This window comes from Kosakonia sp. BYX6 (assembly GCF_038449125.1).
GTDB lineage: Bacteria > Pseudomonadota > Gammaproteobacteria > Enterobacterales > Enterobacteriaceae > Kosakonia > Kosakonia calanthes.
Map to the genome: position 1 here is coordinate 2688248 of NZ_CP151800.1, position 113439 is coordinate 2801686.

Annotated in this window: 115 protein-coding genes, 1 other RNA gene and 1 other annotated feature (2 of these 117 only partly in view); of the genes, 59 read left to right on the plus strand and 57 right to left on the minus strand. The window is 53.4% G+C overall.

The genetic code is table 11. The features are described from left to right. A protein-coding gene (gene ydiJ, locus AAEY27_RS12595) for a D-2-hydroxyglutarate dehydrogenase YdiJ (RefSeq protein ID WP_342320902.1) crosses the window boundary here: on the minus strand, positions 1-2276 show its 5' portion. The gene continues 781 nt to the left of window position 1, outside the view; 2276 of the gene's 3057 nt are visible here — the first part of the coding sequence; it begins with the start codon at positions 2274-2276; its stop codon lies off the left edge, out of view. A 207-nt stretch (positions 2277-2483) separates the two neighbouring features. Here ydiJ and ydiK point away from each other — a divergent pair, with 207 nt between their 5' ends. Then, positions 2484-3593: an AI-2E family transporter YdiK gene (gene ydiK, locus AAEY27_RS12600; protein ID WP_342320903.1), complete on the plus strand. Its 1110-nt coding sequence runs from the start codon at positions 2484-2486 to the stop codon at positions 3591-3593. 189 nt (positions 3594-3782) lie between these two features. Continuing rightward, positions 3783-3890, plus strand: an RNA gene (gene rprA, locus AAEY27_RS12605) — antisense sRNA RprA. Between the two features lie 72 nt (positions 3891-3962). Here rprA and AAEY27_RS12610 read toward each other — a convergent pair. The 3 genes from AAEY27_RS12610 to ppsA form a co-directional block, all read right to left on the minus strand. Further along, a complete protein-coding gene (locus AAEY27_RS12610) occupies positions 3963-6335 on the minus strand; it encodes a glycoside hydrolase family 3 N-terminal domain-containing protein (protein ID WP_342320905.1) in 2373 nt (790 codons plus the stop codon). After that, positions 6332-7741, minus strand: coding sequence for an MFS transporter (locus AAEY27_RS12615; protein ID WP_342320907.1), 1410 nt, complete (start codon positions 7739-7741; stop codon positions 6332-6334). Before AAEY27_RS12615 ends, AAEY27_RS12610 begins: the two co-directional genes overlap by 4 nt. A 215-nt stretch (positions 7742-7956) precedes the next feature. Next, on the minus strand, positions 7957-10335 hold the full coding sequence (gene ppsA / locus AAEY27_RS12620; protein ID WP_342320908.1) for a phosphoenolpyruvate synthase: 2379 nt from the start codon (positions 10333-10335) through the stop codon (positions 7957-7959). 331 nt (positions 10336-10666) lie between these two features. Here ppsA and ppsR point away from each other — a divergent pair, with 331 nt between their 5' ends. The 4 genes from ppsR to hemP all read left to right on the plus strand — a co-directional run bounded on the left by ppsR (position 10667) and on the right by hemP (position 13033). Further along, the gene (gene ppsR / locus AAEY27_RS12625) at positions 10667-11500 is read left to right on the plus strand and encodes a posphoenolpyruvate synthetase regulatory kinase/phosphorylase PpsR (protein WP_342320909.1); all 834 of its coding nucleotides are present in this window, start codon (positions 10667-10669) and stop codon (positions 11498-11500) included. Positions 11501-11511: 11 nt separating this feature from the next. Next, positions 11512-11646, plus strand: coding sequence for a hypothetical protein (locus tag AAEY27_RS12630; protein WP_342320910.1), 135 nt, complete (start codon positions 11512-11514; stop codon positions 11644-11646). Positions 11647-11654: 8 nt separating this feature from the next. Then, the gene (gene aroH / locus AAEY27_RS12635) at positions 11655-12701 is read left to right on the plus strand and encodes a 3-deoxy-7-phosphoheptulonate synthase AroH (protein WP_342320911.1); all 1047 of its coding nucleotides are present in this window, start codon (positions 11655-11657) and stop codon (positions 12699-12701) included. Positions 12702-12841: 140 nt separating this feature from the next. After that, positions 12842-13033 (plus strand): hemin uptake protein HemP, encoded by a 192-nt coding sequence (gene hemP / locus AAEY27_RS12640; protein WP_342320912.1) that lies wholly within the window; start codon positions 12842-12844, stop codon positions 13031-13033. A gap of 3 nt (positions 13034-13036) precedes the next feature. Here the strand turns inward: hemP and selO are convergent, their stop codons facing one another. The 15 genes from selO to fumD all read right to left on the minus strand — a co-directional run bounded on the left by selO (position 13037) and on the right by fumD (position 26443). After that, positions 13037-14479 carry a protein adenylyltransferase SelO gene (gene selO / locus AAEY27_RS12645; protein ID WP_342320913.1) on the minus strand — a complete coding sequence of 481 codons (1443 nt, stop codon included), beginning with the start codon at positions 14477-14479 and terminating at the stop codon, positions 13037-13039. A 62-nt stretch (positions 14480-14541) separates the two neighbouring features. Beyond that, on the minus strand, positions 14542-15255 hold the full coding sequence (locus AAEY27_RS12650) for an EAL domain-containing protein (protein WP_342320914.1): 714 nt from the start codon (positions 15253-15255) through the stop codon (positions 14542-14544). 316 nt (positions 15256-15571) lie between these two features. Continuing rightward, the gene (locus AAEY27_RS12655; RefSeq protein WP_342320915.1) at positions 15572-16036 is read right to left on the minus strand and encodes a C40 family peptidase; all 465 of its coding nucleotides are present in this window, start codon (positions 16034-16036) and stop codon (positions 15572-15574) included. A gap of 78 nt (positions 16037-16114) precedes the next feature. Next, entirely contained in the window at positions 16115-16864 is a 750-nt protein-coding gene (gene btuD, locus AAEY27_RS12660) for a vitamin B12 ABC transporter ATP-binding protein BtuD (RefSeq protein ID WP_342320916.1), read from the minus strand. Then, positions 16864-17415 (minus strand): glutathione peroxidase, encoded by a 552-nt coding sequence (locus tag AAEY27_RS12665; protein WP_342320917.1) that lies wholly within the window; start codon positions 17413-17415, stop codon positions 16864-16866. The genes btuD and AAEY27_RS12665 overlap by 1 nt, the downstream gene beginning before the upstream one ends. 34 nt (positions 17416-17449) lie before the next feature. Next, entirely contained in the window at positions 17450-18430 is a 981-nt protein-coding gene (gene btuC, locus AAEY27_RS12670) for a vitamin B12 ABC transporter permease BtuC (protein ID WP_342320918.1), read from the minus strand. Positions 18431-18530: 100 nt separating this feature from the next. Beyond that, a complete protein-coding gene (ihfA, locus tag AAEY27_RS12675) occupies positions 18531-18830 on the minus strand; it encodes an integration host factor subunit alpha (RefSeq protein WP_006820203.1) in 300 nt (99 codons plus the stop codon). 4 nt (positions 18831-18834) lie between these two features. Next, the gene (gene pheT / locus AAEY27_RS12680; protein ID WP_342320920.1) at positions 18835-21222 is read right to left on the minus strand and encodes a phenylalanine--tRNA ligase subunit beta; all 2388 of its coding nucleotides are present in this window, start codon (positions 21220-21222) and stop codon (positions 18835-18837) included. A 14-nt stretch (positions 21223-21236) separates the two neighbouring features. Further along, positions 21237-22220, minus strand: a complete 984-nt coding sequence (gene pheS, locus AAEY27_RS12685) for a phenylalanine--tRNA ligase subunit alpha (protein WP_342320921.1) — start codon at positions 22218-22220, stop codon at positions 21237-21239. Between the two features lie 40 nt (positions 22221-22260). Next, positions 22261-22385 (minus strand) — a sequence feature (Phe leader region). Beyond that, positions 22336-22380 (minus strand): pheST operon leader peptide PheM, encoded by a 45-nt coding sequence (gene pheM, locus AAEY27_RS12690; protein WP_001386830.1) that lies wholly within the window; start codon positions 22378-22380, stop codon positions 22336-22338. It overlaps the preceding feature by 45 nt. A gap of 119 nt (positions 22386-22504) precedes the next feature. Beyond that, positions 22505-22861 (minus strand): 50S ribosomal protein L20, encoded by a 357-nt coding sequence (rplT, locus tag AAEY27_RS12695; protein WP_007374646.1) that lies wholly within the window; start codon positions 22859-22861, stop codon positions 22505-22507. 49 nt (positions 22862-22910) lie between these two features. Beyond that, complete coding sequence (gene rpmI / locus AAEY27_RS12700; RefSeq protein ID WP_001124225.1) at positions 22911-23108, minus strand: 50S ribosomal protein L35; 198 nt, start codon at positions 23106-23108, stop codon at positions 22911-22913. 92 nt (positions 23109-23200) lie between these two features. After that, positions 23201-23743, minus strand: a complete 543-nt coding sequence (infC, locus tag AAEY27_RS12705) for a translation initiation factor IF-3 (protein ID WP_342325567.1) — start codon at positions 23741-23743, stop codon at positions 23201-23203. A gap of 3 nt (positions 23744-23746) precedes the next feature. Beyond that, a complete protein-coding gene (gene thrS / locus AAEY27_RS12710; protein WP_342320922.1) occupies positions 23747-25675 on the minus strand; it encodes a threonine--tRNA ligase in 1929 nt (642 codons plus the stop codon). 555 nt (positions 25676-26230) lie between these two features. Further along, the gene (fumD, locus tag AAEY27_RS12715; protein WP_425294632.1) at positions 26231-26443 is read right to left on the minus strand and encodes a fumarate hydratase FumD; all 213 of its coding nucleotides are present in this window, start codon (positions 26441-26443) and stop codon (positions 26231-26233) included. A gap of 181 nt (positions 26444-26624) precedes the next feature. Here fumD and AAEY27_RS12720 point away from each other — a divergent pair, with 181 nt between their 5' ends. Then, positions 26625-28070 carry a flagellin gene (locus AAEY27_RS12720; RefSeq protein WP_342320926.1) on the plus strand — a complete coding sequence of 482 codons (1446 nt, stop codon included), beginning with the start codon at positions 26625-26627 and terminating at the stop codon, positions 28068-28070. A 163-nt stretch (positions 28071-28233) separates the two neighbouring features. Here the strand turns inward: AAEY27_RS12720 and AAEY27_RS12725 are convergent, their stop codons facing one another. Next, positions 28234-28449 carry a hypothetical protein gene (locus AAEY27_RS12725; RefSeq protein WP_342320928.1) on the minus strand — a complete coding sequence of 72 codons (216 nt, stop codon included), beginning with the start codon at positions 28447-28449 and terminating at the stop codon, positions 28234-28236. 261 nt (positions 28450-28710) lie between these two features. Then, positions 28711-29466 carry a DUF481 domain-containing protein gene (locus tag AAEY27_RS12730; RefSeq protein ID WP_342320929.1) on the minus strand — a complete coding sequence of 252 codons (756 nt, stop codon included), beginning with the start codon at positions 29464-29466 and terminating at the stop codon, positions 28711-28713. 292 nt (positions 29467-29758) lie between these two features. Between AAEY27_RS12730 and pfkB the strand changes: the two genes are divergently transcribed. From pfkB to AAEY27_RS12745, 3 genes are all read left to right on the plus strand, one after another. Next, positions 29759-30691 (plus strand): 6-phosphofructokinase II, encoded by a 933-nt coding sequence (gene pfkB / locus AAEY27_RS12735; RefSeq protein ID WP_342320930.1) that lies wholly within the window; start codon positions 29759-29761, stop codon positions 30689-30691. A 113-nt stretch (positions 30692-30804) separates the two neighbouring features. Beyond that, a complete protein-coding gene (gene ghoS / locus AAEY27_RS12740; protein ID WP_342320931.1) occupies positions 30805-31095 on the plus strand; it encodes a type V toxin-antitoxin system endoribonuclease antitoxin GhoS in 291 nt (96 codons plus the stop codon). Positions 31096-31200: 105 nt separating this feature from the next. After that, positions 31201-32061 (plus strand): fructosamine kinase family protein, encoded by an 861-nt coding sequence (locus AAEY27_RS12745; RefSeq protein WP_342320932.1) that lies wholly within the window; start codon positions 31201-31203, stop codon positions 32059-32061. Between the two features lie 49 nt (positions 32062-32110). Here the strand turns inward: AAEY27_RS12745 and AAEY27_RS12750 are convergent, their stop codons facing one another. Continuing rightward, positions 32111-32647 carry a YniB family protein gene (locus AAEY27_RS12750; protein WP_342320933.1) on the minus strand — a complete coding sequence of 179 codons (537 nt, stop codon included), beginning with the start codon at positions 32645-32647 and terminating at the stop codon, positions 32111-32113. 146 nt (positions 32648-32793) lie between these two features. On the opposite strand from AAEY27_RS12750, the gene hxpB reads away from it, so the two are divergent. The 4 genes from hxpB to AAEY27_RS12770 all read left to right on the plus strand — a co-directional run bounded on the left by hxpB (position 32794) and on the right by AAEY27_RS12770 (position 36581). Continuing rightward, entirely contained in the window at positions 32794-33462 is a 669-nt protein-coding gene (hxpB, locus tag AAEY27_RS12755; RefSeq protein WP_342320934.1) for a hexitol phosphatase HxpB, read from the plus strand. Positions 33463-33610: 148 nt separating this feature from the next. Beyond that, entirely contained in the window at positions 33611-34372 is a 762-nt protein-coding gene (gene kduD, locus AAEY27_RS12760; RefSeq protein ID WP_342320936.1) for a 2-dehydro-3-deoxy-D-gluconate 5-dehydrogenase KduD, read from the plus strand. 97 nt (positions 34373-34469) lie between these two features. After that, positions 34470-35060 carry a metal-dependent hydrolase gene (locus AAEY27_RS12765; RefSeq protein WP_342320937.1) on the plus strand — a complete coding sequence of 197 codons (591 nt, stop codon included), beginning with the start codon at positions 34470-34472 and terminating at the stop codon, positions 35058-35060. 129 nt (positions 35061-35189) lie between these two features. Then, a complete protein-coding gene (locus tag AAEY27_RS12770) occupies positions 35190-36581 on the plus strand; it encodes an L-cystine transporter (protein WP_342320938.1) in 1392 nt (463 codons plus the stop codon). A gap of 45 nt (positions 36582-36626) precedes the next feature. Here AAEY27_RS12770 and AAEY27_RS12775 read toward each other — a convergent pair whose 3' ends face one another. Continuing rightward, entirely contained in the window at positions 36627-37484 is an 858-nt protein-coding gene (locus tag AAEY27_RS12775; protein ID WP_342320940.1) for a type 1 glutamine amidotransferase domain-containing protein, read from the minus strand. A 99-nt stretch (positions 37485-37583) separates the two neighbouring features. Here AAEY27_RS12775 and AAEY27_RS12780 point away from each other — a divergent pair, with 99 nt between their 5' ends. After that, the gene (locus AAEY27_RS12780) at positions 37584-38495 is read left to right on the plus strand and encodes a LysR family transcriptional regulator (protein ID WP_342320941.1); all 912 of its coding nucleotides are present in this window, start codon (positions 37584-37586) and stop codon (positions 38493-38495) included. A 4-nt stretch (positions 38496-38499) separates the two neighbouring features. Here AAEY27_RS12780 and cedA read toward each other — a convergent pair whose 3' ends face one another. Beyond that, positions 38500-38745 (minus strand): cell division activator CedA, encoded by a 246-nt coding sequence (gene cedA / locus AAEY27_RS12785; RefSeq protein ID WP_342320942.1) that lies wholly within the window; start codon positions 38743-38745, stop codon positions 38500-38502. 218 nt (positions 38746-38963) lie between these two features. Here cedA and katE point away from each other — a divergent pair, with 218 nt between their 5' ends. Continuing rightward, positions 38964-41222 carry a catalase HPII gene (gene katE, locus AAEY27_RS12790; RefSeq protein ID WP_342320943.1) on the plus strand — a complete coding sequence of 753 codons (2259 nt, stop codon included), beginning with the start codon at positions 38964-38966 and terminating at the stop codon, positions 41220-41222. A 68-nt stretch (positions 41223-41290) separates the two neighbouring features. Here katE and osmE read toward each other — a convergent pair whose 3' ends face one another. Continuing rightward, on the minus strand, positions 41291-41629 hold the full coding sequence (osmE, locus tag AAEY27_RS12795) for an osmotically-inducible lipoprotein OsmE (RefSeq protein WP_342320944.1): 339 nt from the start codon (positions 41627-41629) through the stop codon (positions 41291-41293). A gap of 251 nt (positions 41630-41880) precedes the next feature. Here osmE and nadE point away from each other — a divergent pair, with 251 nt between their 5' ends. Both nadE and cho read left to right on the plus strand, forming a co-directional pair. Further along, on the plus strand, positions 41881-42711 hold the full coding sequence (nadE, locus tag AAEY27_RS12800) for an ammonia-dependent NAD(+) synthetase (RefSeq protein ID WP_342320945.1): 831 nt from the start codon (positions 41881-41883) through the stop codon (positions 42709-42711). 198 nt (positions 42712-42909) lie between these two features. Beyond that, positions 42910-43773, plus strand: coding sequence for an excinuclease Cho (gene cho / locus AAEY27_RS12805; RefSeq protein ID WP_342320946.1), 864 nt, complete (start codon positions 42910-42912; stop codon positions 43771-43773). On the opposite strand, the gene ves is transcribed toward cho, so the two are convergent. The 7 genes from ves to astC form a co-directional block, all read right to left on the minus strand. Then, positions 43770-44327: an environmental stress-induced protein Ves gene (gene ves, locus AAEY27_RS12810; protein WP_342320947.1), complete on the minus strand. Its 558-nt coding sequence runs from the start codon at positions 44325-44327 to the stop codon at positions 43770-43772. The two genes, cho and ves, sit on opposite strands and share 4 nt — an antisense overlap. Before the next feature lie 311 nt (positions 44328-44638). Then, on the minus strand, positions 44639-45118 hold the full coding sequence (spy, locus tag AAEY27_RS12815; RefSeq protein WP_342320948.1) for an ATP-independent periplasmic protein-refolding chaperone Spy: 480 nt from the start codon (positions 45116-45118) through the stop codon (positions 44639-44641). Positions 45119-45432: 314 nt separating this feature from the next. Further along, complete coding sequence (gene astE / locus AAEY27_RS12820; protein ID WP_342320950.1) at positions 45433-46398, minus strand: succinylglutamate desuccinylase; 966 nt, start codon at positions 46396-46398, stop codon at positions 45433-45435. Between the two features lie 12 nt (positions 46399-46410). Then, positions 46411-47736 (minus strand): N-succinylarginine dihydrolase, encoded by a 1326-nt coding sequence (astB, locus tag AAEY27_RS12825; RefSeq protein ID WP_342320952.1) that lies wholly within the window; start codon positions 47734-47736, stop codon positions 46411-46413. Beyond that, complete coding sequence (gene astD, locus AAEY27_RS12830; RefSeq protein ID WP_342320953.1) at positions 47733-49211, minus strand: succinylglutamate-semialdehyde dehydrogenase; 1479 nt, start codon at positions 49209-49211, stop codon at positions 47733-47735. Before astD ends, astB begins: the two co-directional genes overlap by 4 nt. Continuing rightward, positions 49208-50257: an arginine N-succinyltransferase gene (gene astA, locus AAEY27_RS12835; RefSeq protein ID WP_342320954.1), complete on the minus strand. Its 1050-nt coding sequence runs from the start codon at positions 50255-50257 to the stop codon at positions 49208-49210. Before astA ends, astD begins: the two co-directional genes overlap by 4 nt. Beyond that, positions 50254-51474 carry a succinylornithine/acetylornithine transaminase gene (gene astC / locus AAEY27_RS12840; RefSeq protein WP_342320955.1) on the minus strand — a complete coding sequence of 407 codons (1221 nt, stop codon included), beginning with the start codon at positions 51472-51474 and terminating at the stop codon, positions 50254-50256. Before astC ends, astA begins: the two co-directional genes overlap by 4 nt. 434 nt (positions 51475-51908) lie before the next feature. Here astC and xthA point away from each other — a divergent pair, with 434 nt between their 5' ends. Further along, the gene (xthA, locus tag AAEY27_RS12845; RefSeq protein WP_342320957.1) at positions 51909-52715 is read left to right on the plus strand and encodes an exodeoxyribonuclease III; all 807 of its coding nucleotides are present in this window, start codon (positions 51909-51911) and stop codon (positions 52713-52715) included. Between the two features lie 6 nt (positions 52716-52721). Beyond that, positions 52722-53135, plus strand: a complete 414-nt coding sequence (locus AAEY27_RS12850; RefSeq protein WP_342320958.1) for a pyrimidine (deoxy)nucleoside triphosphate diphosphatase — start codon at positions 52722-52724, stop codon at positions 53133-53135. Here AAEY27_RS12850 and AAEY27_RS12855 read toward each other — a convergent pair. Next, positions 53101-53388 (minus strand): YnjH family protein, encoded by a 288-nt coding sequence (locus AAEY27_RS12855; protein ID WP_342320960.1) that lies wholly within the window; start codon positions 53386-53388, stop codon positions 53101-53103. The genes AAEY27_RS12850 and AAEY27_RS12855 overlap by 35 nt on opposite strands. A 236-nt stretch (positions 53389-53624) precedes the next feature. Between AAEY27_RS12855 and gdhA the strand changes: the two genes are divergently transcribed. Continuing rightward, the gene (gene gdhA / locus AAEY27_RS12860; RefSeq protein ID WP_342320961.1) at positions 53625-54968 is read left to right on the plus strand and encodes an NADP-specific glutamate dehydrogenase; all 1344 of its coding nucleotides are present in this window, start codon (positions 53625-53627) and stop codon (positions 54966-54968) included. 89 nt (positions 54969-55057) lie between these two features. On the opposite strand, the gene AAEY27_RS12865 is transcribed toward gdhA, so the two are convergent. Both AAEY27_RS12865 and selD read right to left on the minus strand, forming a co-directional pair. Beyond that, on the minus strand, positions 55058-56995 hold the full coding sequence (locus AAEY27_RS12865) for a DNA topoisomerase III (protein WP_342320962.1): 1938 nt from the start codon (positions 56993-56995) through the stop codon (positions 55058-55060). A 4-nt stretch (positions 56996-56999) separates the two neighbouring features. Then, positions 57000-58043, minus strand: a complete 1044-nt coding sequence (gene selD / locus AAEY27_RS12870; protein WP_342320964.1) for a selenide, water dikinase SelD — start codon at positions 58041-58043, stop codon at positions 57000-57002. A 262-nt stretch (positions 58044-58305) separates the two neighbouring features. On the opposite strand from selD, the gene phoC reads away from it, so the two are divergent. Then, positions 58306-59052, plus strand: a complete 747-nt coding sequence (gene phoC, locus AAEY27_RS12875) for an acid phosphatase PhoC (protein ID WP_342320965.1) — start codon at positions 58306-58308, stop codon at positions 59050-59052. Between the two features lie 63 nt (positions 59053-59115). On the opposite strand, the gene AAEY27_RS12880 is transcribed toward phoC, so the two are convergent. Beyond that, complete coding sequence (locus AAEY27_RS12880; protein ID WP_342320967.1) at positions 59116-59667, minus strand: NAD(P)H nitroreductase; 552 nt, start codon at positions 59665-59667, stop codon at positions 59116-59118. Between the two features lie 162 nt (positions 59668-59829). Here AAEY27_RS12880 and sppA point away from each other — a divergent pair, with 162 nt between their 5' ends. From sppA to pncA, 3 genes are all read left to right on the plus strand, one after another. Continuing rightward, entirely contained in the window at positions 59830-61683 is a 1854-nt protein-coding gene (sppA, locus tag AAEY27_RS12885; protein WP_342320969.1) for a signal peptide peptidase SppA, read from the plus strand. A gap of 63 nt (positions 61684-61746) precedes the next feature. Beyond that, on the plus strand, positions 61747-62763 hold the full coding sequence (ansA, locus tag AAEY27_RS12890) for an asparaginase (protein ID WP_342325569.1): 1017 nt from the start codon (positions 61747-61749) through the stop codon (positions 62761-62763). A gap of 10 nt (positions 62764-62773) precedes the next feature. Further along, positions 62774-63415 (plus strand): bifunctional nicotinamidase/pyrazinamidase, encoded by a 642-nt coding sequence (pncA, locus tag AAEY27_RS12895; RefSeq protein WP_342320970.1) that lies wholly within the window; start codon positions 62774-62776, stop codon positions 63413-63415. A 98-nt stretch (positions 63416-63513) separates the two neighbouring features. Here pncA and AAEY27_RS12900 read toward each other — a convergent pair whose 3' ends face one another. Continuing rightward, positions 63514-63789, minus strand: coding sequence for a YeaC family protein (locus tag AAEY27_RS12900; protein WP_342320971.1), 276 nt, complete (start codon positions 63787-63789; stop codon positions 63514-63516). Between the two features lie 38 nt (positions 63790-63827). Then, the gene (msrB, locus tag AAEY27_RS12905; RefSeq protein WP_342320972.1) at positions 63828-64241 is read right to left on the minus strand and encodes a peptide-methionine (R)-S-oxide reductase MsrB; all 414 of its coding nucleotides are present in this window, start codon (positions 64239-64241) and stop codon (positions 63828-63830) included. A gap of 343 nt (positions 64242-64584) precedes the next feature. On the opposite strand from msrB, the gene gapA reads away from it, so the two are divergent. Both gapA and AAEY27_RS12915 read left to right on the plus strand, forming a co-directional pair. Next, positions 64585-65580: a glyceraldehyde-3-phosphate dehydrogenase gene (gapA, locus tag AAEY27_RS12910; protein ID WP_342320973.1), complete on the plus strand. Its 996-nt coding sequence runs from the start codon at positions 64585-64587 to the stop codon at positions 65578-65580. 76 nt (positions 65581-65656) lie between these two features. Then, a complete protein-coding gene (locus tag AAEY27_RS12915; RefSeq protein ID WP_342320974.1) occupies positions 65657-66541 on the plus strand; it encodes a D-hexose-6-phosphate mutarotase in 885 nt (294 codons plus the stop codon). A gap of 45 nt (positions 66542-66586) precedes the next feature. Here AAEY27_RS12915 and AAEY27_RS12920 read toward each other — a convergent pair whose 3' ends face one another. Both AAEY27_RS12920 and AAEY27_RS12925 read right to left on the minus strand, forming a co-directional pair. Then, the gene (locus AAEY27_RS12920; protein ID WP_342320975.1) at positions 66587-67444 is read right to left on the minus strand and encodes an aldo/keto reductase; all 858 of its coding nucleotides are present in this window, start codon (positions 67442-67444) and stop codon (positions 66587-66589) included. A 91-nt stretch (positions 67445-67535) separates the two neighbouring features. Next, the gene (locus AAEY27_RS12925; RefSeq protein ID WP_342320976.1) at positions 67536-68285 is read right to left on the minus strand and encodes a MipA/OmpV family protein; all 750 of its coding nucleotides are present in this window, start codon (positions 68283-68285) and stop codon (positions 67536-67538) included. 432 nt (positions 68286-68717) lie between these two features. Between AAEY27_RS12925 and yeaG the strand changes: the two genes are divergently transcribed. The 4 genes from yeaG (at position 68718) to AAEY27_RS12945 (ending at position 73481) form a co-directional block, all read left to right on the plus strand. Continuing rightward, entirely contained in the window at positions 68718-70652 is a 1935-nt protein-coding gene (gene yeaG / locus AAEY27_RS12930) for a protein kinase YeaG (RefSeq protein ID WP_342320978.1), read from the plus strand. A gap of 65 nt (positions 70653-70717) precedes the next feature. After that, entirely contained in the window at positions 70718-72001 is a 1284-nt protein-coding gene (locus AAEY27_RS12935) for a YeaH/YhbH family protein (RefSeq protein WP_342320980.1), read from the plus strand. 227 nt (positions 72002-72228) lie between these two features. After that, positions 72229-72858 carry a class I SAM-dependent methyltransferase gene (locus AAEY27_RS12940; protein ID WP_342320981.1) on the plus strand — a complete coding sequence of 210 codons (630 nt, stop codon included), beginning with the start codon at positions 72229-72231 and terminating at the stop codon, positions 72856-72858. A gap of 125 nt (positions 72859-72983) precedes the next feature. Continuing rightward, entirely contained in the window at positions 72984-73481 is a 498-nt protein-coding gene (locus AAEY27_RS12945) for a YbaK/prolyl-tRNA synthetase associated domain-containing protein (protein ID WP_342320982.1), read from the plus strand. A gap of 10 nt (positions 73482-73491) precedes the next feature. Here AAEY27_RS12945 and AAEY27_RS12950 read toward each other — a convergent pair whose 3' ends face one another. Further along, a complete protein-coding gene (locus AAEY27_RS12950) occupies positions 73492-74367 on the minus strand; it encodes a LysR family transcriptional regulator (RefSeq protein ID WP_342325571.1) in 876 nt (291 codons plus the stop codon). 383 nt (positions 74368-74750) lie between these two features. On the opposite strand from AAEY27_RS12950, the gene AAEY27_RS12955 reads away from it, so the two are divergent. The 4 genes from AAEY27_RS12955 to AAEY27_RS12970 all read left to right on the plus strand — a co-directional run bounded on the left by AAEY27_RS12955 (position 74751) and on the right by AAEY27_RS12970 (position 78895). Beyond that, positions 74751-75926, plus strand: coding sequence for an enolase C-terminal domain-like protein (locus AAEY27_RS12955; protein WP_342320984.1), 1176 nt, complete (start codon positions 74751-74753; stop codon positions 75924-75926). Positions 75927-75997: 71 nt separating this feature from the next. Further along, positions 75998-76900, plus strand: a complete 903-nt coding sequence (locus tag AAEY27_RS12960) for a dihydrodipicolinate synthase family protein (protein ID WP_342320985.1) — start codon at positions 75998-76000, stop codon at positions 76898-76900. Between the two features lie 25 nt (positions 76901-76925). After that, positions 76926-78272: an MFS transporter gene (locus AAEY27_RS12965; RefSeq protein WP_342320987.1), complete on the plus strand. Its 1347-nt coding sequence runs from the start codon at positions 76926-76928 to the stop codon at positions 78270-78272. A gap of 176 nt (positions 78273-78448) precedes the next feature. After that, complete coding sequence (locus AAEY27_RS12970) at positions 78449-78895, plus strand: DUF441 domain-containing protein (protein WP_342320988.1); 447 nt, start codon at positions 78449-78451, stop codon at positions 78893-78895. On the opposite strand, the gene AAEY27_RS12975 is transcribed toward AAEY27_RS12970, so the two are convergent. The 5 genes from AAEY27_RS12975 to AAEY27_RS12995 all read right to left on the minus strand — a co-directional run bounded on the left by AAEY27_RS12975 (position 78878) and on the right by AAEY27_RS12995 (position 82956). Continuing rightward, complete coding sequence (locus tag AAEY27_RS12975) at positions 78878-79570, minus strand: amino acid ABC transporter permease (protein ID WP_342320990.1); 693 nt, start codon at positions 79568-79570, stop codon at positions 78878-78880. The genes AAEY27_RS12970 and AAEY27_RS12975 overlap by 18 nt on opposite strands. Next, positions 79560-80318 carry an amino acid ABC transporter permease gene (locus AAEY27_RS12980; protein ID WP_342320992.1) on the minus strand — a complete coding sequence of 253 codons (759 nt, stop codon included), beginning with the start codon at positions 80316-80318 and terminating at the stop codon, positions 79560-79562. Before AAEY27_RS12980 ends, AAEY27_RS12975 begins: the two co-directional genes overlap by 11 nt. Beyond that, positions 80318-81139, minus strand: a complete 822-nt coding sequence (locus AAEY27_RS12985; protein ID WP_342320993.1) for an amino acid ABC transporter ATP-binding protein — start codon at positions 81137-81139, stop codon at positions 80318-80320. Before AAEY27_RS12985 ends, AAEY27_RS12980 begins: the two co-directional genes overlap by 1 nt. 2 nt (positions 81140-81141) lie before the next feature. Then, positions 81142-81966, minus strand: a complete 825-nt coding sequence (locus tag AAEY27_RS12990) for an ABC transporter substrate-binding protein (RefSeq protein ID WP_342320994.1) — start codon at positions 81964-81966, stop codon at positions 81142-81144. Positions 81967-82170: 204 nt separating this feature from the next. Then, entirely contained in the window at positions 82171-82956 is a 786-nt protein-coding gene (locus tag AAEY27_RS12995; RefSeq protein ID WP_342320996.1) for an AraC family transcriptional regulator, read from the minus strand. A gap of 99 nt (positions 82957-83055) precedes the next feature. Between AAEY27_RS12995 and AAEY27_RS13000 the strand changes: the two genes are divergently transcribed. Then, a complete protein-coding gene (locus tag AAEY27_RS13000) occupies positions 83056-84243 on the plus strand; it encodes a CynX/NimT family MFS transporter (protein ID WP_342320997.1) in 1188 nt (395 codons plus the stop codon). Between the two features lie 434 nt (positions 84244-84677). On the opposite strand, the gene AAEY27_RS13005 is transcribed toward AAEY27_RS13000, so the two are convergent. Further along, complete coding sequence (locus AAEY27_RS13005; protein ID WP_342320998.1) at positions 84678-85385, minus strand: CTP synthase C-terminal region-related (seleno)protein; 708 nt, start codon at positions 85383-85385, stop codon at positions 84678-84680. A 159-nt stretch (positions 85386-85544) separates the two neighbouring features. Here AAEY27_RS13005 and AAEY27_RS13010 point away from each other — a divergent pair, with 159 nt between their 5' ends. Then, on the plus strand, positions 85545-86048 hold the full coding sequence (locus AAEY27_RS13010; RefSeq protein ID WP_425294680.1) for a DUF523 domain-containing protein: 504 nt from the start codon (positions 85545-85547) through the stop codon (positions 86046-86048). Next, complete coding sequence (locus AAEY27_RS13015) at positions 86045-86392, plus strand: DUF488 domain-containing protein (protein ID WP_342321000.1); 348 nt, start codon at positions 86045-86047, stop codon at positions 86390-86392. Before AAEY27_RS13010 ends, AAEY27_RS13015 begins: the two co-directional genes overlap by 4 nt. Here the strand turns inward: AAEY27_RS13015 and AAEY27_RS13020 are convergent. Both AAEY27_RS13020 and AAEY27_RS13025 read right to left on the minus strand, forming a co-directional pair. Next, positions 86389-86694 (minus strand): hypothetical protein, encoded by a 306-nt coding sequence (locus tag AAEY27_RS13020; protein WP_342321002.1) that lies wholly within the window; start codon positions 86692-86694, stop codon positions 86389-86391. The genes AAEY27_RS13015 and AAEY27_RS13020 overlap by 4 nt on opposite strands. Positions 86695-86772: 78 nt before the next feature. After that, on the minus strand, positions 86773-87018 hold the full coding sequence (locus AAEY27_RS13025) for a putative hemolysin (RefSeq protein WP_342321003.1): 246 nt from the start codon (positions 87016-87018) through the stop codon (positions 86773-86775). 327 nt (positions 87019-87345) lie between these two features. On the opposite strand from AAEY27_RS13025, the gene AAEY27_RS13030 reads away from it, so the two are divergent. The 6 genes from AAEY27_RS13030 (at position 87346) to AAEY27_RS13050 (ending at position 93522) form a co-directional block, all read left to right on the plus strand. Continuing rightward, positions 87346-88374, plus strand: coding sequence for a sensor domain-containing diguanylate cyclase (locus tag AAEY27_RS13030; RefSeq protein ID WP_342321005.1), 1029 nt, complete (start codon positions 87346-87348; stop codon positions 88372-88374). 117 nt (positions 88375-88491) lie between these two features. Beyond that, entirely contained in the window at positions 88492-88545 is a 54-nt protein-coding gene (locus tag AAEY27_RS22435; RefSeq protein WP_071890698.1) for a hypothetical protein, read from the plus strand. Positions 88546-88651: 106 nt separating this feature from the next. Then, on the plus strand, positions 88652-90484 hold the full coding sequence (locus tag AAEY27_RS13035) for a sensor domain-containing diguanylate cyclase (RefSeq protein WP_342321006.1): 1833 nt from the start codon (positions 88652-88654) through the stop codon (positions 90482-90484). A gap of 216 nt (positions 90485-90700) precedes the next feature. Further along, entirely contained in the window at positions 90701-92287 is a 1587-nt protein-coding gene (locus tag AAEY27_RS13040) for a methyl-accepting chemotaxis protein (RefSeq protein WP_342321008.1), read from the plus strand. 340 nt (positions 92288-92627) lie between these two features. After that, positions 92628-93098, plus strand: coding sequence for a GNAT family N-acetyltransferase (locus tag AAEY27_RS13045; RefSeq protein ID WP_342321009.1), 471 nt, complete (start codon positions 92628-92630; stop codon positions 93096-93098). 109 nt (positions 93099-93207) lie between these two features. After that, positions 93208-93522 carry a PTS sugar transporter subunit IIB gene (locus AAEY27_RS13050; protein WP_342321010.1) on the plus strand — a complete coding sequence of 105 codons (315 nt, stop codon included), beginning with the start codon at positions 93208-93210 and terminating at the stop codon, positions 93520-93522. A 43-nt stretch (positions 93523-93565) separates the two neighbouring features. Here the strand turns inward: AAEY27_RS13050 and leuE are convergent, their stop codons facing one another. Next, positions 93566-94204 carry a leucine efflux protein LeuE gene (gene leuE / locus AAEY27_RS13055; protein WP_342321011.1) on the minus strand — a complete coding sequence of 213 codons (639 nt, stop codon included), beginning with the start codon at positions 94202-94204 and terminating at the stop codon, positions 93566-93568. Positions 94205-94521: 317 nt separating this feature from the next. Then, positions 94522-94875: a DUF1428 domain-containing protein gene (locus tag AAEY27_RS13060; protein ID WP_342321013.1), complete on the minus strand. Its 354-nt coding sequence runs from the start codon at positions 94873-94875 to the stop codon at positions 94522-94524. A gap of 234 nt (positions 94876-95109) precedes the next feature. On the opposite strand from AAEY27_RS13060, the gene AAEY27_RS13065 reads away from it, so the two are divergent. Next, on the plus strand, positions 95110-95349 hold the full coding sequence (locus AAEY27_RS13065; protein WP_342321015.1) for a DinI family protein: 240 nt from the start codon (positions 95110-95112) through the stop codon (positions 95347-95349). Here AAEY27_RS13065 and AAEY27_RS13070 read toward each other — a convergent pair. Next, a complete protein-coding gene (locus AAEY27_RS13070; RefSeq protein WP_342321016.1) occupies positions 95346-96068 on the minus strand; it encodes a hypothetical protein in 723 nt (240 codons plus the stop codon). The genes AAEY27_RS13065 and AAEY27_RS13070 overlap by 4 nt on opposite strands. A gap of 227 nt (positions 96069-96295) precedes the next feature. Between AAEY27_RS13070 and AAEY27_RS13075 the strand changes: the two genes are divergently transcribed. Further along, a complete protein-coding gene (locus tag AAEY27_RS13075) occupies positions 96296-96880 on the plus strand; it encodes a YrbL family protein (RefSeq protein ID WP_342321018.1) in 585 nt (194 codons plus the stop codon). A gap of 166 nt (positions 96881-97046) precedes the next feature. Beyond that, complete coding sequence (locus AAEY27_RS13080; protein ID WP_342321019.1) at positions 97047-97706, plus strand: hypothetical protein; 660 nt, start codon at positions 97047-97049, stop codon at positions 97704-97706. Here the strand turns inward: AAEY27_RS13080 and AAEY27_RS13085 are convergent. Together AAEY27_RS13085 and AAEY27_RS13090 are read right to left on the minus strand one after the other, a co-directional pair. Beyond that, positions 97654-98064 carry an ASCH domain-containing protein gene (locus AAEY27_RS13085; RefSeq protein ID WP_342321020.1) on the minus strand — a complete coding sequence of 137 codons (411 nt, stop codon included), beginning with the start codon at positions 98062-98064 and terminating at the stop codon, positions 97654-97656. The two genes, AAEY27_RS13080 and AAEY27_RS13085, sit on opposite strands and share 53 nt — an antisense overlap. A 130-nt stretch (positions 98065-98194) precedes the next feature. Continuing rightward, positions 98195-98389: a hypothetical protein gene (locus AAEY27_RS13090; protein WP_342321022.1), complete on the minus strand. Its 195-nt coding sequence runs from the start codon at positions 98387-98389 to the stop codon at positions 98195-98197. Between the two features lie 242 nt (positions 98390-98631). On the opposite strand from AAEY27_RS13090, the gene AAEY27_RS13095 reads away from it, so the two are divergent. Continuing rightward, positions 98632-99276 (plus strand): class I SAM-dependent methyltransferase, encoded by a 645-nt coding sequence (locus AAEY27_RS13095; protein WP_342321023.1) that lies wholly within the window; start codon positions 98632-98634, stop codon positions 99274-99276. Between the two features lie 74 nt (positions 99277-99350). Here the strand turns inward: AAEY27_RS13095 and icd are convergent, their stop codons facing one another. Further along, the gene (gene icd / locus AAEY27_RS13100) at positions 99351-100601 is read right to left on the minus strand and encodes an NADP-dependent isocitrate dehydrogenase (RefSeq protein WP_342321024.1); all 1251 of its coding nucleotides are present in this window, start codon (positions 100599-100601) and stop codon (positions 99351-99353) included. 187 nt (positions 100602-100788) lie between these two features. Between icd and rluE the strand changes: the two genes are divergently transcribed. From rluE to AAEY27_RS13140, 8 genes are all read left to right on the plus strand, one after another. Further along, complete coding sequence (gene rluE, locus AAEY27_RS13105; protein ID WP_342321025.1) at positions 100789-101436, plus strand: 23S rRNA pseudouridine(2457) synthase RluE; 648 nt, start codon at positions 100789-100791, stop codon at positions 101434-101436. 16 nt (positions 101437-101452) lie between these two features. Then, complete coding sequence (locus AAEY27_RS13110; RefSeq protein WP_342321026.1) at positions 101453-101911, plus strand: NUDIX hydrolase; 459 nt, start codon at positions 101453-101455, stop codon at positions 101909-101911. A 56-nt stretch (positions 101912-101967) separates the two neighbouring features. After that, positions 101968-103074, plus strand: a complete 1107-nt coding sequence (mnmA, locus tag AAEY27_RS13115; RefSeq protein ID WP_342321027.1) for a tRNA 2-thiouridine(34) synthase MnmA — start codon at positions 101968-101970, stop codon at positions 103072-103074. A gap of 75 nt (positions 103075-103149) precedes the next feature. After that, a complete protein-coding gene (gene hflD, locus AAEY27_RS13120; RefSeq protein ID WP_342321028.1) occupies positions 103150-103779 on the plus strand; it encodes a high frequency lysogenization protein HflD in 630 nt (209 codons plus the stop codon). Positions 103780-103796: 17 nt separating this feature from the next. Further along, positions 103797-105167, plus strand: coding sequence for an adenylosuccinate lyase (purB, locus tag AAEY27_RS13125; protein WP_342321029.1), 1371 nt, complete (start codon positions 103797-103799; stop codon positions 105165-105167). Positions 105168-105305: 138 nt separating this feature from the next. Next, the gene (phoP, locus tag AAEY27_RS13130) at positions 105306-105980 is read left to right on the plus strand and encodes a two-component system response regulator PhoP (protein WP_342321030.1); all 675 of its coding nucleotides are present in this window, start codon (positions 105306-105308) and stop codon (positions 105978-105980) included. After that, positions 105977-107437 (plus strand): two-component system sensor histidine kinase PhoQ, encoded by a 1461-nt coding sequence (gene phoQ, locus AAEY27_RS13135; protein ID WP_342321031.1) that lies wholly within the window; start codon positions 105977-105979, stop codon positions 107435-107437. Before phoP ends, phoQ begins: the two co-directional genes overlap by 4 nt. A gap of 59 nt (positions 107438-107496) precedes the next feature. After that, complete coding sequence (locus AAEY27_RS13140; RefSeq protein ID WP_342321033.1) at positions 107497-108618, plus strand: cupin domain-containing protein; 1122 nt, start codon at positions 107497-107499, stop codon at positions 108616-108618. Positions 108619-108784: 166 nt separating this feature from the next. On the opposite strand, the gene AAEY27_RS13145 is transcribed toward AAEY27_RS13140, so the two are convergent. Both AAEY27_RS13145 and pepT read right to left on the minus strand, forming a co-directional pair. Next, entirely contained in the window at positions 108785-109285 is a 501-nt protein-coding gene (locus tag AAEY27_RS13145) for an REP-associated tyrosine transposase (RefSeq protein ID WP_342321034.1), read from the minus strand. A gap of 127 nt (positions 109286-109412) precedes the next feature. After that, the gene (gene pepT, locus AAEY27_RS13150) at positions 109413-110639 is read right to left on the minus strand and encodes a peptidase T (protein ID WP_342321035.1); all 1227 of its coding nucleotides are present in this window, start codon (positions 110637-110639) and stop codon (positions 109413-109415) included. Between the two features lie 231 nt (positions 110640-110870). Here pepT and potA point away from each other — a divergent pair, with 231 nt between their 5' ends. The 3 genes in view from potA to potC are tightly spaced (each overlapping or abutting the next) and all read left to right on the plus strand, a layout consistent with a single transcriptional unit that may run on beyond the window. Continuing rightward, positions 110871-112049 (plus strand): spermidine/putrescine ABC transporter ATP-binding protein PotA, encoded by a 1179-nt coding sequence (gene potA, locus AAEY27_RS13155; RefSeq protein WP_342325572.1) that lies wholly within the window; start codon positions 110871-110873, stop codon positions 112047-112049. Next, positions 112033-112890, plus strand: coding sequence for a spermidine/putrescine ABC transporter permease PotB (potB, locus tag AAEY27_RS13160; RefSeq protein WP_342321036.1), 858 nt, complete (start codon positions 112033-112035; stop codon positions 112888-112890). Before potA ends, potB begins: the two co-directional genes overlap by 17 nt. After that, positions 112887-113439 carry the 5' portion of a spermidine/putrescine ABC transporter permease PotC gene (potC, locus tag AAEY27_RS13165; protein WP_342321037.1) on the plus strand. Its footprint extends 239 nt past the window's final position, so the window shows 553 of its 792 coding nt (coding positions 1-553); it begins with the start codon at positions 112887-112889; its stop codon lies off the right edge, out of view. The genes potB and potC overlap by 4 nt, the downstream gene beginning before the upstream one ends.

The following is a 113439-nucleotide window of genomic DNA, read 5'->3' on the forward strand; positions in this document are numbered from 1 at the left end:
GACGGCACTGACAACAGCGGTAAATCCACCATGCCGATATGTTTCGCCGAAAGCGAACGCACCCACGGCTGGCTCATAAAGAAGTTAAAGGTTTTCGGCGCACGCGCCATCAGCGGGGCGTAACTTTCAACGGTCGCGACGAAATGATCGCGTACCGGGCGCAGATAACGACCGTGATAAATCTGCAAGAAGCGCGAGCGAAATTCCGGTACATCAATTTTGATTGGGCACTGAGTCGAACATGCTTTACAGGCCAGGCAACCGGACATCGCCTCTTTCACTTCGTGGGAAAAATCATACTCCCCACGACGCGCATGCCAGCTGTTGCGGGTACGTTCGATCAGGGTACGCAGGCTGGCGCGTTTTTCTGGCAACTCTTTTTCCAGTTTGACCGGGTCGATACCGCGATCGGCCAGCAGACGCAGCCACTCGCGCACCAGCGTTGCACGCCCTTTTGGCGAATGGATGCGATTCGCGGAAATTTTCATCGACGGACACATCGGGCTTTTCACATCGAAGTTAAAGCACAGACCGTTACCGTTGCACTCCATTGCGCCACGCCAGGACGAGCGCACGGCGATAGGGATTTGCCGATCGAATGTGCCGCGTTTTATATCATCGACCTGCTTCATTGGTGCATCAATGCCTTCCGGCGGGCAAATTTTACCGGGGTTCAGGCGGTTTTCCGGGTCGAAAGCGGCTTTGATTTTGCGCAGCTCCGCATAGAGTTGCTCGCCGAAAAACGCCGGGCTGTATTCTGCGCGGAACCCCTTTCCATGCTCGCCCCACAGCAAACCGCCATATTTCGCCGTGAGTGCAACCACCTCATTGGAGATGGATTTCATCAGCACTTCTTGCTGCGGGTCGCACATATCCAGCGCCGGACGCACATGCAACACACCGGCATCGACATGACCAAACATCCCGTAGCTCAGGCCATGCCCATCGAGCAGCGCGCGAAATTCCACGATGTAATCCGCCAGGTGCTCTGGCGGCACGCAAGTATCTTCCGCAAAGGGAATCGGTTTGGCGGAGCCTTTCGCATTACCCAGCAGCCCGACGGCTTTTTTACGCATCGCGTAAATACGCTCAATACCCGCCAGATCCTCGCAAAGCTGCCAGCCGATAATGCCACCCTCGCCGTTTGCCATCAGCGCATCCAGCCGTTGGCACAGCGACTCAACCTGCGTATCGATCAACGGCTGGTCGTCACCAGCGAATTCGACAATATTCAGGCCAAGCAGCGTCTTATCAGGAACATCGGTAATCAGCTCTTTCACCGAATGCCAGACAATATCTTCACGCGCAAGATTCAGCACTTTTGAATCGACAGTTTCCACCGACAACGCGCGCGCATCGACCATAAATGGCGCGTTGCGCAATGCCGAATCGAAAGAGTCATATTTCACGTTCACTAAACGGCGAACTTTGGGTAACCGGGTGATATCAAGTCGCGCTTCGGTAATAAACGCCAGCGTCCCTTCGGAGCCGGTCAGCACGCGGGTTAGGTCAAATTCCGTCATCTCATCGTTTAAGACATGACGTAAATCGTAACCTGTTAGAAAGCGGTTAAGTTTGGGAAATTTATCGAGGATCAATTGCCGATTATCGCGACATCTTTCCAGTACGGTTTTGTAAATACGGCCAATGGCGGTATTGGCATTGCCCAGCGTTTCCGCCAACGCCACCGGCATCGCCTGGGTATCGAGAATATCGCCACCCAACAACACCGCCCGCACGCCGAGCACGTGATCGGAAGTTTTGCCATACACCAACGATCCTTGCCCGGAGGCATCGGTATTGATCATGCCCCCCAGCGTCGCGCGGTTACTCGTGGAAAGCTCCGGCGCGAAAAAGAAACCGTAAGGTTTGAGAAATTGGTTAAGCTGATCTTTGATGACGCCCGCCTCAACACGCACCCAACCCTCTTCCGGGTTAATTTCCATAATGCGGTTCATATAGCGGGACATATCGACGATGATGCCCTGGTTCAACGCCTGCCCGTTGGTGCCGGTACCGCCGCCGCGCGGGGTGAAAATCAGCGTGCGAAAGCGATCTTCTGCGGCGAGGCGAGTAATAAGGGCAACGTCTGACGTTGAACGGGGAAAAACGACTGCATCGGGTAATAGCTGGTAAATACTGTTGTCCGTCGCCATGGTCAGCCGGTCGGCGTAACTTGTGGCGGTATCACCTGTAAAACCTTGTTGCTCCAATGCCTGCAAAAAATTCAGCACCAGTTGAACGACGCCTGGTGCCTGGGAAATCTGTGGGATCATTATGCTTGACCCTGCCTGACTGTTAGTGTTGTGAATAGTTAATCGTTTGCTTTAAGCATTCATCGTTGTATCACATTTTTTTCTTATGCGCCCATGAGAATTACAGGCAGAATCAGACTGTGCAAAATGGCTGAAATCATTAATCATTGGCGCGGTGTTTTCCTGCAACACCGAATTTTCAGCCCTCTAAAAAGGTGAGTCATTCATATGGTTGAACTACGTCAGTCCAGGGATGTGCCGCAATTAATGCTGTCGGTACTGTTTTTAGCAATCATGATTATCGCCTGTCTATGGGTCGTACAGCCTTTCATCCTCGGATTTGCCTGGGCGGGCACCGTCGTCATCGCCACCTGGCCGCTATTATTACGCCTCCAGCGGCTGCTGTTTGGCCGCCGTTCTCTGGCGGTGCTGGCGATGATGTTGCTGTTGATCCTGCTGTTTATTATTCCTGTCGCTCTGCTGGTTAATAGCCTTGTCGACTCCAGCGGCCCGGTGATTCATGCGGTCACCACCGGCGTTTCTTCCCCACCTGATCTGGCGTGGCTGCATAGCATTCCTTTTGTCGGTGACAAGCTTTACGCCGGTTGGCATAGCCTGCTGGATATGGGCGGCAGCGCAATTATGGCGAAACTGCGCCCTTACATAGGCGCCACTACCACATGGTTTGTGGGCCAGGCCGCGCATATCGGGCGTTTTATGCTGCATTGCGGCCTGATGCTATTGTTCAGCGCGTTGCTCTACTGGCGCGGCGAACAAGTGGCGCAAGGCATCCGCCATTTTGCTGTGCGTCTGGCGGCAAAGCGAGGCGACGCGGCTGTGCTGCTGGCCGGCCAGGCCATTCGCGCTGTAGCGCTCGGTGTCGTGGTTACCGCCCTGGTGCAAGCGGTACTCGGCGGCATCGGTCTGGCGATTTCCGGGGTGCCTTATGCCACGCTGTTTACAGTCCTGATGCTGATGACGTGTCTGGTGCAAATCGGCCCGCTGTTAGTCCTGGTGCCGGCCATCATTTGGCTTTACTGGAGCGGAGACTCAACATGGGGCACGGTGTTGCTGGTGTGGAGCTGCGTGGTCGCCACGCTTGATAACTTTATCCGCCCGGTACTGATTCGCCTTGGTGCTGATTTACCGCTGATCCTCATTCTCTCCGGCGTTATTGGCGGCCTGGTCGCCTTTGGCATGATCGGCTTGTTTATCGGCCCGGTATTACTGGCGGTTTCCTGGCGTCTTTTCTCCGCCTGGGTGAACGAAGTGCCGGAACCGCCTGCAACAAATGATAATGCATTGAGCGACGTACAAGATTTAGACGACCCATCTTGACGAACATAAGGCGGGGAAGCCCGCCTTAATTGATTATTAAGTATTACTTATCATTCCTGCTGCAAAATCCATATCTACTCGCGTTAAGTCCCGTTTAACGGGCAATCTGGCGCATATATTCTTTACGTCCATTTAACTAATGAGACGAATCTGATCGACGCAAAAATTCCGAATGCCTACTATTAGCGCACGGTTATAAATCAACACCTTGATTTATAAGCATGGAAATCCCCTGAGTGAAACAACGAATTGCTGTGTGTAGTCTTTGCCCATCTCCCACGATGGGCTTTTTTTTATCCTGCGAAAGACTAAAAAGCACAGCAGCCCATCTTGCACTGATGGGCTGCTCGTTTTTTTAAAGCTGCTTTTCTAACGACCCACTTCGCAGCCACTTATCATTCGCCACGCCGTTGGCAGTTCGCGCGTTTCCCCTGTCACATTGACCGTCGCACGGCCACGAATGTCTGCCGACGACGCGCCAATTTGCAGTTCAAATTCACCCGGCTCAACAATGCGTTGCCCGTCGCGGCGCGTGAAGTTCAGCATGTCGACCGGCAATGTGAAGGTCAGTTTCGCCGTTTCCCCGGGGTTCAGCATCACGCGCTGGAAGGCTTTCAGTTCATGTACTGGCCGCACCATTGACGCCACTTTATCGCGCACATACAGTTGCACCACATCGCTGCCGCTGCGCTCGCCGCTGTTTGTTACCTGAACTTGCACCACGATCTCGCCATCGATTGCCACCTCCGGCGTCAGCAAAACAGGCGAAGCGTAGTCGAACTGCGTCCAGCTTTTTCCATAACCGAAGGGGTAACGCGAGCCGAAATGGAACGCAAAAGGCGTACCACCGCTTTTCAGTTTGTGGTTGTAGTAATAGGGCATCGCGCCCGCGCTTTTCGGCACACTTACCACCAGCCGCCCTTGCGGTTCCGCCCGCCCGGTTAACACATCGGCAATTGCCCAGCCGCCCTCCTGGCCCGGCGCCCATGCCACTAACCAGGCGGCGATGCGGCTTTCCAGCCCTTGCAGGTTATACGGGCGACCACCTGTCATCACCACAACTACCGGCTTACCGGTTTTCACTAACGCTTCCAGTAATTGCTGCTGCACACCCGGTAGCGTCAGGCTATCGGTGTCGGAACCTTCCCCTACCGTTCCGCTCTGGAATAGCCCGGCGAGATCGCCAACGCAGGCGATGATGACGTCGCTCTCCTGCGCCACTCGCACCGCTTCCGGGATCAAACTCAAGTCAGTGGAAACGGGCGATTGCTGCATCGGTTTACCCGAGGCATCTCCCGGAAAGACCGGCGCACCGGCCATGCGTTTTTCGATGATGTGGCAACCTTTCGCATAGTGGATATTCCCTTCGCCCAGGGTCTGGCGCAGCGCAGCCAGCGGCGTGGTGACTTGCGATGTCTCTTCCAGCATATCGCTGATGATCAGGTGCACCGGAAAACTGTAACCGCTTAGCAATGCCAGCGGATCGTCCGCAGTCGGGCCAATCACCGCCACTTTCGGCGTACCGTTTAACGGCAAAATACCGTTGTTTTCCAGTAATGTCAGGGAGCGAGTTGCCACTTCGCGCGCCACCTGCCGCGTTTCATCCGATTGCAATGTGATGCGCTGCCCGTCGCTGTAGGGCTGTTCAAACAGACCGAGCTGGAATTTCACCGCCAATAGGCGGGCGACAATCTCATCCACTTTGTGCATTGAAATCAGCCCGCGCTCCACCGCTTGCGCCAGATGGCGTGCGCAGTCATCTTTTGGCAGTTCCACATCCAGCCCGGCGTTAAAGGCCAACGCTGCGGATTCTGCGGCATCGTGCGTCACGCCGTGATGTTGATGCAGCAAACTGACGCCGCCGTAATCGGCAACGATGATGCCATCAAAACCCCACTGCTCACGCAGCAGCGTGGTAAGCAGAAAATGATCGCTATGACCCGGCTGATTATCAATGTCGTGATAGGCCGGCATCACCGAACCGGCTTTCGCCAGTTTCACCGCCATCTCAAATGGCAATAAGAAGGTGTCGTTCAGTTCGCAAAAACCGAGGTGCACTGGCGCGTGGTTACGCGCGCCTTCGCTAAACGAGTGACCGACGTAATGTTTGAGGGTAGCCAGCATATCGCGCCGTTCACCCTGTAAACCTTCGACATAGGCACAAGCCATCACCCCGACCAGCCACGGATCTTCGCCAAACGTCTCTTCCGTGCGCCCCCAGCGGACATCGCGGGAAACATCCAGCACCGGCGCCAGCCCCTGCTTGCAGCCGGTAGAACGCGCCTCTTCACCGATCTGCTGCGCCGCGCGTTTGATCAATTGCGGATCCCAGGTTGAACCGTAGTTCAGCGATGACGGAAACAGCGTGGCGTCTTTGCACAGCAAACCCACCAGGCACTCTTCATGAAACAGCGCAGGGATACCGAGCCGCGTCTCTTCCACCAGCGTTTTTTGCAACCGATTCGCGGCGCACACGCCACTTTTCGCATCAACAATATGCGTACCCAGCGGGCGCGTTATCTGCCCGATACCCAGTTTTAGCCGCTGCGTAAGCGCTTGTTGTGCGCTCACGCCAGCAAACTCATCACTGAGATCGGTACGTTCACGGTGCTCGCCATCCTCAGAAAGTACCAGCCATAAAGCATGCATCTGCGCGAATTTTTCTTCGGGCGTCATGCGGGCAAGCAGATCCGCCACGCGTTCGGCTACGGGGCGGTTGGCGTCTTTATAAATTGCGGTCATCGGGTTACTCCTGTGTTACTGGGATCCGGGGAAGCCTGTGACTCTGGGGTTGCGCCGTTGTCGCCGCGTTTACGCATTAACGCCTGAGCGATGTCATCAGCCACGCGGCTGTTGAGTTTGTAACGGGTCAGCAACAGCACCATGCAGATAAACAGCAGGCAAGGGATCAGGGTGAACAGCGCATTGATGGTGGTCAAAACAACCGGGGCTTGCTGTGCCTGGTTGGGGATGTAATCGACAGCGCCGAGGATCCACCCCACCACGGCACCACCGAGCGCGAGGCCAAATTTGATGGCGAATAAGGCCGTGGAAAAGACCAGTCCGTCAAGGCGTCGGCCGCTGCGGTGTTCTTCATAATCCACCACGTCAGAGAACATGGTCCATTGCAATGGCGTCGTCAGGTTTTGAATAAAACTGAACACAATGTTAAGGCCAAAAATAAGCCATATCTGGGTGGGAGGAATGATAAAAATGAGCGCTGCAAAAATGACGAACGTAATAATTGTCCATTGATAAGCGCGCACGCGATCGAATTTCCCCAATAAGCGTGCTGATAATAATGCGCCGGTAAGCGCGGCAACCATTCCGGAGACAATAAAGGTAAACACCATTTCCGGGCGCTGTAATACATATTTGACGTAGTACATGGTTGCTGAGCCACGAGTAACCACGGCGGTTAATAGCAAAATATTAAACAGGAAAACAATGCGCCACTGGCTATTTGCCGCCAGCAATTTCAGATCGCTGAATATCGATCCCGAACTGTCATTGCGCGGCGTAAACCGCTCACGAGTCATAAAAAAGCAGCCGAAGAAAAGGAGAATACCCAGCACGCCCATCATGCTCATGGCATAGAAATAGCCTTTCTGGACGTTGCCTTCGCCCAAGTGCGCCACTAGCGGCAGCGCGATAACAGTGACAATGAGCCCGCCGATGAACGACAAACCGAAGCGCCAGGATTGCAGCGAGTGCCGCTCATGGGGATCCATGGTCAATGCACCAGGCATCGCACAGTAAGGCACGTTAATGGCGGAATAAATAAAACTGAGAATGGCGTAAGTCACGCAGGCATAAATCATTTTGGCTGTCGCGCCAGCATCCGGGACGTAAAACGTAATCACGCAGCTGACGCCGAAAGGAATGGCGAACCACAGCAACCACGGACGAAAGCGCCCATGCCGGGTTTGCGTGCGATCCACCAGCGCGCCGATGCAGGGATCGACAAACGCATCAATCACGCGCACCACTAAAAACATGGTGCCCATAATAGCGGCGGGTAAACCAAACACATCGGTATAGAAATAGGCGAGAAATAACGTCGCAGTTTGCCAGACCAGGGCGCTTGCCATATCACCCAGGCCGTAGCCTATTTTGTCTTGAGTACGCAGGACAGAGGAAATTGTCATTTTTATTAGCCTTGTGAGGTGAAAACGTATTTCAACCTGACGCGAAGATTCTTAACGCGTCGCTCACTACAGGCTCAAGTATTAGAAGAAGGTGTGGGGGTAACAATTGCAATAATTGCCAGGCTTTTTACGTTTTTTAGTTATTGTGATCGAGCACGAAGAAGCGGCTGAAATAAAAAATCCCCGACATTATGCCGGGGATTTCACGTTAACGATTATTTCTTCAGTTCGGCGAGGCTCAACCAGGTTTGCACGACGCTGTCAGGGTTCAGGGAAAGGCTATCGATTCCCTCTTCCATCAGCCACGCGGCAAAATCCTCATGATCCGACGGCCCCTGCCCGCAAATGCCGACATATTTGCCCTGTTTTTTCGCCGCGCGGATCGCCATTGCCAGCAGCGCTTTCACCGCGTCGTTGCGCTCATCAAACAGTTCGGAGACCACACCGGAGTCACGATCAAGGCCGAGCGCCAGCTGCGTCATATCGTTGGAGCCAATGGAGAAGCCATCGAAATGTTCGAGGAACTGCTCTGCTAACAGCGCGTTCGACGGAATTTCACACATCATGATGATCTTCAGCCCGTTTTCGCCGCGTTTCAGCCCCTGACGCGCCAGCTCATCCACCACCGCTTTCGCCTGCTCTACGGTGCGTACAAAGGGGATCATTATCTCAACGTTGGTCAGCCCCATGTCGTTACGTACGCGTTTCACTGCTTCACATTCGAGGGCAAAGCAGTCACGGAAGCTGTCTGCAACGTAACGGCCAGCACCGCGGAAACCGAGCATCGGGTTCTCTTCTTCTGGTTCGTAGCGTTCACCACCGACCAGATTGGCGTATTCGTTCGATTTAAAATCGGACAGACGCACAATCACGCGTTTCGGCCAGAATGCCGCGCCAAGGGTCGAGATCCCTTCCGTCAGACGGCCAACGTAAAACTCAACCGGCGAGTCAAAGCCTTTCATCATCTCGCGGATTTCACTTTGCAGTTTCGGTTCCTGGTCATCAAACTCCAGTAGCGCGCGCGGATGCACGCCAATCATGCGGTTGATGATAAATTCCAGGCGCGCCAGCCCAACCCCTTCGTTCGGCAGGCAAGCAAAATCAAAGGCGCGATCCGGGTTACCGACGTTCATCATGATTTTCAGCGGCAGATCCGGCATGGTATCCACGCTGGAGCTTTTCACGCTGAAATCGAGCAAGTCAGCGTAAACATACCCGGTATCGCCTTCCGCGCAGGAAACGGTGACTTTCTCGCCGGTTTTAATACGCTCGGTGGCATCGCCACAGCCAACCACCGCTGGGATCCCCAGTTCACGGGCGATAATCGCCGCGTGGCAGGTACGCCCGCCGCGATTAGTGACGATCGCCGCCGCTTTTTTCATGATCGGTTCCCAATCCGGGTCAGTCATGTCGGTAACCAACACATCACCCGGCTGGATAAGGTTCATTTCACTGATATCGTGGATGACTTTTACAGTACCCGCGCCGATGCGGTGACCGATTGCACGGCCTTCGGAGATAATCCGGCCCTGCGCATGCAGTGTGTAGCGCTCCATCACCTGGCCGCGGGAACGCACGGTTTCCGGGCGCGCCTGCACAATAAACAGTTTGCCGGTATGGCCGTCTTTCGCCCATTCAATATCCATCGGACGACCATAATGTTTTTCAATCTGTACGGCCTGTTTCGCCAGCGCCTGGACTTCTTCATCGCTCAGGGAGAATCGGTCGCGGTCAGCCTGCGGCACATCTTCAATCTGCACCTGCTTACCGTGCTCTTGCGTCGGCGCGTAGATCATGCGGATTTTTTTCGAGCCCATCGTACGGCGTACGATTGATGGACGATCGGCTGCCAGCGTCGGTTTATGGACATAGAATTCATCCGGGTTAACCGCGCCCTGCACCACCATTTCGCCCAGCCCCCAGGCGGAAGTGATAAACACCACCTGGTCAAAACCGGATTCGGTATCGATAGAGAACATCACGCCAGAGGAGGCGATATCAGAACGCACCATGCGCTGCACGCCCGCAGAAAGCGCGACACCGCGATGATCGTAGCCCTGGTGTACGCGATAAGAGATAGCGCGGTCGTTGAACAGCGACGCGAAAACGTGTTTCACCGCCACCAGCACGGCATCATACCCTTGTACGTTAAGGAATGTCTCTTGCTGCCCGGCAAAGGAGGCATCCGGCATATCTTCTGCCGTGGCCGATGAACGCACGGCAAAAGAAGCCTGCTTATCATCTTCCGACAGTTTGGCATAAGCCTCATGCACCGCTTTTTCCAGTTCCGGCTGGAAAGGCGTGTCCACAATCCACTGGCGGATCTGCGTCCCGGCTTTCGCCAGTTCGGAAACGTCGTCGATGTCGGTTTTATCCAGCAATTCATAGATTCGCTGATTCAATCCGCTTTGTTCGAGGAACTGATTAAACGCATCCGCCGTGGTCGCAAACCCATTCGGCACGGAGACACCCATACCGGACAGATTGGTAATCATTTCACCCAGGGAGGCATTTTTGCCCCCAACTCTGTCTACATCATTCATGCCGAGTTGGTCATACCAAAGCACCAGCGGAGACGAGCCATTGTTGGACATCGAAACAATCCTTTTGTGATATATGAATGGGTATAAAACGTCTGACTGCGTTTTAATCCTGGCATAATTAATTCCGTTGAAAAAACGGTGAATCGTGTAAGCAATTACGTTTTCTGGTTTTTCGGACAGTTTCCCATCAATAAATCGCACCCTGGATAATTCTTGTTTCCCTATGTCCTTCTTTTTTATATGGCATTGAAAAAATTGAACTCTACATTTCATTAAAAATAAAAACACCATTTCAATTTAAAATGAGAAAAAGGATATACGCACGCTGGAGGATTTAATTTATGCTTTCAGATAATTGCGCATGACATTCAGGATGGGTTTAATGGACAGTTCTGTAGATCGCCACGTTTTTTATATTTCCGATGGAACCGCTATCACCGCTGAAGTATTAGGCCATGCGGTAATGTCACAATTCCCGGTCGCCGTCAGCAGTATCACGCTGCCATTCGTGGAAAACGAAAGCCGCGCCCGCGCAGTCAAGGAACAAATAGACGCTATCTATCAACAAACCGGCAATCGGCCGCTGGTGTTTTACTCCATTGTGATCCCGGAGATTCGCACCATTATTTTGCAAAGCGAAGGGTTTTGTCAGGATATCGTGCAGGCGCTGGTTGCCCCACTCCAGGAAGAATTAAAACTCGATCCCACACCGATTGCCCACCGTACTCATGGCCTTAATCCTGGAAATTTAACCAAATATGATGCACGCATAGCGGCAATTGATTACACGCTGGCCCACGATGACGGTATTTCTTTGCGTAATCTTGATCAGGCGCAGGTGATTTTACTGGGCGTGTCGCGCTGCGGTAAAACCCCCACCAGCCTCTATCTGGCAATGCAATTTGGTATTCGCGCGGCGAATTATCCCTTTATTGCCGATGATATGGATAACCTCATTCTTCCCGCTGCGTTGAAACCGTTGCAGCATAAACTTTTTGGTCTGACCATTAACCCGGAACGTCTTGCCGCCATCCGTGAAGAGCGCCGGGAGAACAGCCGCTATGCGTCGTTACGCCAGTGCCGCATGGAAGTGGCGGAAGTGGAAGCGCTTTACCGCAAAAATCAGATCCCCTGCCTGAACAGTACTAATTACTCTGTCGAAGAAATCGCCACCAAAATGCTCGATATTATGGGGCTCAATCGCCGCATGTACTAACAAGCTAGTACATGAATGCCATCTGCGCTATTATGCCGCCCACTGATGTGATGCGCGTCACAGCCATGCTTGTAATCAGCGATGATTGGTTTATGGTGTTGCGCATCACTTCCGGCATTCCTGCCGCCGAAGCACCTAATTTTTGAGACGATCAATGAACAAAACTGATGAACTTCGCACTGCGCGCATTGATAGCCTGGTGACGCCTGCCGAGCTGGCGCAGCGCTACCCGGTTAGCCCGGAGGTTGCGGAGCGCGTAACTGCCTCCCGTCGACGGATCGAAAAAATCCTTAATGGCGAAGACCGCCGCCTGCTCGTTGTTATTGGCCCCTGCTCGATTCACGATCTGGATGCGGCAATCGATTATGCCCGCCGCTTGCAGACGCTGCGCGATAAGCATCACGCGCAGTTGGAAATCGTGATGCGTACCTACTTCGAAAAACCGCGAACCGTGGTCGGCTGGAAAGGGTTAATTTCCGATCCCGATCTCAATGGCAGCTATCGGGTCAACCACGGCATTGAACTGGCGCGTAAATTGCTGCTGCAAGTCAACGAACTGGGCGTGCCGACCGCGACCGAATTCCTCGACATGGTGACCGGCCAGTTTATTGCCGATCTGATCAGTTGGGGAGCGATTGGCGCACGGACGACCGAAAGCCAAATCCACCGTGAAATGGCCTCGGCGCTCTCCTGCCCGGTCGGTTTCAAAAACGGAACCGATGGCAATACGCATATTGCGGTTGATGCGATCCGCGCCTCGCGCGCCAGCCATATGTTTCTTTCGCCGGACAAAACCGGGCAAATGACGATTTATCAAACCAGCGGTAACCCGTACGGTCATGTCATTATGCGCGGTGGTAAAAAGCCCAATTACCACGCGGAAGATATCGCCAGTGCCTGCGACACGCTGCGGGAGTTCAACCTGCCGGAATACCTGGTAGTGGACTTCAGCCATGGCAATTGCCAAAAGCAACATCGCCGTCAGTTGGACGTTTGTGACGATATCTGCACACAGATTCGCAGCGGCTCGACCGCCATAGCCGGTGTGATGGTGGAAAGTTTCTTGCAAGAAGGGACACAAAAAATAGTGAATGGTCAGCCGCTGGTTTACGGGCAATCCATTACCGACCCTTGCCTGAGCTGGGATGACAGCGAACTGCTGTTGGAAAAGCTGGCCACGGCCGTCGCCACCCGCTTCTGAATCACTCCCGCCGCGAGCGGCGGGAGCCTTCCCCCCTACTGATTCTGGGGGGAAATCGACCAAATGTTATGAAACACCCTTGCCTCGCGCCAGTAGACTATTGATAATGATTATCATTGTTGATTTGCGTTTAGGCCACGATGCTGCTTATGGATAGCACAACTGCATTACCCGTTACTTCTAAGGAAAAACCTACCCACATTTCCCTTTCTGACCGTCGTATCAACAGCCAGACGCTGTTGGGCGATGAAGGACGCGTCGTTATTGAGCATAAAGGGCAGCAATATTTATTGCGCCAGACGCAAGCCGGTAAGCTGATCCTGACAAAATAGCCCTTAACTTGAGCAGCTGACTTCCAGCCGTTTTCCCCAGTCCGGCGGGCGACGGGCGTAGTCATCGCTACGATCGGCAAACGGCTGACGTAAAATCTCGTGCAGCCGTTCCAGTTCTTCGGTTTCGCCTTTTTCCGCTGCATCAATGGCGCGCTGTGCCAGCCAGTTTCGTAGCACAACCGCCGGGTTAACGCCCTGCATATGTTGCTGGCGCTGCGTATCGTCAATATTTTCCTGCTGCAAACGCGCGCGATACTGCACAAACCAGCTATCAAACGCGCCGCGATCGATAAACTCATCACGCAGCGGCGAGTCAGCACGATGTTGCTCAGTGACACTTAACAGACGGAATGTGCGCGTGTAATCGCTCCCTTCCCGCACCATCAATGCAAACAGGTTATCCAGCAGAACATTATCACCCTGCTGACGAGTGAAGAAGCCCAGCTTGCCGCGCATCAGTACGCCGTATTCGGTCAGCAATAATTGCTGATACTCGTCCAACGCGGCGTTTAAGGCGTCGACAGCAATAAAGGGTGACAGCGATTGCGCCAGACGCTGTAGATTCCAGAGCGCGACCACCGGTTGGTTTTCGAAGCTGTAGCGCCCCTGGTAGTCGGAGTGATTGCAGATAAAGCCAGGCTGGTAATCATCCAGGAAACCAAACGGCCCATAATCGATGGTCAGGCCGAGAATCGACATGTTGTCAGTGTTCATCACACCGTGCGCAAAACCCACGGATTGCCAGCGGGCAATCAGTAACGCAGTACGCCGCACCACATCGCGGAACCAGGCGATGTATTTATCGCTCTCTTCCTGCAATTCCGGCCAGTGATGGCGAATCACAAAATCGGCCAACTGACGAACCTTTTGCGGTTCGCGGCGGTAGTAGAAATGCTCAAAATGGCCGAAACGGACATGGCTTTCGGCAATGCGCATCAGCATCGCGCCCTGCTCGCGGGTTTCCCGCATGACGGGTGTATCGCTGGTCACAATGCTTAACGCGCGGGTGGTTGGGATTCCCAGATAATGCATCGCTTCCGACGCCAGGCTTTCGCGGATGGTCGAGCGTAAAACCGCACGACCATCGCCCATACGCGAATAGGGCGTGAGGCCCGCGCCTTTTAAATGCCAGTCGCGCGTGGAGCCATCCGGCATTTTTTGCTCCCCGAGTAAAATCCCGCGCCCGTCGCCCAGTTGCCCGGCCCAGACACCAAATTGATGCCCGCTGTAGACTTGCGCCAGCGGCGACATGCCAGGCAGCAAGGTTTCGCCGCCCCAAACGCCCGCCCCTGAATCGGGGTGGAAAAGCGTTTCCGGCACACCCAATGTCTCTGCCAGCGGCGTATTGCGCCACAGCAGTCGGGCATTGAGCAACGGTGTTGGGGATAAAGCAGTGTAAAATTCTGGCAATTCATCACGCCAGCGAGTGGTAAAAGACAGGGTCATAGATCCTCCAGCCTTTTAGTGTAGTGCCTTCTTCGGTGTTTAAACACCGGGCAAAACAAGGGCTATGGATGAACCAGTGTGGTGAGTTGCTCAGCAGCCACGGCTGGCCAGAGCGCCCCTTGCATCGCGCTGAACTGAAAAGCCGACGCCCGTTTCAGGGCTTGCTCATCATCAATACCGGCAATCATGACTGAGCGGCAATAAGGTTCAACTTGCGAAATAATCGCGCGCATAAAGGGTTCGAAAGAGGGAGATGCTAATCGCTGCTGAACGAAATTTTTATCTAACATGACGCGTTTGAACAAACCATCGAAAATAGCTTTTGTCGATGCTGTTCCCGTACCGAAATTTGCCAGCACCAGCGCATGTTGTTTCGCCAATAGAAACAGTGACTGATTATCACTGCCTTTATTTAGATCTGGATAATTCTCATTGATAGTAAATTCCAGAAAAGGAAATTTTCTGACATCTGCAGCCAGTGTTTCATCAGCCAGTAAAGCGTCAACAATATAAGGGGAAATATTAATCCAGGCGGTCAATTGATGCTGGATTAAAAAGAGTTGGCAGGTTTCTATAAGCGCCAGTTGCTCTGCAAACAAAGCCAGCGTCTCGTCTGACGTCAGGCGCGGGACAACCAGCTCTGTGGGGGCGCGGACATTACTGTCGATTCCCACAAAGTTAACAATAACTTCCACCCCCTGAAGCATTCGGTTACCATTTCTTGCAGGTAGCAAAAAAAGCTCAGAGCGATAGGTATCATCAAGTGAAATAATCATTACGCCAGCCCCGCATTAAGGGTGAAATCCGGCATTAGCAAACGCAAATGAAGAGATGCCAAAACGGCTGATTTCAATGAGATTAATTTCATTTTTTCCCAGTTTATTTTTGCTTTCCCCTTCACTTTTATTAGCTTGATCACTAATTACCCTAATCCCCTCACTGCTAGTGTAGGCCAATCATAATTAATCTTATAAATATGAATTAGTAGAAACATCCTGGTTTAATAAAAAACGCATTCGCCAGACAAACAAAAAAGAGGGTCATTTCCTACTGCCTGAGAACCCTCTTTTTTTCTTACACTATTTATGTCTGTCAGATGCGTCGCGCCTGCCAGAAGTTTTTACGCCAATAAACATTATCGAGAGAAGAACGTATCACTCCCCGGCTGGTTGAGGCGTGGATAAACGCATTATCGGTGTCGTAAATCCCGACGTGCAGACCGTTTTCACCGGAGCCAGTTTTAAAGAACACCAGATCGCCCGGCAGTAAATCGTCTTTGTCGATTTTGGTGCCCATTTCAGCCTGCTGGCGCGTTTCCCGCGGCAACTGGAGAGCAAACTTATCGCGGAAGGTCATCATCACGAAGCCTGAGCAATCCACCCCTGAACGCGTCATCCCGCCGTAGCGATACGGTGTACCGCGCCATTGGTTTAACTGATCGTTCAGATTCGCGATCACGGTGATGGAGTCTGACAATCTTGGGTTAGGCGGCGGTGCGCGGTGAGAGCTACATCCTGCAAGGAAAAGCGCCGCTGCCAGCAGAAACCAGATACGCATTCTGGATCGAGCCTCTTATCTCTTTTTTCTCGGAATAATCTACAGTGGGAATCCAATGCGTGGCAAGTCACGTTTTCGTCACGTCGCCGGGATCAACATGCTATGGCCTTCAATATCCAACTGGCGAAATGGCAAGCCGTAAGCGGTGGCAAGATGAGACGGTGTCAGCACCGTCTCTTTTGGGCCGCTCATCAGCAATTTTCCGCCGCTTAATAACCACGCCTGATGCGCATGACGCAGTGTGTGGTTGAGATCATGGCTACTCATCACCACTGTAATACCCGCGCTTACCAGTTCGCTGATTAATTTATCCAGCGCCGCTTGTTGGGCCACATCCAGGCTGTTCATCGGTTCATCCAACAGTAAAAGCTGCCCATCGGGATTGCCCTGCGGATGAACCTGAAGAATGACCGCCGCCAGGCGCACACGCTGCCACTCACCGCCGGAAAGATGATTGACCGCGCGCTCAAGCTTATCACCTAACCCGAGCTTACCGGCAATCTCTGCCAGTAAAGCGTTTTGCGTATTGTGGTGCTGATGCAACGACAGGTAGTGCCAAACTGGCATGGCAAACGGCGGCGTTTGCTGCTGCGCAAGAAAAGCGCGATGCTGTGCCAACCGCATAGCTTGCCATTGTTCCATCGGTTGGCCATTGAACGACACCGCGCCCTGCCCACTGGATAACCCGGCAATGCGGGTCAGCAACGTACTTTTCCCTGCGCCGTTCGGCCCCACCAGATGCAAAATCTGCGCGCGTTCTACCGATGCGGTGATCGGCCCAAGCCTGCCAGGTTCGCCCACATTCTGAAGTTGCAACAGCATCGACATTACTTCGCCAGCGCCTGTTTAACGGCGGCGACAAGAATCGGATCCTCCGGCGTCATATCCGGCGAGAAACGCTGAATGACATGACCATCACGGCCAATCAGGAATTTTTCGAAATTCCACAGAATATCGCCCGGCTCTTTCGGCGCGCGGCCTTTGCTGGCCATACGCTCGTAAAAGCCGCTGTCCGCCGGCGCGACTGCCGTTGGGGCCGCCGCGATCAGTTTTTTATATAACGGGTGGCGCGCGTCACCGTTGACCTCGATTTTGCTGAACATCGGGAATGTCACACCATAGGTGGTGCTGCAAAATGTTTTGATTTCTTCTTCCGAGCCAGGTTCCTGGCCAAGAAACTGGTTACACGGAAAACCGAGCACCTTGAAGCCCTCTTTTTCCCATGCCTTGTGCAGGCTTTCCAACTGTTCGTATTGCGGTGTCAGGCCGCATTTGGACGCCACATTGACCACCAGCAACACATCGCCGCGATAATCCGCGAGTGTCGTGCGTTCACCATCAATTGTCGTCACTTCTGTATCAAGAATATCCTGTTGCATAGCGTACCCTTCATTGATGTTACGGTTTCCGGGCTTAGCGCCCGACCCTCAATAATAGCCAGATAAATACTGGCGCACCTAGCGTTGCCGTTACGACACCGATCGGCAGTTCAGCGGCGCTCAACGCCAGGCGAGCGATCACATCGGCAAACAGCAGTGCCACCGCGCCCGCCAATGCGCAGCCCGGCAGAAGCACCCGGTGATCCGTCAAACCACATAAACGTAAAATATGCGGGATAACTAAACCAATAAAGCCAATTGCTCCGGCTAGCGCCACGCTGACGCCCACCATCCAGCCGGTTGCTGCAACTAATAAATTACGCCAAAACCACAACGGTAGTCCCAACTGGCGAGCCGATATTTCCCCCAGCGCCAGTACATTGAGTGGCTGAGACTGAAAACAGATCCAGACCATAACCGGCAATAGCGCGACCATCAGCCAGCTTTGTTGCCAGTCGACACCACCAAAACCTCCCATCATCCAGTACATTAGCTGGCGTAAATCGAAAGAGGTCGAGAAATAGACCGCCCAGGTCATAAGCGCAGTACAGATGATGCCCAGCGCCACGCCTGCAAGCAAAAGGCGGCTGGTTGAGAGATGGCGGCGGGCGAAGCGCAGCAGAATCAACGTGACAACCAGCGCCCCGGCGATGGCGCAAATACCCAGCGCCCAGCCGGGAAGCATGCCTCCACCGAGCAAGACCGCCGCAATTAACCCGACACCTGCGCCACTCGAAACCCCCAACAGGCCGGGTTCCGCCAGCGGATTTTCAAACAGTGCTTGCATGATGGCCCCGCATAACGCCAGCGCCGCCCCGACCAGTAACACCGCCAGCGTGCGCGGCAGGCGAATCTGCCAGACAAAAAGTTGGCCTTTAGGGGTGAACCAGGCGTTGGGAGCAATCCATTGATCGCCCGCGCAAAGGCTAATAAATAGCGCGAGCAGTAAAAGTAGCAGCAACCCGCCAAGCCAGCGGCGGTTACGTTGCTGTTTAAGATGAGCGTATGCCAGCATGTTATCCGTTTTACCCGTCAGTCAGGTGACTGATTCTAAGATTGATGCCGGACGCTGAAAAGAAAAAAGGCCGCGATGCGGCCTTTTTAATTAGTTCAGATCATTCAGCTTTGGGCGAAGCGTTTTCGACGCGGCTTTTCAACTTCTGGCCGGGTCTGAAGGTCACCACGCGCCGAGCTGTAATGGGAATATCTTCGCCCGTTTTCGGGTTACGGCCCGGGCGTTGATTTTTGTCGCGCAAATCGAAATTGCCAAAGCCGGAGAGTTTAACCTGTTCACCGTTCTCCAGAGCACGACGGATCTCTTCGAAAAACAGCTCTACCAGCTCTTTTGCGTCCCGCTTGCTAAGCCCTAGCTTATCAAACAGATATTCTGACATTTCAGCTTTTGTAAGCGCCATAGGTTCAATCCCTCAATGATGCCTGGAATCGCTCTTTTAATGCCTCTACACATTTGGCAACGGTAGCGGCAATCTCCTCTTCTTCGAGTGTACGGCTGGTATCCTGAAGGATCAGACTGATGGCAAGGCTCTTAGACCCTTCCACGACGCCCTTACCGCGGTACACGTCAAATAAGTTTACGCCAACTACCTGATTTACGCCAACTTTCTTACACTCAGCCAAAACATCTGCTGCGGGCACACTTTCATCGACCACAACAGCGATGTCGCGGCGGTTCGCTGGGAAGCGAGAAATTTCCTGAGCTTGAGGAACCACGCGGTCTGCAAGCGCATCCCATACCAGCTCAAATACCAGTGTACGGCCGTTCAGATCGAGCTTACGTTCAAGCTCCGGATGGACAACACCGATGAAACCAATACGCTTATCTTTCAGATAAATCGCTGCGGATTGCCCTGGATGCAACGCCGGATTCGTCTCGGCGCGGAATTCAATGGCTGATAATTTACCCGTCAGCTCCAGTACAGACTCCAGATCGCCTTTCAGATCGAAGAAATCGACGCTGCTTTTAGCCAGATCCCAATGCTCTTCATAGCGGTTGCCACAGATTGCGCCCGCCAGCATCACATCCTGGCGAATACCAAGGTTTGCCTGGGTATCCGGCACAAAACGCAGACCGGTTTCGAAAATGCGTACGCGGCTCTGCTGACGGTTCTGGTTGTAAACGATAGTACCCAGCAGGCCAGTCCACAGAGAAAGACGCATTGCTGACATTTCGCTTGAGATTGGGCTTGGCAGAATTAATGCCTCCTCGCCCGGATGGATCAGCTGCTGCAGTTTCGGATCAACGAAGCTGTAGGTGATCACTTCCTGATAGCCTTTATCGTTAAGCATAGTTTTCACACGCTTAAGCGACAAGTTGGCTTCGCGATGCTCGCCCATCACCAGACCTGCCTGCACCGGCTCATCTGGAATATTGTTGTAGCCGTAAATACGCGCCACTTCTTCCACCAGGTCTTCTTCGATTTCCATATCGAAACGCCAGCTCGGCGCAACAGCCAGCCACTCATCCTGGCCTTCGGTCACTTCGCAACCCAGACGTTTCAGGATATCGCTCACCTGTTCATCGCCAATGTGATGACCAATCAGGCGATCCAACTTGCTGCGGCGTAGGCGAATAGTCGCACGCTTCGGCAACGTCGATTCGTTGGTCACATCGATAACCGGACCGGCTTCACCACCACAAATATCCAGCAGCAGGCGGGTTGCGCGCTCTATTGCTTTATATTGCAGTTGCGGATCAACACCGCGCTCGTAACGGTGGGAAGCGTCAGTATGCAGGCCGTGACGGCGCGCGCGACCGGTAATGGAAAGCGGGCTGAAGAACGCGCACTCCAACAGCACATTTTGCGTATCGCCGTTCACACCTGAGTGTTCGCCACCGAAAATACCACCCATCGCCAGCGCTTTGTTATGGTCTGCAATGACCAGCGTGTCAGCGTTGAGTTTGGCTTCGCTACCGTCCAGCAGAACCAGCGTTTCGCCCTCTTTTGCCATACGCACTATGATGCCGCCATCAAGACGATCGCTGTCGAAAGCGTGCATCGGCTGACCCAGTTCCAGCAGAACGTAGTTGGTTACGTCAACTACTGCATCAATAGAACGGATGCCGCAGCGGCGCAGTTTTTCTTTCATCCATAGCGGAGTCGGTGCTTTAACATTGATGCCTTTAACCATACGACCAAGGTAACGTGGGCAAGCATCGGCAGCTTCAACGATGATCGGCAGAGTGTCATTGATGGTTGCAGTAACCGGCATAATTTCTGGTGCGGTCAGCGGCGACTTGTTCAGCACCGCAACATCACGGGCCACACCGATGATGCCCAAGCAATCGGCGCGGTTCGGCGTCACGCTGATTTCGATGGTGTTGTCATCAAGTTTCAGGTATTCGCGGATATCGGTGCCAATCGGCGCATCTGCTGGCAGCTCGATAATACCGTTATGATCGTCGGAAATACCCAGCTCGGAGAAGGAACACAGCATGCCTTCGGACGGCTCACCGCGCAGTTTTGCCGCTTTGATTTTGAAATCACCCGGCAGCACAGCACCGACAGTCGCCACAGCGACTTTCAGGCCCAGGCGGCAGTTCGGTGCGCCGCAGACGATGTCCAGCAGACGATCGCCACCAACATTAACTTTTGTCACGCGCAGCTTGTCAGCGTTCGGGTGCTGTGCGCACTCCATCACTTCACCGACGACGACGCCATGAAACACGCCAGCGACTGGCTCAACGCCATCCACTTCCAGGCCCGCCATGGTGATTTGTCCGGACAGTGCTTCGCTATCAATGGCCGGATTGACCCATTCGCGTAACCACAGTTCACTGAATTTCATTGTCTTGCCTGCCTTTATTTAAACTGTTTGAGGAAACGCAAATCGTTTTCGAAGAATGCGCGCAAATCTGTGACACCGTAACGCAGCATGGTCAGGCGCTCCATCCCCATACCGAATGCGAAACCGGAGTAAATTTCCGGGTCGATACCGACATTACGCAATACGTTCGGATGCACCATCCCACAGCCGAGGACTTCCAGCCATTTGCCATTCTTCCCCATCACATCCACTTCAGCAGACGGTTCTGTAAACGGGAAGTAGGACGGGCGGAAGCGGATTTGCAGATCTTCTTCAAAGAAGTTACGCAGGAAGTCGTGCAGCGTACCTTTCAGGTTGGTGAAGCTGATATTTTTATCAACGATCAGCCCTTCCATTTGATGAAACATTGGCGTGTGCGTCTGATCGTAATCGTTACGATAAACACGGCCTGGGGCGATGATACGAATTGGCGGCTGCTGGTTTTCCATGGTACGGATCTGCACGCCAGAAGTCTGGGTGCGCAGCAGGCGGGTTGCATCGAACCAGAAGGTGTCGTGATCGGCGCGTGCCGGGTGATGACCCGGAATATTCAGCGCGTCGAAATTATGATAATCATCTTCAATTTCCGGCCCGGTTGCGACGGTGAAACCCAGCTCGCCAAAGAAGCTTTCGATACGATCGATAGTGCGGGTAACCGGATGCAAACCACCGTTTTCAACACGACGCCCCGGCAGGGAAACATCAATGGTTTCAGCGGCCAGACGTGCGTTCAGCGCTGCGTTTTCCAAATCGGCTTTGCGGGCGTTCAGCGCTTGCTGAACCTGTTCTTTTGCTTCGTTGATTACCGCCCCGGCAGCCGGGCGCTCTTCTGGCGGCAGCTCACGCAGGGTGGTCATTTGAAGGGTCAGGTGCCCTTTCTTACCCAGGTATTCGACGCGTACGTTGTCCAGCGCGGCGACATCTGAGGCATCGTTAATGGCTGCCTTCGCACTGGCAACCAGCTCTGCGAGATGTGACATGGTTTTCCTCGTTATATGGCGATATTTACAAGCGGCAAATACAAAAAAAGCCTCCACAAGGGAGGCTTTCTGGCGCTGTTTTCCGTTTCTTCTTTCACGCGCTAGCCTCCCGGGTTCAGGTGCTAAAGTAAAAAAAGAAGCGGAAAATAGCAGCATTCATGCTTGCGTTACCTTAATCGGGTAAGTGGCGGCGATGGGTTATTGAAAACGCATCACTGCAAAAAGTCAATGTATTGATGATGTTAAAGCAAAAGAGGGAGCCAAGCTCCCTCTTTTAAACTGGCTTATGCCAGAGCTGCTTTCGCTTTTTCAACCAGGGCAGAGAATGCCACTTTGTCGAATACGGCGATGTCAGCCAGGATCTTACGGTCGATTTCAACAGAGGCTTTTTTCAGGCCATTGATGAATTTGCTGTAAGAAATACCGTTCTGACGTGCTGCTGCGTTGATACGTGCAATCCACAGTTGACGGAACTGACGCTTTTTCTGACGACGGTCACGATAAGCGTACTGACCAGCTTTGATAACAGCCTGGAAGGCAACACGGTAAACGCGTGAACGCGCGCCGTAGTAACCTTTAGCTTGTTTCAAAATTTTCTTATGACGTGCACGTGCAATCACACCACGTTTTACGCGAGCCATATGCTCTCTCCTGTATCTATATTCTTAAAAAAGTTAAAAGGTTAACGACTTATGCGTACGGCAGGCACGCAATTACCAGACCCAGATCGCCTTTGGAAACCATGGCTTTCGGGCGCAGGTGACGTTTACGCTTGGTAGCTTTTTTGGTCAGAATATGACGCAGGTTAGCGTGCTTGTGCTTAAAACCACCTTTACCGGTTTTTTTGAAGCGCTTAGCAGCACCGCGTACGGTCTTAATTTTTGGCATTTTTTAACTTCCACTTCGCATTGTTAATAAACGAAACAAAGGCGAATTAAACCCGTGAGCTTGTGGCCCACAGGTTTAATTACTTGATGGCCTTACTGTTTCTTCTTAGGAGCAAGCACCATGATCATCTGGCGGCCTTCGATCTTCGTTGGGAAGGATTCGACCACTGCCAGTTCACCCAGATCTTCTTTCACGCGATTAAGCACTTCCATACCGATCTGTTGGTGGGCCATCTCACGACCGCGGAAACGCAGTGTGATCTTGGCCTTATCGCCCTCTTCGAGAAAGCGAATCAGGCTGCGGAGTTTTACCTGATAGTCGCCTTCATCTGTACCAGGTCGGAATTTAATTTCCTTAACCTGAATAACTTTTTGCTTCTTCTTCTGTTCCTTAGAAGATTTGCTCTTTTCATAGAGGAACTTGCCGTAGTCCATTATACGGCATACGGGCGGCTCGGCGTTAGGGCTAATTTCGACTAAATCAACCCCGGCTTCTTCAGCTTTTTCCAGAGCTTCTCTCAGACTCACAATACCAAGCTGCTCGCCTTCCAGACCTGTTAAGCGAACTTCCGTGGCGCGAATCTCGCCATTAATACGATTGGGACGCGCCGTTTGAACTCGTTTTCCGCCTTTAATACCTTATTCCTCCAGTTGTTGAAGACTGCGGCTGCGAATCTCTTGTTGCAGCTTCTCGATAACTTCATTTACGTCCAGGCTACCCAAGTCTTTACCACGACGGGTACGCACAGCAACTTTGCCGGCTTCAACCTCTTTGTCACCACAAACCAGCATATAAGGGACACGACGTAAAGTGTGCTCGCGGATTTTAAAGCCTATCTTCTCGTTTCTCAAGTCTGCTTTTACTCGAATGCCCGCATTTTGCAGTTTACGGGTCAATTCGTTGACGTATTCAGACTGAGAATCAGTGATGTTCATCACAACTACCTGCACTGGCGCAAGCCAGGTTGGGAAGAAGCCTGCGAACTCTTCAGTCAGGATGCCGATAAAGCGCTCCAGAGACCCAAGAATCGCGCGGTGAATCATTACTGGAACCTGTCGCTCGTTGCTTTCGCCTACGTAAGAAGCGTTCAGGCGAGCTGGCAGGGAGAAGTCCAGCTGTACAGTACCGCACTGCCATGCACGATCGAGGCAGTCATAAAGGGTAAATTCAATTTTCGGACCGTAGAAAGCGCCTTCACCCAGTTGATATTCAAATGGGATATTGTTTTCTTCCAGCGCAACTGCCAAATCCGCCTCAGCACGATCCCACATCTCGTCGCTACCGATACGTTTGTCCGGACGAGTTGAGAGCTTGACGACGATCTTCTCGAAGCCAAAGGTGCTGTACATATCGTAGACTAAACGAATACAAGCGTTCACTTCATCGCGAACCTGCTCTTCTGTACAGAAGATATGAGCATCGTCCTGAGTGAAGCCGCGAACACGCATCAGCCCGTGCAACGCGCCTGATGGCTCGTTACGGTGGCAGCTTCCGAACTCGGCCATACGCAGCGGCAGATCGCGGTAAGATTTCAACCCTTGGTTGAAAATCTGTACGTGACCCGGGCAGTTCATCGGCTTAATGCAGTATTCACGGTTCTCGGAAGACGTCGTAAACATCGCATCTTTATAGTTATCCCAGTGGCCGGTTTTTTCCCACAGCACACGGTCCATCATGAACGGGCCTTTCACTTCCTGGTACTGATACTCTTTCAGTTTAGAGCGTACGAAAGTTTCCAGTTCACGGAAGATAGTCCAGCCATCGTTATGCCAGAACACCATGCCCGGCGCTTCTTCCTGCATGTGATACAAATCGAGCTGCTTACCGATTTTACGGTGATCGCGTTTCGCTGCTTCTTCCAGGCGTTGCAGATAGGCATTCAGCGCCTTTTTATCTGCCCATGCTGTACCGTAAATACGCTGCAACATCTTGTTGTTGCTATCGCCGCGCCAGTAAGCACCCGCTGTTTTCATCAGTTTGAAATGATGGCAAAAACGCATATTCGGCACGTGCGGTCCACGGCACATGTCGATGTATTCTTCGTGATGATACAAGCCAGGCTTATCATTATGCGCAATGTTTTCATCAAGAATAGAAACTTTGTAATTCTCACCACGTGAGACAAATGTTTCGCGAGCTTCCTGCCAGCTCACTTTTTTCTTGATGACATCGTAGTTAGTTTCGGCGAGCTCATGCATACGTTTTTCGAGCGCGTCGATATCTTCCTGGGTCAGCGTGTGGTCAAGGTCAACGTCATAATAAAAGCCATTATCGATAACCGGGCCGATCGCCATTTTAGTATTAGGCCACAATTGCTTAATTGCATGACCTAACAAGTGCGCGCAGGAGTGGCGGATAATTTCCAGACCATCTTCATCTTTTGCGGTGATGATAGCCAAGTTGGCATCGCTGTCGATAACATCAGAAGCATCGACCAGTTCACCGTTGACACGTCCAGCGATACAGGCTTTCGCCAGTCCCGGACCAATATCCAGCGCAACATCCATTGGGCTAACAGCATGGTCATATTGGCGTTGACTGCCATCAGGAAGAGTAATTACAGGCATTTCATTTCCTTATTTGCAGTGGTGCCCCACACGAAAGAGCACATACAAAATGAGATTTCAAAGATATAACAGCAACTAAGATAAGTTTTCTCGCTTCACTCTGCGGAATATGCATCGCACGGTATTTAGCCGCCATGTGCCCTTACCCATCACTGTTAAGTACCCGGCAATAGTACACATATGAAAGAGTTGTTGAAAGTATTTGTGTGACGGAGGTCAAACCCGACGGGCGATTGCGAGGTAAATCGCGTAGTGAACGTGCGCTACTGAATGTGCTTGTTAACCTGAGTTTAATCTGATTTTTCATCTCGACCTTGACAGGAATACACTCCAGGCAGTCTATTTGGCTACCCATTAACATCTAACACATTGATAAAGCATGGTAATAGTTTATTCAGTTGCTATTGTCGCACTTATGATAGTTGCTATTTTTTCGTTTTATAAGCACTACAGCATGAAGTCAGCAAGAACCCTTCCCATCCCAAACAAGAAGCGACGTTAACAGCATTACTCCTTTCAAATGGCACGCTTCTGCGTGCCTTTATTTATTGTTTATCAGGCCTCATAACCCAAAGCGCGAATAACCTCTTCCATCGCGGCTTGCGTCAGTTCCGAACGTTTAATTCGCTGATTTGCAAGCATGGTTCTGACCACACCGGCAATAACGATATGCTTCGGTTCTTGCCCAAGATCGCGCATTTCCAGCACGACTTTCCCCACAACCCGGCACATTTCCTCGTACAGTTCGACATCTTTTGACTTGCTCATCACTCCTCCGGTTATTGTGGTTAATTTTCCATATGTTAGCGTGATAGCGGCCTTAATATGCAAGACTCTCCCTTCCAGGACATTTGCACAAAGTTAAATTTCTCCGTCGATTTACCTTAAAGTTGCCCGCAAAGTCTGCCGATTAATGAATCATTAGGGCTTGAATGAATTAAACACAACGATGCAAGCAATCAACTACAACGAAATGACTGGTCTGAACCTGACGGTCAGAAAAACAACCGAATCAACATTGCAAGAATCCATTGAACGTCTGTCATCAGGCTTGCGAATCAATGGTGCCAAAGATGATGCCGCGGGCCAGGCTATTGCTAACCGCATGCGTTCAAATATCAATGCGGATACCGTGGTTTCCCGTGGACTGGATGACGCCATCAGTATGGCGCAAACCGCCGATGGTAGCCTCAACACCATTGGTGAGCTACTGATCCGCGCCAAAGGTCTCGCTATTCAATCGGGCAACAGCACGCTTTCAGATAGCGATCGACAAAGCATTCAGGACGAATATCAAAGTATTCTCAATAATATTCAGTCAATTTCGGAAACGACGGAAATTTTTGGCAGCTACCCATTGGCTACCGACTCTCCGGAACTGCCGCCTGAATTGATTGGCAATGTTCCGCCACTGAATGTGAAATTCCCGGTACAAGGTACCAATTATTCATTCAGCTCAGGAATTGTTTCTCTGGCGTACATCCCGGCCGGTTCGAAAAATATTACGATTACTATCGACTCGTTAGGCCTGGACGACGACATTCAGCTCTTTACTCGCGATGGTAAACATCTGGCGGGCACACCGATTAACGGCACCGATCCTGATTACACATGGAGTAGCCGCGGAATCACTGATTCAGCAAAAGCAACCAGCCGCGTGTTGAGCGAAGCGAACGGCTTTGAGAATGGCGCAACTTATGATGATTCACAGCTTATCGAAGGGGGCGCATCTTGGGCGCTGGATGGCAGTGAAACCCTCGATTATAACGGCATGAACATCAGCTACAGTGGCGATGGCGATCGTTACGAACCGGGAGCGGCTTTTAATGACGGTAGCAACGGCTCCAACCGAATAGAACGGTTGAAGATCGATAATGTGACCGAAGACCTGGTGGTGATGGTGGTGGGCAGCGGTTCATTTACCAGTAATCTGACCTGGGGCGATCTTCCTGAGCCAACTATCACGCCAACGGTACTACCAAAACAGAGCCGACCATGGGAAGTAGTGACAAGCGCCAGTTTCGGGGATGATGTCGAATCACTCACCATGCAGACAACGCCTGCGGATTTGAAATCGCTGGGCCTGACAAATACCGACCTACTTTCAATGCCGACGGCCAGCAATGCGATGGGCGTACTCGACAGAGCGCTGGATAAAGTCAGCAGCTACCGCGCGCAATACGGCGCGTTTATCAACCGCTTCGAATCGACTAAATCGGTGTTGGCACAGCAAAACGTTGCCACTCAGGCGGCAAAGAGTCGTATTGAAGATGCGGATTACGCCATGGAAACGAGCAAAATGGCCAAAGCGCAAATATTACAACAAGGCCAAGATGCCGTACTGAAAGTCGCTAACCAGTCGGCAGAAAATATTCTTTCACTACTGCGGAGTTAACAAATTAACAGTTCGTTGTTATGACTCTCGTGTAATATTAAGGTCAACTTTCGTCAATAAATAATAAGGCTTGCATTAAGTTATTTACATTAAAGAATAAACACGAAAACCGGTACCACATAATCCGGTTTTATCGAAGTTAATGAATTAACTAAGAATGTACTTAATCCCACTCACCGGCAACCAGGGTATGCGCATCAAACGCAGCGGCATTAGAACCCCGAGTAGCGTTTGCGACCGGAACCATATTGGAACCCGCTTCAATGTTGGTGATGTTAGTATTGGACTGGCTGGCAGAAGTTGCAGGTTGAGCAGCGAATGCGCCAAATGAAAGTGCAGAAAGCACTACGGCAGCGGCTGCAGTTTTGATTTTTTTCATAATTAACTCTCTTTCTTGAATTAATACATTACTTGCTGGGCGATACATTTAGCCCATAAATCTAGTGTAGATCTGGATCACACTTTTGCACAGTCAATTTATTTATCCATTCGTGTCAAATAAACTGAATATGTTACACGATAATTAATTATGAAGAGATTATGGAGAGGAAAATTACTTAAATAAAACTGGATAATTGGTCGCGGAAAATAGCACGAATTAACAAATGAAAAACTGGGCCGATATTTTCGGCCCAGCGAATTACATTTTATAGCCTAACGTAATCGACGTTCTGCGATCGGTATGATCCGGCGCAGTTGACGGCGGTTGGGAGTTCCAGGTCAGGTTATAAGCGACCTTCAGCGCGAAATGTGTGTTGATAGCCACGTTCAGTGCTGTTTCGGAGTTGACGGTTGTATCGTCCGCGCCAAATACAGAAACGCCCTGCGTGAATTTCGTGGTGTCGGTCATTTGCCACGCGTACGTACCGGAAGCGTAACCCAGCGCGGTGGTTTTCGTGTCGCCGTTGGTGTACTTGTCGTAACGGACACCCGGACCGAATTCAAAGCGCAGGCTGTGAACCGGACCATTCAGGAACTGGCGACCATAACCCGCGGTAAGTACATCACGATCGCGGTAGCCGTTGTAGCGGTCACTCAACCAGCTCGCCTGGCCAAACAGGTAATCATAATCCGTCATATTGTAACGGCTACGACCACCTACAGCGTATTTCTCAGACGAACGTTCATCGTTTGATGAGGTGTTGCTGGCATTTCCCCACAAAGACCAGGCGGTAGTGTTGCCATACCAGGTCAGGGTGGAATCGGCAGTCAAAGATGAACTCTTTGTGTTGCCGGACTGGCCAAGATAACCACCGTTCACGCTACCTTCGAACGGTTGTTTGGCTGTGGAAGGGTCATCCATGACAGTAAAAACGGTATCATCTGCGGCAGCATTCATCGACGCAAGCACGCCCGCAGCCATTACCAGCGCGGGTACTGTCTTCAAAAGCTTCATTTTTTAAGAGTCCGTACAGCAAAAAAAGAGACCAACAAGGTCCCGGAAACTTTCAGTAGGATCAACGACCAACGGTCCACAGAAAGGTAACAAATTATAAAAAGCCCGCTTAAACAGATCAATGAAATCTTATTTGATTTTTTGAATAAGAGGGATCTCAAAAATGAGTAAACGGTTATTAATCACCCCAACCGATTAACTCAATATCATTCTTAAAATCATATGGTTATTTACTTTCACTCCCGCACAATCGGTGCCAGGCTTAATGCAACCTGAGTAAACGGAGGTCATCATGGTATCTGTCTATACATTGACGCTCGCGCCATCGCTCGATAGCGCAACATTGACACCGCAAATTTATCCGGAAGGTAAGCTTCGCTGCACCTCCCCGGTTTTTGAACCCGGTGGCGGCGGTATCAACGTCGCCCGCGCGATTGCACACCTGGGAGGAAAAGCCACCGCCATCTTCCCGGCGGGTGGCGCAACCGGTGAACATCTCACCACATTATTGACCGATGAAAATGTGCCCACCATCAGCGTGCAGACCGCAGATTGGACACGGCAAAACCTGCATGTCCATGTTGAGTCGAGCGGTGAGCAATACCGTTTCGTTATGCCGGGCGCCGCGTTGAGCGAAGATGAGTTTCGCCAACTGGAAGAGAAAGTCCTGACCATCGAACGCGGCGCAATACTGGTGGTTAGCGGCAGCCTTCCGCCTGGCGTCCAGGTTGGCAAGCTAACGCAGTTGATTACCGCAGCGCAAAAGCAGGGTATCCGCTGCATTGTCGACAGTTCCGGTGATGCGCTTACCGCCGCGCTCGCCATCGGTAACATCGAACTGGTAAAACCCAACCAGAAAGAGTTGAGCGCACTGGTTGGCCGGGAACTCAATCAACCTGACGATGTGCGCATGGCGGCGCAGGAAATTGTTAATAGCGGAAAGGCATTACGCGTCGTCGTTTCCCTCGGGCCGCAAGGCGCGCTGGCTGTTGATGCGCAAAACTGCGTGCAGGTTGTACCGCCGCCGATGAAAAGTCAGAGCACCGTCGGTGCGGGCGACAGCATGGTCGGCGCAATGACGCTTAAGCTGGCGCAAAACGCGCCGCTCGACGATATGGTGCGTTTCGGCGTCGCCGCCGGGAGCGCGGCCACCATCAACCAGGGTACGCGTCTATGTGCACTGGAAGACACGCAAAAAATTTACGACTACCTATGCAACACCTGAATAGGTCCCGCTGCCTAGTCGGGCGGCGGGAAAGCGCAAATACGCCGCAATAGTCGACAAATATCACCCGCCGACTATGCTAAAAAAACTTTGGGATAACAATGAGGTGAAATATGAGCAGCGATGGCATCACACGCTATGTAGTCACGGTCAAATTTCACGATCAGACCCTGACAGATATAAATGAGCTGAATAACCACTTTACACGAGCGGGTTTTCTCATCACCATGACGGACGATGATGGCAAAGTGCACGATCTCGGCACCAATACTTTCGGGTTTATCAGTGCGCTCAGCGAGCAAGAAGTGCACGCGCTGGCGGAGGGTTTAGCCGAAAGCGCCGTCCATCAAAAAACCGACATTACGGTGAGTACCTGGGAGGCATGGCAACACGAAGAGCCATGAATGCCATCCTGCGCCGTCCGTACGTCTGGTGTGCGTTGAGTCGTATATTTCCACAGCTTTAGTGCGCTAACCTTCTGATCTGGCTGATTACATGGGAGAAACATCATGTGGCAAGCGATAAGTGGTCTGTTAAGCGAACAACTGGGTGAAGGCGAGATTGAGCAGCGCGACGAGCTACCGGGCGGCGAAATCCATGCAGCATGGCACCTGCAATATGCCGGTCACGATCTCTTTGTGAAGTGCGATGATCGCGAACTGTTACCCATCTTTACCGCAGAAGCCGATCAACTCGAACTTCTGGCCCGCAGCCATACGGTGCGCGTGCCGAAAGTCTGGGCGGTTGGCAGCGATCGGGACTACAGCTTTTTAGTGATGGAATACCTCCCCGCTCGCCCGTTAGATGCGCATAGCGCGTTTCTTCTCGGTCAGCAATTGGCGCACCTGCATCAATGGAGCGACCAACCGCAGTTCGGCCTCGATTTCGATAACGATCTTTCCACGACTCCGCAACCCAATGCATGGCAACGCCGCTGGGCAACGTTTTTTGCCGAGCAGCGCATCGGCTGGCAGTTGGAATTGGCGGCGGAAAAAGGGCTGGAGTTTGGCAATATCGACGCGATTGTCGAACATGTTCAGCAGCGGTTAAGCTCGCATCAACCGCAGCCTTCTCTGCTGCATGGTGATTTATGGTCGGCCAACTGCGCGCTAGGGCCGGACGGACCTTACATCTATGATCCGGCCTGTTACTGGGGCGATCGGGAGTGCGATCTGGCGATGTTGCCGCTGCACCCAGATCAACCGCCGCAGATTTACGATGGTTACCAGAGTGTCTCCCCCTTACCTGCCGATTTCCTCGATCGTCAGCCACTTTATCAACTCTATACCCTGTTCAACCGGGCCATCTTGTTCGGTGGCGAGCATTTGATGAATGCGCAGAAGGCACTGGATCGTGTTTTAGCCGCGTGAGTGCAAAACATGAGCCCGGCAAGCGAAGTGCTACCGGGCAATGTCATTGTTACAAAAAGCCAAGCAGCTTAAAGAAGAAGTAGCCTGCGACAATAACAATCACTGGTAAAACATAGAGCGGAAAGATTTGCAGGAAGATGGTGTGATGCGGGACGACAATGCGCGCTTCGATTTGCTCGCGCGTTAACCCTTCTTCACCTTTTGCCTTTTCAAGGATCATCTGGTTTTCCACCCCTTCACGCAGAAAGCGCGCCTGGCGGCTCATGCGTGCGCCGGATGCCTGTAAAGCAAGGCCAACAAAGATCAGGACAAAAATAATCCAGAACATAATATTCAGGCTTTGCTGGAAATTCGGCGTCGGCGAGTTGTACCAGAAAAGGTTAAGAAACGGCGTATTGAAACGCATCATCTCAATCATCACGTGGGCAAAATCAAGCATCACGGCATTGATGCCGGGCTGTTTTTCACTGTGATCGTACATAAATTTCAGTACAGAAATGATGGTCGAAATGACGGCTGGAATAAAAACCACCCAACCCAGAACGCGTTTCAGCACGGCGATGCGTCCAGCTTGTTGATACGTCATGGATTCCCCTTGTTTGTGACGCACTGTTTCCGCCTTAGTCTACCTGCTGATAATCATTTTCGCCTGATTTTTAAAGGCGGTATGATGAGCCCTTTACCATACTTTGTACTTTCTCCCTGCAAAATTCCGTCAATAAAAGAGGTGTTATGTCTGCTTCGCGCCAAATTTTTGCTGCCATTTTTGACATGGATGGCTTACTCATCGACTCAGAACCACTCTGGGATCGCGCCGAACTTGAAGTCGTGGCAGGCCTCGGGGTCGATATCACGCGGCGCAACGAGCTGCCCGATACATTGGGTCTGCGCATCGATATGGTCGTCGAGCTGTGGTATGCGCAGCAACCGTGGAATGGTCCGAGTCGTCAGGAAGTGACCGAGCGGATCATTCAGCGCGCTATCTCGCTGGTTGAAGAGGAACGCCCGTTACTGCCTGGTGTGCGTGAAGCGCTGACGCTCTGTAAAGCCAATGGTTTGGTGGTTGGCCTGGCTTCTGCTTCTCCACTCCATATGCTGGAAAAAGTGCTGACAATGTTCGAATTGCGTGACAGCTTCGATGCATTGGCTTCAGCGGAGAAATTGCCCTACAGCAAACCGCATCCGCAGGTTTACCTGGATTGCGCCGCGAAACTCGGTGTCGACCCGCTCACTTGCGTCGCGCTGGAAGATTCCGTCAACGGCATGATCGCCAGTAAAGCCGCGCGAATGCGCTCCATTGTGGTACCGGATGAAGAACATCGCGCCGACCCACGCTATGTGCTGGCAAACGTTAAACTCGACAGCTTGCAGCAGCTTACCCTCGCCCATCTGCTGGGCTAACAATCGCAGGAGCAGCGCTTTGCTGCTCCTGCAAAATCGCAATATTGAAACATCATTTCATTAATTTGTGTTTTCATCGCTCACCTTCTATTCTGATCCTCAGGCGCTGACGCCCAGCATAACAACCCCTCATAACACCGGAGTAAATATGATACTGGATGCTTTCAAGCTTACGGGTAAGGTGGCCCTTGTTACCGGGTGCGATACTGGCCTGGGCCAGGGTATGACGATTGGGCTTGCCGAAGCGGGCTGCGATATTGTCGGCGTTAACCGCAAAATTCCCCATGAAACCGCACAGCGTGTCGAAGCGCTCGGCCGTCGTTTTCATGCCATTCAGGCCGATCTGCGCCACCAGCAAGGGTTGAGCGATATCGTCAACGAGGCGGTAGAAAAGATGGGACGCATCGATATTCTGGTGAACAACGCAGGTACCATTCGTCGCTATGACGCGATTGATTTCAACGAACAGGATTGGGATGACGTGATGAACCTGAACCTGAAAACGTTGTTCTTTCTTTCGCAAGCGGTCGCCCGGCAATTTATCGCCCAGGGCAGCGGCGGCAAAATTATCAATATCGCATCAATGCTTTCCTATCAGGGCGGGATCCGCGTGCCTTCATATACTGCGTCGAAAAGTGGCGTTATGGGGCTAACGCGCTTGATGGCCAATGAATGGGCTACGCATAACATTAATGTTAACGGCATCGCGCCGGGTTATATGACGACGAACAACACGCAACAATTGCGGGAAGATGCGGAGCGCAGCCAAGAGATCCTTGAGCGCATTCCTGTCGGACGCTGGGGCGAACCTGCTGATTTACAAGGTGCAGTGGTGTTTTTGGCGTCGAAAGCGTCCGAGTATATTCACGGTTACACGATTGCCGTCGATGGCGGTTGGCTGGCGCGCTAATCTGACACAATTATGACAAAGAGTTACACCGTCACCTCTTTCACCTACTGTACAAACATCCTATACTGTATGCATCGACAGTTTAGCGAGTTTGATCATGACGGCGGAAGGACACCTGCTTTTCTCCATTGCGTGCGCGGTGTTTACCAAAAATGCCGAATTGACCCCCGTCCTGGCTCAGGGCGATTGGTGGCATATCGTGCCTTCTGCCATTCTTACCTGCTTGCTGCCGGATATTGACCATCCTAAATCCTTCCTCGGTCAACGTCTTAAGTGGATCTCAAAACCGGTGGCGCGTGCATTCGGCCACCGGGGTTTTACCCACAGTCTGTTGGCCGTTTTTCTCGCACTCGCTCTGTTCTATTTAAAAGTCCCAGAAAGCTGGATTGTGCCCGCCGATGCCCTGCAAGGCATGGTAGTGGGCTATTTAAGCCACATCGTGGCCGATATGATTACCCCCGCTGGCGTACCGCTGTTGTGGCCCTGCCGCTGGCGTTTTCGTTTGCCGCTATTAATGCCGCAAAAAGGCAATCAACTGGAGCGCGCGCTGTGCATGGCGTTTTTCGCGTGGGCGGTGTGGATGCCACAAACTTTGCCCGAAAATGGTGCAGTTCGCTGGTCGGCACAAATGATAAATACGCTACAAAATCAGTTTAATCGCTTTATTCATCCTCAATCTGAGCGTTAATTCGTCGATTTTTCAGCATTTGGCATAATCCATTCCATTTGGATATAAGGTCACTCCCGCACTTCTGCTAACCTTGCGCCAGAGGTTTGGCCGGGCAGGCTGACCGAATAATGATCTCAGGAGAACGGAATGAATTTTCCACTAATCGCGAACGTTGTGGTGTTCGTGGCACTGCTGTTTTTGCTGGCGCAGGCTCGCCACAAGCAGTGGAGTCTGGCAAAAAAAGTACTGGTCGGTTTGGGCCTTGGTGTCGTTTTCGGCCTGGCATTGCAGGCGATTTACGGTTCCGATAACCCGGTTCTGAAAGAGTCTATTCAGTGGTTCAACGTGGTCGGGAATGGCTATGTGCAACTGCTGCAAATGATTGTCATGCCGCTGGTTTTTGCCTCTATTCTCAGTGCCGTTGCGCGTCTGCATAATGCGTCGCAGCTCGGCAAAATCAGTTTCTTAACCATCGGGACGTTGCTTTTCACCACGCTTATCGCCGCACTGGTGGGGGTACTGGTCACCAATTTGTTCGGTCTGAGCGCCGAAGGGCTGGTGCAAGGTTCGGCAGAAACCGCGCGTCTGAATGCGATTCAGAGCAACTACGTCGGTAAACTCGCTGATTTAACCGTACCGCAGCTGATCCTGTCGTTTGTACCGAAAAATCCGTTTGCCGATCTGACCGGCGCGAACCCGACGTCAATTATCAGCATCGTTATCTTTGCTGCTTTCCTCGGTGTCGCTGCACTTAAGCTTTTGAAAGATGATGCGCCGAAGGGCCAGCGCGTGTTGACCGCCATCGACACCCTGCAAAGCTGGGTGATGAAGCTGGTGCGCCTGGTCATGCAATTGACGCCGTACGGTGTACTGGCGCTGATGACCAAAGTGGTGGCCGGTTCCAACATTCAGGACATCATCAAGCTGGGCAGCTTTGTCATCGCCTCTTACCTCGGCCTTGGCATCATGTTCGTGGTACACGCGCTGCTGCTGGGTGTTAATGGCGTTAGCCCGCTGAAATTCTTCCGCAAAGTTTGGCCAGTGCTGACCTTCGCCTTTACCAGCCGCTCCAGCGCCGCATCTATTCCGCTGAACGTGGAAGCGCAAACCCGCCGCCTGGGTGTGCCGGAATCCATCGCCAGCTTCTCTGCCTCGTTTGGTGCGACCATCGGGCAAAACGGTTGCGCAGGGCTTTACCCGGCGATGCTGGCGGTAATGGTTGCGCCAACCGTCGGCATTAACCCGTTGGATCCCGTCTGGATTGCCACTCTGGTCGGTATTGTTACAGTGAGTTCCGCAGGTGTGGCCGGTGTCGGTGGTGGTGCGACTTTCGCCGCGCTGATCGTGCTGCCAGCCCTGGGCTTGCCGGTCACGCTGGTTGCCTTGCTGATCTCCGTTGAACCGCTGATCGACATGGGCCGTACCGCGCTCAACGTCAGTGGCTCCATGACCGCCGGTACGCTGACCAGCCAGTGGCTGAAGCAGACCGATAAAACCATTATGGACAGTGAAGAGAGCGCTGAACTGGCGCATCGCTAAGCTCGCCATCGCTTAAGGCGGGGATCGCTCCCCGCCTTTGTCACATCAGTTTTTCGAATTCCCCACGCTTTTATCCAGCGCCGCAATGAGCGCTTTCGCCAAGGCATGATCCGAGAAAGGATTCTGACCGGTGATCAGTTCCCGATCGCTCACAACATTCGGCTGCCAGGCCGGAACAAACGCCATTTTCCCGCCCGCTTGCGCCATGGCTTTCGCCGGGTAGTAACGCAGCTTGTCGCCTTTTAACGATTCTTCAAATGCTTGTTCTTCGGCATCGGAAAAAATCGTCATCTTATAACCGGCGTAGATCCAGTTTTTCGCACTGGCGGATTTCCCCGCAATCACATTTGATTCGAACGCCTGCGGTTGGTCCTGTGCGGCAAGCAACGCAATCGGACCATGACAAATCGCTGCGGTCGGTTTTCCATCTTGATGGAAATGGCGCAGCAGTTTGCCAACCTCAGCGTTGCCGGGTAAATCAATCAGCGGCGCATGACCGCCGGGAATAAAGATACCAGCATAGCGTTGGGTTCCTTCCTGCAATACTTGCTTGATGGATTTCACCTTGTCGGCGGCGGTCAGCGTTTCTGACACCGTTTTGATTCGCTGCATCTCAGCAGAATTGTTATTGAAGTACATCGGATCAACTGAGTGTTCATCCGGCAGCGGCTGGTTACCTTTCGGCGTGACAATCGTGACTGCATAACCCGCTTTCAACAACGCGTCAGTCGGCACGCCAAACTCGTTAAGGTAAAAACCGGAAGCGTAACTTTTCCCGTCTTTAAGCGGCAATGTCGTTGCGCTGGAGAGTAACACCAGCACGTTTCCTTTCGGGGCGGGCTGCGCGTTGACGGTGGAGACCAGCACAATGGACGCCAGCAAACCCTGGAGCAACTTTTTCATGTTTCAGTACCTGTTCAATTAATGTGCGACAAATGTACTGGTTCACTTGTTGTAAATAAATTAATCTGACCGAACTTCATTAATTACACGAGAGAACAAATGTCGCGCGCCTTCGAATCTGTGCAACTGGGCAGTATTGAGCTTTTTTGCAAGGCTGCTGAGGCCGGCAGTTTCACCGCCGCCGCAGAGGCGCTGGGCATTACGCCTGCTTCTGTCAGCCGTACCATCCACAGGCTGGAATCCCGGCTCGGTGTGCGGCTGTTTAATCGCACCACGCGTAACGTAAAACTGACCAGCGATGGCGAGTTGTATCGTGCTCAGTGCCAGCAGGCGCTGGATCAAATCGCCAATGCCGAACGTGTGCTGACCGGGCAGCAAAGCCACGCGAAAGGGTTACTGCGCGTCAGTGTTGGCACAGTGTATGGTCATCATCGTTTGGTGCCACTGCTGCCCGCTTTTATGGCGAAATACCCGGATATCGATATCGAGCTGAATATCTCGAACCGCAACATTGATTTTATTGATGATGGCTACGATCTGGCGATCCGCATGGGCGAGCCCCGGGATTCGCGCGTAGTGGCACGTAAACTCGAAGATGCCAGCGTCGGCGTGTTTGGCGCGCCTGATTATTTGCGCCAGCACGGGCGCCCAACCTGTCTCGAAACCCTGCACCAACATGATCTGATCCAGTTTATTCTGCCCAGCACCGGGCGCCCGGTATCGTGGATTTTTCGCGATGAAGAAGGTGAAGAGATGGATTTTAGTTTCAGCAGCCGTCGCCGGGTGCATGAAGATGTGCTGGCGGGCGTGGGTTGGGCCATTGCGGGCGGGGGATTATTTCAGATTTATCACTTTGTGGCGGCTGATGCTGTCGCACAAGGACGGCTCGAAGAGGTGATGCAAGAGATGGGCGGTCGTGTGCGCCCTTTTTACATCCTTTACCCGCAAAACCGGCACTTATCGGCAAGAGTCAGAGCGTTTGTCGATTACCTGGTCACAACGCTCAGATAAGCCATTACTCTTCTTCGTCGATTTCGCCCTCCTGGCGCATTTGCATTGCCCAGCGCTGCGCCGCTTCCGGCACACTAAAAACGGGTGAGCGGCGAAAACGTGCGCCCATCAACACAAACGCCACATATTTGCCACGTAACAACCAGACATCGCGATAGCCTTCAACTTTCGATGCGTGATCGGGCGGTGCCGGTTCGACACGCGGGACATAGCTAATAACGACTCGGTTTTGTTGACGAAAAGGTTTCATAAGCGATGCATTCACTAAAGACAAATTCTACACACATGAAACAGCTATCATAGCCGATTGTTGCCCTGCGCGTCGCGTCTGGCGTGACTTTCTCTTATTTTCCGTACAGTTCCCTTCTCCCGCTTCGTACAGTTGAAGCCAGAACATTGTTCTATAGTTATGAGGGTTTAATTCTAATAACGCCCATTTTTCAGCAATGAAAACAGGAGACGAGTTCAATGTCGCATAATGAGAAAGACACTCACAAGCCGCAATCCCCGGTGCACGATGCCAGTGAATCCCGCCCCGGACTGGACTCACTTGCGCCCGAAGACAATTCTCACCGCCCTTCTCCTCAACCTACCGCGCCTGGCGAGCAACCTACGGCGCCGGGGAGCCTGAAAGCGCCGGATACGTCCAACGACAAACTGAGTGCCCTTGAGACTTTCCGCAAAGGCAGTGAAAACTTTCCCCTGACCACCAATCAGGGCGTACGAATCAGTGATGATCAAAATTCTCTGCGAGCAGGCACGCGCGGCCCTACGCTACTGGAAGATTTTATCCTGCGCGAGAAAATCACCCACTTCGACCATGAACGCATCCCGGAACGCATCGTGCATGCGCGCGGTTCCGCGGCACACGGCTACTTTCAGCCGTACCGCAGCTTGAAAGACATAACCAAAGCCGATTTTCTCTCTGACCCGGACAAGATAACGCCGGTGTTTGTGCGTTTCTCTACCGTACAGGGTGGCGCGGGTTCGGCGGATACCGTGCGTGATATCCGCGGTTTCGCCACCAAGTTTTACACAGAAGAGGGTATTTTCGACCTGGTCGGTAACAACACACCGGTCTTTTTTATTCAGGATGCGCACAAGTTCCCGGATTTTGTGCACGCGGTGAAACCCGAGCCGCACTGGGCGATTCCACAAGGTGGGAGCGCTCACGATACCTTCTGGGATTATGTTTCCCTGCAACCTGAAACGCTGCACAACGTTATCTGGGCGATGTCCGATCGCGGCATTCCGCGCAGCTATCGCACCATGGAAGGGTTTGGCATTCACACCTTCCGGCTGATCAACGCCGACGGTAAAGCAACGTTCGTGCGCTTTCACTGGAAACCGCTGGCGGGCAAAGCCTCGCTGGTCTGGGATGAGTCGCAGAAGTTGACCGGGCGCGATCCGGATTTCCATCGCCGCGAATTGTGGGAAGCCATCGAAGCTGGTGATTACCCGGAATACGAATTAGGTTTGCAATTGATCCCGGAAGAAGATGAATTCAAGTTTGATTTCGACCTGCTAGATCCCACCAAACTTATCCCGGAAGAGCTGGTTCCCGTGCAGCGCGTGGGCAAAATGGTGCTCAATCGCAACCCGGATAACTTTTTTGCCGAAAATGAACAGGTGGCTTTCCACCCAGGGCATATTGTTCCGGGGCTGGATTTCACCAACGATCCGCTGTTGCAGGGTCGGCTTTTCTCCTACACCGACACGCAAATTAGCCGTCTCGGCGGGCCGAATTTCCACGAAATCCCGATTAACCGTCCGACTTGCCCGTATCACAATTTGCAACGCGACGGTATGCACCGGATGGATATCGACACTAACCCGGCAAACTACGAACCGAACTCGATTAACGATAACTGGCCTCGTGAAACACCTCCAGGCCCGAAACGCGGTGGTTTTGAAAGCTATCAGGAGCGCGTCGAGGGGCAAAAAGTCCGCGAGCGCAGCCCCTCTTTTGGCGAATATTATTCGCATCCGCGCCTGTTCTGGCTGAGTCAGACGCCGTTTGAGCAACGCCATATTGTCGATGCGTTCAGCTTCGAACTCAGCAAAGTGGCGCGCCCTTACATTCGTGAGCGCGTTGTCGATCAACTGGCGCACATTGATGTGCAACTGGCGCAAGCGGTCGCGAAAAACCTGGGTCTCACGCTGACCGATGACCAGCGCAACATCGCCCCGCCGCCGGATGTGAACGGCCTGCAAAAAGATCCTGCCTTGAGCCTTTACGCTATTCCCGATGGCGATGTGAAAGGCCGCGTGGTGGCCGTTCTGCTGCACGATAATGTCAGCGCTTCGGATGTGCTTACCCTGTTGCAAGGGTTAAAAGCCAAAGGGGTTCATGCCAAATTGTTGTATTCGCGTATGGGCGAAGTCACGGCGGATGACGGTTCCAAACTGCCGGTAGCAGCAACGTTTGCCGGTTCACCGTCGCTCACCGTTGATGGCGTGTTCGTGCCGGGCGGCGATGTCAGTACACTTTTGCAAAATGGCGATGCGAAATATTACCTTTTGGAAGCCTACAAGCACCTGAAAACCATCGCGCTTGCCGGTGACGCGCGTCAGTTTAAAGCGCTTCTCAATGTGGATGCGCAAGGTGAAGAAGGCATTGTGGAAGGTGATAGCGCTTCAACCACGCTGGTGGATGATTTTATCACCCAGCTTGCGGCGCACCGTGTTTGGTCACGCATCAGTAAAATCGACAGCGTGCCAGCCTAGTGTGAAGAGCGCAGATAAAAAAACCGGCCAGTTGGCCGGTTTTTATTTGCTCAGGCTTAAGAAAAAAATTACTGCTTAGTTTGCGGATCCGTGTCGTATTCGGCACAGCTCTGGTAGCCCGAGTTCATTACGTGACCGGTGTCATCCAGTGCCACAAAATACGTTTCGGTTTTACCGTCACGCTGGCCCAGGATATAAGTCTGGCAGGTACCACGCGCGTGGATCATGGTCACTTCAGAAGAAGGACGACCCGCAATCTGCATCACCTGCTGGCGACTCATGCCTTTTTTCACATCTTTCACGACGGGTTGGCTAACCTGATCTTTGGCGCGATCATAAGCAGTACAACCTGCCAGCATTGTCAGTACCGCCGCGGCGCCCAGAATTCCTGCGATGTTCTTATTCATATTCCATCCTCTTTAGTATCCGCTTCTGTATCAGCGTGTTATCTAAGCCTGGAATATAAAATTACTTTTTTCAACTATCGACCCGAGATGGCATAACTTTCGGAGAAATCTAATAAAAGTGCGATAAGCTGCTAAAACGCCGCAAATTGCGACACTCAAGTCTGTGATCCTTGTCGTTTTACCGCCAAGGGGTTAGTTTTATCCATTATCTATTTGCAACCTGTAACGCAGGATTCTCAACGGAGGGGTAAATGGCTCTGCAACAAGAGATTATTGAGGCACTGGGCGTCAAGCCTACGATCAATGCCGAGGAAGAAGTTCGCCGTAGCGTGGATTTTCTGAAAACCTATCTGAAAACCTATCCCTTTTTAAAATCCCTGATCCTTGGCATTAGCGGCGGTCAAGATTCCACACTGGCGGGCAAAATTTGCCAGACGGCCATCAGCGAGCTGCGCGAAGAGAGCGGCGACACGGCTTATCAGTTTATCGCCGTCCGTCTGCCTTACGGCGCGCAAGCCGATGAGCAAGATTGCCAGGACGCTATTAACTTTATCAAGCCGGATCGCGTGCTGACCGTAAACATCAAAGCTTCGGTGCTGGCGAGCGAGCAGGCGCTGCGCGATGCGGGTATTGAGCTGAGCGATTTTGTGCGCGGCAACGAGAAAGCGCGCGAACGTATGAAAGCCCAGTACAGCATCGCCGGAATGAGCAAAGGCGTGGTGGTCGGCACCGATCACGCAGCCGAAGCGGTGACCGGCTTCTTCACCAAATATGGCGATGGCGGTACGGATATCAATCCGTTATTCCGCCTTAACAAGCGTCAGGGCAAACAGTTGCTGGCTTATTTGGGTTGCCCAGAGCATCTCTACAAAAAAGCGCCGACGGCGGATCTGGAAGACGATCGCCCTTCTTTGCCGGATGAAGCCGCGCTGGGTGTGACTTATGAAAATATCGATGATTATCTGGAAGGCAAAACGCTGGATGCGGCTACCGCCCAGATCATTGAGGGCTGGTATCTGAAAACCGAGCACAAACGTCGCCCGCCGATCACCGTTTTCGACGATTTCTGGAAACAGCAGTAACGCCGTATTTCGCCGGATGGCGGCTGGCGCCTTATCCGGCCTACAGGTTTCGCGGTCTGAATCTGTAGGCCCGGTAAGCGCAGCGCCATCAGACAATCAGTGTCATTACGTAATTCATTCACTAAATCAATGAATGCCGCTTTTTTAACCTGATACGCCCTGCTACACTGTACGGGTAACCAGTATCAGGAGTCCGTTGTGGTCAGGCGTCAATCCGCCCCGCGTCTCGAATTTGAAGCGGCGGCAATCTATGAATACCCCGAACACCTACGCCCGTGGCTTGAGGCAATGCCCAAACAGCCCGGCGTCTATATTTTCCATGGTGACAGCGAAGCGATGCCGCTTTATATCGGCAAAAGCGTCAATATCCGCAGCCGCGTGATGTCCCATTTACGTACCCCGGACGAAGCGGCAATGCTGCGTCAGTCGCGGCGGATCACCTGGATCTGCACTGCGGGCGAGTTAGGCGCGCTGCTACTGGAAGCAAGGCTTATCAAAGAGCAACAGCCTTTGTTCAACAAGCGTTTGCGCCGCAATCGCCAGCTCTGTTCATTGCGTTTTGACGGGAATAAGCCGCAAGTGGTCTATGCGCGGGAAGTGGATTTCTCTTCTTCGCCGGATCTGTATGGGCTGTTCGCCAACCGGCGCGCCGCACTGCAAGCGCTGCAGACCCTCGCCGACGAAGAAAAGCTCTGCTACGGTCTGCTGGGGCTGGAACCTCTAAGCCGGGGCCGCGCCTGTTTTCGCTCGGCGCTACATCGCTGTGCCGGAGCGTGTTGCGGCAAAGAGCCGCTGGAGGCGCATCACAGCCGTTTTCTTTCAGCAATGGCGCGGATGCAACTGGTGTGTTGGCCATGGCTTGGCCCGATTGGCCTGAAAGAGAGCACCGGTACGCTGACGCAATACCATATCATCCATAATTGGTTGTGGCTGGGTTCGGTTGAAACACCGGACGACGCAGCGGCACTGCTGCGCACACCCGCCGGTTTCGATCACGACGGCTACAAAATTCTCTGCAAGCCATTGCTGTCGGGGAACCACGAAATCATCGAGCTCAATTAGTGCCCGGCCAGCCAGGAAATCTCGCTGAATAACAACCGCCCTTCGGATCGGAGCAACCGCAGGGTATGTCTCCCCTCTTGCCAGCACGCGCCCTGATCCGCCGTCAGCAATTTGTCACCAAGTTGCCACGCGCCGCTCAGCACAAAAACCACGCCGCCGCGGGCGCCAAACGTGGTGAAAGTACGATCGGCAATGCGCACTTTGGCCCGGCAACGGTCGCGGCGCGTCATGATGTTGAAATCCATCGACATCTGCCCGGCGGAAAGCTCCGCTTTCACCGGTTGTTCACCGGCAAAGGTAAATGGCTGATGGCGTTTCAGGGTATGGCAAAACGCCTTGCCGCCATCCAGCGTCACTTCCCCGCCCTCAATCAGCGTTATCACGCGATCGACGCCAGGAAATTGGGGAAATTCACCGTTACTTGCCAAAGAAGCAATACTCGCACGCCAGTTGAAATCTCGGGTGGCTGGTGGAAAACAACAAATCTCGCGGGTTTCGCCCGCACCATTGCGCCAGAGGTTTACCGGCATCTTACGAATATCAAAGAATTTCATCATCACTCCTGAATGGCGTAGCGTGTCGCCTGAGCCGCTGCTTCTGCGGGCAGCGTACCTGCTTGTCATCGTCTTATTCGCTGTGTCGGTATTATCGGCAGTTGGGCGGATTTGCCTTAGATCACGGCGTAACCTGACATGTAAAAAAGTATAAATTTCAGATAAGTAACATACCTGTGAAGAACAGGCTGAACGAGAATACCGCGCCGGTAGCGGCTGGCAAGGGGGTAAGCAAGAAAAAACCGCCGGTTCTGCCCATCACGTACAACATGCGATGGGCAAAACCGGCGGTCTTGATGGGGGATGCTGAATTACTCAGCAGGTGCAGGAGGCATTTTACCTTCTGCTGCCGGACGTTCTGTCAGACGCTTCTCAAAATTGGCGTTGAATTGCTTTTTCTGCTCAGGCGTCAGAATGTTATAAATTTTGTTCTGCGTTTCCATGTGTTTCAGCATACCGGCTTTATGCTGCTCTTCCATCTTGGTGATTTGCGCTTCAGCTTTGGCTTTATCGAAGCTGTCGCTGGTCACGATGTCATGCATCGCGCGCATCTCTTCAACTGGCGGGCGTTTCATCTCTTCACGCTGGCTTTTCATAATGTCGCGGATTTGCTGTTTCTGCGCATCGGTCAGGTTCAGACCTTTGAACATCATGTCGTGTGGCCCTTTACCTTTATGATGCATCATTGGTTTGCTATCAGCAGGTGCGGCGGTCGTGTCGGCGGCGTGGGCAAGATTTGCAGCGCCGAAAGCCAGGGTAGAGGCAACAAACAGAGCAGTCAGTTTACGCATAATTTTATTCCTTACTTCGGTTTTACTTACGGCGGTTGCCGTGTTGACGCTAATCACTTTACTGTCTTTATCGTCAATTAATCAGAGCGACGGTAAAACAATGAAAGTGTAAATAGCCTTTTTACGTCAAATATGAAGGAAATAAGGATAAACCGTGGAGAGTCGAAAATTAAATATTCAATGCATTGATTAATAAGGAATTGTGAAGAATCATAAAATAAAGCCGATTATTAATAAACCCGTAAAGTAAGATAATTCTGTAATTTATTCTTAGCGTTAAGATAAATAAGCCCTGTAAATAACAGGGCCGATGGTTAATTTATTTTTTCCAGCATTAAACCCGCACGTAATCCAATAGCGACCTGCGGGTTGGGAAATAATACATATTCTTGTGGATGTTGAACGACATAGCGCTCGCCACGATCTTCAGCCAGCAACGTTCCGGCGCTGAATGCGGTGAAATTGAGCGTATCGGCAGACATATAAAGCTTGAACTCCTCGCTATGGCGCGTCAGTTGCTGCACCACCCGGTAATGCACCGGCGCGTTTTCCGTATCCGGCGCAGGCTCCCCGGCCAGTAACGCCGCCAACGCCCAGGCCGTACGCTGGAACTGGCTTAAATCATTCGCGCCAAACGGCAGCGCTTTACCCAGCTCCAGCGTGCAGGCCAGCGCGCCAAATTGTTCGCAACTGTAATGGGTAAATGTCCCGCCAGGCGCCTGATGAAAAACCAACGCCTCAAGCCCGGCGGCACCAAGCCACTCCAGGAACTGCACATCCCACGGCTCCTCGCGCGCGGGCAACACGCCAAAGCGAATATGGTGCGAACCACGAATGGCGGTATGCAAATCAAGATGCCAGCGAACGTCATCCCCTCCGGCGAAAAAATGGGTTATCGCCCGCTCAAGCTGGGCGGCGCGGATCGTTTCATCACTCGGCGGCAGCTGCTGCCAGCGCCCGCCAAACATACGATTAAGGTCGTTTTTCACATAACGCTTACCCTGTGCCAACGCCTGCGGGTTACCGAAAATCACCAATAGGCGCCAGGTCAGTGGCTGGCTACCGGCAAACAGGTTTTGGAGCAGCATATCGAGCATTTCGACCGGCGCGGTTTCGTTGCCATGAATAGCACAAGAGATAACCAGCGAGCGCCCGGTCGGTTGAGGCGGCACCAATTCAAGGATCCCTTGCTCGTGCCACAACCAATGAATACCGCCCGCATCGCCGGACATTTTGCGCGGAATATCGCCCGCAAGCGTTGCAGCAAGAAAGTTATCCATACGACCTCCGGTTTAGCGCTGGAAAGGATAAACAGATCCAAGGTTCAATAATTGCGTCAATTGGTCGAGCGCTTCCCGCCCTTCGCGCAGCAACTGGGGATCGGCCAAATCCGCCTGCGTCAGACGATCGCGATAGTGCTTATCCACCCACATATTCAGGGTGTTAAATAGCGCATCATTCATCATGACCGCCGGGTTGACGGCTCGCTGCTCGGCTTCACTCAGTACCACACGCAGGCGCAGGCAAGCCGGCCCGCCGCCGTTCGCCATACTTTCGCGCAAGTCGAACACCTTCAATTCACTCATCGGGTTGTCCTGCGCCAGCAGTTCATGCAGATAACGCCAGACACCGGCATGCTCCTGCGACTCCTGCGGCAACACCAGCACCATGCGCCCATCGTCGTGGCTCAATAACTGGCTGTTAAACAGGTAGGTCGCCACCGCATCGGCCACCGATACCGCCTGTTGCGGCACTTCGATAGCCATAAACCCTGGCACTTTTGCCGCCAGCTCACCGAGCAAGCGCGGTTGATCGGCAAACGCCTGTTCGTGGCAAAACAACACCTGGCGGTTGGACACGGCAATCACATCATTATGAAACACGCCAAGATCGATAACGTCCGGGTTTTGCTGAGCATAAACCACCTGCTGCGGGCGAACCTGATTGAGGCGCGCCACCGCCTGGCTGGCTTCCAGAGTCTGACGCGCCGGGTAACGCGCGGGGGCAAGCTGGCTGCCATCTTCGCGCCCATACACAAACAGTTGCACGCCTGTTTCGCCGTACTCGCCGCCGAAGCGGTTATGGTTAGCGGCACCTTCATCGCCAAACATCGCCACCTGCGGCAGCGCGGAATGCACGGCGAAGGTCTTTTCATCACGAAAGATAGCGCGCAGCAACGCTTCGGTGGTCGGCGCTTCCATCGCGCGGTGGAATTTGTTGTTGAGGTTCGCCACGGTCAGGTGGACTTTGCCATCCTGCGAATCCGCCGACGGGCACACCGTGGCGGCATTAGCGACCCACATGGCCGACGCGGAACTGACGGCGGAAAGCAGTTGCGGAGCCTGTGAAGCCGCTTTTTCCACCACGTGCTCATCGCTGCCGGTAAACCCAAGCTGGCGCAAAGCCGCAACATTGGGACGTTCATGGGGCGGAATCACTGCCTGCGGAAAGCCGGCATCCGCCAGCGCCTTCATTTTTAGCAATCCCTGTTTCGCCGCCAGTTTTGGGTTTGAGCGCTGAAAGCGGTGTTTGGTGGACGCCTCATTGCCAAACGACAGCCCGGCGTAGTGATGCGTCAAACCGACGAGGCCATCAAAGTTGACTTCGCGGGCTTTCATGGCTGCTCCTCACGGGAAAAATTCAGCCCCGGACTGAGGGTTTGCGGGAGCGTCAGTTCAGCAGTTTCGAGGCTTGCCATTGGCCAGGCGCAATAATCCGCCGCATACCAGGCGCTGGGGCGATGGTTGCCGGACGCGCCAATGCCACCAAACGGCGCGGTACTGGCGGCACCCGTTAACGGTTTGTTCCAGTTGACGATCCCGGCGCGCGCTTCCAGCAGCAGTCTGTCAAATTTCTGCCGCTCGGGCGAAATCAAGCCACACGCCAGCCCGTAACGGGTGTCGTTCGCCAGCGCAATGGCCTCGTCAAACTCGTCATAACGCCAGACGCAGAGCAGCGGCCCGAACACCTCTTCATCCGGCACCGCTTTCGCGTCGGTCATGTCGATAATGCCCGGCGTTAGCAATGACGTCCCCTCTGCCAGCAAACGCGGCGCCAGCAGGGTTTTTCCGCCGCGCGCTTCATGTGCCTGCCAGGCGTGATAAACCTGTTGCGCCGCCTCGGCGGAGATCAACCCCCCGAAGAACGACGCGGGTTCAGCATCCCACGCCTGCGGCGTCAAACGCGCGGTGACCTCGACCAGACGCGCCAGGAATGCATCTCCAGCGTCCGAGCGTTTGACCAGCAAGCGGCGGGCGCAGGTACAACGCTGACCGGCGGTGATAAACGCCGACTGAATAGCCAGGTGAACGGCGGCATCGGTGTCATCAGGATCTTCAACAATCAGCGGGTTATTGCCGCCCATCTCCAGCGCAAGAATCTTTTGCGGTTGCCCGGCGAGCTGGCGATGCAGTTGATAACCGGTATTGGCGCTGCCAGTAAACAGTAGCCCGTCCAGCCCCGGCAACGCGCTCAACGCCTGACCGGTTTCACGCCCGCCCTGCACTAAATTGAGCACGCCCGCGGGCAAGCCCGCTTGTTCCCACAGCTTCGCCACCGCTTCGCCGATCCACGGTGTCAGCTCGCTGGGTTTAAACAGCAGCGTGTTGCCCGCCAGCAGTGCCGGAATGATGTGCCCATTGGGCAAATGACCGGGGAAGTTGTACGGTCCAAAGACTGCCAGCACACCATGCGGGCGATGGCGCAGCGTTGCCGCACCGTCAGCCATCTCGGTTTGTTGCTCGCCGGTGCGCGCGTGGTAGGCCTTTACGGAAATGGTAGCTTTGTTGATCATCGCGGTGATTTCGGTCGCCGCTTCCCAACGCGGTTTCCCTGTTTCGCGGGCAATAATTTCTGTCAGCCCGGCTTTGTTGCTCTCCAGCAAGGCGGCAAATTTTTCAACGATGGTCTGGCGCGTAATAAAGGGCTGGCGCGCCCATTGTGGAAATGCAGCCCGCGCCGCCTGGTAGGCCTGCTCGACTTGCGCGCTGTCGGCATCGAACCCGTGCCACAGCGCTTCGTTCGTCACCGGGTTGGTTTTAACGCGGCGTTCACCCTGGCCTGTCACCCAATCGCCGTTAATCCATAAACTCATTTTGTTTTCTCCTCAGCACTTTTTTCCTCAGCACAAAGTCGCACCAGTCGCACTTTATCGCCCGGCTGACATTTCAGCGTATCCAGTTCTTCCGCCGTTAATAGCAGCCGCTCGGTCTGCGGATCGGCGTGTATAAGCATGGCCCGAAATTCGTGATACTGCTCATTCGACACCATACACGCCGGCCACTCGCCCGGTGCACGCTGGCCCTCGCCAATGTCGACTAAGCGGCTTTTGCGGATGGCGCGAACCCGGTCGATATCGCACTCCAGCGTCGGCCCACCATCGAAAATGTCGACATAGTTGCGATAGCGAAACCCCTCTTTTTCCAGCACTGCACGCGCGGGCGCGGTTTGCGGGTGGACATGGCCGATCACCGCCTGGGCTTCCTCGGCCAGAAAATGGGTATAGATCGGGTGTTTGGGCATCAGTTCGGCGATAAAAGCTTTTTGCCCGGTGCCACACAGGTAATCCGCACGGCTAAACTCCATGGAGAAGAAGCGCTTGCCGAGGCTTTCCCAGAACGGCGAATAGCCATGTTCGTCGATCACGCCGCGCATCTCGGCGACCACTTTTTCGTTAAAACGCTCGCGAAACGCCGCCATAAACAGAAAGCGCGATTTTGACAGCAGATAGCCGTTACCCTCTTTGCGCCAGGCCGGATCGAGAAATAAGGTACACAGTTCGCTACTGCCAGTGTGATCATTACTGAGAAATAACGTGGGTAACGCGTTGTAGACATTCAGTTCTTTCGACGCATGCACCTGCGTGCCTACGCGGTAGTTGTACCAGGGATCGTTCAGCCCCACAGCCACTTCGATGGCGCAAATCCCCGCCACTTCGCCGCTTTGCGTCTCTTCCAGTACAAACACATAACCCTGCTCGCCTTTTGGCAATTCATCCAACCAGGTGAGACGCGCGCGCTCAATGCGGGCGGCCAGCGTGGCCTCGTCCGCAGGCAATGACGTCAGGCCGCCGCCGGTTTTCCCGGCAAGGGCCAACAAGGCCGTGAGATCGCTCGCCGCGACCGGACGGATAACCATCATGATGCGTTCTCCGTAAGGAATTTTTCACAGGCGCGGGCAAAGCGCGCAAGCCCGGTACGGATCTCCTCTTCGCTGATATTCAGCGCCGGAGCGAAACGCATAACGTTGCCACCGGCAATCATCACCATCACCCCTTCAGCCGCGGCAAGCTGGGAAATCAGCTTTGCTTTCCCGGCATATTCTGGCGTTAACTGGCAACCGATCAGCAGCCCTAAGCCGCGAATTTCGCTAAACAGCGGATGACGCGCGTTCAATGCCGCCAGTTGCTCGGTGATCCACTGGTGACGCTGTTTTACGCCTGCGAGGGTTTCCGGCGTGTTGACGATATCGAGCACCGCGCCCGCCACCGCCGTCGCCAATGGGTTGCCGCCATAGGTGGTGCCGTGCGTGCCGACATTCATCACGTTACCAAATTGTTCAGTGGTGAGCATCGCGCCAATCGGAAAACCGCCGCCCAGCGCTTTCGCGGTGGACAACACATCCGGCGTCACGCCGTAATGCATGTAGGCGTAAAGTTCGCCGGTACGGCCAACGCCGGTTTGCACTTCATCAAAAATCAGCACCGCATTGTGGCGGGTACACAATTCGCGCAGCCCCTGTAAAAACGCCGGGCTGGCTGGAACAACACCGCCTTCACCCTGCATTGGCTCGACAATCACCGCGCAAGTGTCGTCATTAATCAGTTCACTGGCGGAAGCGAGATCGTTGTAGGCTGCGTGCTGGATTTGCGGCGGCAATGGCGCGAAATCTTGTGAATAGGCAGGTTGCCCGCCCGCACTGACGGTGAACAGTGTGCGGCCATGAAAGGCATTTTTGAACGCCACAATGCCGCTTTTCTGTGGCCCGAAGGTGTCATGGGCGTATTTACGCGCCAACTTCAGCGCGGCTTCGTTGGCTTCTGCGCCGGAGTTACAAAAGAACACGCGATCGGCAAAGGTGGCATCAATCAGCCGTTTCGCCAGCTTCAGTGCCGGTTCATTGGTGTAGCCGTTTCCGGTATGCCAAAACTTCGCCGCCTGCTCGCTTAACGCCTTGCACAGTGCCGGGTTTGCATGACCCAGCGCGTTGACCGCAATCCCACCCGCAAAGTCGATGTACTCATTGCCCTGCTGATCCCACAGGCGCGACCCTTCGCCGCGTACCGGAATAAAAGGCGCTGGCGCGTAGACCGGCAACATCCATTGATCGAAATTTTCACGCGTAATTGACAAAGACATAGCGACCTCACCGGTAAATAAATGGTTGAATAAATGTTAAATAATGTGAACGTTTTCGCTGTTAATGTAGATTGCACGGTTCGTGCCAGCCAGCGAGAAAAATGCATAAACGGCCTGCGCTAACGTTATTTCAATAACTTACAACCTGTCGCTATTCACAAATAATGCATAAAAAGTGAATAATTTTATATCAATGACCGGGAATGGGCTGGAAAGTAAGAAAATTTATGCATCTGTAAAATATAATTCTGGAACTGTGATCGTCCGCGAAATTAATTTTGCCTGAACGCCCTATTTTGGCGCATGACGCACCAAAACGAGGCGAGTGGCGCGTTTTTTGCTCATCAGAAACAGTACTGTGAATAAGTGGCAGTGCTCGAATGTAAATTCTGCTAACATTCCTGCATCTTTCACTCTACTCAGTGGCTGCGACTATGAAATTTGTCTCGTTTAATATCAATGGCCTGCGTGCTCGCCCTCATCAGCTTGAAGCCCTTGTGGAGCAACATCAGCCTGATGTGATTGGCCTCCAGGAAACTAAAGTCCACGACGATATGTTCCCGCTCGAAGACGTGGCGCGTCTTGGTTACAACGTCTTTTATCATGGGCAAAAAGGCCATTACGGCGTCGCACTGCTGACCAAAGAGACGCCAATTCTGGTGCGTCGCGGCTTCCCGGACGACGGCGAAGAGGCACAGCGTCGCATTATCATGGCGGAAATCCCCTCGCCCATTGGCACGATCACCGTGATCAACGGCTACTTCCCGCAGGGCGAAAGCCGCGACCATCCGCTGAAATTCCCGGCCAAAGAGAAGTTTTACCAGGATTTGCAGCACTTCCTTGATAGCGAGCTGAAAAAAGAGAACCCGGTCTTAATTATGGGCGATATGAATATCAGCCCGACAGATCTGGATATCGGTATCGGTGAAGAGAACCGCAAGCGCTGGCTGCGCACCGGTAAATGTTCGTTCCTGCCGGAAGAGCGTGAATGGATGGAGCGCCTAAAAGGCTGGGGTCTGGTGGATACCTTCCGCGAAGCTAACCCACAAACGCAGGATCGTTTCTCCTGGTTTGATTACCGCTCAAAAGGTTTCGATGACAACCGCGGGCTGCGTATTGACCTGCTGCTGGCAAGCCAACCACTGGCGGAACGCTGTATCGAAACCGGCATCGATTACGACATTCGCAGCATGGAAAAACCGTCCGATCACGCGCCGGTGTGGGCCAAATTTAAGGTCTGATGTCCCGTGACGCTGAAAACAATTGATGTGGTCGCAGCGATTATTGAGCGCGAGGGCAACATTTTACTCGCGCAGCGCCCACCGCATGCCGACCAGCCTGGCCTGTGGGAGTTTGCCGGTGGCAAGGTGGAAGCCGGTGAAACACAACCGCAGGCGTTGGTGCGCGAGCTACAAGAAGAGTTGGGGATTGAGGTTGTCCCCGCTCGCTATGTTGCCAGCCACCAGCGGGAAGTTTCCGGGCGCATCATCCATTTACACGCCTGGCATGTGCAGACATTTCACGGCGAACCCACGCGCCATTATCACAGCGCGCTGGTGTGGTGTTCACCCGCCGACGCGCTCAGTTACGCGCTGGCGCCAGCGGATATTCCCCTGCTGAAAGCGTTTATGGCTTCACGCGCCGCCAGACCAGCGGATTAGTGGAAATCGTCCGTTCATCGCGTTGGCATTGCAGCAACACGCCTTCGGTTTTGATCACTGCGCCTTCACTGTAATTTTGATTGTTGTACACGCAGCACTGCATGCAGGGTTGCGTGGTTTGCGTTTGCCCGCCGGAACTAAACACTTCCGGGGGCACATTCACTTCGACATTCGGCGACGGGTAGCGCTCAGCCAGCGCATTACCTGACATTGCCAGCAAAAACGCGGCTGCTATCCACTTTAAACGGGTCATAACCTGTCCTTTCTGATTGACTCCACTTATTACTATAACGGATCTATTTTCCGGGACTTTAATTTCCCTCGTCATCGTTTTTCGTTATGACAAATTACAGATCATTAATTCTCCTGGTGAGGGAAATTTCTCCTTGCGGCAAGCCACATTACGAATGTTATAGTCGCGAAGCGCCCGTTTTTCGCGCACTGCAAACACAAAAAAACTCACCAACACAATAAGAGACACTTATATCTATGGATCAGACCCACTCTCTTGCAGCATTTCTCGCGTATGTTCAACAACGCGATCCGCACCAGCCGGAGTTCTCCCAGGCCGTTCGTGAGGTGATGACCACCCTCTGGCCGTTTCTTGAAGCCAACCCGCGTTATCGCCAGCTTTCACTGCTTGAACGGCTGATCGAACCGGAGCGCGTGATTCAGTTTCGCGTCGCCTGGGTCGATGACCGCAATCAAGTGCAGGTTAACCGCGCCTGGCGCGTGCAGTTCAGCTCCGCGATTGGCCCGTACAAAGGCGGCATGCGTTTTCACCCGTCGGTGAATTTATCGATTCTGAAATTCCTCGGTTTTGAGCAAACTTTTAAAAACGCGCTGACCACACTGCCGATGGGCGGTGGCAAAGGCGGCAGCGATTTCGATCCGAAAGGCAAAAGCGATGGCGAAGTGATGCGCTTCTGCCAGGCGCTGATCACCGAACTTTACCGTCATCTGGGTGCAGACACGGACGTCCCGGCCGGGGATATCGGTGTCGGCGCACGGGAAGTGGGCTTTATGGCCGGAATGATGAAAAAACTCTCCAATAACACTGCCTGCGTCTTTACCGGTAAAGGGTTGTCGTTTGGCGGCAGCCTGATTCGCCCGGAAGCGACCGGCTATGGCCTGGTCTATTTCACCGAAGCAATGCTTAAACGCCATGGCCTCGGTTTCGAAGGGATGCGCGTTGCGGTTTCCGGTTCGGGGAATGTGGCGCAGTACGCGATTGAAAAAGCGATGGCGTTTGGCGCGCGCGTAGTCACCGCATCCGACTCTGGCGGAACCGTGGTCGATGAGGTCGGTTTCACCGCCGAGAAACTCGCGCGTCTGTGCGAAATCAAGGCCAGCCGCGACGGTCGCGTGGCCGACTACGCCCGCGAATTCGGTCTGACCTATCTGGAAGGCAAGCAGCCGTGGTCAGTGCCGGTGGATATCGCCCTGCCGTGCGCCACGCAAAATGAGCTGGATGTAGACGCGGCGCAAGTGCTTATCGCCAATGGCGTGAAAGCGGTTGCCGAAGGCGCGAATATGCCGGCGACGATTGCGGCGACGGAACTGTTCCTCGACGCCGGTGTGCTGTTCGCGCCGGGAAAAGCCGCCAACGCGGGCGGTGTAGCAACCTCCGGGCTGGAGATGGCGCAAAATGCCGCGCGGATGGGCTGGAAAGCGGAAAAAGTCGATGCGCGTTTGCACCACATCATGCTGGATATTCACCAGGCCTGTGTCGAATACGGCGGTGAAAGCAAACAGACGCACTATGTGCGCGGCGCCAACATCGCAGGCTTCGTCAAAGTCGCCGACGCGATGATGGCCCAAGGCGTGATTTAAATCGTTACCGTAAAACGTAGGCAGGATAAGGCATTTATGCCGCCCCCCGGCAATGCCTGATGGCGCTTCGCTTATCAGGCCTACGAAAACTACGTGGCTGCGGCTTCCGCGGAAGGCGGGCGTTTTTTGCCCCGGCCTTTAGCGAATGTTTTTTTCTTGTCGCCACCCGGTGCCACCAGCCCGCGGAACTGCCGCACCGGCGTGTTGCGCGCCTGGTGGATCAACTCATGCAGCGTGCCGACCAGCGGCTGCATAAAGTCCTGATAACGACACTCCTTTTCGCTGATTTGTGTCAGCACCGATTCCCAGTGCGCGGTCATATCCGGTCGCGCCGCCATTTCCGGCAGCGAGTGGATCAATGCACGTCCGGGATCCGTCGAGTGGATATAGCGCCCCTTCTTGACCAGAAAACCGCGTTTAAACAGCAGTTCGATAATCCCGGCGCGGGTCGCTTCCGTTCCCAGGCCGTCGGTGGCGCGCAGGATCTTTTTCAGATCTTTATCCTGCACAAACCGCGCGATACCGGTCATCGCGGACAGCAGCGTGGCATCGGTGAAATAGCGCGGCGGCTGGGTTTGCCGCGCAACTACTTCGCCTTTCTCGCACAGTAACTCGTCATCTTTCGCCACCACCGGCAGCGGCGTGCCATCGTTATCTTCATCGCGTTCTTTCGAACCTAACAACGTGCGCCAGCCCGCTTCCGCCAGAAAACGCGCTTTGGCGATAAACTTGCCGTTGGCGATATCCAGATCGATCTGGCATTTACGGAAAACCGCATCCGGGCAGAATTGCATCAGATATTGGCGAGCAATGAGGTTATACACTTTGGCTTCGTTGTCGGTGAGATTCACTTTCGAAGCGCGCGCGGTCGGGATAATGGCGTGATGCGCATCGACTTTTTTATCATCCCAGCAGCGGTTGCGCGTATCCGGATTGACCACCGGCTGCGGCAGTAAATCCGCCGCGTGTGCGCTAATGGCGTTCAACACCGCATGTCGCCCGGCGAAGTGCTCTTCCGGCAGATAGCGACAATCCGAACGCGGATAGGTAATCAGTTTGTGGGTTTCATAGAGCTTCTGGCAGATATCCAGCACGTTCTGCGCGCTAAGGCCAAACCGCTTTGCCGCCTCGATTTGCAATGAAGAGAGCGAAAACGGCAGCGGCGCCAGTTCTGATTCCCGTTTATCGTTATACGCCGTGACGATGGCGGGCTGACCGCTGATGCGGTTAACCACATGCTCCGCCAGCGGGCGATGCAACAAACGCCCTTCTTCATCCTGATACGGTTCGCACGCATCGCTCGGCTGCCACAGCGCGGTGAAACGCTCTCCGGCCGGGGTCACGATATGCGCTTTAACTTCGAAGAAATCCTTCGACACGAAGTTCTCAATTTCTTCGTCGCGACGCACCACCAGCCCCAACACCGGCGTCTGAACGCGGCCAACGGAGAGCACGCCTTGATACCCGGCGTTGCGCCCAAGCAAGGTGTACGCGCGGGTCATATTGATGCCGTATAGCCAGTCAGCGCGGGCGCGCGCCAGCGCCGACACGCAGAGTGGAATAAACTCGCTGTTGGCGCGCAGACGTTCAATCGCCCGTTCGACCGCCTGCGGGTTGAGATCGTTAATCAGGCAGCGTTGCACCTGCTGGCGCTTTTCCGCAGGCAGTTGTAGATAGTCGATCACTTCATCTACCAATAGCTGCCCTTCGCGATCCGGGTCACCGGCGTGCACCACCTGCTCCGCGTCGGCGAGCAGGCGTTTAATGACGTTGATCTGCTTGAGCACCGACGGGCGCGGCTGCAATTGCCATTTTTCCGGCACAATCGGCAAATCCGCCAAATTCCAGCGCGCATAGCGGCTGTCATAGGCATCCGGCTGCGCCTGTTCCAGCAAGTGGCCAATGCACCAGGTCACCACCTGGCCATTCCCGCACTCAATATAGCCATCGCCTCTGCGATGCGGTTTCGGCAACACATCGGCAATGGCGCGCGCCAGACTGGGCTTTTCGGCAATAAATAACCGCATCGAATTAACGGATCTCGATCATCGGGCGACCGCCGCGCGCGGTGACCAATTCACCAATCGCGCTCAGTTCGATATCGAATTGCGCCGCCGTCGCTTTCACTTCGGTTTCCGCCTCTGGCGTCACCGCCAGCAGCAAGCCGCCAGAGGTTTGCGGATCGCACAGCAGATCGCGCACGGCCGCCGGCATGTCGCCCATCAGGTGACCGTAGCTGGCAAAGTTACGCTGCGTACCGCCCGGCACCGCGCCCTGCGCAATGTACTCTTCGACGCCCGGTAATTTCGGCACATCCTGATAGCTGATTTGCGCCTGCACGCCTGCGCCCTGGCACATCTCGCTAAGATGGCCAAGCAGGCCAAAACCGGTGACATCGGTCATCGCTTTTACGCCATCAATACCCGCAAAAGCCGCGCCAGCAAGGTTCATCCGGCACATCACTTCGGTCGCCAGCCCAATGTGTTCCGGCTTGAGCAGCGATTTTTTCTCTGCGGTGGTTAACACGCCAATACCGAGCGGCTTGGTGAGGAATAGCTTGCAGCCCGCCTGTGCGGTGCTGTTTTTCTTCACGCGATCGGTCGGCACCACGCCGGTGACCGCGAGGCCAAAAATCGGCTCCGGCGCGTCAATCGAGTGGCCGCCAGCCAGCGCAATACCCGCCTGCTGGCAGGCAAAACGCCCACCGTCGATCACGTCGCGGGCAATTTCCGGCGCTAATTTGTCGAGCGGCCAGCCGAGGATCGCGATCGCCATAATCGGTTTACCGCCCATGGCGAAAACATCGCTGATGGCGTTGGTTGCTGCGATACGACCAAAATCGAAGGGATTATCGACAATCGGCATGAAAAAATCGGTGGTACTGATAATACAGGTGCCGTTACCGAGATCGTAAACGGCGGCGTCATCACGCGTTTCGTTGCCGACAAGCAGGTTCGGGTCGAGAAACTTCGCCTGCTCGCTGTGTAGAATGGTATCCAACACTTTGGGGGAAATTTTACAACCGCAACCAGCTCCGTGGCTGTATTGCGTTAAACGAATAGCTTGCTCGCTCATGGACATCTCCTGTCATTGCAATCCCGCTATGGTAGCGCCCAAACCGCGAGGTGGTAAGTCTGACAATCTGATTTCGCGTGCTGTTGCTCATTAAGCGAACGAAACACCCATCACTGGCGGTTATATTTCTGTGCGTTGGTCCGACAAACACTCCTTTCGGATAATTTGCGACTCACCGCAATGTAATCATGACGTATTTATGACAGGAATATGACAGCAGCCAATCATGGCTACGGACGCCATAACACTTTAAGGAAACTCCATGAAAAAACGCCTCATCGCATTTTGTGTTGCCAGCTTGCTCTCCACGGGCGCTTTTGCCCTTGTCCCGGCCGGGAATGACGCCACCACCAAACCGGATCTCTACTACCTGAAAAACGCTCAGGCCATTGATAGCCTGGCGCTGCTGCCGCCTCCACCGGAAGTGGGCAGCATCGCGTTTTTGAATGATCAGGCGATGTATGAGCAGGGCCGCATGTTGCGTAATACCGAACGTGGCAAGCAGGCCGCCGAAGACGCCAACCTGAGCAGCGGCGGTGTGGCGAATGCGTTCTCCAGCGCGTTTGGTACGCCGATCACCGAGAAAGACGCGCCGCAATTGCACAAACTGCTAACCAATATGATTGAGGATGCGGGCGATCTGGCGACGCGCGGCGCAAAACAGAAATACATGCGCATTCGTCCGTTCGCCTTTTATGGCGTACCAACCTGCAATACCAAAGAGCAGGATGAACTGGCGAAAAACGGTTCCTATCCGTCAGGCCACACGTCCATCGGCTGGGCCACCGCGCTGGTGCTGGCAGAAATCAATCCGCAGCGTCAGGATCAGATCCTCAAACGTGGTTTCGATCTCGGCCAAAGCCGGGTGATTTGCGGCTACCACTGGCAGAGCGACGTGGACGCCGCGCGCATTGTGGGCTCTGCTGTGGTTGCCACGCTGCATACCAATCCTGCGTTCCAGCAGCAATTGCAGAAAGCGAAAGACGAGTTCGCCGCACGGCATAAATAATCTGAGGGATAAGACAACGTCGCCATCCGGTGAATGACCCGATGGCGGCGTTGAATGTCGATATCAGAAACGTGTCACGAACGGCGCGATATCCGGCACGGTGACGGTGGTGGACGCTTTCAACTGCGGCGTGCCGAGGTAAAGGAAACCGACGATTTGGTCCTGCTCGCGGCAGTTGAAGGCCTGGCGGACAGCCGGGGAATTGGTCAGCGGGCCAGTGCGCCAGATGCCGTTAAATCCTTGCGCCAGCGCGGCCATCTGCATCGCCATCACCGCGCAACCTGCGGAGAGCAACTGTTCCCATTGTGGAACTTTGTGGTGTTCTTCGCATTTCGCCACCACGGTGATGATCAGCGGCGCGCGAAACGGCGAGGTCCGCGCTTTCTCAATCCCTTTCTCATCCTGACCGGCAGCGATAGCAGCTTGCTCCAGCGCCTGGCTAAAACGTTCGCGCCCTTCCCCCTCGATCACGAAAAAATGCCACGGCTGCAAGGTACCATGGTCCGGCGCACGCATGCCGGCATGCAAAATGTTATCCAGTTGTTCTCCTGCCGGAGCCGGATCGGCCAGGCGGGAAGCACTTCGGCGGTTGACGAGCAGTTCAAGTGCGTCCATTAGTTAACCTCCTGTATTGGAATTTGTTCATAAAATTAACACGGGCGTAGAAATTGTTACAGCGCCGGAGCCGATTCCTGCTGACAAGTGACGGCGGGGTAATTAGGATAACCACACTTTGCCGCTCGGGCAGCGGTGGGCGTTAACTACCAGGGAGAATACATGCGAACCCTTTGGCGTATTATTGCCGGTTTTTTTAAGTGGAGCTGGCGATTGCTGAACTTCATCCGCAATCTGGTGCTAAATCTGTTCTTTATCCTGCTGGTGCTGGTTGTGGCCGGTGTATGGATGCAATTGAGCGACGGAAAAGCCGAACACAACAGTCGCGGCGCGCTGCTGCTGGATATTTCCGGTGTGGTTGTCGATAAAACCTCCACCAGCGGCCGTTTGGGCGTGCTGGGTCGCCAACTGTTTGGCGCCAGTTCTGACCGCTTACAGGAAAACTCACTGTTCGACATCGTCGAAACCATTCGCCAGGCGCAGGCCGATCGCAATATCACTGGGATTGTGATGGATCTGAAAAACTTCGCCGGGGCCGATCAACCGTCAATGCAGTACATCGGCAAAGCGTTGCGCGAGTTCCGCGACAGCGGCAAACCGGTATATGCCGTGGGCGATAACTACAGCCAGGGCCAGTATTACCTTGCCAGCTTCGCCAATAAAATTTGGCTGTCGCCGCAGGGCGTGGTCGATCTACACGGCTTTGCGACCAATGGTTTGTATTACAAAGCGCTGCTCGACAAGCTGAAAGTCACCACCCATGTGTTCCGCGTCGGGACGTACAAATCCGCCGTTGAACCGTTTATCCGCGATGATATGTCCCCGGCCGCGCGCGATGCGGACAGCCGCTGGATTGGCGAGCTGTGGCAAAACTACCTTAATACCGTCGCCGCTAACCGCCAGATCACCGCCCAGCAAGTCTTCCCTGGCGCACAAGCGATGCTCGATGGCCTGCGCAAAGTGGACGGCGACACCGCCAAATATGCGCTGGATAACAAGCTGGTCGATGAGCTTGGCTCCGCCGCAGATGCTGAAAAAGCGATGGTGAAACAGTTTGGCTGGAGCAACGAAGACAAAAACTTCCGCGCCATCAGTTTCTATGATTATCAGACCAAGAAACCGAGCGATGTCGGCGGCACTGTCGCGGTGATCTTCGCCAACGGCGCGATTATGGACGGCGAAGAAACGCCGGGGAATGTGGGCGGCGATACCACCGCCGCGCAGATCCGCGATGCGCGTCTTGACGATAAAGTGAAAGCCATTGTGCTGCGCGTCAACAGCCCTGGCGGCAGTGTCAGCGCGTCGGAAATCATCCGCTCCGAACTGGCGGCGGCCAGAGCGGCAGGCAAACCGGTTGTGGTATCAATGGGTGGCATGGCGGCATCCGGCGGTTACTGGATCTCCACACCGGCTAACTACATCGTCGCCAATGCCGGCACATTGACCGGTTCAATTGGTATTTTCGGCGTGATCAATACGCTGGAAAACAGCCTTGATAGCATCGGCGTGCATACCGATGGCGTTGCAACGTCGCCGCTGGCGGATGTCAGCATGACCAAAGCGCTGCCAACGGAAGTGCAGCAAATGATGCAACTGAGCATTGAAAACGGCTACAAACGCTTTATCACGTTGGTCGCGCAGTCTCGCAATAGCACGCCGGAGCAAGTAGATAAGATTGCCCAGGGCCATGTCTGGACCGGGCAGGATGCGAAAACTAACGGTCTGGTCGATGCGCTGGGTGATTTCGACGATGCCGTAACAAAAGCGGCGGAACTTGCGAAGCTGAAACAGTGGCATATCGATTATTACGAAGAAGAACCGAGCTTATTTGACCGTGTAATGGACAGCATGACTGGTTCGGTGCAAGCGATGTTGCCGCAGGCGTTGCAGGCTTATCTGCCTGCTCCGCTGGCGAGCGCGGCGCAGGAAGTAAAAGCCGAAACCGACAAACTGGCGGTGTTTAACGATCCACAAAATCGTTACGCACTATGCCTGAATTGCGCCAATATCCGCTAACATCATCATTACGTATCCCCTCCACCGGAGGGGATTTTTTTGATTAAGCCAGAACACAACACCATGCAAAAGAAATCCATTTACGTTGCCTACACCGGCGGTACCATCGGTATGCAGCGCTCAGAACACGGCTATGTGCCGGTTTCCGGTCATCTGCAACGCCAGTTGGCGCTGATGCCAGAGTTCCATCGTCCGGAGATGCCTGACTTCACCATTCACGAATACGCGCCGTTGATGGACTCGTCGGATATGACGCCAGAAGACTGGCAGCACATCGCCGATGATGTGAAAGCGCATTACGATGAGTACGACGGGTTTGTGATTCTGCACGGCACTGACACCATGGCGTACACCGCGTCCGCGCTCTCGTTTATGCTGGAAAACCTTGGCAAACCGGTGATTGTGACCGGCTCGCAAATCCCCCTCGCCGAACTGCGTTCTGATGGGCAGATTAACCTGCTCAATGCGCTGTATGTGGCGGCGAATTTCCCGATTAACGAAGTCACGCTGTTCTTCAACAATCGCCTGTATCGCGGCAACCGCACCACTAAAGCGCACGCCGATGGTTTCGATGCGTTTGCTTCGCCGAATCTTGCGCCGCTGCTGGAAGCCGGTATTCATATTCGCCGCCTCGCTACGCCGCCTGCACCGCATACGGTGGGCGAACTGATCGTGCACCCAATCACACCGCAGCCGATTGGCGTGGTGACTATCTATCCGGGGATTTCCGCCGATGTGGTACGCAACTTCTTGCGCCAGCCGGTAAAAGCGTTGATTTTGCGCTCGTATGGTGTGGGGAATGCGCCGCAAAACGGCGAGTTTCTCAAAGAGTTACAGGAAGCCAGTTCGCGCGGCATCGTCGTTGTCAACCTGACGCAGTGTATGTCCGGCAAAGTGAATATGGGCGGTTATGCCACCGGTAACGCCCTCGCCCACGCCGGTGTGATTGGCGGCGCGGATATGACGGTCGAAGCGACGCTGACTAAACTTCATTACCTGTTAAGCCAGAATCTTGATGCGAACGCCATTCGCAGTGCGATGACGCAAAACCTGCGCGGCGAACTGACGCCGGATGAATGAGGAAACGCACATGAAACAACGTGCCCTGCTGCTGGTTGATATTCAAAATGATTTTTGCGCGGGCGGCGCGCTGGCTGTCGCTGAGGGCGACAGCACTGTTGATGTCGCCAATACCCTGATTGCGTGGTGTAAAACGCGCGGAGAAGCCGTGCTGGCAAGCCAGGACTGGCACCCGGCGAATCACGGCAGCTTCGCCAGCCAGCATGGTGTCGCACCGTTTGTCATCGGCGAGCTGGACGGCTTGGCGCAGACCTTTTGGCCGAATCACTGCATACAAAATAGTGAAGGCGCGCAGTTGCATCCGCTACTGAATCAACAAGCTATCGACGCGGTTTTTCACAAAGGCGAAAACCCGCGGATAGACAGCTACAGCGCGTTTTTTGATAACGACCATCGGCAGGAAACCGCGCTGAACGGTTGGTTGCAGCAGCATGGCGTTCGGGAGTTAATGGTGATGGGTTTAGCCACCGATTATTGTGTGAAATTCACCGTACTTGACGCGTTGCAGTTGGGCTACGAGGTCAATGTGGTTACTGATGGTTGCCGCGGTGTCAACCTGCACGCGCAGGACAGCGCGCAAGCGTTTATGGAGATGGCCGCCGCAGGCGCTACGCTGTATACGCTGGCGGACTGGCTGGAAACGCAGGTGTAGTCGCAAGAATTGCCGGATGGCGCTGACGCTTATCCGGCCTACAAAACCGTAGGCCTGATAAGGCGAAGCCGCCATCAGGCTCATTTACGGCTCTATGATTATGATTTAAACGTCGCAATCGGTTTTGGCGTGATGCCAAAATCTTCCTTCAACTGCTGTTTACTCTTCATCACCATCTGGCCGTTGGTGTCGATGGTCATATGCTGCGCCTGCTCGTTATTGCGCGCCTGCCACAACATCACCAATTGCAAGCTGTTCTCTTTTTGCTCTGCCGTCAGCGCCACGCCATCTGGCCATTTTCCTAATTCAACCGCAGTTGCCAGACGCTGGTAAATTTCCGGCGTCATGCTGTTAACGATTTGATCAAGATTCATCTTACTCAACTCCATGGAATAATAGCTGAATCGATTTTTCAACCGCGAGTCTGATCGCCGTTTTCATCATCAGTGAAGCTCAGAGAGGCGGAATTGACGCAATAACGCTCACCGGTCGGTTGCGGGCCGTCGGGGAAAACATGTCCGAGATGCGCATCGCAGTTCCCGCAGCGGATTTCAACGCGCTGCATGCCATGAGAATAATCGTTGATATAACGGATCGCGTCTTCGCCAACCGGCTCGAAAAAGCTCGGCCATCCGCAGCCAGAATCATACTTCGTTTGTGAATGGAACAGTGCGGCATCACACACCAGGCAGTGGTAAACGCCATCACGCTTGTTGTGCAGCAGACGCCCGGTGAAAGGCGGTTCCGTGCCGTGATTCTGTGTCACGTAAAACTGCATTTCGGTCAGATCTTTTTTCAGGTCGTCTTCAGAGGAATTATTCGCCATTTGCTCACGTCTCGCGGTAAAAATTCGACAACTTATCAGCCTGATTCTAACAAAACATTAACACGCAGGGAGGAACTTTTGTTCTAAACTTAATAGTTGCGGTTAACCCGCTGGGGAATTGTGATGCGTCTCACATTTTTATCCTGCCCGACCTTTAAAATTCCGGGCGGCGCCCCGATATGGGGAGCATGCTCAAAAGGAAAGTGAGACTTATCAGTCGGACAATGGATATGCGTAGGATTGATTTGTCGCAATGATTGACACGATTCCGCTTGACGCTGCGTAAGGTTTTTGTAATTTTACAGCCAACCTTTTATTCACTAACAAATAGCTGGTGGAATATATGACTATCAAAGTAGGTATCAACGGTTTTGGCCGTATCGGTCGCATTGTTTTCCGTGCTGCTCAGGAACGTTCTGACATCGAAATCGTTGGTATCAACGATCTGTTAGACGCTGATTACATGGCGTACATGCTGAAGTATGACTCCACTCACGGCCGTTTCAACGGTACCGTAGAAGTGAAAGACGGCCACCTGGTTGTTAACGGCAAAACCATCCGTGTTACTGCTGAGAAAGACCCGGCTAACCTGAAATGGAACGAAATCGGTGTTGACGTTGTTGCTGAAGCTACCGGTATCTTCCTGACCGACGAAACCGCTCGTAAGCACATCACCGCTGGCGCGAAAAAAGTGGTTCTGACTGGTCCGTCCAAAGACAACACCCCGATGTTCGTGCGTGGCGCTAACTTCGAAAAATATGCTGGCCAGGACATCGTTTCCAACGCTTCCTGCACCACCAACTGCCTGGCTCCGCTGGCTAAAGTTATCAACGACAACTTCGGTATCATCGAAGGTCTGATGACCACTGTTCACGCAACCACCGCTACTCAGAAAACCGTTGATGGCCCGTCTCACAAAGACTGGCGCGGCGGCCGCGGCGCAGCTCAGAACATCATCCCGTCCTCTACCGGTGCAGCTAAAGCTGTAGGTAAAGTACTGCCGGAACTGAACGGCAAACTGACTGGTATGGCGTTCCGCGTTCCGACTCCGAACGTATCTGTTGTTGACCTGACCGTACGTCTGGAAAAAGCAGCGTCCTACGAAGAGATCAAGAAAGCCATCAAAGCCGCTTCTGAAGGCGCGATGAAAGGCGTTCTGGGTTACACCGAAGACGACGTTGTTTCTACCGATTTCAACGGTGAAGTTTGCACTTCCGTGTTCGATGCTAAAGCAGGTATCGCACTGAACGACAACTTCGTGAAACTGGTTTCCTGGTACGACAACGAAACGGGTTACTCCAACAAAGTTCTGGACCTGATCGCTCACATCTCCAAATAAGTTGAGATGAGAACATGATCTATAAGAGCGACTTCGGTCGCTCTTTTTTTTGTTTTGAAGACAGAGGATTGCGTTAATGATTAAGAAAATTTTTGCACTTCCGGTAGTCGAACAAATTACTCCCACACTCTCCCGCCGCAAACTGGATGAGCTGGATCTGCTGGTCGTTGACCATCCGCAGGTTAAAGCGTCATTCGCTTTCCAGGGCGCGCACCTGCTCTCCTGGAAACCGCAGGGTGAAGAAGAGGTTCTGTGGCTCAGCGGCAATACGCCGTTTAAAGACGGTGTCGCGCTGCGCGGCGGCGTGCCGGTTTGCTGGCCGTGGTTTGGCCCGGCGAAACAGCAAGGCCTGCCGGCGCATGGTTTTGCCCGTAATCTGCCATGGACGCTGAAAGCGCATAATGAAGATGTGAATGGCGTTGTGTTGACCTTTGAACTGCAAAGCAGCGAGGCATCACGCCAGTACTGGCCGCATGATTTCACGCTGTATGCGCGTTACAAACTGGGCGCAACTTGCGAAATGGAACTGGAAGCGCACGGCGAATTTGAAACCACTTCTGCGCTGCATACCTATTTCAACGTTGGTGATATTGCCGCGGTGAAAGTGAGCGGCCTGGGCGATCGCTTTATCGATAAAGTAAACGATGCGAAAGAAGATGTGCTGGCCGATGGCGTGCAGACCTTCCCGGATCGCACCGATCGCGTCTATCTGAACGCAGAAGCATGCAGCCTGATCCATGACGCGGATTTGCACCGCGCAATTGAAGTGATCCACAGCCATAACGCGAACGTCGTGGCCTGGAACCCCGGCCCGGCGCTTTCCGTCAGCATGGCTGACATGCCGGATGACGGGTACAAAACGTTTGTATGTGTCGAATCGGTCAACGCGACCGTGCCGCAAAAAGCCAGCGCAGAGAAACCGTCCCGCCTGGCTCAGACCATCCGCGTCGTGAAACGCTGATTGTCCCGCCTGCCCTCTCCCGCCGGGAGAGGGTTTCACCGCGCATTACTGCATATCGAGCGGTATTTTACGGTTCGGTGCCGGCCAGGCGCTATCCAGCCGTGCTAAATCCTCGCTGCTGAGCATAATGTTCAGCGCCGCCGCGTTTTCCTGCACATGCGCCACGCTCGAGGCTTTTGGAATCGCCATCACACCCTGTTGACGAATCACCCAAGCCAGTAAAATCTGCGCCGCGCTGGCGCCGTGGGCATTGGCGATATCCTGCACAACGCTATTTTCCAGCAAGCCATCGCGCAAACGGCCCGCCTGCGCCAGCGGGCAATACGCCATTACTGGCATTGCCTGTTGTTGGCACCACGGCAAGAGATCGTATTCAATACCGCGCGAGGCAAGATGGTACAGCACCTGGTCGGTGGCACAGGCTTCACCGCCGCTGACATGCATCAGCTCCTGCATATCGCTGAGATCGAGATTCGACACTCCCCAGCGGCGGATTTTGCCCTGCTGGATCAGCGTTTCCATCACATCCACGGTTTCGGCGAGCGAAAAGTTACCACGCCAGTGCAATAAATAGAGATCGAGAACATCGGTTTTCAGGCGGCGCAGGCTGGCTTCGCACGCGGCGATGGCCTTTTTGCCCCCGGCATTCCACGGGTAAACTTTGGAAACGAGAAACGCTTTATCGCGAAACCCGCCCTGTAACGCCTCACCGACAACTTCTTCCGCTCCGCCATCGGCATACATTTCTGCGGTATCGATCAGGGTCAGCCCAAGCTCAATGCCCGCGCGTAGTGCATCCACCTCTTTTTGCCGCGTCCGCGCGTTTTCACCCATGTACCAGGTGCCCTGGCCGATAGCAGGCTGTTTTGCCTGACCTGCAAAGACTACGTGTTTGTCTGCCATCTCTTCCTCCCGAGCTAAATGCACCACCGTAAAGCAAAACAGGGCCAACGGCCCTGTTTTATTGCACAGATTGCACTATTCAAGTGCCCAATCAGAAGCGGTAAGTCACACCGGTAGAGAGCAGACCTGACCAGGATTTATCCACCATCGGGCTGTCTTTAACTTCATCCGACAGACGCGTATAACGGCCCGTGCCGTAAACGCTCCAGTTGCTGGTCAAACGGTAGCTGACGCTCAATTCCAGATACGGGTTCCAGCTGCTATCCGGATCGTAGGTGCGCAAGCCACTGCGGCGAGATTCCTTACCCGACACGCCATAGTAATATTCGTTCTGGTTGTCGCTGCTCCATTCAACGCCGAGGCCAGGCGTTACGCTCAGCCCGCCGTTGATGTAGTTGTAAAGCCATGCGATATCCCACATGACACCGTTGCTGTTGTCCAGCACGTCACCCGCGAGGGTGGTACGCAGAAAACCATACTGCGCCGTATTATGGATGTAGCTCAGACCTGCCATCGCGGTCGCTTTGCGGCGATCCAGTTGGCGAAGTTGATTGTCATCGCTGTCTTTCGGTTTGAACTGCCACGGGGAGTAGAACGCGGTGATGGATAACTTGTCTGCTTCGTCATTCCACAGGTAGTAACCACCGCCTATGCCGCGAAACCAGAAGTTATCGCTTTCATAGGTCACGACCGGGATCGGCAGAACACGCGTGTCGTACTCTTTATAGGGGGACTCTACGACACCGACACCTGCGCCGAGAGAAAAGGTATTTTCTGCATTGGCCGCAAAGGCGGAAGTCGCAGTTAGCACGCCCAGTGCCAGGAGTTTGAATTTGGTCACAGTCCTTTCTTTCCTGTAGTCAAATAATTGGCGCATGAAGTTTAACCGTCCTCCGCATCCTACCCAAATTTTTTTACCTAAGCATTACAAAATTAAACCTTTCACATTACGTGCGTTAAATGACAGGCAGCTTACGTTTCGATGACCGACAGAAGACAACGCAGCCAAAGCCTTATCTCAAAAGCAGGAATTTTTGGATGAGTTATTGATATGTCATTGAAATTGGTTTTTGCCAGCATGCAAGTTTTGCAAAGCCATCTACGCTTAAATTAAGAAGATGATTTTTCTGACCCGCGCGTGATTTTCGACATGCAACCTGGCATGAGGGTTGCTGTATGAGTTTTAGCGCCGTTCAGTGAACGCTTCCGGGAGCCTCCACTATTCATATGAACGGCTCTTAACCTGTGCTAAAAAACGAAAGGACGGCATGCCATGAATATATTCGATCACTATCGCCAGCGCTACGAAGCTGCCAAGGACGAAGAGTTCACACTGCAGGAGTTTCTTGCTATTTGTAAGCAAGATCGCAGTGCCTATGCTAACGCGGCAGAAAGGCTATTAATGGCCATCGGTGAACCAGTGATGGTCGACACTGCCCAGGAGCCACGGCTTTCCCGTCTCTTTTCGAACCGTGTTATCGGACGCTATCCGGCGTTTGAAGAATTCTATGGTATGGAGGAGGCTATCGAACAGATCGTCTCTTATCTCAAGCACGCCGCGCAGGGTCTTGAAGAAAAGAAACAGATCCTTTATTTACTCGGCCCGGTCGGCGGCGGTAAATCCTCCCTCGCTGAACGGCTGAAATCATTAATGCAGCGGGTGCCTATTTATGTGCTGAGCGCCAATGGCGAACGCAGCCCGGTCAACGATCATCCGCTGTGCCTGTTCAACCCGCAGGAAGATGCGCAGATCCTTGAAAAGGAATACAACGTTCCGCGCCGCTATCTCGGCACCATTATGTCGCCGTGGGCCGCAAAACGTCTGCATGACTTCGGCGGCGACATCAGCAAATTCCGCGTGGTGAAAGTCTGGCCGTCGATTCTCGAACAAATCGCGATTGCCAAAACCGAACCAGGCGATGAGAACAACCAGGACATTTCCGCGCTGGTCGGGAAAGTGGACATCCGCAAACTGGAAAACCACGCGCAAAACGATCCTGACGCTTACGGTTACTCCGGCGCACTGTGCCGCGCCAACCAGGGTGTCATGGAGTTCGTCGAAATGTTCAAAGCGCCGATTAAGGTGCTGCACCCCCTGCTGACCGCCACGCAGGAAGGGAACTACAACGGGACCGAAGGGATCTCCGCCCTGCCTTTTAACGGCATTATTCTTGCCCACTCGAACGAATCGGAATGGGTACAGTTCCGCAATAACAAAAACAATGAGGCGTTTCTCGACCGTGTTTATATCGTCAAGGTGCCTTATTGCTTACGCATCTCGGAAGAGATGAAAATTTACGAAAAACTGCTTAACCACTCCGAGCTGTCCCACGCGCCATGCGCGCCTGGCACCCTGGAAACGCTGGCACGTTTCTCCATTTTGTCGCGCCTGAAAGAGCCGGAAAACTCCAGCGTGTACTCAAAAATGCGCGTTTACGACGGTGAAAGCCTGAAAGATACCGATCCGAAAGCGAAGTCCTATCAGGAGTATCGCGATTACGCCGGTGTTGACGAAGGGATGAACGGGCTGTCGACGCGTTTCGCCTTTAAGATCCTCTCGCGTGTGTTCAACTTCGACCATGTTGAAGTGGCGGCTAACCCGGTGCACCTCTTCTATGTACTGGAGCAGCAAATTGAGCGCGAACAGTTCCCACAGGAACTGGCAGAACGTTACCTGGAATTCCTCAAAGGCTATTTGATTCCGAAATACGCCGAATTTATCGGCAAAGAGATCCAGACGGCGTATCTGGAATCCTATTCCGAATATGGGCAAAACATCTTCGATCGTTATGTCACCTATGCGGATTTCTGGATTCAGGATCAAGAGTACCGCGACCCGGATACCGGCCAGCTGTTTGACCGTGAATCCCTGAACGCGGAACTGGAAAAAATCGAGAAACCGGCCGGGATCAGTAACCCGAAAGATTTCCGAAATGAAATCGTCAACTTCGTGCTGCGCGCCCGCGCTAACAACAACGGCCGCAACCCGAACTGGACCAGCTACGAAAAACTGCGCACGGTTATCGAGAAGAAAATGTTCTCGAACACTGAAGAGTTGTTGCCGGTTATTTCGTTTAACGCCAAAACCTCTACCGACGAGCAGAAAAAGCATGACGACTTTGTGGATCGTATGATGGAGAAAGGCTACACCCGCAAGCAGGTTCGCCTGCTGTGCGAATGGTATCTGCGTGTCCGTAAATCATCATAACAACACGCTGGCCGCGCCTCATGCGCGGCCTGTTGTAAAGTTGGCATACGCAGCGGGAGGGAACTATGACCTGGTTCATTGACCGGCGTCTGAACGGCAAAAATAAAAGCACGGTTAACCGCCAGCGATTTTTACGCCGTTATAAAGCGCAAATTAAGCAGTCCATTTCCGAGGCGATCAATAAACGATCGGTCACCGACGTGGAGAACGGCGAGTCCGTCTCTATCCCTTCGGAAGATATCAGCGAACCGATGTTTCATCAGGGGCGCGGCGGTTTGCGCCATCGTGTTCATCCGGGGAATGACCATTTTGTGCAAAACGACCGTATCGAACGCCCGCAAGGCGGCGGTGGCGGCGGAGGCAGCGGCCAGGGCGAAGCCAGCCCTGACGGCGAAGGCCAGGATGAGTTCGTTTTCCAGATCTCCAAAGATGAATATCTCGATTTGCTTTTCGAGGATTTGGCACTGCCCAACCTGAAGAAAAATCAGCAACGGCAGATGAATGAATTTAAAACGCACCGCGCCGGTTACACCGCCAACGGCGTACCGGCGAACATCAGCGTTGTCCGTTCATTGCAAAATTCACTCGCGCGCCGCACCGCCATGACGGCCGGTAAACGCCGCGAACTGCGCGAACTGGAAAGCAGCCTCGAAACGGTTGTCAAAAGTGAACCCGCGCAGCTACTTGAAGAGGAGCGTTTACGCAAAGAGATTGCGGAACTGCGTGCGAAAATCGAGCGTGTACCGTTTATCGACACCTTTGACTTACGCTACAAAAATTATGAGAAACGCCCGGAACCCTCCAGCCAGGCGGTGATGTTCTGCCTGATGGACGTCTCCGGTTCCATGGACCAGGCCACCAAAGATATGGCCAAACGTTTTTACATCCTGCTTTACCTGTTCCTGAGCCGGACCTATAAAAACGTCGAGGTGGTTTATATTCGCCATCACACCCAGGCAAAAGAAGTGGATGAACATGAGTTCTTCTACTCGCAGGAAACCGGCGGCACGATTGTTTCCAGCGCCCTGAAACTGATGGATGAAGTGGTGAAAGAGCGTTATGACCCGGCGCAGTGGAATATTTACGCGGCGCAGGCGTCAGATGGTGATAACTGGGCGGACGACTCACCGCTGTGTCACGAGATCCTGGCGAAGAAAATCCTGCCAGTGGTGCGTTATTACAGCTATATCGAGATAACCCGCCGGGCGCATCAAACGCTTTGGCGCGAGTACGAGCATCTGCAAACGATGTTCGATAATTTCGCTATTCAGCACATTCGAGACCAGGAAGATATTTACCCGGTATTCCGCGAGCTGTTCCACAAGCAGAGTGCCACCTCCAACAGCTAACCTTCTGCAGCCGGGAACCCTCTTCCCGGCTGCTTTATCCCCTTCCCCAACTGGCTTTGCTAAGCAGCGAATTACCCCACAAAAACGCGGCTATTTCGCGCCTAGCCTGAAAATTAATGTGGCACAGTGAAGACATACCAACCATGACGCCGCATTAAGAGACCGGGGCAGGAACACGCAGCATGATCGACCTCAATGACTTAAAAGTATTTCTTCAAGATCCGGACATGAACCAAATAATCGATAAAGTCTGGGACGATTTGGGAGAAACCTTTATCCAGACGCAGGCCATTTTACCGCCTGAAAAAGCGATGCCGCGCCGCGAAATCTCCTTTCATGACCATGTGAAACTGTTGGGCTACCTGTGCTGGTTAGTGAATAACGCCAATGCGGCGGGCGATATTATTGAAATTGGTGTCTGGAAAGGAAAATCCAGCGCCTTTATGAATAACATTTGCGAGCGCAAACGTCGCATTATCAGCATCGATCCGATGGAGCTGGCGAACCAGCAACTGGAACTTGAGTTTTATCACCAACATATTTTCCCGGAAGTGACGCTGGTGCGTGGTTATTCCGAGCGCAGCATTGAGCGCGTCATGGCGCTTGAGCCGAAAACCATTCTGCTGCATATCGATGGCGGCCACCTGAAACAGCATGTTCTGGCAGACTTCCTGCTTTATTCACCGACCGTGGTCAGCGGTGGGTTTATCGTATTTGATGACTATCGAGACTTTACCTACTCTCCGGAAGTCGGTCCCGCAGTCGATCTGCTGCGTGCAGGCGGCTTCTTTAACGGGTTCGATGTCATTGGTAGCGTTCCGGGCTTTGAAAACAGCTACCTTTTGCAAAAAAGATAACAGTACACACAAAAACGTTGTTTGTAGTGCTTGTATTTTTTCGCCGCCCAATCGGGCGGCTTTTTTATGTTCATCCTCTGCTGTGTGGATTATTCTTAATGTTCAATAATGCATCGGGAGAGAACATGTCTGAAATTGCCAGCCGCAATATCCACCAGCATCTGTTAACCCTGCTTGAACAACAAGACGCGCATTTTCGCGTGGTGGAACATGAGCCCATCGGCAAATGTGAAGAAGTGAGTGAAATTCGCGGCACCGCGCTCGGCCAGGGTGCGAAAGCGCTGGTTTGTAAGATCAAAGGAAACGGCGTGAAAAAGCATGTGCTGGCGATCCTCGCCGCCGATTTACAAGCCGATCTCACCCGCTTAGCCCAGCACTTTGGCGGGCTGAAAGCCTCGCTGGCAAGCCCGGCGGAAGTGGAAAACCTAACCGCCTGCGTCTTCGGCGCGATCCCGCCTTTTAGCTTCCATCCAGAATTGCAACTGGTTGCCGACCCGGTGCTGTTTCAGCGTTTTGACGATATCGCCTTTAACGCCGGGCTGCTGGAGAAATCCGTCATCATGAACACCCGCGACTATTTGCGGATTGCGCAGCCTGAATTCGTTGATTTCCGCCGTTTATAACCGGCCCTGATTAGTTGAGAATGCGGTTTTTAACCAGATGAAAAGCTTCATTCTCATTATCTTTGCGCCAGATAAAATACATGCGATTGGCTAAGCGTTGTGCGGTCATCAGCGGCAGATAAACCACATTGTCGAATTTAAAGGTCGCGGCGCTTTGCGGCACAATGGCCGCGCCCAAACCGACATTGACCAGCGAAAGAATATTCACCGTGTTGGATTCATACTGCACGTAATTCGGCTTGGCGCCGGCGACATCAAACGCATGGGTCAGCAAATCGAAAAATGGTTTCCAGGAGATGGAATACATAATCACCGGTTGATTATCGAAATCTTCCAGCGTTAATGCCTCACGGTTTGCCAGCGCATGCTGGCGCGGCACCGCCGCCACAAAGGTTTCATCAATGCACAACGCGCTTTCCAGCGCGTTATTCTCGGGAATAATCCGCACGATCCCCAAATCAATTTGATGATTAATTACCGCTTCCACTTGCTGAAACGTGTTGGTTTGTTGCAGGGAAATATTAATAAATGGAAACTCATCGCGCAGCCGCACCAATATTTCCGGTAAATATTGATAGAAGGCGTTCGGCACAAAACCGATCGCCACAGAACCCACTTCCCCGCTGGCGACACGGCGGGTGTATTGCTCGATTTGGTGAATATGCTTCATCAAATCCGACGCTTCCTGATAAAACGCTTTGCCCGCGGTGGTCAATGTCACGCTGCGTTTATCCCGATTAAGCAACGTAATATTTAAATGCTGCTCCAGCAGTTGTATTTGCCGCGTTAATGGCGGCTGACTCATATTTAATGACTGCGCAGCGCGGCGAAAACTTAACTCTGTCGCCACGGCGATAAAACATCTCACCTGATTAATATTCAACATCGGCAATGGGCGCTTAATAATGTGATGAACTCCCCAGACTGTGCATAAACTTTTTCCAGCTGGCAAAAAGGTATCAGTATTTATGTGATAGATATCATAAAAATTCGCTGCTTTACGCAGGTTTTGAATTGGGTACAAAATCACTTAAAAATCATTAATTATCAACAAATTAATTAACTTTCATTTTACTGGAAACTTTCCATTCTGTGGGCTAGCGTTAACTCTGTAAAAAAAGCGCACCGCGCCTGATACCTTTTAGGTATCAGGCAATACTCTCTCTAAAATGGACGCCCGATAAGAACAAACTCATTCTACATGTCATCCGTTGCGTCATGTTATTCAGCCCCAAAAAGTGAATAACGTTTATTTCCAGGAGAGAGAGAATGCCGATTATTGAACGTGTAGAAGTGATTGACTTTAAATACGATGTGAAAGACATGGGATCTTCATTTACCCATGCGCATAACCATGTGGGTTATGTTGAAGGTTCAACGCTTTCCCTATCCAAATACGCCATCGTTGTGGAGTGTGACGACGGTTCGCGCGGCGAATATATCGCGCTGTGGGGCGGTACCCGCCCGGCACTGGCGCAAACATTGATGCTGGCAAGCGATCTGCCAGGCCGCGATTCCGATCAGCGCGAAGCGTTCTACACCGAGTGGAACCGCCGCTTGTGTCATATGGATCACATGGGGCAAGGCCCGGTGGACATCGTGCTGTGGGATCTGGCCGGGAAACAGGCGGGCAAATCCATCTCAAAAATGATTGGTCAGTACCGCAATAAATTGCCGACTTATGCCAGCACCTACCACGGCGATGACGGCATGCTCAACAGCAATGAAGCCTTCGTGGACTTTGCGAAGCACTGTTACGACATGGGCTATCGCGCGTTTAAACATCACGGCTGGTTCGACGGCGATGCGCGCAAAGAAGCGTCACTGGTACTGGCACTCGGCGATGCGCTGAGCGACAAGATGAAACTGATGTACGACGCCGCCTCCGATCTGAAAACCTTTGCCGACGCGCTGTATGTCGGCCGCGCCTGCGATGACGCCAACTTCTTCTGGTACGAAGATCCCTATCGCGATAACTCGCTTTCCGCCTTCTCGCACAAAAAACTGCGCTCGATGATCAAAACGCCGCTGCTCATCACCGAGCATGTGCGTGCGCTGGAAGCGAAGTGCGACTTTATTATGGCGGGCGGCACCGACTTTGTGCGTGTCGATCCGGAATATGACATGGGCATCACTGGCGCGCTGAAAACCGCGCACATGGCGGAAGCCTTCGGGCTGGATGTGGAAATCCACGCGCCAGGCCCGGCACATCGCCAGTTGATGGCCAGCATCCGCAATACCAATTTCTACGAAATGGCGGAAGTCGGGCCGAAACTGAAAAACATCCTGCCGCCGTGCTACGCCTGTGGTTACCAGGATGAGCTGGACTCGATTGACGAAAACGGCTGCGTCACTGTGCCGGACGGCCCGGGCCTCGGCGTCACTTACGACTGGGATTGGCTGAATTACCACGCCACCAACCGTTTCGTGTTTGGCAAAAAATAAAACTCGACGGGCTACCCTACACAAACCCGATTCCGCCAACCGAGCAGACGGCTGGCGGTAAGGAAAAGAACATGCAAAACGCACTTTACGCCGGGGTGAACGCGGCGGCTGTCACCTCTTACAATGCCGATTTCACGCTCAATTACGATAAAACGATCGCCCATTGTCACTTTTTACTGAACAACGGCTGCGACAGCCTTGCAGTGCTCGGCACCACGTCCGAAACCCACTCGCTGAGCGCCGACGAGCGGGAAACACTGCTGGAGCAGTTGGTCAACAGCGGCATTTCTCCGGGAAAAATGTTGCCGGGCACCAGCGCCTGCGACCTGCCGACCACCATTCGTTTAACGCGCCACGCCGCAAAATTAGGCAGCCCCGGTGTTTTGCTGCTGCCGCCTTTTTACTACAAAGCGCCGTCGCAAGAGGGGTTGTTCGCCTTTTACAGCGCGGTTGCCGAGGCAGTCGGTGGTGACGTGAAACTCTATTTTTATCACTTCCCGCAGCAGAGCACGATTCCCATCACGCTGGATCTGATTGACCGCTTGAGAACGCGCCATCCTGGCGTTTTTCAGGGCATTAAAGACAGCAGCGGCAATTTCGCCAATACCGTGGCTTACATCGAGCGTTTTTCCACCGAGGGCTTCGAGGTTTACTCCGGCGCCGACGCCACCTTCGCGCAGGTGATGCAAGCCGGTGCGGCGGGTTGTATCACCGCGACCACCAACATCGCCTCGTCTTTGACGGCGTTTATCTATCGTAACTATGACAATGCCGACGGGCTGGCTGCGCAGGAGCAACTGAGCCGCCTGCGGCAAGTCGTGGGGATGGCAGACACCATTCCGGCAGTGAAAACCTTGCTGGCTTACAAAACGCAGGATGCAAGCTGGGAAACGATGCGCCCGCCGTTGTGCGCGCTTTCTTCAGATATCCGCTCGCGTCTGCTTGCGGCGTACGGTTCGGTTATCGGGCAATAAGCCATTTATTTCTGGAGTGTAAGCAATGAACACATCAGGCAAAAAAAGCAACGTGCGTTACGTGATGCTGGGGTTTATGGGCGCGGCGATGTTGGTCAATTTTATCGATCGCGCGACGCTCTCCGTCGCCGCCCCGGTGATGAGTAAAGAGTTGGGTTTTAGCGCCGCCGACATGGGCTGGGCGTTTTCCGCGTTTGGCTGGGCGTACATGCTGTGCCAAATTCCCGGCGGTATATTGCTGGATAAGTTTGGCTCCCGGTTAGTCTACGGTCTGGCGATGATCGTCTGGTCGGTGTTTACCTTTTTGCAGGGCGCGGTGTACCTCTTCCCTTCGGCGTTTGTGATGTTATTCGTTTTCCGTTTTTTGATGGGCATGGCGGAATCCCCTGCGACACCGGCCAGTAGCCGCCTGTCGGTGCAGTGGTTTCCCAATAACGAACGCGGTTTCGCCACCTCGATTTACCAGACTGCGCCTTACGTCGCGCTGGGCGTGTTTACACCGATCCTGTCGTATGTGATCACGCTGTTTAGCTGGCATTACGTCTTTTTCAGCGCCGGTCTGTTGGGCATTGTGTTTGGCCTGTTCTGGCTCGGCTTTGTGCGCGATCCGCTGAAACACAAATCGATCAACAACGAAGAACTGGCGTATATCCGTAACGGTGGCGGCATCCCGGAGCTGGGTTCGGCGACGCAGCAAAAACAGGCGATTAGCTGGCAGCAGGTCAAAAATATGTGCGCCAATCGCATGATGGTCGGCGTCTATATCGGCCAGTTTTGCCTAACCTCGATCACCTGGTTCTTTTTTACCTGGTTCCCGACTTACCTCTACCAGGACAAAGGCATGTCGATCATCAAAGTGGGGCTGGCCGCAGCGATCCCGGCTATCGCGGGGTTTGTGGGTGGGATTGTCGGCGGCATGTTGTCGGATTACCTGCTGCGTAAAGGCTACAGCCTGACCTTCTCGCGCAAGCTGCCGATTGTGCTGGGCATGTTGCTCTCTTGCTCCATCATCATTGCCAACTATACGCAATCCGCGCCGCTGGTGATTTTTGTGATGAGTCTGGCCTTCTTTGCCAAAGGCTTCAGCAACCTGGGCTGGTGCGTGTTAAGCGATACCTCGCCAAAAGAGGCGCTGGGGTTGGCGGGCGGTATTTTTAATACCTTCGGTAATGTCGCGGGCATCCTCACGCCGCTGGTGATCGGCTTTATTATTCAGGCCACCGGTTCCTTCGATTGGGCGATTATCTACATCGGTTCAATGGGGCTGATTGGCGTGATTTCTTACCTGTTTATCGTCGGCAAACTGGAACGTCTGACCCTCGACGCCGCGCCGGGCACGCCTGCGGTGGACGCCGTATTACATAAATCCTGAAGCAATGGGGACAGGTTCCCCATTCAGCCATACTGCTTTCGACGGTTGCAGTATGGCTTTTTTTCATGCCGTTTCTGGCAACTGCCTGAAATTCACCGCACAGATGAAAAAAGCCTGTTCCATCACGCATTTATGCGTAGAGTAAAAAGGTTTCATTTTTGGCAAGGAACCTCTGAATGTTCGATACCACGCTGTTTATTTTACTGGCGCTCGTCGCGCTGGGATTTGCCAGCCACAACACCACCGTGGCGATCTCGATCCTGGTGCTGATCATCGTGCGCATCACGCCGCTGAATACTTTCTTCCCGTGGATTGAAAAACAGGGGCTCACCATCGGCATTATCATTCTGACCATTGGCGTGATGGCGCCGATCGCCAGCGGATCGCTGCCGCCCTCAACATTGCTGCACTCGTTTGTGAACTGGAAATCGCTGCTCGCCATTGCAGTTGGGGTCTTTGTTTCGTGGCTGGGCGGTCGCGGGGTGACATTAATGAGCGCGCAACCGTCGCTGGTCGCCGGTTTGCTGGTGGGAACGGTGTTAGGTGTGGCCCTGTTCCGGGGCGTTCCGGTCGGGCCACTGATTGCCGCAGGGCTGGTGTCGCTCTTAATTGGCCGGCAGTGAGTAGCGCCGCTGCCAGCGCTTAACGCCAAATTCCAGCGCGCTGCACAGCAGGTAATACACAAGGCCGCAAAAGATAAATAACGCCGCCGGGTAAACCTGCACCCGGTTATTCACCTGCCCGGCCACGGTGGTCAGCTCCGGCACGTTAACGATAAACGCCAGCGAAGTGTCTTTCAAAAGCGCGATAAGTAGCCCGATGTAAGACGGCAATGCATTGCGTAACGCCTGCGGCAACAGCACCAGTTGCAGGATCTGCACACTGCCAAACCCGCTGCTCAGCGCGGCTTCATACTGCCCTTTCGGTAATGCGCCCAGCGCCGCCAGCGTCGAGTACATCACCGACGCCGAGGTAAACCATGCCAGCGCCAGCGTGACGGTCACCGCGCCGGGCAGATCCGCGCCCGTCAGCCAGGGAAGCAGAAACCACAGCCAGAAGATGACGAAAATCAGCGGAATGCCGCGAATCAGCTCCGCCCACAGAAACAGCACCTTGCGCGGCCAGCCGCGAAAACGCCAGGCGCAACAGGCCAGCAACGCGCCGCCAGGAAACGCCAACACCGCCGCGCCGAGCGTCATCAACAGCGATAACAACACACCGCCAGGTTCGCCCTGCGCCGCCCGCCCCCACAGCAAATAGTCGAGGTTATCGGTAATGACGGTGATATTAGCGATCACGTTGCACCTCCGTCGCGCGGCGCTGCGCCTGCCAGTTGCGCGGCAGATTGAACAGCACGCTCATCACCAGCCCGAGCAGCAGATAGAGCGCGCTGCCGATAGCGAAAGCTTCCAGCGCATGGGCGTTAAAACTTTCGATCTGCCGGGTTTGGTACGTCAATTCCCCCAGTCCAATGCCGGTCGCCAGCGACGAGAGTTTCATCAAATTGAGATACTGGCCGACTACCGGTTGCCACGCGTTTTGTAACCCTTGCGGCAACAGCACCCAGCGAAACAGCGCCAGTGGGCTAAAGCCCTGCGACTGCGCCGCTTCAACCTGGCCGCGCGGCACGGCGTGTAAACCCGCCTGAATCTCTTCGACGAGGAAAGCAGCGGTAAACAGCCCCAGCGCCCAGGCCGACGAGAGAAATTCCGGCGTGAACCACCAGACATCGCCCGGCAGAATGCTAAAAGCATGGTCGTCATTCACATACTGACGAAAGCCCTGCGGCAGCAAATTCCAGGCGGCGAAATACCAGAACAGCAATTGCACCAGCAGCGGCGTATTGCGAAACAGCGACACCCACACGGCGACAACGCCCCTGCCCGCTTTGCCGCCCGCCAGGCGCAGCGCCAGCAACAACACCGTCAGCACCGTTGCCAGCAGCGTGCCCGCAACGGTGACCCAAATGGTGGTGAGAAATCCGGACACTATCCATTGCGCGGGCTGCCCGGTGAGCACACCCGCCCAGTCGAGATGCAGCACCATTACAACTCCTTGTTATCCGCGTGCAGCGGGTTAAGCACTTTTTGCAGAAAGCGCTGTGCTCGCGGGTGCTGCGGCGCGGTGAAAAATTGCGCCGGGTCGGCTTGTTCGAGGATCTCGCCACCGTCGATAAAGACAACACGATCGGCGATTTCACGGGCGAACTGCATTTCGTGGGTGACAACAATCAGCGTAATGCCGCTGTGCGCCAGCGATTTCATCACTTGCAGCACTTCGCCAATCATTTCCGGGTCCAGCGCCGACGTTGGCTCATCAAACAGAATGATGTGTGGATCGGCCGCCAGCGTGCGGGCAATCGCTACCCGTTGCTGTTGCCCGCCGGAAAGCTGGGAAGGATAGTGATGCGCTTTGTCCTGCAAGCCCACACGCGCCAGCAGCGTAAGGCCGATTTTTTGTGCTTCGGCGGCGGATTTGCCATGAATGCGCCGCAGCGCGAGGGTGATATTGTCCAGCGCGTTAAGGTGCGCATAGAGGTTGAATTGCTGAAAGACGAAGCCGACGTGGCGGCGTAATGCGCGCAGCGCCCGCCCTTTTCGCTGGCTGGTCGGCTGGCCATCAACGAAAATTTCCCCGCCGCTGAGGGTTTCAAGCTGGTTTATCAGGCGGATAAGTGTGGATTTGCCGGAACCGGACGGCCCGCACACCGCCAGCACTTCCCCGGCGGCAACCTGCAAATCGATAGCGTTAAGCACCACGTTGTCGCCATAACGTTTACTCGCCTGGCGAAACTCTACCGTGCCTTTTTGCACGGGCAACGCCTCCGTGGCATCAGCCACAGAGGCGGAAAACAGACCTGCCAACATCGTTATTTCGCTTCTATGGTAAAGCTGCGCGGAGCCGGTGTTTTGGTTTGCGGGCCAAACCAGGTGTCGTAGATTTTTGCCGCGTCGCCATTTTTCTCAAGCGCCACCAGCTCGTCGTTCACCGCGTTCAGCAAGGCGGTTTCACCTTTGCTCACGCCCACGCCAATCTCCTCTTTCGACAGCAGATCCGGCAGGATTTTGAACTTCGCTTTGTCCGGCGCTTCCGCCAGCAAACCGGCAAGAATGGTGCTGTCCTGGGTGATGGCTTGCACGTTACCGTTACGCAGCGCGGTCAATGCCAGCGGGATATCGTCATACGCCAGCACGCGGGATTGCGGGAAACGTTGATGCAATGCTTGTTCGCCGGTGGTGCCTTTCACCGCGCCGATACGCGCTTTGCTGTAAGCGTCCAACTTGTCTGGGGCGCTGGCCGGAACAAGGAACTGCTGGCCGGTGACAAAGTAAGGTGTCGAGAAATCAATGACCTGCGCACGTTCCGGGGTGATGGTGATATCGGCGACAATCAGATCGACTTTGCCGGATTGCAGCAGCGGAATACGGTTCGCCGGGTTGGTGGCGACCAGCTCCAGCTTCACGCCGAGGCTTTTGGCCAGCGCTTTCGCAAAATCAACGTCATACCCAACGATATCGTGCGATTTCGGATCAATGGCGCCAAACGGCGGGTTGGCATCAAAAGTCGCGACTTTGACCACGCCTGCGGCTTTGATATCGGCCAGTTTGTCGGCGTGAGCAGAGAAAGAGAGCGCTGAAAGCAGCGCCAGTGCGCTGAGCGCAGTGATTTTTGGGGTGTGTAATGAGGTTGCCATGCTTTTCCTTATGCCCTGTTATTGTGTTCAATTGAGGGCTAAATTCACACACCGCCTTTCGGCAGACAAATATCAAAAAGTGCATTGAATATCTGAAAAAGTTATTAAAAACAAAGACCCCATACTAATCACTTATCTTCCTGCCTTACCCAGAACAATCCCGGTTAATCCACAAAAAAGAAAAGGGATTGAGAGCAGAAAATATTACCTGTCGCCAAGTGCCGCCAAATAGCGCCCCGGCGTTTGCCCAAGCCCCTTTTTAAACATGGTGATAAACGCCGTGGTCGAGTCGTAACCGAGCGTCTGGGCGATGCGTTGTACGGATTTCCCGCCAATCAACAGCCGCAGCGCGAGGATCAGCTGCATCTGGTGTCGCCAGCGGCGAAAGCTTAAACCTGTCTCTTTCACCACCAGCCGCGCCAGGTTGCGCTCGCTCATGGCAAACACCTGTGCCCACTGCGCCAGCGTCTGCCTTTGTGCCGGGCAGGTTTCCATACTGTCGACCATCTGGCGAATTTTCGGGTGTGCAGAAACCGGCAGTTGTAACTGCATTTGCGGTTGATCCGGCAGTTCATCAAACAGCACCTGCACCAGCCGCTGCGTAGCCGGCTGACGCCGCTGTGCCGGCGTGCGCGACGCCAGGCTCATGATCAATTCGCGCACCAGCGGGGAGATCTTCAGCGTACAGCAATATTCCGGCATCACCACCGCCCACTCTTCGAGAAACAAAAAGTAGAGGTGCGCGTTTGGCGTGGCGCGGTTGCTGTGTGGCACAAAGCCCGGCAACCACATGGCGTGATGCGGCGGCACCATCCAGCGCGCATTTTCCACTTCGCAGGTGATCGCCCCTTTCAGCGCCAGAATAAGTTGCCCTTTGCGGTGATGATGCTCAGGAATCAATTGCTCGCTCGCCTCCACCGTGATGCTAAACGCCACCGCCGCTTCTTGTTGGCCATCGGGATCGTAGCCATTCAACCCAAGTCCGTGCATTAATTTGTCCGAATTCAGCGATAAAATGTCATTTTAACTTGATACATCCACGTCGCAAAAACGGTATCGTAGTGCCCTGTTTTCAATGATGAGAATACGATGACCACTTGCTCTTCTTCTCGCGGCAAACAAGGGATACTGCTGATTGCCGGGATCCTGATGATTGCGACGACGCTACGCGTCACCTTTACCGGTGCCGCCCCTCTGCTTGATGCGATTCGCGCGCAATACGGTTTAACCACCGCGCAAACCGGCATGCTCACCACGCTGCCGCTGCTGGCTTTCGCGTTGATTTCCCCTTTAGCGGCTGGCGTTGCCCGCCGTATTGGCATGGAACGCAGCCTGTTTGCGGCGCTGGTGCTTATCTGCTTAGGCATCGCTATTCGTTCCCTGCCTTCACCGGTATTGCTGTTTATGGGCACGGCGGTGATTGGCTGCGGGATAGCCCTGGGTAATGTGCTGCTGCCGGGGATGCTGAAACGCGATTTTCCCGGCCATGTGGCAAAACTGACCGGTGCCTATTCCCTGACGATGGGCGCTTCGGCGGCGCTGGGATCGGCCGCGGTCGTGCCGATTGCGCAAAGCGGTGCCGGCTGGCAAGGCGCATTACTGGCGCTGATGGTTTTCCCGCTGCTGGCGTTAGTGCTGTGGCTACCGCGGTTGCGCCATGGTGCGCCGGCGCCGCTCAGCAACGCCGGTGCATTGCATAGCCGGGTGATTTGGCGCTCCGCGCTCGCCTGGCAAGTGACGCTGTTTCTCGGCATCAACTCGTTGATTTATTACATCGTGATCGGCTGGCTGCCGTCGATTTTGATTAGCCATGGCTTTAGCGAGGCGCAGGCGGGTTCTCTGCATGGCGCGTTACAACTGGCGACCGCCGCGCCCGGTTTGCTGGTACCGCTAGTGCTGCACCGGCTTAAGGATCAGCGCGGGATCGCAGCATTGGTGGCATTGATGTGCGCCGTCGGTTCGCTGGGCTTATGGTTAGCGTCGGAACATGCGGTGCTGTGGACGCTGATTTTTGGTTTTGGTTCCGGCGCGACGATGATCCTCGGTTTGACCTTTATCGGGCTGCGCGCCAGTTCCGCGCATCAGGCCGCTGCGCTCTCCGGTATGGCGCAATCGGTGGGGTATTTATTGGCCGCCTGTGGACCGCCGCTGATGGGTAAAATCCACGACGCCAGCGGGAGTTGGCATATTCCGCTGTTAGCCTGCGGGGTGTTGTCGGTGGTGATGGCGGTGTTCGGCGCGTATGCCGGGCGCGACAGAGAGATGGTCGCGAAGTAGTATTTTGCCCGGTGGCGCTTCGCTTACTGGGCCTACAAATCCCAATGCATTTGGTAGCGCGTAGACCTGATAAGGCGAAGCCGCCATCAGGCGTTAACAAGGGCGCCTTTATTGCCGGATGGCGGTATAAATACCTTATCCGGCCTACAAACCGCGATGCATTTGGTAGCAAGTAGGCCTGATAAGGCGAAACCGCCATCAGGCGTTAACAAGGGCGCCTTTATTGCCGGATGGCGGTATAAATACCTTATCCGGCCTACAAACCGCGATGCATTTGGTAGCAAGTAGGCCTGATAAGCGAAGCCGCCATCAGGCGTTAACAAGGGCGCCTTTATTGCCGGATGGCGGTATAAATACCTTATCCGGCCTACAAACCGCGATGCATTTGGTAGCGAGTAGGCCTGATAAGCGAAGCGCCATCAGGCAATCACGCGTTACTCCCCCGCCGCGCGAAGCATCGCTTGCACCAGCGGTACCGGGCGTCCGGCCAGCGCGCCGCGCTCATGTTGGAACAGCGTGGCGACAAAGAACGGATGCGTCACCAGTTCCACGGCGCGGATTTCGCCCTCTTCATCCCAGCCCGTTACCCGCAAATCGCCGCTTTCCAGTTCGCGGGCGAAATCTGGCGAAACACCAAAGCTACAGCGGTACGCTTCTTCAATTTCATTGCGCCCATAAGCACGGGCGATCAGGGTATTTGGGCGCAGCTCAATCGGCCCCGTTTGATCCACCAGCGCGCAGGCCAACGGTGAAATCACCATCCGCCCTTCGTTTTCTGTTTCGGCGTGCGCCGCATCCTCCCAGCCCAGCACATTACGGGCATATTCAATCAGCGCATGCTGGAACCCGCCGCAGGTGCCGAGGAACGGCACGGCGTTTTCTCGCGCGTACTTGATCGCGGTAAACGCGCCACGGGCATTTTTATAGGGGCTTCCTGGCACGACCCAGATAGCGTCATAGCCAACCAGATCTTCATTGCTGGTGATTTCACTGGTCGCCAGCCAATCGTAATCGGCGGTTACCTCCAGTACGGCGGCGGCATCGTCAATCGCGAGTGGAATAGCCTGATGCGCAACAATGTCGTGGTTGTAATCACCCACCAGCGCGATGCGAAGTGTTTTTTTCGGGGGGATATGCTGCATGAAAAGTGTCCTTATGCCGTGGTAGTTAACGAATAACATAAGGAACATGACGATAGCGGTCTTTTAATGTAATCACAACACCTTAAAATCGGCAGAGTGTTATCACGCCAAATTATGAAAAAATGGCTGGCTCTGGAGTAAACCACGATGGCGAAACTTATGCAGCAGACTAAAATCCTCGTCAGCGCCTGCCTGATGGGCTTTAAAGTGCGTTACAACGGCAGCGAGAAAGCCGCATTGCAGGCAACACTGGAACGCTGGCAGCAGGAAAAGCGCTTAGTCGTGCATTGCCCGGAACTGGCCGCCGGATTACCGGTGCCGCGCCGCCCGGCGGAGATCGTCGCCGGAAGCGGTGCGGATGTGATGCGTGACACCGCGCGGATTGTCGAAGATAACGGCCAGGATGTGACCGCGCATTATCAACTGGCGGCCTGGCTCGCGTTGCAAGCTGCGCAGCAAAGCGGCTGCCATGCGGCACTTCTTACCGATGGCAGCCCAACGTGCGGCAGCCAGTTTATCTATAACGGCACCTTCAGCGCCACGCGCCAGCCGGGAATGGGCGTTGCTGCCGCGCTGCTCGAACAACACGGCATCCGCGTTTTCTCCGAACAACAACTTCCGGCGCTGATCGCCTGGGTTAACGAAAGGGAGGCAGAGAGATGATCCAATGCAAACGCGTGTATGAATCGCCAACGAAAGAGGATGGCTACCGGGTTCTGGTCGACAGATTGTGGCCGCGCGGGGTGAAAAAAACCGACCTTCACTATGATGAGTGGTGCAAAACGTTGGCGCCTTCAACGGAACTACGTAAGGCGTTTCACGGCGAAGCGATCGATTTTGCTGCCTTTAGCGAAAGCTATCGACAGGAGTTGGACGCACAAAAAGAGGAAGGGAAAAAGCTGGCGGCGCGGGGAAAGGAAAGCGCCGTCACGCTGTTATTCGCTGCGAAGAACACCGAACAGAATCACGCGATTGTACTTGCAGACTGGCTGCGCACGCTGGCTTAGCCGATTGCGCGTTCGCGCACGTCCTGCGGCTCGCTGTCGGGTTGTAGCGGCATTAAATGTTCGCCGCGCACAAAAGCAAAACCGTGCTGACCGTCAAACGAGGAGACATCCCCGGTGACCAGCCACAGCGCGCGCAGAGCGGTACGCGGCATTTCCGTCACTACCCCGTTCACCGGGTTCAGGAACCGTTCACCTGGCTGGCACAGCCCGAACAGTTCAACAGATTTACCAATATTGCTTCGCCCGGTGGCGGTTTGGGCACCAATGATCAACGCCTGGCTGCCCGCTCGTAACTGAAACATACTTCTCTCGTGCGCTCCCGAATAAACCTGAAATGAGATAATTCCGAAAGCGGAGTTTACCGGGCTTTTTTTGCGCTGTCACGATCCCGATGAGGGGTGATCGCGACGCCATAGCGCCCATTCGTCAATCACCTCGCCGCCCGGTAATTTGCACTCGGTGCGCACGCCTTGCGGGCTTTGAACCGGTACGCGCACGCCGCCGCGTTGTTGGCAATACATTGCCGCCGGGTTTGCCTGGCCGATTTGCGGATGTTGCGGAGAGTCAGGTTTTGCAGCAGAACACCCGGCAACAATCAGGGGGAAAACCAGCAACCAATAGCGCATCTTTTTTATCCTTCAATTGGCGAAAAACGTTTACGAGAATAGCCCTGCCGCGGGGATATCTCCATGATTTCTCCATCCTTACTGCACTTTTTCTGGTTATAGTCTGCCTCGTTCTCACCCATGACCAGAGAACATCATTCCGTAATCAATGAGTTTTTTGCCCCGCTTCATCAACGGGGCTTTTTTTCATTGCCCTGCTAAATCTGAGTGTTACCCCGCCCCGATATATCAAATTTTCTTCGTTCATGCTTTAATGGCGCGCAGTCGAAATTTTCAGCATTAATGTGCACTGCCATAGTGTAACCAGAGCACAGGAGTTAAAAAGTCATGTCCGATTTCATTCTCACCCGCGTCTCTGAAACCCTTTCGAAAGAGCAATCCCTTGAAAGTTTGGTTCGCCAGCTACTGGAAATGCTGGAGATGGTGACCGATATGGAATCGACCTACTTAACCAAAATCAGCGACGACGCCCGCCTGCAACACATCGTTTATTCCCGCAATAGCAAACAACTCGATATCCCGGAAGGGTTTTCCGTGCCGTGGGGCGATAGCCTCTGTAAACGCGCGCTGGATGACGGTTGCCTGTTTAACGATGACGTTGCCAACCACTGGAGTGAGTGTGAAGCAGCGCAAGCGCTGGGTATTACTACCTATTTGAGCACGCCAGTGCATCTGGCCGACGGTTCACTCTACGGCACGTTGTGCGCGGCCAGTAACGAGAAGAAATCCCTGAGCGTGCGCGGTGAACAAGTGCTGCATCTGTTTGCCGGTTTGATTGCGCAGTCAATTGAGAAAGAGCACCTGGTGAACCAGCTTCGCGAAGCCAATGCCGCGCTGATCGCCCATTCCTACACCGATGTGTTGACTGGCCTGCCCAACCGCCGGGCCATTTTCGAAAACTTGTCGACGCTGTTTTCCCTCGCCCGTCATCTGGAAATCCACGTGATTATCGCCTTTATCGATCTGGATAATTTCAAAGGCATCAACGATCAGTTGGGTCATGAAGCAGGCGATCAGTTCCTGATTGAAGTCGGCAAACGGCTGGCGAAAGATCGCGGCAAAGATGATATTTTTGGCCGACTCGGCGGCGATGAATTTCTCATTGCCTGTCCTGGCGGGCCGCTGGTGCAGCCGCAAGGTATCCATCTCGTCTCATTGAAAAAGAGCCTCGATAAACGGCTCACCGGCGAATACCAGCTTGGCGAACAGCATATCGACTACCCTGGTGCCAGCGTTGGCGTTATCGAAATCAACCCGGAGCTGTATGATGCGGATGGCGCACTGCGCGCGGCCGATGAAGTGATGTACCGGGTGAAAAAGAATAAAGAGAAAAAAACCTTTATCCTGCTCAATTAAACGCATCTGCCGTAGTTAGTAGCTTGAGAAAAATCTCATTTTCCACTATTTCATATACAATTAATTTTGGCGTTTATCGCCAGCGAAGGAGTTTTCGTGAGAAAGACAACCATCATTATGCTGATCGTGGCGATTGTCGCCGTTGCCGGAACCCAATTCGGCTGGTGGTAATAACAGCGAGCCGGGCCAGGTTTTATTAAGCAGCGAACTCCCGAACATAGGATGGCGTCATCTGAACAGAACACCATAGTCTCATTTATTTGGGCGGGAGCTCGCAATGTTCACTGGACTAAAAAAAAGCGAAAGCAAACGGCTTGCCGCTCTGGAGCTGCTGCGCAGGGAAGATAAAACACGTGATGCAGCGCTGGCCGAATTTGCTCGTCTGGCATGCGAAGTGATGGGTGTCGAAGGGTGCTTTATCACCACATTTGATGATGATTTCCAATATATCAAATATGTTAAAGACATCCCGATTAAGCACGCGCAAATACGCATTGAACAGACAATGTGCCAATATTCGCTCGATGCCAGACAAACGGTTATGAGTTCCGATACACGCCTTGATGAACGCTTTAATCATCAACCCCTGGTAAAAAACGGCGATATTCTTTTTTACGCTTCCGCCCCAATGATTAATAAAGATGGCACGGTGCTCGGCACATTATGCGTAACCCATCCTGAAACCTATGTTCCCACCTCCCGGCAAATTACCAACTTCCACCGTGTTGCGGCTCTCGCCACGGTCTATCTCGAATCTTGTTACACCATTGGGCTTGTCGATGCGTTAACCGCTTTGCCCAACCGCCAGTTTTTGATGAAAGAGATGGCGCGTCTGTCGCTGGAAAAAGCGAGTGGCAGTTACGCGCTAGTGATTTTCGATTGTATTGATATGCCCCGCGCTTATGAATTGTCCCGCTATCTGGGTGTGGAAGCGCTGGAGAAACTGCTGCGCAGTTTTGGCCCATTGCTGCAACTGCGGTTGAAGCTGAAAGAGGAAACCACGCTTTACGCATTCGCCACCGGGCGTTTCGCCGTTTTGGCGGAGATGGATTATGCGCTGGCGCTGGTTAAGCGGGCGGAAAAACTCCCCGGCATGCAGGCGAAGATTGCCGGTGATATTGATATCAACCTGACGATCCACGCCGGCTACGTCAAATTCTCCCCCCTGGAAGATAACGTGCAGGAGATTGTGCGCCAGGGCATTAGCGCACTGCACGAATCCATCCGCCAGGGGATTCCGGTGTTTCAATTCAATCCGATCCTCGATCACAAACGGAATAACGACTTCAAGCTGCTGTATGACCTCAGCGAGGCGATCAAGTCAGGCGATCAGCTTTACCTGGTGTATCAGCCGAAGGTTTCCCTGCGCTCAGGTAAAACCGAAGGCGTGGAGGCGTTACTGCGCTGGAAACATCCGCAATTGGGGCAGGTTTCCCCGGCGGTGATTGTCGCGCTGGCGGAAAAAACCACCCTGATGTCGGATATTACGCAATGGGTCATCAAAACGGTGATCGCCCAGCTTAAAGCCTGGAAACAGCATGGTGTGTCACTGCCAGTGTCGATTAACGTGACGGTCAGTGATTTTTCACACCCGGGTTTCGCTGATGAGCTGGCGCGAAACGTGTTAGCCGCCGGGCTGTATACGTCGGATATTCGTATCGAATGCCTGGAAACCGAGAAGATGCTGGAGAGCGATCCGGCTCTTGAAGAGTTGGATCGGCTGAAACTGCTGGGCTTTACCATTTTGCTGGATGACTTCGGCGCGGGTTACAGCAACATCAGCTACTTGCGACGTATTCCGATCGACATTATCAAACTCGACCGCTCGCTGGTGAGCCAAGTGACCACCGATACCGGCAGCCGCATTATTGCGCGTAACGTCATCACCATGCTGAAAGAGCTGGATTATGTGGTGCTGGCGGAAGGGATTGAAGATCTGGAAACGGCGCGCATGCTCGAAGAGTACGGCTGCGACGAGGCGCAGGGTTACTTGTTCTCGCGCCCGCTGTCACCGGACGAAATTCCGGCGTGGCTGGCGGACAGCAAACCTTATCGCCTGTTGGCAAAGATCAATGCTGAATCGCAGCAACAGCATCAGTACGGTTCGTAACGCCGGAAAATTAGCCTGACTGCTGTTTTTCACAGCAGTCGTTAAGCGTCACAAAAATGTCATAAATGATATATCTTAAATTTTCTCAGTGACTTAACGACAATTCTGTCTACTTTTTGGCCTCCCGTCGGTTAAAGTCCTTTTTAACCAGAGTCGATAATATTGGAGTGCGCTCGCTGCTCGTGCGCCTTTATTGACTATGGGAAACATTGTTTGATGAAACTCAATCACCTCACCATCGGGCAACGGCTCGGTTTTCTGGCGGCCATTCTTTTACTGGCAACGCTGTTTATTGGCATTCGTGGGTTGTCGATTAATGCCAGTGCCTTAGCGCAAAACGAACATATTATGGCTACGGGAAAGGTGGTTGCGTACAGTATTGATACTGCTCGCAACGCGCAGGTGCAGTTTAAAATTCAGGTACAAGAGTGGAAAAACACCCTGCTGCGCGGTAATGAAAATCAGGAAACTTTCGACAAATACAAAAATGCGTTTGTTGATCAGAGCCAAAAAACCCAGGCGCTGTTAAAAACCTTGAGCGAACTGCTGCCGCAGATTGGCCTGGCGAATACCGAAGCGATTAAAACCCTCAACCTGCACGCCGGGCTGGAAGCGAACTATCTGCACGCGTTGCAGCAATACAGCATTACGGATGCCACCAGCGCACAACGTGTTGATCACCTGGTGACCGGTATCGATCGCGAACCAACGCGCATGATCGACGAAATGGTTGCCAGCACCCTGAAACGGGCGGATTTAATTCGTATGCAGACCGAAACGCGCAATAACGAGTTGTATCAGCAAACTCGTTTGATGCTGATGCTGGTAATGGCGCTGACGTTAATTGCCAGCCTACTGATCACCTGGTGGTTAGTGCGCAGCATCACCCAGCCGCTGGCGCAGGCGGTGTCGATTGCCCGCAATGTCGCCTCGGGCGATTTGCGATCTTCCTTTGCCATTTCAGGTCGCGATGAAACAGCTGAACTGATGCGCGCATTGCAGGAGATGAACGGCAACCTGGCCCACATTGTGACCGGTGTGCGTTCCAGTACGGAAAACATCGCCGGTGCGTCGCAGCAGATTGCCAGCGGCAGCAGCGAACTCTCTTCACGTAATGAAGCGCAGGCCAGCGCCATTGAAGAAACCGCCGCATCGATGGAAGAACTGACGTCGGTTGTGAAAAACAACGCCGAAAACTCGCGTATCGCCAGCGATATCACCCGTGAAGCAATGCGCGTGGCAAACCAGGGCGGCGAAGTGGTGGAACGCGTCGTTACCACCATGAGTGAAATTAATCAGCTCTCGACCGAGATCAGCAGCATTATTGACGTCATCGACAGTATCGCTTTCCAGACCAATATCCTTGCGCTGAACGCCGCGGTAGAAGCGGCACGCGCCGGCACCGAAGGCCGTGGTTTTGCGGTGGTTGCCTCAGAAGTTCGCGCGCTCGCACAGCGTTCCGCGAAAGCTGCGAAAGAGATCAGCGATTTGATCCAACGTTCGGTCACGCGCATTGATGAGGGCGACAAATTGGTGAAAAACGCCGGGAACGCGATGGACGAAATCGTACAAAGCGTGGAGCGTGTTAGCCAACTTGTGGAAACTATCTCGCAAGCCAGCACAGAGCAAAGTGTCGGGATTGAGCAAGTGCATGTCGCGATCACGCATATGGATGAAACCACGCAGCAAAACGCCATGCTGTCGCAAGAATCTTCTACTGCCGCGCAGGCGATGCAGCAGCAAGCAGAGCAGTTGTTGGAGATGGTGCGTATTTTCAAATTACAACAGCAGAGCCCGGCGTGACGGGATGCTGACTCGGTTCAATTATGAGCAATGATGATTAATATGCTGATCATCAATTTTATCAATCCGTCCGCCGAAAAATTTGCGTTTGCGCGCAACGGGGCCGCAGGTTATAAAGTGCGCATGTGACGGATATACGATTTAACATGTTCCAAATTCTTCGCTGGCAGTTTTGATGTCGAAACTGCCATCTTTTATTTCCTCTTCGCTACGGCTCTGTTTTTTCTTCCTTTTCTTCGCTTCTCAGGCGACACCCAATTCAACTCCTCCAAATTTTTACCCTCCTCCGGCTTTCGCTGTACAGTAGAGAAACTTTTGCTATCCAAATTAAGGGAAAAAAATGGTTTCGCTACGCCCAATGTCCGCAGACGAATTCGTCGGTTTTGCAACTTACTTTATTGAAGATTATACCCGCGACATTGCCGCAAATTATCGTTTGTCCGATGACGAGGCGCTGGCCCAGGCCAAACGTGAACTTGAATCAAGCCTGCCAGCAGCAGAAAAGACGCCAGGCCAGACATTAACAGCCATTATTTTTGCCGAAAATGGGACTGAACAGCACATTGGATATCTGTGGTACAAGGCGAACATTATTGATAAATCCGCCTATATCTATGATTTTTATCTGTTTTATAAATTTCGCAAGCAAGGGTTGGGTAGCCAGGCAATGCACTGCCTGGAAGCGGATCTGGCCGCCTCGGGGATTAAACAAATCAAATTGCGCGTGGCAGCGGAAAATGCCCATGCCAAAAAAGTGTATGAAGCGAATGGTTACCAGGTCACCGGCTTTAACATGAATAAATTGCTGTAAATCATCTTTGTTCAAACCTGGGTATGAAGCTGCGCAAATTTGGCGCTAGCGCGCATTTTCTCGCCGCTGGCGGGCATAGTGTAAACACATCTTCCAGGAGGACAAATCCATGAAAAAGTTACTGATATGTTGTCTTTTCGGCAATACCGCCAATTCATTGGCGAAAAAGATGCAAAAAGCGGCAAATGAACAGGGTTATCCGATCTTAGTCAGTGGCGTCGGCCTGGAGAATTTCGCCAGCGTTGCGCCGGCGTTTAACTGCTATTTGGTCGCACCGCATATTCAATACAAGCTCGACGAACTGAAAGCCGCCGTTGGCGAAACGGCACCCATCGCCATTATCGAAAGCTATCCTTTTGCATCAATGGATGGTGAGAAGGTATTGAAGTTTGTGATGGAAAGAATGCCGGAATTCACGGAGTAGCGATGAGAAAAACCACGCCTGCGGGCGTGGTTTTATCCATTATTCAGGATTGCAGCGTAGCCAGACGCGCGGCAAAACCGACGAAAATCAAACCGATCAGCGAGTTGCCCAGTTTGGTTAATTTCTTCTTCGTTCTCACCCATTGCGTCACGTAAGAACCTGAAACGATCAGGAAGCTAAAATAACAAAAGCTGATCAGCTCAAGCGTGCTGGCGAGAATAAAGAACGACATACCCGGTTTTGCATAATGGATGTCGATAAATTGCACAAAGAATGAGACGTAAAACAGAATCGCTTTCGGGTTGGTCAGGCTGAGCACCAGCGCGCGCTTAAAGATATCGCCCTTGTGCACATCATGCTCGCCCTCTTCCCTCGCGCCCTGCACCAACGTGCTGTACAACATTTTGAAACCAAGCCAGAGCAGATAAAACGCGCCAAGATAGCGAACAATATTGAATAACACCGGCGTTGTTTTAATTAGGGTCGCGACACCCGCATAGGCCAGAAACATCAATACCGCATCACCGATAAAGACCGCGCTTGCGGCGACATAGCCATTTCTTAAGCCACCCGCGACGCTGGTTTTGAGGACAAAAAAGGTATTCGGACCTGGTACTAAAATGATGAAAATCGCCCCGATAAAATAGGACCAGTAACTGAGAACTCCGTACTCGGCAAACACATCCACTCCTGTAGAGACCACGCTTACAACATGTGGCCGGTACAGTAGCATAGGTGCGGGTGTGGCGCACGGGCTTGAACCAGGGCGTGGTTTTGACCGATCCCCCAAGTGGCCGCAGAAGCTCGATAAAACCTTCAAGCGATATCTTTTTGGGATAATGATGAACGTTGACGACTGAAACTGATGCGCGGGGACATAATTCGAAGGAAGTAACACAGACAAGCGTCCCCACCGGTTAGCGGTAAAAGCTGCAATATCCGGCGGGGAATTTTATGTTGTTAGTGTAACGCTCCAGATCAAGGAATTGATTTGAAGCTTTACTCGTCCAGGATCGTCACAAAACCGCCGTAGAGCATACGTTTGCCATCGAATGACTTCTCGCCACCCAATCCACGTATGCGTGGGTCGGTCATCAATTTATGGTTTGCGCTATCGCGAACCGCTTTGGACGGATATTCAATCCATCTAAAAACCACTTCTTCGTGTTCTTCTGCTTTGACTGCTGCGCGAAAATCAGTGACATTCCCGTCAGGCAAATCTTCAGCCCAGCACTCGACAATCCGTATGGCACCGAACTCTTTAAAAAACGGTATGAATTCAGCCGCGCGTGCGCGATATGCCTCTTTCTTATCTGCTGGCACAGCAATCACAAAACCATCAACATACTTCATGAGTGACCTCCGAAGTGATTGTGCAAGGGGAAAATCCCCTCGCACCAGGCTCGTTCAGATTAGGCCTGGCGCTGACATGAGAGTCAATAGCGACCTCATAACTCAGAATTCTTCCATGCTGGATAATGCCCCCACATGATGAGAGGTAAGCCGCTAATAGTATCCCCCCTTGAATACTGATTTTTTATCCAGTATAAATGCTGCACTAAAAATCAGAGTGATCAGGAGTACTTTGTGTTTGTTGAACTGGTTTATGACAAGCGTAACGTTGAAGGTTTACCGGGCGCGAAAGAGATAATCCTTTGCGAGTTGACGAAGCGCGTGCACCGTATCTTTCCTGACGCCGATGTGCGCGTAAAACCGATGCAGGCTAATGGCCTGAACAGCGACGCCAGCAAAAGCGATCGTGAAAAGCTCAACCGCATGCTGGAAGAGATGTTTGAAGAATCTGATATGTGGATGGTTCAGGATTAAGTGTCGCGACGAGGCGCAACAGAAGCATCAAGGTGCTGCATCGATAATGGATAACATTTCGTCCAGTTATAATTGATTCTCGCCAGCGTCAGTTGCCCAGACACATCACCGAAGAACAGCGACTGGCGATCGCGGAAAAATTCACGTAGCACCTCTGGCAAAAACGCAGCCCGGTAACGTAACAACGTGCTGTGCCAGAATGGCGCAGGCAACGGCGTTTGTGCGTGGCGAGCGAGCAGTTCTTCTTTCCAGGGGGAATTCAAAATCTGTTCGCAAAAAGCATGACGCATTGCGACCGCCGGTTCGTCCGGGATCCCAGCCAGCAAAAGCTGGCTCGGCAATGCCACCAGCCGCAGATGGTGAATGCTGAGCGTCTTTCCCTCATAATCCGCCCAAATGTTTGCCAGTTGGCGAGACTTTTCCGGCAGTCGGCCACGCTGTTGATACAGCGGCAACGTCAGGGGCAAAAACGTAAAATGAAACCCTGCCTTCGGCAGAACATCCGCCAGCGGATCATGCCTGGCGAGTTCGTTTAATTCATCAAGCAGATGGTTAACCGGATGCGGCATCAATGGCCGTATACCCGCCGCCAGCGCCAGCTTTTGCGGATCATAATAATCCTCTTCCCGTTGCTTTCCACTGCCGCTATTTTCCAGCCATATAGCGTGTGTCTTTTCGTTCGTCGTCGCGTAAAGGCTTTCTAAGTTGACGGATTTCATTTAACGCTCGCTCAGTTCGATAAAAAATGAGTGTAATACAACAAGGTTACGCAGCAAAAGCGAAATAGCCATATCGGATAAATCGCCGCTTACGCTTATTACCCCCCACTCTCTTTGCATCTCGTGCTTTTATAAATCCTCTGACCGTTTATCAAGACAAATAACATTTCTCGTTTAGGAAATATTTAACTGCCAATATTCATAGTGTCCAACAAGGAGGTTTCATTGTGTTAATACTTAAAGACAATATAGGCAGCGGCAGGCATAGACGGTGTTACCAGCACCCATCCGATAATCGCAAATGCATCAAGACCCTCTATAACCCTGATGATGGTGGGCTTAAAGAAGTGCAGAGGGAAACCGCCTATTACCTGAAAAAAACAGAGTCGATTCAGGCATGCCGGGCTATTCCGAATTATTACGGGACGGTTCAAACGAATTTGGGTCCGGGTTATGTTTTCGATCTGGTGACGGATTATGATGGAACAATATCAAAAAGCCTGGATTTTTATATTCGGCATAAACGTATTCCATTATCGGTAATAGAAGCGAAACTTGCCGAGCTTCACAATATGCTCATTGAGCACGGCATCTCTACCATGACGTTGAAAGAATATAATGTCCTTGTGCGTAAAACGGCACCGAGGGAATGTTCATTAGTTGTCATTGATAATATTGGCGAGGCCGAGTTTGTTCCGCTGACTTCTTATTTCAGGTTCCTGCATCGCCGGAAAATAAACAGATCAATTCAGCGATTCAAACAACGCCTCGGTAAAATTATCCGTACCGTTGACGCATCAGAAGCTCGCTAGCAAGAACTGATCTTCGCTGGACAAAGCCGGCTCATTAGCCGGCTTGTTGCTTGCGTAAAATGTGATCACCCCGTCACAAGCAGCGCCTTTAAGCCACTAAACGCAAAGAAGGCATGGGGAGCATCGGGTATGTTAGCGCGCTAATTATATTCATTGTGGCAATACTATGAAATTTGATAAACGCCTGACTCCAGCGACCATTGTTCTGGCGGTGTTCTCCGTCCTGATCCCTTTTTTTGCTGATTTCTCTTTTCCACTCGACCACGGCGTTTCCGTTCTCTGCATCGAAAATGCGCAGGCGTTATGGTTGTTTTTCGGTTTTATCTTCACCTTACGCTTTGCCTATAAAGAGCAATTAAGCGCGGGGCCGAAGTCTTTTTGGCTGTGGGCAGCGTTGTGGTGGCTCGTTTTACTGGGCCGCAGCACGAGCTGGGGACGGGTCTACTTTCCAGAAGAGCCGCACCTTCTCTTCCGCTTGATATCCGTATTGCTAATTGGCGCGCTGGTGCTCTCCGTTTTCTTCTCTTCATCGTTACGAAAAGAAATTATCAGCCGACTGCGTAACGAAACGCTGCTTATCTGGACTTTCGCTTTGGTGGTTTTGACTTTTCTGATTTCAGACAGTGTGGAACACCACCGGATGATTGCACACTTTTTCCTGCACAAGCCGGCCTACCAGGATCTCATTGAGGAGTTGTATGAAATCCCCTTTATGGTCGGCCTGTTCTGCGTGACGTATGATTTGATGCAACGACAGAAAGCCGCCGCCGCGGCTAAAACGCAAGCAGTTGAAACTCCTCAAAAACAAGTTCCATCTCATCACTGAAACTTCCGCCGCGGGTGAAGAAAGCCTGATGCTCTTTACGCCACCAGCTCAGGCTTTTATCCCCTTCCCCTTCAAGCGCGGCCATGCTCTCAGTGACTTCATTAAAACGGATAATTTTTAGGGACGTTGTTCGAATAACGCAAGCGGGTGCGCCATTGCCGTTCAGCACAATATGAAAATCGCCAACCGTCACTTTATCTTCCAACTGAAGATGAGATTCAAGCGTGCTGCACGTCGCGGTTTTCTGCCCGGCAATCACCAATTGCGATAAATCATTGGCCATTTCTGCGCTATCGCCAAACGCCCAAATATGCGCGCCGGGATAGCGAGTTTTTAACTCTTCGAGGCTTGAGATCATTTCTTTTTAACTCAATTAATTAACAGAACAGCAACATTAGCACAGACGCTCTGCCAATGCCTGCAAAGGCCGGTGGGGGCAGTAAAAAGCCACCGGCAAAGCCAGTGGCCTGATAAAACAATCGTATTCATTACTGCTGGCTATTGTTGTCGCTTCTGAGTTGCCTGATAACCTCATCAGCATAGGCAATCGCCGTGCTAACACTATCTTTTACTGAGAATTTATTCTCGCCATCACTGGCTAACAACCCTTGTAACGCCTGCCCTGCAAGCCATTCCCGGTAGGTAATCCCGCCGGAGAACTCAATTTTCATTTCGTGTTCCATGATGAATTCCTCAGTGAAGTTGCAAATTTGAGATTACGCTCGTAATCCATTAGCAGAAAGCATTATTGCAGTCGCACAGATAAGCCCTTGTGGGTGGCGGTAAATGCCAAGAAAGTGCCGAGAAAATAATTTATGGTAAGCCTTCTCTGTTTTAGCAACCGAGCCGATTGCCGTTAACGCTGACACACCGAGCAGAGGCAAGTTGGTTCAGACAGTGTGACTTAGCAAATAAGGTATACATCATGTCTATTGCAGAAGAACTTGGCCCTGAAGAGTATGCCCGTCAGTTGCGAAATCCTACTGGTAAGACCGGTCTTGCCGTGGCCGAAATGCTTAACGAAACCAATGGTGAAGGTAACCTTCTCGCCATTAAGCAATTACAACTGATGCCGAATGCCAGCGTGCTTGAGATTGGCTGTAGCACAGGCAGCATGGCTAAAGTGGTCATAGAACAGGCTGAAAATATCATTTATACCGGTATTGATAGTTCGGACACGGTAATATCCGCAGCACGTGAACAGAACTCGGGTTTGATTGCGCAAGGGCTAGCTAGCTTCCACCATGCCTATGCCGAACAGATGCCCTTCGTCGATGCGAGCTTCACCGATGTATTTTCCATTGGCGTAATCCATTTCTGGTCAGATCCTATAAAATCTTTCAGCGAAATTTTCCGCGTAATGCGCCCAGGTGCCAGAATGGTGATGGGGTGTCTTGGTCCCGAGAATACGCCTCCCTTTGCGCGGGCCGAGTATGGTTTCCATCTTCACGACGCGCAAACATGGCGATCGTACTGCTTCGCTGCCGGTTTCAGCACGGTTGAGTTGGAGATCCTACGTAGGGAGTCAGAGAATGCACCGCAGTTTTTCCATCTTATCGCTCAGGTTTGAATGACCTCGCGTTGATAAAGCCATAAAAAACGGGAACCCACCGGCTCCCGTTCTTGTTTAACCCAGATTCTGGATTACATGTTCTCGATGATCGCGTCGCCAAACTCTGAGCATTTCAGCAGTTTAGCGCCTTCCATCAGACGTTCGAAATCGTAGGTCACCGTTTTGGCCGCGATTGCGCCTTCGGTGCCTTTGACGATCAGGTCTGCGGCTTCGAACCATTCCATGTGGCGCAGCATCATTTCTGCGGACAGGATGATAGAACCCGGGTTCACTTTGTCCTGGCCGGCGTATTTCGGCGCAGTACCGTGAGTCGCTTCGAACAGCGCGCATTCATCACCGATGTTCGCGCCAGGCGCGATACCGATACCGCCAACCTGTGCGGCCAGGGCGTCGGAAATGTAGTCACCGTTCAGGTTCATACACGCGATAACATCATATTCAGCCGGGCGCAGCAGGATCTGTTGCAGGAACGCATCAGCAATCACATCTTTAACGATGATCTCTTTGCCGGTTTTCGGGTTTTTGATTTTCTGCCACGGGCCGCCATCGATCAACTCACCGCCGAACTCTTCGCGTGCCAACTGGTAGCCCCAGTCTTTGAACGCGCCTTCGGTGAACTTCATGATGTTGCCTTTATGAACCAGCGTCACAGAATCGCGGTCGTTAGTGATCGCGTATTCAATCGCCGCGCGCACCAGACGTTTGGTCCCTTCTTCAGAACACGGCTTAATGCCGATACCGCAATGTTCCGGGAAGCGGATTTTCTTCACGCCCATCTCTTCGCGCAGGAATTTGATCACTTTTTCCGCGTCGGCGGAATCGGCTTTCCATTCGATACCGGCGTAGATGTCTTCGGAGTTCTCACGGAAGATGACCATATCGGTCAGTTCAGGGTGTTTAACCGGGCTCGGAGTGCCCTGGTAGTAACGTACCGGACGCAGGCAAACGTAGAGATCCAGCTCCTGGCGTAGCGCAACGTTCAGGGAACGAATGCCGCCGCCGACTGGCGTGGTCAGAGGGCCTTTAATCGCAACGCGGTAATCACGAATCAGATCAAGAGTTTCAGGCGGAAGCCAGACGTCCTGGCCGTAAACTTGGGTCGATTTCTCGCCGGTATAAATTTCCATCCAGGAAATTTTACGCTCACCTTTGTAGGCTTTCTCCACAGCGGCATCAACCACTTTCAGCATTGCTGGCGTGACATCAACACCAATACCATCACCTTCAATAAACGGGATAATCGGGTTATTCGGAACGTTGAGTTTGCCATTTTGCAGGGTGATCTTGTTACCTTCCGCCGGAACAACTACTTTGCTTTCCATTCACCTCTCCTTCGAGCGCTTCTGGTTGTTTTGCTCGCTGACTTCATGCCGGGGCGCTCAGACTGCGTCCGCTCACCTGTTACGTGAATCACACAGAGCAAACCGTTTTTTGTTAATGAATTGTAATGAGCCCATCAATACTAACCGATAGTTGGGTTCCATGAAAGGCAATCATGATTCGGCTATAATGCGGCAATTGATAACTACTGAAAATACCATGAAGAAAACTTCTTTTAGAAATCACCGCCTTGAGCGATTCAGCTCACGACAAGCCACTAAGCCCGCACGGCAAAACCAGCCAAAAAGGGTAATTTTGTTCAATAAACCCTACGATGTTTTGCCGCAATTTACGGACGAAGCCGGGCGCAGCACCTTAAAAGATTTTATTCAAGTACAAGGCGTTTACGCTGCCGGGCGGCTCGATCGCGACAGCGAAGGGTTGCTGGTACTCACCAATGATGGCGCCTTACAGGCAAGCCTTACGCAGCCGGGAAAACGCACCGGTAAAATCTATTATGTGCAGGTCGAAGGCGAGCCGACTGTTGAGGCAATTGACGCTCTGCGCAACGGCGTGACATTAAACGATGGCCCCACCCTGCCCGCCGATGTTGAGCGCGTTGACGAACCCAGTTGGCTGTGGCCACGCAATCCGCCAATTCGCGAGCGCAAATCCATTCCCGCAAGCTGGCTGAAAATCACTCTTTATGAAGGCCGTAACCGCCAGGTACGGCGCATGACCGCCCACGTCGGCTTCCCTACTTTGCGCCTCATCCGCTACGCTATGGGAAACTACACGCTGGATAATCTCGCCAACGGCGAATGGCGTGACGCTTAATCTCAGGGAGAAATTGATGTTTAAACCCCATGTCACCGTTGCCTGCGTGGTTCATGCGCAGGGGAAATTCCTGGTCGTTGAAGAGACGATCAATGGCAAAGCGCTGTGGAATCAGCCTGCCGGTCACCTTGAAGCGGACGAAACGCTGGTGCAGGCCGCCAAACGTGAACTGTGGGAAGAGACAGGCATTCGCGCCGAGCCGCAGCATCTAATTCGCATGCATCAGTGGATCGCGCCGGACAAAACGCCTTTTTTGCGCTTCTTATTTGCCATTGAGCTTAACGAAATGTGCGCCACTGAGCCGCACGATAGCGACATCGATCGCTGCTTGTGGGTCAGCGCTGAGGAAATCCTCAACGCGCCCAATCTGCGCTCGCCGCTGGTTGCGGAGAGTATTCGCTGCTACCAGACGGGCCAGCGCCTGCCGCTGGAAATCATCGCAGAATTTAACTGGCCATTTACAGGGGATGCCTGAGCCGTCAGCCCGTGCTAGAATACGCCGCCCTGAAGTTCTTCGTTGTGAGTATTCTTATGTCTGATAGCCCAAAAAAAGTGATCGTCGGCATGTCCGGCGGTGTCGACTCTTCTGTTTCCGCTTACTTGTTGCTGCAACAAGGCTATAAGGTGGAAGGTCTGTTCATGAAGAACTGGGAAGAGGATGACGGCGAGGAATACTGCACCGCGGCGGCGGATCTTGCCGACGCGCAAGCCGTTTGCGATAAGCTCGGCATTGAGCTTCACACGGTCAATTTTGCCGCAGAATATTGGGACAACGTGTTCGAGCATTTCCTGGCGGAATACAAAGCCGGACGCACGCCGAACCCGGATATTCTGTGCAACAAAGAGATCAAATTTAAAGCCTTCCTTGAGTTCGCCGCCGAAGATCTTGGCGCGGACTATATTGCCACCGGCCACTATGTACGCCGCGCCGATGTCGATGGAAAAAGCCGCCTGCTGCGCGGTCTCGACGGCAACAAGGATCAGAGCTACTTCCTTTATACGCTGGGCCATGAGCAAATCGCCCAGAGTCTGTTCCCGGTTGGCGAACTGGAAAAACCCCAGGTGCGTAAAATCGCCGAAGAACTGGGTCTCGCCACCGCGAAGAAAAAAGACTCTACCGGCATCTGTTTTATCGGCGAGCGCAAATTCCGCGAATTCCTCGGTCGTTATCTGCCTGCCCAGCCGGGCAAAATCTTCACTGTCGACGGTGAAGAAATTGGCGAACACCAGGGTCTGATGTACCACACGCTCGGCCAGCGCAAAGGGTTGGGCATTGGCGGCACCAAAGAAGGCAGCGAAGAGCCGTGGTATGTGGTCGATAAAGACGTGGAAAACAATATCCTGATCGTCGCGCAGGGCCACGAACACCCGCGCCTGATGTCTGTCGGGCTGATTGCTCAGCAACTGCATTGGGTCGATCGCGAGCCATTAACCGGCACGCTGCGCTGTACGGTGAAAACCCGTTACCGTCAGGAAGATATCCCTTGCACAGTGACCGTACTGGACGACGATCGCATTGAGGTGCGTTTCGACGAGCCGGTTGCCGCCGTCACGCCGGGCCAATCCGCCGTGTTTTACCTCGGCGACGTGTGCCTCGGCGGCGGTATTATTGAGCAGCGTCTGCCGCTGCCTGTTTGACACCCTCTTAAGCAATACCGGACTGGCGAAAGCCCGCGATTGCGGTACAACACGCGGGCATAAAAAGGAGTAAGTGTGGCGAAGAACTATTACGACATTACCCTGGCGCTGGCAGGCATCTGCCAGTCCGCGCGGCTGGTGCAGCAACTGGCGCACCAGGGGCATTGTGACGCAGACGCGCTGCATGTTTCATTGAATAGCGTTATCGATCAGAACCCGAGCTCGACGCTGAGCGTGTTTGGCGGCAGCGAAGCCAATCTGCGCAGCGGCCTCGAAACGCTGCTCGGTGTGCTGAATGCCAGCAACCGCCAGGGGCTGAATGGCGAATTAACCCGTTACACCCTGAGCATGATGGTGCTGGAGCGTAAACTCGCCGCCAATAAAGGCGCGATGGACACCCTCGGTAATCGCATCAACGGCTTACAGCGCCAGCTTGAACATTTCGATCTCGAATCGGAAACGCTGCAAAGCGCCATGGCCGCCATCTATGTTGACGTGATTAGCCCGCTCGGGCCGCGTATTCAGGTCACCGGTTCCCCCGCCGTGCTGCAAAGCTCGCAGGTGCAGGCGAAAGTACGCGCCACCCTGCTCGCCGGGATCCGCGCCGCGGTGCTGTGGCACCAGGTTGGCGGTGGTCGACTACAGTTAATGTTTTCCCGAAATCGCCTGTCGACACAGGCCAAACAAATTCTCGCTCATTGTTAACCTCCGGAGTTGGACTTATGGAATTATCCTCACTGACCGCCGTTTCCCCTGTCGATGGACGCTACGGCGATAAAGTCAGCGCACTGCGCGGGATCTTCAGCGAATACGGTTTGCTGAAATTTCGTGTTCAGGTTGAAGTACGCTGGCTGCAAAAACTGGCGGCACACGTAGCGATCAAGGAAGTTCCTGCTTTTGCTGCCCACGCAAACGGTTACCTCGATAAAATCGTCGAAGACTTCAACGAAGAAGACGCGGCGCGTATCAAAACCATTGAGCGCACCACCAACCACGATGTGAAAGCGGTGGAATATTTTCTGAAAGAGAAAGTGGCCGATCTGCCGGAACTGCACGCGGTTTCTGAGTTTATCCACTTCGCCTGCACCTCCGAAGATATCAACAACCTTTCCCATGCGCTGATGCTGAAAACCGCACGCGATGAAGTGATCCTGCCGTACTGGCGCAAGCTCATCGATTCGGTAAAAGATCTGGCTATTCAGTACCGCGATATCCCGCTGCTTTCGCGTACTCACGGCCAACCGGCAACGCCGTCGACGATAGGCAAAGAGATGGCGAACGTCGCTTACCGTATGGAGCGCCAGTTCCGCCAACTGAATCAGGTGGAAATTCTCGGCAAAATCAACGGCGCCGTGGGCAACTATAACGCGCACATTGCCGCTTACCCGGAAGTGGACTGGCACCAGTTCAGCGAAGAGTTTGTCACCTCGCTGGGCATTCAGTGGAACCCGTACACCACGCAGATCGAACCGCACGATTACATCGCCGAACTGTTTGACTGCATGGCGCGTTTCAACACCATCCTTATCGATTTCGACCGCGATATCTGGGGTTATGTAGCGCTGAACCACTTCAAGCAGAAAACCATTGCCGGTGAAATCGGTTCGTCCACCATGCCGCACAAAGTCAACCCGATTGATTTTGAAAACTCCGAAGGCAACCTCGGCCTGTCAAACGCCGTGTTGCAGCACCTGGCCAGCAAATTGCCGGTTTCACGCTGGCAGCGCGATCTGACGGATTCCACCGTGCTGCGTAACCTCGGTGTCGGCGTCGGCTATGCGCTGATCGCCTACCAATCAACGCTGAAAGGGATGAGCAAACTGGAAGTGAACCGCGATCGTCTGCTGGACGAACTGGATCACAACTGGGAAGTGCTGGCGGAGCCGATCCAGACGGTGATGCGCCGTTACGGCATTGAGAAGCCGTACGAAAAACTGAAAGAACTAACCCGCGGCAAACGCGTTGATGCCGAAGGCATGAAACAGTTTATCGACAGCCTGGCGCTGCCGGACGATGAAAAAGCGCGCCTGAAAGCGATGACCCCGGCCAACTACATTGGTCGTGCCATCACCATGGTTGATGAATTGAAGTAATCCCCCACGCTTGCTTGCCTACCCCTCTTTCCCCGGAAAGAGGGTTTCTTCCCGCCGCGGTTGAGTAAATGTTTATCCCTTCTGTCTCAAAATCAGCGTTAAACTATTTGTGTCAAAAATATATGGAGAGTTCTGACGATGCGCGTACTCGTTGTGGAAGACAATGCTCTGTTACGTCACCATTTGAAAGTTCAGTTGCAGGAACTGGGACACCAGGTCGACGCCGCCGAAGATGCCAAGGAAGCCGATTACTTTCTGAACGAACACCTTCCCGATATCGCCATTGTCGATCTCGGCTTGCCGGATGAAGATGGCCTGTCGCTGATTCGCCGCTGGCGCAGCCATGATGTCACGCTGCCGGTGCTGGTATTGACCGCGCGCGAAAGCTGGCAGGACAAAGTTGAAGTGCTCAGCGCTGGTGCCGATGATTACGTCACCAAGCCGTTCCACATTGAAGAAGTGGTCGCGCGCATTCAGGTTTTGATGCGCCGCAACAGCGGCCTCGCTTCGCAGCTGATTTCCATGCCGCCGTTCCAGGTCGATCTCTCCCGCCGCGAACTCTCCATTCATGATGATGTCGTCAAATTAACCGCGTTTGAATACACCATCATGGAAACCCTGATCCGCAATAGCGGCAAAGTGGTGAGCAAAGATTCGCTGATGCTACAGCTCTACCCCGACGCAGAGTTGCGCGAAAGCCACACCATTGATGTGCTGATGGGGCGGCTGCGTAAAAAAATCCAGGCACAATTTCCCGACGAGGTGATCACGACAGTGCGCGGCCAGGGCTATCTGTTCGAACTGCCAAAATGAGACGCCTGTTGCGGCATATTTTGCCGCTTTCACTGCGAGTTCGCTTTTTACTCGCCACCGCTGCGGTGGTGATGGTGCTTTCCCTCGCCTATGGCGTCGTCGCCCTGGTGGGTTACAGCGTCAGCTTCGACAAAACCACCTTCCGCCTGCTGCGCGGCGAGAGCAACCTGTTCTACACCCTCGCGCACTGGGAAAATAATACGCTGCGTGTTGACCTGCCCGACAATCTCGACCAGCAAAGCCCGACCATGACGCTTATCTACGACAAGCGCGGGCAGCTTATCTGGTCGCAGCGCGATGTGCCGTGGCTGCAAAAACGTATTGAACCCGGTTGGCTGACGACCAATGGTTTTCATGAAATCGAAGCGGATGCCGACGCCAGTAGCACGCTTATTGATGACGATCACTCTGTCGCGCAGGAGCTGAAAAGGATCCGCAAAGATGACAGCGATTCTGAAATGACGCACTCGGTGGCAGTCAATGTCTATCCTGCGACCGCGCGAATGCCGCAGCTGACTATTGTCGTCGTCGATACTATCCCTATCGAACTGAACCGCTCTTATATGGTGTGGAGTTGGTTTTTCTATGTGCTGGCGGCCAACCTGTTGCTGGTGGTGCCGCTGCTGTGGCTGGCCGCCTGGTGGAGCTTGCGACCCATTGAAGATCTGGCGCGGGAAGTGCGCGAACTGGAAGAGCATCACCGCGAACAGCTTAACCCGGAAACCACCCGCGAACTGACCAGCCTGGTGCGCAACCTCAACCGTTTGCTGAAAAGCGAACGCGAGCGTTATGACAAATACCGCACGACGCTGACCGATCTCACCCACAGTTTGAAAACACCGCTGGCAGTGTTGCAAAGCACCCTGCGCTCGTTACGCAGCGAGAAAATGAGCGTCCGCGCTGCCGAACCGATAATGCTTGAGCAAATTAGCCGCATTTCGCAGCAAATTGGTTACTACCTGCATCGCGCAACGATGCGCGGCAGCAGCATGCTCAGCCGCGAATTGCACCCGGTCGCTCCGCTGCTCGACAGTTTGACCTCGGCGCTGAACAAGGTTTATCAGCGCAAAGGCGTCAACATCACGCTCGATATTTCACCGGAAATCAGTTTTGTCGGTGAGCAAAATGACTTTATGGAAGTGATGGGCAACGTGCTGGATAACGCCTGCAAGTATTGCCTTGAATTTGTAGAAGTTTCAGTAAACCAGACCGACGAGAAGCTGCATATTGTGGTTGAAGACGACGGCCCCGGTATTCCCGCCGCGAAACGCGAGATGGTGTTTGATCGCGGCCAGCGCGCCGACACGCTGCGCCCAGGCCAGGGCGTCGGGCTTTCCGTTGCGCGCGAAATCGTCGAACAGTATGGCGGGCAGATCCTCACCGGCGAAAGCCTGCTCGGCGGAGCCAGGATGGAAGTGATCTTTGGTCGCCAGCAAACGGGGATAACTGGCGACTGAACGCTATCAGCATTACTATAATCTTTTATTCAGCCACTGATTAATTGCCGGAAACGTATATGGAATATCATGCAGATATAAATTGGCCAGACTTTATTCAACGCTACTGGCAAAAACGCCCGGTGGTGCTGAAACGTGGAATTAAAGATTTCGTCGACCCCATCAGCCCGGATGAACTGGCAGGTCTGGCAATGGAAAATGAAGTGGACAGCCGCCTGGTCAGCCATCTTGACGGTAAATGGCAGGTCAGCCACGGTCCTTTCCAGAGCTACGATCACCTGAGCGAAAGTAACTGGTCGCTGCTGGTACAGGCGGTGAACCACTGGCACCAACCGGCCGCCGCGCTGATGCGCCCGTTTCGCGCCCTGCCGGACTGGCGCACCGACGATCTGATGATCTCTTTCTCGGTGCCGGGCGGCGGCGTTGGCCCGCATCTCGATCAATATGATGTGTTTATTATTCAGGGCACGGGCCGTCGTCGCTGGCGTGTCGGCGAGAAAACAACGCTGAAGCAACATTGCCCGCATCCGGATCTGCTGCAAGTTGATCCGTTCGAGGCGATTATCGATGAAGAACTGGAGCCGGGCGATATTCTCTACATTCCGCCGGGATTCCCGCACGAAGGGTATTCGCTGGAGAATTCGCTGAACTATTCCGTTGGTTTTCGCGCGCCAAGCGGGCGCGAGATGATCAGTGGTTTTGCGGATTATGTTCTGCAACGCGAACTGGGCAGCCAGCGCTATAGTGACCCGGACGTGCCGCAGCGCGAACATCCGGCAGATATTTTGCCGCAAGAAGTGGATAAGCTGCGCGAAATGATGCTCGGCCTGATTAGCCAGCCGGAACAGTTTAAAGAGTGGCTTGGCGAGTTTATCTCCCAGTCGCGCCACGAGTTGGATGTCGCACCACCGGAGCCGCCGTATCAGCCGGATGAAATCTACGATGCGTTAAAACAGGGCGATAAACTGGCGCGTCTCGGCGGCCTGCGCGTGCTGCGCATCGGCGAAGACGTTTATGCCAACGGTGAGAAGATCAACTCCCCGCACCGCCCGGCGCTGGAAGCGCTGGCAAGCCATATAGTGTTAAGCGGTGAGATGTTCGGCGACGCGCTGGAAGACCCCTCCTTCCTCGCCATGCTCGCCGCGCTGGTCAACAGCGGTTATTGGTTTTTTGAAGACTGATCTGTAGGCCGGATAAGGCATTTATGCCGCCATCCGGCATCGAAGCGCCGCCGGGCAAACGCCTGATGGCGCTTCGCTTATCAGGCCTACGCGCTATGCGTTACCTGTTGCGATGGTTTTTGTAGTCCGGATAAGGCGCAGCCGTCATCCGGCGACCAAAGTATCATTAGTCCAGAGCAATTCGCTCTCCGGCATTCAATTCCCCAACCTCGCCCGCCCAATCTGACGGATATAACCCGGCACGGACATCACGATGAAATGTTGAAAATGGCCATTGCGCCACGCATTTCACCCATCCATGTTTAACCGGATTGATATACACGTAATCCATGTGGCGGCGGTAATCCTCCTGATTGCGGATTGTGTGCTCCCAAAAGCGCGGCTGCCATACGTTATCGAGCGACAAGGATTTGCTGAAAGCTTTTTTAATCTCGCGCCAACGCGCGGAAAAATCCTCATCGTCTTCTGGCAACGTCCAGATGCAATGCATATGTTCAGGAAGGATGACCCAGGCATCAATATGAAACGGTTTGCGGCGTTTTACCGTTAAGGTGGCAAGGCGTAGCGTGTTGATATGGCAGGTAAGGAGCTCGCTTCGCCTGTCGCGAAGGTTGACTGTAAAAAACCATGTGCCGCCCTGCACATAGTGACGACGATAATTTGACACCCGGAAACTCCTTTTCCGTGGGTTGATATATTTTGCCTGATGGCGCTTCGCTTATCAGGCCTACGCGCTGGATTTTGTAGGCCGGATAAGGCATTTATGCCGCCATCCGGCAATTAACGTGCTGCAATCACTCCCCTTTGGCCGTCAATTCCGCGATACGCACAATCACCTGCACCGCTTTTTCCATGCCGTCGAGGGTCACAAACTCATGCTTGCCGTGGTAGTTATACCCACCGGTGAAAATGTTCGGGCACGGCAGCCCCATAAAGGAGAGCTGTGCGCCGTCGGTGCCGCCGCGAATCGGTTTCATATCCGGCTCGATATCGCAATCGCGCATGGCCTGCTGCGCAATCTCGATAATGTGCGGGAACTCCGCCACTTTCTCACGCATGTTGTAATAACTGTCTTCGATCACCAGTTCGATATAACAATCCGGGTGCAAACCCTTACCCACTTTCTTGGCGATCTCCATCATCTTACGTTTGCGGGCTTCAAACGCTTTACGGTCAAAATCGCGGATGATGTAGTGCATCTCGGCGCGTTCAACCGTGCCTTTAATACTGGTGAGATGGTAAAAACCTTCGTAGCCCTCGGTCTGCTCCGGGCTCTCCTCTTCCGGCACCTGCGCGTGAATTTTGCTGGCGAGCGTCAACGCGTTGACCATCACGCCTTTCGCCGTGCCAGGGTGCACATTATTACCGACAATTTTGATGGTCACCGACGCAGCGTTGAAGTTCTCAAACTCCAGCTCGCCGACGCCGCCGCCATCCACGGTATACGCCCATTTCGCGCCGAACGCCTCGACATCAAAATGCTTCGCGCCTTTGCCCACCTCTTCATCCGGCGTAAAGGCCACGCAAATATCACCGTGGGGAATATTTTTCTTTTTGAGCACCGCCAGCGCGGTCATGATTTCGGCTACACCGGCTTTATCATCCGCGCCGAGCAGCGTTTTGCCGTCGGTGGTAATCAGGGTTTGCCCCAGCAACTGATGCAGCACCGGGAACATCACAGGCGAGAGGATCTCATCGCCAACGCCCAGCGCGATGTCGCCACCACGGTAGTTTTCAAGGATTTGCGGATTAACGTTTTTGCCACTGCAATCAGGCGAGGTATCAACGTGGGAAATAAAACCAATCGCGGGGACGTCAGCTTGCACATTCGACGGCAGTTTCGCCATGACCGTGCCTTTATCACTTAACGTCACATTTTCCAGCCCCATCTCGTTGAGCTGGTCTTGCAGTAAATGCAGGAGCTTCCACTGACCTTCAGTGCTTGGCACCTGGCGAACGCCGGGCTTTGATTGAGTATCCAGAGAAACGTACTGCAAAAAACGTTCTAATAATTTGTCCATAAAGCCCCCCAACAAAATGTCTCAACATTATCAGTAAGCGTGAAAAGACAAATATTGCGTCAGGTCACCTTTACCCCGTAAACGGCAATATTTTCAAAATTGCGCTCTGCCCAGTAAAAGTAGCTGAGAAAGTGACTGAATGAGCGGCGAAAATGCATCAACGATTGGCGATTTCATGGGTTTGCCGTAGAATGCCAGCCCTTAAATCGTGCACAACCCTGAAGGTGGTTCATCACAAACCCCGCATCTGGTCAGCCTTCCGATGCGCAAACACGGGACAGAGTAAAAAAATTGAACACACAATCGCGTTCGCGTTCACCGCTGGTGCAACTGGCCGGTATTCGCAAAAGCTTTGATGGCAAAAATGTCATTTCTGATTTTAATCTCACCATCAATAACGGCGAATTTCTGACACTGCTTGGCCCGTCTGGCTGCGGTAAAACCACGGTCCTGCGTTTGATTGCCGGGCTGGAAAACGTCGATGTCGGCCATATCCAGTTGGACGCCCAGGATATTACGCACGTCCCGGCGGAACACCGCCATGTGAATACCGTTTTTCAAAGTTATGCCCTCTTCCCGCATATGACCGTGTTCGAAAACGTGGCATTTGGTCTGCGGATGCAAAAAACCCCGGCGGCAGAAATCACCCCGCGCGTGACCGACGCGCTGCGCATGGTGCAACTCGACGAATTCGCCCAGCGTAAACCGCATCAACTCTCCGGTGGCCAGCAACAGCGCGTCGCCATTGCCCGCGCGGTGGTCAATAAACCCCGTTTACTGCTGCTCGATGAGTCCCTCTCCGCGCTTGATTACAAGCTGCGCAAGCAGATGCAAAACGAACTGAAAGCGCTGCAACGTAAATTAGGCATTACCTTTGTCTTTGTGACCCACGATCAGGAAGAAGCGCTGACCATGTCCGATCGCATCGTGGTGATGCGCGATGGCCGCATTGAGCAAGACGGTACGCCGCGAGAAATCTACGAAGAGCCGAAAAACCTGTTTGTCGCCAGCTTTATTGGCGAAATCAATATCTTCAACGCCACCGTCATCGAACGCCTTGACGACAGCCGCGTGCGCGCCAGCGTTGAAGGCCGCGAGTGCAATATTTACGTCAATTTCGCAGTGGAAAAAGGCCAACAGCTTAACGTCCTGCTGCGCCCGGAAGATTTGCGCGTCGAAGAAATCCACGACATCAGCGAAGTAGAGGGCCTGATAGGCTACGTGCGCGAACGTAACTATAAAGGCATGACGCTGGAATCCATGGTTGAGCTGGAAAACGGCAAGATGGTGATGGTCAGCGAATTCTTCAACGAAGACGATCCGGATTTTGACCACTCGCTGGATCAAAAAATGGCCATTAACTGGGTCGAAAGCTGGGAGGTCGTACTGGCTGATGAAGAGCACAAGTAAATTCCAGAATGTGGTAATCGCCACAATCGTCGGTTGGCTTGTGCTGTTTGTCTTTCTGCCCAACCTGATGATCATCGCCACCAGCTTTTTGACCCGCGACGACGCCAATTTCGTCAAGCTGGTCTTCACGCTGGATAACTACGCGCGTCTGCTCGATCCGCTCTATTTCGACGTGCTGCTGCATTCGTTGAATATGGCCGTCATCGCGACAATCGCCTGCCTGGTGCTCGGTTATCCGTTCGCCTGGTTTCTGGCGAAATTGCCGGCGAAAGTGCGCCCGCTGCTGCTGTTCTTGCTGATTGTCCCCTTCTGGACCAACTCGTTGATTCGCATTTACGGGCTGAAGATTTTCCTCAGCACCAAAGGCTATCTCAATGCGTTTTTGCTGTGGCTGGGGGTCATCGACACGCCAATTCGCATTATGTTTACGCCAAGCGCGGTGATCATCGGGCTGGTTTACATTCTGCTGCCGTTTATGGTGATGCCGCTCTACTCCAGCATCGAAAAGCTCGATAAACCGCTGTTGGAAGCGGCAAGAGATCTCGGCGCCAGTAAGCTGCAAACTTTTACACGCATTATTATTCCGCTGACCATGCCGGGGATTATTGCCGGTTGCCTGCTGGTGATGCTGCCGGCAATGGGGCTGTTTTATGTGTCAGATTTGATGGGCGGCGCGAAAAACTTGCTGATCGGTAACGTCATCAAAAGCCAGTTCCTGAATATTCGCGACTGGCCGTTTGGTTCCGCCACCAGCATTACTCTGACGATTGTGATGGGGCTGATGCTGCTGGTGTACTGGCGCGCCGCGCGTTTGCTGAATAAAAGGGTGGAACTGGAATGATCGGTCGACTGCTTCGCGGCGGTTTTATGACCGCCATTTACGCCTATCTTTATATCCCGATCATTATCTTGATCGTGAATTCGTTTAACCGTTCGCGCTTCGGCATTAACTGGCAGGGCTTTTCCACTCAGTGGTACAGCTTGTTGATGAATAACGACAGCCTGTTGCAGGCCGCACAGCATTCATTAACCATGGCGGTGCTGTCGGCGACATTCGCCACGCTTATCGGTTCGCTGACCGCCGTGGCCCTTTATCGCTACCGTTTTCGCGGCAAACCGTTTGTCAGCGGCATGCTGTTTGTGGTGATGATGTCGCCGGATATCGTGATGGCGATTTCGCTGCTGGTGCTGTTTATGTTGCTTGGCGTGCAGCTTGGCTTCTGGTCGCTGCTGTTTTCCCATATCACCTTCTGTCTGCCGTTTGTGGTGGTCACCGTTTTCTCGCGGTTGAAAGGCTTTGATGTGCGGATGCTGGAAGCAGCAAAAGATCTCGGCGCCAGCGAGATAACCATTCTGCGCAAAATCATTCTGCCGCTGGCGATGCCTGCGG

Bases quoted from the DNA above. Each gene is read 5' to 3' on its own strand.
- xthA (WP_342320957.1), top strand. From the start codon at position 51,909: ATGAAATTTGTCTCGTTTAATATCAATGGCCTGCGTGCTCGCCCTCAT.
- AAEY27_RS12970 (WP_342320988.1), top strand. From the start codon at position 78,449: ATGTTCGATACCACGCTGTTTATTTTACTGGCGCTCGTCGCGCTGGGA.
- nadE (WP_342320945.1), top strand. From the start codon at position 41,881: ATGGCTCTGCAACAAGAGATTATTGAGGCACTGGGCGTCAAGCCTACG.
- selD (WP_342320964.1), bottom strand. From the start codon at position 58,043: ATGAGCGAGCAAGCTATTCGTTTAACGCAATACAGCCACGGAGCTGGT.
- AAEY27_RS13070 (WP_342321016.1), bottom strand. From the start codon at position 96,068: ATGAAATCCGTCAACTTAGAAAGCCTTTACGCGACGACGAACGAAAAG.
- rpmI (WP_001124225.1), bottom strand. From the start codon at position 23,108: ATGCCAAAAATTAAGACCGTACGCGGTGCTGCTAAGCGCTTCAAAAAA.
- msrB (WP_342320972.1), bottom strand. From the start codon at position 64,241: ATGGCGAATAATTCCTCTGAAGACGACCTGAAAAAAGATCTGACCGAA.
- astC (WP_342320955.1), bottom strand. From the start codon at position 51,474: ATGTCTTTGTCAATTACGCGTGAAAATTTCGATCAATGGATGTTGCCG.
- kduD (WP_342320936.1), top strand. From the start codon at position 33,611: ATGATACTGGATGCTTTCAAGCTTACGGGTAAGGTGGCCCTTGTTACC.
- AAEY27_RS12855 (WP_342320960.1), bottom strand. From the start codon at position 53,388: ATGACCCGTTTAAAGTGGATAGCAGCCGCGTTTTTGCTGGCAATGTCA.
- AAEY27_RS13095 (WP_342321023.1), top strand. From the start codon at position 98,632: ATGTCTATTGCAGAAGAACTTGGCCCTGAAGAGTATGCCCGTCAGTTG.
- AAEY27_RS12655 (WP_342320915.1), bottom strand. From the start codon at position 16,036: ATGCGTATCTGGTTTCTGCTGGCAGCGGCGCTTTTCCTTGCAGGATGT.
- purB (WP_342321029.1), top strand. From the start codon at position 103,797: ATGGAATTATCCTCACTGACCGCCGTTTCCCCTGTCGATGGACGCTAC.
- yeaG (WP_342320978.1), top strand. From the start codon at position 68,718: ATGAATATATTCGATCACTATCGCCAGCGCTACGAAGCTGCCAAGGAC.
- AAEY27_RS12750 (WP_342320933.1), bottom strand. From the start codon at position 32,647: ATGACGTATCAACAAGCTGGACGCATCGCCGTGCTGAAACGCGTTCTG.
- AAEY27_RS12940 (WP_342320981.1), top strand. From the start codon at position 72,229: ATGAACCAAATAATCGATAAAGTCTGGGACGATTTGGGAGAAACCTTT.
- AAEY27_RS13000 (WP_342320997.1), top strand. From the start codon at position 83,056: ATGACCACTTGCTCTTCTTCTCGCGGCAAACAAGGGATACTGCTGATT.
- AAEY27_RS13050 (WP_342321010.1), top strand. From the start codon at position 93,208: ATGAAAAAGTTACTGATATGTTGTCTTTTCGGCAATACCGCCAATTCA.
- AAEY27_RS12935 (WP_342320980.1), top strand. From the start codon at position 70,718: ATGACCTGGTTCATTGACCGGCGTCTGAACGGCAAAAATAAAAGCACG.
- AAEY27_RS13015 (WP_342321000.1), top strand. From the start codon at position 86,045: ATGATCCAATGCAAACGCGTGTATGAATCGCCAACGAAAGAGGATGGC.
- AAEY27_RS12900 (WP_342320971.1), bottom strand. From the start codon at position 63,789: ATGAATCTTGATCAAATCGTTAACAGCATGACGCCGGAAATTTACCAG.
- AAEY27_RS12725 (WP_342320928.1), bottom strand. From the start codon at position 28,449: ATGAAAAAAATCAAAACTGCAGCCGCTGCCGTAGTGCTTTCTGCACTT.
- AAEY27_RS12775 (WP_342320940.1), bottom strand. From the start codon at position 37,484: ATGAAAAAGTTGCTCCAGGGTTTGCTGGCGTCCATTGTGCTGGTCTCC.
- rluE (WP_342321025.1), top strand. From the start codon at position 100,789: ATGCGGCAATTGATAACTACTGAAAATACCATGAAGAAAACTTCTTTT.
- ppsA (WP_342320908.1), bottom strand. From the start codon at position 10,335: ATGTCCAACAATGGCTCGTCTCCGCTGGTGCTTTGGTATGACCAACTC.
- mnmA (WP_342321027.1), top strand. From the start codon at position 101,968: ATGTCTGATAGCCCAAAAAAAGTGATCGTCGGCATGTCCGGCGGTGTC.
- AAEY27_RS12985 (WP_342320993.1), bottom strand. From the start codon at position 81,139: ATGTTGGCAGGTCTGTTTTCCGCCTCTGTGGCTGATGCCACGGAGGCG.
- pepT (WP_342321035.1), bottom strand. From the start codon at position 110,639: ATGGACAAATTATTAGAACGTTTTTTGCAGTACGTTTCTCTGGATACT.
- astA (WP_342320954.1), bottom strand. From the start codon at position 50,257: ATGATGGTTATCCGTCCGGTCGCGGCGAGCGATCTCACGGCCTTGTTG.
- AAEY27_RS13030 (WP_342321005.1), top strand. From the start codon at position 87,346: ATGTCCGATTTCATTCTCACCCGCGTCTCTGAAACCCTTTCGAAAGAG.
- gapA (WP_342320973.1), top strand. From the start codon at position 64,585: ATGACTATCAAAGTAGGTATCAACGGTTTTGGCCGTATCGGTCGCATT.
- AAEY27_RS13040 (WP_342321008.1), top strand. From the start codon at position 90,701: ATGAAACTCAATCACCTCACCATCGGGCAACGGCTCGGTTTTCTGGCG.
- AAEY27_RS13005 (WP_342320998.1), bottom strand. From the start codon at position 85,385: ATGCAGCATATCCCCCCGAAAAAAACACTTCGCATCGCGCTGGTGGGT.
- AAEY27_RS12650 (WP_342320914.1), bottom strand. From the start codon at position 15,255: ATGATTATTTCACTTGATGATACCTATCGCTCTGAGCTTTTTTTGCTA.
- btuD (WP_342320916.1), bottom strand. From the start codon at position 16,864: ATGTCGATGCTGTTGCAACTTCAGAATGTGGGCGAACCTGGCAGGCTT.
- AAEY27_RS12615 (WP_342320907.1), bottom strand. From the start codon at position 7,741: ATGACAATTTCCTCTGTCCTGCGTACTCAAGACAAAATAGGCTACGGC.
- AAEY27_RS12630 (WP_342320910.1), top strand. From the start codon at position 11,512: ATGAATGCCATCTGCGCTATTATGCCGCCCACTGATGTGATGCGCGTC.
- osmE (WP_342320944.1), bottom strand. From the start codon at position 41,629: ATGAATAAGAACATCGCAGGAATTCTGGGCGCCGCGGCGGTACTGACA.
- AAEY27_RS12965 (WP_342320987.1), top strand. From the start codon at position 76,926: ATGAACACATCAGGCAAAAAAAGCAACGTGCGTTACGTGATGCTGGGG.
- astE (WP_342320950.1), bottom strand. From the start codon at position 46,398: ATGGATAACTTTCTTGCTGCAACGCTTGCGGGCGATATTCCGCGCAAA.
- gdhA (WP_342320961.1), top strand. From the start codon at position 53,625: ATGGATCAGACCCACTCTCTTGCAGCATTTCTCGCGTATGTTCAACAA.
- AAEY27_RS13060 (WP_342321013.1), bottom strand. From the start codon at position 94,875: ATGAAGTATGTTGATGGTTTTGTGATTGCTGTGCCAGCAGATAAGAAA.
- sppA (WP_342320969.1), top strand. From the start codon at position 59,830: ATGCGAACCCTTTGGCGTATTATTGCCGGTTTTTTTAAGTGGAGCTGG.
- katE (WP_342320943.1), top strand. From the start codon at position 38,964: ATGTCGCATAATGAGAAAGACACTCACAAGCCGCAATCCCCGGTGCAC.
- hxpB (WP_342320934.1), top strand. From the start codon at position 32,794: ATGTCTGCTTCGCGCCAAATTTTTGCTGCCATTTTTGACATGGATGGC.
- AAEY27_RS13110 (WP_342321026.1), top strand. From the start codon at position 101,453: ATGTTTAAACCCCATGTCACCGTTGCCTGCGTGGTTCATGCGCAGGGG.
- pheS (WP_342320921.1), bottom strand. From the start codon at position 22,220: ATGTCACATCTCGCAGAGCTGGTTGCCAGTGCGAAGGCAGCCATTAAC.
- AAEY27_RS12995 (WP_342320996.1), bottom strand. From the start codon at position 82,956: ATGCACGGACTTGGGTTGAATGGCTACGATCCCGATGGCCAACAAGAA.
- AAEY27_RS12780 (WP_342320941.1), top strand. From the start codon at position 37,584: ATGTCGCGCGCCTTCGAATCTGTGCAACTGGGCAGTATTGAGCTTTTT.
- AAEY27_RS13020 (WP_342321002.1), bottom strand. From the start codon at position 86,694: ATGTTTCAGTTACGAGCGGGCAGCCAGGCGTTGATCATTGGTGCCCAA.
- AAEY27_RS12990 (WP_342320994.1), bottom strand. From the start codon at position 81,966: ATGGCAACCTCATTACACACCCCAAAAATCACTGCGCTCAGCGCACTG.
- rplT (WP_007374646.1), bottom strand. From the start codon at position 22,861: ATGGCTCGCGTAAAACGTGGTGTGATTGCACGTGCACGTCATAAGAAA.
- hemP (WP_342320912.1), top strand. From the start codon at position 12,842: ATGCTGCTTATGGATAGCACAACTGCATTACCCGTTACTTCTAAGGAA.
- ansA (WP_342325569.1), top strand. From the start codon at position 61,747: ATGCAAAAGAAATCCATTTACGTTGCCTACACCGGCGGTACCATCGGT.
- selO (WP_342320913.1), bottom strand. From the start codon at position 14,479: ATGACCCTGTCTTTTACCACTCGCTGGCGTGATGAATTGCCAGAATTT.
- AAEY27_RS12920 (WP_342320975.1), bottom strand. From the start codon at position 67,444: ATGGCAGACAAACACGTAGTCTTTGCAGGTCAGGCAAAACAGCCTGCT.
- AAEY27_RS13045 (WP_342321009.1), top strand. From the start codon at position 92,628: ATGGTTTCGCTACGCCCAATGTCCGCAGACGAATTCGTCGGTTTTGCA.
- pfkB (WP_342320930.1), top strand. From the start codon at position 29,759: ATGGTATCTGTCTATACATTGACGCTCGCGCCATCGCTCGATAGCGCA.
- AAEY27_RS12730 (WP_342320929.1), bottom strand. From the start codon at position 29,466: ATGAAGCTTTTGAAGACAGTACCCGCGCTGGTAATGGCTGCGGGCGTG.
- fumD (WP_425294632.1), bottom strand. From the start codon at position 26,443: ATGAGCAAGTCAAAAGATGTCGAACTGTACGAGGAAATGTGCCGGGTT.
- AAEY27_RS12665 (WP_342320917.1), bottom strand. From the start codon at position 17,415: ATGCAACAGGATATTCTTGATACAGAAGTGACGACAATTGATGGTGAA.
- ppsR (WP_342320909.1), top strand. From the start codon at position 10,667: ATGGACAGTTCTGTAGATCGCCACGTTTTTTATATTTCCGATGGAACC.
- btuC (WP_342320918.1), bottom strand. From the start codon at position 18,430: ATGCTGGCATACGCTCATCTTAAACAGCAACGTAACCGCCGCTGGCTT.
- AAEY27_RS13140 (WP_342321033.1), top strand. From the start codon at position 107,497: ATGGAATATCATGCAGATATAAATTGGCCAGACTTTATTCAACGCTAC.
- ves (WP_342320947.1), bottom strand. From the start codon at position 44,327: ATGAAATTCTTTGATATTCGTAAGATGCCGGTAAACCTCTGGCGCAAT.
- phoC (WP_342320965.1), top strand. From the start codon at position 58,306: ATGAAAAAACGCCTCATCGCATTTTGTGTTGCCAGCTTGCTCTCCACG.
- AAEY27_RS12955 (WP_342320984.1), top strand. From the start codon at position 74,751: ATGCCGATTATTGAACGTGTAGAAGTGATTGACTTTAAATACGATGTG.
- phoQ (WP_342321031.1), top strand. From the start codon at position 105,977: ATGAGACGCCTGTTGCGGCATATTTTGCCGCTTTCACTGCGAGTTCGC.
- astB (WP_342320952.1), bottom strand. From the start codon at position 47,736: ATGAAAGCCCGCGAAGTCAACTTTGATGGCCTCGTCGGTTTGACGCAT.
- AAEY27_RS13080 (WP_342321019.1), top strand. From the start codon at position 97,047: ATGAAATTTGATAAACGCCTGACTCCAGCGACCATTGTTCTGGCGGTG.
- phoP (WP_342321030.1), top strand. From the start codon at position 105,306: ATGCGCGTACTCGTTGTGGAAGACAATGCTCTGTTACGTCACCATTTG.
- AAEY27_RS12950 (WP_342325571.1), bottom strand. From the start codon at position 74,367: ATGTTGAATATTAATCAGGTGAGATGTTTTATCGCCGTGGCGACAGAG.
- AAEY27_RS13085 (WP_342321020.1), bottom strand. From the start codon at position 98,064: ATGATCTCAAGCCTCGAAGAGTTAAAAACTCGCTATCCCGGCGCGCAT.
- AAEY27_RS13010 (WP_425294680.1), top strand. From the start codon at position 85,545: ATGCAGCAGACTAAAATCCTCGTCAGCGCCTGCCTGATGGGCTTTAAA.
- AAEY27_RS13025 (WP_342321003.1), bottom strand. From the start codon at position 87,018: ATGCGCTATTGGTTGCTGGTTTTCCCCCTGATTGTTGCCGGGTGTTCT.
- aroH (WP_342320911.1), top strand. From the start codon at position 11,655: ATGAACAAAACTGATGAACTTCGCACTGCGCGCATTGATAGCCTGGTG.
- icd (WP_342321024.1), bottom strand. From the start codon at position 100,601: ATGGAAAGCAAAGTAGTTGTTCCGGCGGAAGGTAACAAGATCACCCTG.
- potB (WP_342321036.1), top strand. From the start codon at position 112,033: ATGAAGAGCACAAGTAAATTCCAGAATGTGGTAATCGCCACAATCGTC.
- spy (WP_342320948.1), bottom strand. From the start codon at position 45,118: ATGCGTAAACTGACTGCTCTGTTTGTTGCCTCTACCCTGGCTTTCGGC.
- AAEY27_RS12880 (WP_342320967.1), bottom strand. From the start codon at position 59,667: ATGGACGCACTTGAACTGCTCGTCAACCGCCGAAGTGCTTCCCGCCTG.
- AAEY27_RS12865 (WP_342320962.1), bottom strand. From the start codon at position 56,995: ATGCGGTTATTTATTGCCGAAAAGCCCAGTCTGGCGCGCGCCATTGCC.
- AAEY27_RS12960 (WP_342320985.1), top strand. From the start codon at position 75,998: ATGCAAAACGCACTTTACGCCGGGGTGAACGCGGCGGCTGTCACCTCT.
- pncA (WP_342320970.1), top strand. From the start codon at position 62,774: ATGAAACAACGTGCCCTGCTGCTGGTTGATATTCAAAATGATTTTTGC.
- AAEY27_RS12720 (WP_342320926.1), top strand. From the start codon at position 26,625: ATGCAAGCAATCAACTACAACGAAATGACTGGTCTGAACCTGACGGTC.
- AAEY27_RS12745 (WP_342320932.1), top strand. From the start codon at position 31,201: ATGTGGCAAGCGATAAGTGGTCTGTTAAGCGAACAACTGGGTGAAGGC.
- AAEY27_RS12765 (WP_342320937.1), top strand. From the start codon at position 34,470: ATGACGGCGGAAGGACACCTGCTTTTCTCCATTGCGTGCGCGGTGTTT.
- AAEY27_RS12610 (WP_342320905.1), bottom strand. From the start codon at position 6,335: ATGACCGCAATTTATAAAGACGCCAACCGCCCCGTAGCCGAACGCGTG.
- astD (WP_342320953.1), bottom strand. From the start codon at position 49,211: ATGAGTTTATGGATTAACGGCGATTGGGTGACAGGCCAGGGTGAACGC.
- AAEY27_RS12770 (WP_342320938.1), top strand. From the start codon at position 35,190: ATGAATTTTCCACTAATCGCGAACGTTGTGGTGTTCGTGGCACTGCTG.
- thrS (WP_342320922.1), bottom strand. From the start codon at position 25,675: ATGCCTGTAATTACTCTTCCTGATGGCAGTCAACGCCAATATGACCAT.
- ghoS (WP_342320931.1), top strand. From the start codon at position 30,805: ATGAGCAGCGATGGCATCACACGCTATGTAGTCACGGTCAAATTTCAC.
- pheT (WP_342320920.1), bottom strand. From the start codon at position 21,222: ATGAAATTCAGTGAACTGTGGTTACGCGAATGGGTCAATCCGGCCATT.
- AAEY27_RS12915 (WP_342320974.1), top strand. From the start codon at position 65,657: ATGATTAAGAAAATTTTTGCACTTCCGGTAGTCGAACAAATTACTCCC.
- AAEY27_RS13035 (WP_342321006.1), top strand. From the start codon at position 88,652: ATGTTCACTGGACTAAAAAAAAGCGAAAGCAAACGGCTTGCCGCTCTG.
- AAEY27_RS13090 (WP_342321022.1), bottom strand. From the start codon at position 98,389: ATGGAACACGAAATGAAAATTGAGTTCTCCGGCGGGATTACCTACCGG.
- AAEY27_RS12945 (WP_342320982.1), top strand. From the start codon at position 72,984: ATGTCTGAAATTGCCAGCCGCAATATCCACCAGCATCTGTTAACCCTG.
- cedA (WP_342320942.1), bottom strand. From the start codon at position 38,745: ATGAAACCTTTTCGTCAACAAAACCGAGTCGTTATTAGCTATGTCCCG.
- ihfA (WP_006820203.1), bottom strand. From the start codon at position 18,830: ATGGCGCTTACAAAAGCTGAAATGTCAGAATATCTGTTTGATAAGCTA.
- AAEY27_RS12980 (WP_342320992.1), bottom strand. From the start codon at position 80,318: ATGGTGCTGCATCTCGACTGGGCGGGTGTGCTCACCGGGCAGCCCGCG.
- ydiK (WP_342320903.1), top strand. From the start codon at position 2,484: ATGGTTGAACTACGTCAGTCCAGGGATGTGCCGCAATTAATGCTGTCG.